Source organism: Iodidimonas nitroreducens (assembly GCA_000710935.1).
Lineage (GTDB): Bacteria > Pseudomonadota > Alphaproteobacteria > Sphingomonadales > Rhodothalassiaceae > Iodidimonas > Iodidimonas nitroreducens.
On the sequence record BAYV01000007.1, the window covers coordinates 1 to 95,012 of the forward strand.

The 95,012-nt window shown below is 57.5% G+C and carries 76 protein-coding genes, 1 tRNA gene and 1 pseudogene; 32 read left to right on the top strand and 46 right to left on the bottom strand.

Annotation, left to right across the window (positions count from 1 at the left end; translation table 11 throughout):
* A partial coding sequence (locus AQ1_RS02345; protein ID WP_042083758.1) for a malate synthase G occupies nt 1-1,857 on the bottom strand: 1,857 nt, incomplete at its 3' end.
* 162 nt (nt 1,858-2,019) lie between these two features.
* Between AQ1_RS02345 and AQ1_RS02350 the strand changes: the two genes are divergently transcribed.
* Nucleotides 2,020-3,312, top strand: coding sequence for a M24 family metallopeptidase (locus tag AQ1_RS02350; RefSeq protein WP_042083761.1), 1,293 nt, complete (start codon nt 2,020-2,022; stop codon nt 3,310-3,312).
* A 19-nt stretch (nt 3,313-3,331) separates the two neighbouring features.
* Here AQ1_RS02350 and pyrF read toward each other — a convergent pair whose 3' ends face one another.
* The 6 genes from pyrF to aroA all read right to left on the bottom strand — a co-directional run bounded on the left by pyrF (nt 3,332) and on the right by aroA (nt 9,146).
* Nucleotides 3,332-4,051, bottom strand: coding sequence for an orotidine-5'-phosphate decarboxylase (gene pyrF / locus AQ1_RS02355; RefSeq protein ID WP_042083764.1), 720 nt, complete (start codon nt 4,049-4,051; stop codon nt 3,332-3,334).
* Nucleotides 4,052-4,118: 67 nt separating this feature from the next.
* Nucleotides 4,119-4,556 carry a lipopolysaccharide assembly protein LapA domain-containing protein gene (locus AQ1_RS02360; protein WP_042083766.1) on the bottom strand — a complete coding sequence of 146 codons (438 nt, stop codon included), beginning with the start codon at nt 4,554-4,556 and terminating at the stop codon, nt 4,119-4,121.
* Nucleotides 4,557-4,616: 60 nt separating this feature from the next.
* Nucleotides 4,617-4,907 (bottom strand): integration host factor subunit beta, encoded by a 291-nt coding sequence (gene ihfB / locus AQ1_RS02365; protein WP_042083768.1) that lies wholly within the window; start codon nt 4,905-4,907, stop codon nt 4,617-4,619.
* A 305-nt stretch (nt 4,908-5,212) separates the two neighbouring features.
* The gene (gene rpsA, locus AQ1_RS02370; protein ID WP_042083771.1) at nt 5,213-6,916 is read right to left on the bottom strand and encodes a 30S ribosomal protein S1; all 1,704 of its coding nucleotides are present in this window, start codon (nt 6,914-6,916) and stop codon (nt 5,213-5,215) included.
* A gap of 167 nt (nt 6,917-7,083) precedes the next feature.
* Nucleotides 7,084-7,740: a (d)CMP kinase gene (gene cmk / locus AQ1_RS02375; protein ID WP_042083773.1), complete on the bottom strand. Its 657-nt coding sequence runs from the start codon at nt 7,738-7,740 to the stop codon at nt 7,084-7,086.
* The gene (gene aroA / locus AQ1_RS02380; protein WP_462686910.1) at nt 7,737-9,146 is read right to left on the bottom strand and encodes a 3-phosphoshikimate 1-carboxyvinyltransferase; all 1,410 of its coding nucleotides are present in this window, start codon (nt 9,144-9,146) and stop codon (nt 7,737-7,739) included. The genes cmk and aroA overlap by 4 nt, the downstream gene beginning before the upstream one ends.
* Before the next feature lie 145 nt (nt 9,147-9,291).
* Between aroA and AQ1_RS02385 the strand changes: the two genes are divergently transcribed.
* The 9 genes from AQ1_RS02385 (at nt 9,292) to trxA (ending at nt 22,300) form a co-directional block, all read left to right on the top strand.
* On the top strand, nt 9,292-9,624 hold the full coding sequence (locus AQ1_RS02385; protein ID WP_042083776.1) for a TIGR02300 family protein: 333 nt from the start codon (nt 9,292-9,294) through the stop codon (nt 9,622-9,624).
* A 251-nt stretch (nt 9,625-9,875) separates the two neighbouring features.
* A tRNA-Ala gene (locus AQ1_RS02390) sits at nt 9,876-9,951 on the top strand.
* A 439-nt stretch (nt 9,952-10,390) separates the two neighbouring features.
* Nucleotides 10,391-12,853 carry a sensor histidine kinase gene (locus AQ1_RS02395; protein ID WP_081837019.1) on the top strand — a complete coding sequence of 821 codons (2,463 nt, stop codon included), beginning with the start codon at nt 10,391-10,393 and terminating at the stop codon, nt 12,851-12,853.
* An 18-nt stretch (nt 12,854-12,871) separates the two neighbouring features.
* A complete protein-coding gene (gene tsaE, locus AQ1_RS02400; RefSeq protein ID WP_081837020.1) occupies nt 12,872-13,384 on the top strand; it encodes a tRNA (adenosine(37)-N6)-threonylcarbamoyltransferase complex ATPase subunit type 1 TsaE in 513 nt (170 codons plus the stop codon).
* Nucleotides 13,381-14,463, top strand: coding sequence for an aminoglycoside phosphotransferase family protein (locus tag AQ1_RS02405; RefSeq protein WP_042083779.1), 1,083 nt, complete (start codon nt 13,381-13,383; stop codon nt 14,461-14,463). The genes tsaE and AQ1_RS02405 overlap by 4 nt, the downstream gene beginning before the upstream one ends.
* Entirely contained in the window at nt 14,460-15,230 is a 771-nt protein-coding gene (locus tag AQ1_RS02410) for a nucleotidyltransferase family protein (RefSeq protein WP_313982202.1), read from the top strand. The genes AQ1_RS02405 and AQ1_RS02410 overlap by 4 nt, the downstream gene beginning before the upstream one ends.
* Before the next feature lie 9 nt (nt 15,231-15,239).
* Nucleotides 15,240-18,296 (top strand): double-strand break repair protein AddB, encoded by a 3,057-nt coding sequence (addB, locus tag AQ1_RS02415; RefSeq protein ID WP_052370809.1) that lies wholly within the window; start codon nt 15,240-15,242, stop codon nt 18,294-18,296.
* A gap of 3 nt (nt 18,297-18,299) precedes the next feature.
* Nucleotides 18,300-21,827 (top strand): double-strand break repair helicase AddA, encoded by a 3,528-nt coding sequence (gene addA, locus AQ1_RS02420; protein ID WP_042083781.1) that lies wholly within the window; start codon nt 18,300-18,302, stop codon nt 21,825-21,827.
* 140 nt (nt 21,828-21,967) lie between these two features.
* Entirely contained in the window at nt 21,968-22,300 is a 333-nt protein-coding gene (gene trxA, locus AQ1_RS02430) for a thioredoxin (protein WP_081837021.1), read from the top strand.
* 153 nt (nt 22,301-22,453) lie between these two features.
* Here the strand turns inward: trxA and AQ1_RS02435 are convergent, their stop codons facing one another.
* Complete coding sequence (locus AQ1_RS02435; RefSeq protein ID WP_042083785.1) at nt 22,454-25,423, bottom strand: TonB-dependent receptor plug domain-containing protein; 2,970 nt, start codon at nt 25,421-25,423, stop codon at nt 22,454-22,456.
* Between the two features lie 78 nt (nt 25,424-25,501).
* Nucleotides 25,502-28,411 carry a TonB-dependent receptor plug domain-containing protein gene (locus tag AQ1_RS02440; RefSeq protein ID WP_042083902.1) on the bottom strand — a complete coding sequence of 970 codons (2,910 nt, stop codon included), beginning with the start codon at nt 28,409-28,411 and terminating at the stop codon, nt 25,502-25,504.
* Nucleotides 28,412-28,676: 265 nt separating this feature from the next.
* Between AQ1_RS02440 and AQ1_RS02445 the strand changes: the two genes are divergently transcribed.
* The gene (locus AQ1_RS02445) at nt 28,677-29,450 is read left to right on the top strand and encodes a glucose 1-dehydrogenase (protein WP_042083787.1); all 774 of its coding nucleotides are present in this window, start codon (nt 28,677-28,679) and stop codon (nt 29,448-29,450) included.
* Nucleotides 29,451-29,564: 114 nt separating this feature from the next.
* On the opposite strand, the gene pufC is transcribed toward AQ1_RS02445, so the two are convergent.
* From pufC to AQ1_RS02495, 11 genes are all read right to left on the bottom strand, one after another.
* On the bottom strand, nt 29,565-30,668 hold the full coding sequence (pufC, locus tag AQ1_RS02450) for a photosynthetic reaction center cytochrome PufC (RefSeq protein ID WP_052370817.1): 1,104 nt from the start codon (nt 30,666-30,668) through the stop codon (nt 29,565-29,567).
* A complete protein-coding gene (gene pufM, locus AQ1_RS02455) occupies nt 30,668-31,639 on the bottom strand; it encodes a photosynthetic reaction center subunit M (protein WP_042083907.1) in 972 nt (323 codons plus the stop codon). Before pufM ends, pufC begins: the two co-directional genes overlap by 1 nt.
* Before the next feature lie 10 nt (nt 31,640-31,649).
* Complete coding sequence (gene pufL, locus AQ1_RS02460) at nt 31,650-32,474, bottom strand: photosynthetic reaction center subunit L (RefSeq protein ID WP_042083789.1); 825 nt, start codon at nt 32,472-32,474, stop codon at nt 31,650-31,652.
* Between the two features lie 168 nt (nt 32,475-32,642).
* Nucleotides 32,643-32,819: a light-harvesting antenna LH1, alpha subunit gene (pufA, locus tag AQ1_RS14810; RefSeq protein ID WP_081837023.1), complete on the bottom strand. Its 177-nt coding sequence runs from the start codon at nt 32,817-32,819 to the stop codon at nt 32,643-32,645.
* A gap of 18 nt (nt 32,820-32,837) precedes the next feature.
* Complete coding sequence (pufB, locus tag AQ1_RS02465) at nt 32,838-33,062, bottom strand: light-harvesting antenna LH1, beta subunit (protein WP_042083791.1); 225 nt, start codon at nt 33,060-33,062, stop codon at nt 32,838-32,840.
* 408 nt (nt 33,063-33,470) lie between these two features.
* Nucleotides 33,471-34,922: a chlorophyllide a reductase subunit Z gene (bchZ, locus tag AQ1_RS02470; protein WP_042083793.1), complete on the bottom strand. Its 1,452-nt coding sequence runs from the start codon at nt 34,920-34,922 to the stop codon at nt 33,471-33,473.
* Complete coding sequence (gene bchY, locus AQ1_RS02475) at nt 34,922-36,475, bottom strand: chlorophyllide a reductase subunit Y (RefSeq protein WP_081837024.1); 1,554 nt, start codon at nt 36,473-36,475, stop codon at nt 34,922-34,924. Before bchY ends, bchZ begins: the two co-directional genes overlap by 1 nt.
* Nucleotides 36,462-37,424 (bottom strand): chlorophyllide a reductase iron protein subunit X, encoded by a 963-nt coding sequence (locus tag AQ1_RS02480; RefSeq protein ID WP_042083795.1) that lies wholly within the window; start codon nt 37,422-37,424, stop codon nt 36,462-36,464. Before AQ1_RS02480 ends, bchY begins: the two co-directional genes overlap by 14 nt.
* Entirely contained in the window at nt 37,421-38,380 is a 960-nt protein-coding gene (gene bchC, locus AQ1_RS02485) for a chlorophyll synthesis pathway protein BchC (protein ID WP_042083796.1), read from the bottom strand. The genes AQ1_RS02480 and bchC overlap by 4 nt, the downstream gene beginning before the upstream one ends.
* Before the next feature lie 163 nt (nt 38,381-38,543).
* Entirely contained in the window at nt 38,544-39,671 is a 1,128-nt protein-coding gene (locus tag AQ1_RS02490; protein WP_042083798.1) for a methyltransferase, read from the bottom strand.
* A complete protein-coding gene (locus AQ1_RS02495; RefSeq protein ID WP_042083800.1) occupies nt 39,653-40,543 on the bottom strand; it encodes a polyprenyl synthetase family protein in 891 nt (296 codons plus the stop codon). The genes AQ1_RS02490 and AQ1_RS02495 overlap by 19 nt, the downstream gene beginning before the upstream one ends.
* Nucleotides 40,544-40,665: 122 nt before the next feature.
* On the opposite strand from AQ1_RS02495, the gene crtD reads away from it, so the two are divergent.
* Entirely contained in the window at nt 40,666-42,231 is a 1,566-nt protein-coding gene (crtD, locus tag AQ1_RS02500; protein WP_042083803.1) for a 1-hydroxycarotenoid 3,4-desaturase CrtD, read from the top strand.
* A 35-nt stretch (nt 42,232-42,266) separates the two neighbouring features.
* On the top strand, nt 42,267-43,133 hold the full coding sequence (locus tag AQ1_RS02505) for a carotenoid 1,2-hydratase (RefSeq protein ID WP_042083805.1): 867 nt from the start codon (nt 42,267-42,269) through the stop codon (nt 43,131-43,133).
* Here AQ1_RS02505 and AQ1_RS02510 read toward each other — a convergent pair.
* The 8 genes from AQ1_RS02510 to AQ1_RS15045 all read right to left on the bottom strand — a co-directional run bounded on the left by AQ1_RS02510 (nt 43,074) and on the right by AQ1_RS15045 (nt 51,241).
* Nucleotides 43,074-43,283, bottom strand: a complete 210-nt coding sequence (locus AQ1_RS02510; protein ID WP_042083807.1) for a hypothetical protein — start codon at nt 43,281-43,283, stop codon at nt 43,074-43,076. The genes AQ1_RS02505 and AQ1_RS02510 overlap by 60 nt on opposite strands.
* A 15-nt stretch (nt 43,284-43,298) precedes the next feature.
* A complete protein-coding gene (locus AQ1_RS02515; protein ID WP_042083809.1) occupies nt 43,299-44,345 on the bottom strand; it encodes a phytoene/squalene synthase family protein in 1,047 nt (348 codons plus the stop codon).
* Nucleotides 44,326-45,852: a phytoene desaturase gene (locus tag AQ1_RS02520; RefSeq protein ID WP_042083912.1), complete on the bottom strand. Its 1,527-nt coding sequence runs from the start codon at nt 45,850-45,852 to the stop codon at nt 44,326-44,328. Before AQ1_RS02520 ends, AQ1_RS02515 begins: the two co-directional genes overlap by 20 nt.
* Before the next feature lie 10 nt (nt 45,853-45,862).
* Nucleotides 45,863-47,167, bottom strand: a complete 1,305-nt coding sequence (locus AQ1_RS02525) for a DUF3422 family protein (RefSeq protein WP_042083915.1) — start codon at nt 47,165-47,167, stop codon at nt 45,863-45,865.
* Between the two features lie 79 nt (nt 47,168-47,246).
* On the bottom strand, nt 47,247-48,182 hold the full coding sequence (bchO, locus tag AQ1_RS02530; protein ID WP_042083812.1) for an alpha/beta fold hydrolase BchO: 936 nt from the start codon (nt 48,180-48,182) through the stop codon (nt 47,247-47,249).
* Between the two features lies 1 nt (nt 48,183).
* Nucleotides 48,184-50,022, bottom strand: coding sequence for a magnesium chelatase subunit D (locus AQ1_RS02535; RefSeq protein ID WP_081837026.1), 1,839 nt, complete (start codon nt 50,020-50,022; stop codon nt 48,184-48,186).
* Complete coding sequence (gene bchI / locus AQ1_RS02540) at nt 50,019-51,050, bottom strand: magnesium chelatase ATPase subunit I (RefSeq protein WP_042083815.1); 1,032 nt, start codon at nt 51,048-51,050, stop codon at nt 50,019-50,021. Before bchI ends, AQ1_RS02535 begins: the two co-directional genes overlap by 4 nt.
* A 2-nt stretch (nt 51,051-51,052) precedes the next feature.
* Nucleotides 51,053-51,241: a hypothetical protein gene (locus tag AQ1_RS15045; RefSeq protein ID WP_152550376.1), complete on the bottom strand. Its 189-nt coding sequence runs from the start codon at nt 51,239-51,241 to the stop codon at nt 51,053-51,055.
* A gap of 15 nt (nt 51,242-51,256) precedes the next feature.
* On the opposite strand from AQ1_RS15045, the gene AQ1_RS02545 reads away from it, so the two are divergent.
* Nucleotides 51,257-51,715 carry a c-type cytochrome gene (locus AQ1_RS02545; protein ID WP_313980760.1) on the top strand — a complete coding sequence of 153 codons (459 nt, stop codon included), beginning with the start codon at nt 51,257-51,259 and terminating at the stop codon, nt 51,713-51,715.
* Nucleotides 51,716-51,768: 53 nt separating this feature from the next.
* On the opposite strand, the gene AQ1_RS02550 is transcribed toward AQ1_RS02545, so the two are convergent.
* The 6 genes from AQ1_RS02550 to AQ1_RS02575 all read right to left on the bottom strand — a co-directional run bounded on the left by AQ1_RS02550 (nt 51,769) and on the right by AQ1_RS02575 (nt 58,162).
* Nucleotides 51,769-52,038, bottom strand: a complete 270-nt coding sequence (locus tag AQ1_RS02550; RefSeq protein WP_042083820.1) for a hypothetical protein — start codon at nt 52,036-52,038, stop codon at nt 51,769-51,771.
* 40 nt (nt 52,039-52,078) lie between these two features.
* Complete coding sequence (locus AQ1_RS02555; RefSeq protein WP_042083822.1) at nt 52,079-53,272, bottom strand: geranylgeranyl diphosphate reductase; 1,194 nt, start codon at nt 53,270-53,272, stop codon at nt 52,079-52,081.
* Between the two features lie 2 nt (nt 53,273-53,274).
* On the bottom strand, nt 53,275-54,666 hold the full coding sequence (locus AQ1_RS02560; RefSeq protein ID WP_042083920.1) for a BCD family MFS transporter: 1,392 nt from the start codon (nt 54,664-54,666) through the stop codon (nt 53,275-53,277).
* A gap of 5 nt (nt 54,667-54,671) precedes the next feature.
* Nucleotides 54,672-55,562, bottom strand: coding sequence for a chlorophyll synthase ChlG (gene chlG / locus AQ1_RS02565; protein WP_042083825.1), 891 nt, complete (start codon nt 55,560-55,562; stop codon nt 54,672-54,674).
* A gap of 119 nt (nt 55,563-55,681) precedes the next feature.
* Nucleotides 55,682-57,100, bottom strand: coding sequence for a transcriptional regulator PpsR (gene ppsR, locus AQ1_RS02570; RefSeq protein ID WP_042083921.1), 1,419 nt, complete (start codon nt 57,098-57,100; stop codon nt 55,682-55,684).
* Nucleotides 57,101-57,229: 129 nt separating this feature from the next.
* Nucleotides 57,230-58,162: a cobalamin B12-binding domain-containing protein gene (locus AQ1_RS02575; protein ID WP_081837027.1), complete on the bottom strand. Its 933-nt coding sequence runs from the start codon at nt 58,160-58,162 to the stop codon at nt 57,230-57,232.
* Between the two features lie 302 nt (nt 58,163-58,464).
* On the opposite strand from AQ1_RS02575, the gene bchF reads away from it, so the two are divergent.
* Genes bchF through hemA form a run of 14 tightly spaced genes read left to right on the top strand, consistent with a single transcriptional unit; the run spans nt 58,465 to nt 74,182 of the window.
* Nucleotides 58,465-59,007, top strand: coding sequence for a 2-vinyl bacteriochlorophyllide hydratase (bchF, locus tag AQ1_RS02580; RefSeq protein WP_042083829.1), 543 nt, complete (start codon nt 58,465-58,467; stop codon nt 59,005-59,007).
* A complete protein-coding gene (locus AQ1_RS02585; RefSeq protein ID WP_042083831.1) occupies nt 59,004-60,275 on the top strand; it encodes a ferredoxin:protochlorophyllide reductase (ATP-dependent) subunit N in 1,272 nt (423 codons plus the stop codon). Before bchF ends, AQ1_RS02585 begins: the two co-directional genes overlap by 4 nt.
* Before the next feature lies 1 nt (nt 60,276).
* Nucleotides 60,277-61,827: a ferredoxin:protochlorophyllide reductase (ATP-dependent) subunit B gene (gene bchB / locus AQ1_RS02590; RefSeq protein WP_042083833.1), complete on the top strand. Its 1,551-nt coding sequence runs from the start codon at nt 60,277-60,279 to the stop codon at nt 61,825-61,827.
* Nucleotides 61,802-65,602, top strand: a complete 3,801-nt coding sequence (locus AQ1_RS02595; protein WP_042083835.1) for a magnesium chelatase subunit H — start codon at nt 61,802-61,804, stop codon at nt 65,600-65,602. Before bchB ends, AQ1_RS02595 begins: the two co-directional genes overlap by 26 nt.
* Entirely contained in the window at nt 65,599-66,492 is an 894-nt protein-coding gene (bchL, locus tag AQ1_RS02600; RefSeq protein WP_042083838.1) for a ferredoxin:protochlorophyllide reductase (ATP-dependent) iron-sulfur ATP-binding protein, read from the top strand. Before AQ1_RS02595 ends, bchL begins: the two co-directional genes overlap by 4 nt.
* Nucleotides 66,492-67,241, top strand: coding sequence for a magnesium protoporphyrin IX methyltransferase (gene bchM / locus AQ1_RS02605; protein WP_042083924.1), 750 nt, complete (start codon nt 66,492-66,494; stop codon nt 67,239-67,241). Before bchL ends, bchM begins: the two co-directional genes overlap by 1 nt.
* Complete coding sequence (locus AQ1_RS02610; RefSeq protein ID WP_042083841.1) at nt 67,238-68,671, top strand: PucC family protein; 1,434 nt, start codon at nt 67,238-67,240, stop codon at nt 68,669-68,671. The genes bchM and AQ1_RS02610 overlap by 4 nt, the downstream gene beginning before the upstream one ends.
* A gap of 21 nt (nt 68,672-68,692) precedes the next feature.
* Nucleotides 68,693-69,502, top strand: a complete 810-nt coding sequence (gene puhA / locus AQ1_RS02615) for a photosynthetic reaction center subunit H (RefSeq protein ID WP_042083843.1) — start codon at nt 68,693-68,695, stop codon at nt 69,500-69,502.
* The gene (puhB, locus tag AQ1_RS02620) at nt 69,499-70,194 is read left to right on the top strand and encodes a photosynthetic complex putative assembly protein PuhB (RefSeq protein WP_042083845.1); all 696 of its coding nucleotides are present in this window, start codon (nt 69,499-69,501) and stop codon (nt 70,192-70,194) included. The genes puhA and puhB overlap by 4 nt, the downstream gene beginning before the upstream one ends.
* A gap of 12 nt (nt 70,195-70,206) precedes the next feature.
* Nucleotides 70,207-70,695 (top strand): photosynthetic complex assembly protein PuhC, encoded by a 489-nt coding sequence (gene puhC, locus AQ1_RS02625; RefSeq protein ID WP_042083848.1) that lies wholly within the window; start codon nt 70,207-70,209, stop codon nt 70,693-70,695.
* Nucleotides 70,692-70,988, top strand: coding sequence for a hypothetical protein (locus AQ1_RS02630; protein WP_042083851.1), 297 nt, complete (start codon nt 70,692-70,694; stop codon nt 70,986-70,988). Before puhC ends, AQ1_RS02630 begins: the two co-directional genes overlap by 4 nt.
* On the top strand, nt 70,985-72,043 hold the full coding sequence (acsF, locus tag AQ1_RS02635) for a magnesium-protoporphyrin IX monomethyl ester (oxidative) cyclase (protein WP_042083853.1): 1,059 nt from the start codon (nt 70,985-70,987) through the stop codon (nt 72,041-72,043). Before AQ1_RS02630 ends, acsF begins: the two co-directional genes overlap by 4 nt.
* Before the next feature lie 10 nt (nt 72,044-72,053).
* Complete coding sequence (puhE, locus tag AQ1_RS02640) at nt 72,054-72,962, top strand: putative photosynthetic complex assembly protein PuhE (RefSeq protein ID WP_052370824.1); 909 nt, start codon at nt 72,054-72,056, stop codon at nt 72,960-72,962.
* Nucleotides 72,962-74,182 carry a 5-aminolevulinate synthase gene (gene hemA / locus AQ1_RS02645; RefSeq protein WP_042083931.1) on the top strand — a complete coding sequence of 407 codons (1,221 nt, stop codon included), beginning with the start codon at nt 72,962-72,964 and terminating at the stop codon, nt 74,180-74,182. Before puhE ends, hemA begins: the two co-directional genes overlap by 1 nt.
* Nucleotides 74,183-74,232: 50 nt before the next feature.
* Here the strand turns inward: hemA and AQ1_RS02650 are convergent, their stop codons facing one another.
* The 11 genes and pseudogenes from AQ1_RS02650 to AQ1_RS02700 all read right to left on the bottom strand — a co-directional run bounded on the left by AQ1_RS02650 (nt 74,233) and on the right by AQ1_RS02700 (nt 88,201).
* On the bottom strand, nt 74,233-74,700 hold the full coding sequence (locus AQ1_RS02650; protein WP_042083857.1) for a TspO/MBR family protein: 468 nt from the start codon (nt 74,698-74,700) through the stop codon (nt 74,233-74,235).
* A gap of 134 nt (nt 74,701-74,834) precedes the next feature.
* Nucleotides 74,835-75,305: a cupin domain-containing protein gene (locus tag AQ1_RS02655; protein WP_042083858.1), complete on the bottom strand. Its 471-nt coding sequence runs from the start codon at nt 75,303-75,305 to the stop codon at nt 74,835-74,837.
* Nucleotides 75,302-76,126 carry an alpha/beta hydrolase family protein gene (locus AQ1_RS14375; RefSeq protein WP_052370826.1) on the bottom strand — a complete coding sequence of 275 codons (825 nt, stop codon included), beginning with the start codon at nt 76,124-76,126 and terminating at the stop codon, nt 75,302-75,304. The genes AQ1_RS02655 and AQ1_RS14375 overlap by 4 nt, the downstream gene beginning before the upstream one ends.
* Nucleotides 76,127-76,129: 3 nt before the next feature.
* A complete protein-coding gene (locus AQ1_RS14380; RefSeq protein ID WP_081837028.1) occupies nt 76,130-77,275 on the bottom strand; it encodes a TolB-like translocation protein in 1,146 nt (381 codons plus the stop codon).
* Between the two features lie 46 nt (nt 77,276-77,321).
* Nucleotides 77,322-79,268: pseudogene (locus AQ1_RS02665) on the bottom strand (M14 family metallopeptidase).
* A 158-nt stretch (nt 79,269-79,426) separates the two neighbouring features.
* Nucleotides 79,427-80,854: a serine hydrolase domain-containing protein gene (locus AQ1_RS02675; RefSeq protein WP_042083869.1), complete on the bottom strand. Its 1,428-nt coding sequence runs from the start codon at nt 80,852-80,854 to the stop codon at nt 79,427-79,429.
* Between the two features lie 35 nt (nt 80,855-80,889).
* Nucleotides 80,890-83,052, bottom strand: coding sequence for a TonB-dependent receptor (locus tag AQ1_RS02680; protein ID WP_052370832.1), 2,163 nt, complete (start codon nt 83,050-83,052; stop codon nt 80,890-80,892).
* A 64-nt stretch (nt 83,053-83,116) separates the two neighbouring features.
* A complete protein-coding gene (locus AQ1_RS02685; protein WP_462686915.1) occupies nt 83,117-84,334 on the bottom strand; it encodes a PQQ-dependent sugar dehydrogenase in 1,218 nt (405 codons plus the stop codon).
* Between the two features lie 45 nt (nt 84,335-84,379).
* Nucleotides 84,380-84,781, bottom strand: a complete 402-nt coding sequence (locus tag AQ1_RS02690) for a c-type cytochrome (RefSeq protein ID WP_161760390.1) — start codon at nt 84,779-84,781, stop codon at nt 84,380-84,382.
* 261 nt (nt 84,782-85,042) lie between these two features.
* A complete protein-coding gene (locus tag AQ1_RS02695; RefSeq protein WP_042083871.1) occupies nt 85,043-86,506 on the bottom strand; it encodes a TonB-dependent receptor domain-containing protein in 1,464 nt (487 codons plus the stop codon).
* 72 nt (nt 86,507-86,578) lie between these two features.
* Nucleotides 86,579-88,201 (bottom strand): TonB-dependent receptor plug domain-containing protein, encoded by a 1,623-nt coding sequence (locus AQ1_RS02700; RefSeq protein ID WP_042083873.1) that lies wholly within the window; start codon nt 88,199-88,201, stop codon nt 86,579-86,581.
* A 765-nt stretch (nt 88,202-88,966) separates the two neighbouring features.
* On the opposite strand from AQ1_RS02700, the gene AQ1_RS02710 reads away from it, so the two are divergent.
* Nucleotides 88,967-89,638, top strand: a complete 672-nt coding sequence (locus tag AQ1_RS02710; RefSeq protein WP_313980698.1) for a GntR family transcriptional regulator — start codon at nt 88,967-88,969, stop codon at nt 89,636-89,638.
* A 105-nt stretch (nt 89,639-89,743) separates the two neighbouring features.
* On the opposite strand, the gene AQ1_RS02715 is transcribed toward AQ1_RS02710, so the two are convergent.
* Nucleotides 89,744-90,172 (bottom strand): GlcG/HbpS family heme-binding protein, encoded by a 429-nt coding sequence (locus tag AQ1_RS02715; RefSeq protein WP_042083940.1) that lies wholly within the window; start codon nt 90,170-90,172, stop codon nt 89,744-89,746.
* 226 nt (nt 90,173-90,398) lie between these two features.
* On the opposite strand from AQ1_RS02715, the gene AQ1_RS02720 reads away from it, so the two are divergent.
* From AQ1_RS02720 to AQ1_RS02730, 3 genes are all read left to right on the top strand, one after another.
* Nucleotides 90,399-91,580, top strand: a complete 1,182-nt coding sequence (locus AQ1_RS02720) for a pyridoxal-phosphate-dependent aminotransferase family protein (RefSeq protein WP_042083882.1) — start codon at nt 90,399-90,401, stop codon at nt 91,578-91,580.
* A 74-nt stretch (nt 91,581-91,654) separates the two neighbouring features.
* Entirely contained in the window at nt 91,655-92,974 is a 1,320-nt protein-coding gene (locus tag AQ1_RS02725) for a GntP family permease (RefSeq protein ID WP_462686917.1), read from the top strand.
* A 172-nt stretch (nt 92,975-93,146) separates the two neighbouring features.
* Nucleotides 93,147-95,012 (top strand): malate synthase G (locus AQ1_RS02730; protein WP_042083885.1); only part of this gene is annotated, 1,866 nt, incomplete at its 3' end.

Consider the following 95,012-nt stretch of genomic DNA (forward strand, 5'->3'; position numbering starts at 1 on the left):
CGAGCAGCCGATCCCCTGATCGATCCAGCGCACCACATAACCCAGGATGCCCTGACAATTATTATCCAGTTCGGCCTGGATCTCTGCGGCGCTCCAATCGGGTCTGTGGGCGACCGGAATCTCCAGCAGATCATCGCGATCCGCCATAGGCCTTGTTGCCAGTTCGCGCTGGCGTTCCGCCACATCCACCTGATGATAATGCAAAGCGTGAAGGGTGGCCGCCGTGGGCGATGGCACCCAGGCGGTATTTGCCCCCGCCATGGGATGAGCGATTTTGGCATCCAGCATATCCGCCATGCGATCGGGCATCGCCCACATGCCCTTGCCGATCTGGGCATGGCCGGGCAGGCCGCAAGCCAGCCCCACATCCACATTGCGATCCTCATAAGCCGTGAGCCACCGGCTGTCTTTCATCGCTGCCTTGGGGATCATCGGCCCTGCTTCCATCGATGTGTGGATTTCATCGCCGGTGCGATCCAAAAAGCCGGTATTGATGAAAAACACCCGATCCTTCACCGCCGCAATGCACGCCGCCAGATTGAGCGAGGTGCGGCGTTCCTCATCCATGATCCCGATTTTGATGGTGTTTTGAGGAAGATCGAATGCCTTTTCCACAAAGCTGAAAATCGCATCGCTGAAGGCCACCTCATCCGGGCCGTGCATCTTGGGCTTCACGATATAAATCGATCCCGCACGGCTATTGCGCAGCGGTCCTGTGCTCTTCAGATCATGAAGGGCGATGGCCACCGTCATCATGGCATCCAGAAGGCCCTCGAACACCTCATGCCCCTGCGCATCAAGAACCGCCGGGGTGGTCATCAGATGCCCTACATTGCGCACCAGCAAAAGGCTGCGGCCATGCAGATCAAGGCTGTCGCCATCGGGGGTATGATAATGGCGATCCGGCGCCATGGCCCGGGTCATTGTTTCCCCGCCCTTCTCGAAACGGGCAACCAGATCGCCTTTCATCAGCCCCAGCCAATTATCATAGGCGGCAACCTTGTCATCGGCATCCACAGCGGCCACCGAATCCTCGAAATCCATGATCGTGGTCAGGGCGGATTCGATGATGATATCGGCCACGCCTGCGGCATCGGTTTGGCCGATGGGATGATCGCGATCTATCAATATTTCCAGATGCAGACCATGATGGCGCAGAAGAATGGCCTCCGGGCGCGCTGCCTTGCCGCGATAGCCGGCAAAAAGCGGCGGCTGGGCCAGCGGGCTTGCCCAGCCATCCGACAAGGCCACCTGCAGGCGACCATCCTTGATGTCATAGGCCACCGCATCCTTGTGCGATCCTTGATCCAAAGGCGCCACCTGATCGAGCAGGGCCCGGCCATAAGCGATAACCCGATCACCCCTGATCCGATTATAGCCCGATCCTGCCGCCGCACCGCCATCATCGGGGATTGCATCGCTGCCATAAAGAGCATCATAAAGGCTGCCCCAACGGGCATTGGCGGCATTGAGCGCAAAGCGCGCATTCATCACCGGCACCACAAGCTGCGGCCCGGAAATGGCTGAAATTTCGAGATCCACCTCTTTGGTGGCGACCTTGAACGGCGCGGGATCGGGCTGCAGATAGCCGATATCGCGCAAGAAAGCCTTATAAGCGGCCTTATCAAACGGCTGGCCTTTATTGTTTTTGTGCCAATCATCGATCTGCTGCTGCAGATCATCGCGCCGCGCCAGCAGGGCCCGGTTTTGCGGCGACATTTCGGTGATCAATCTTTCCAAAGACGACCAGAAATGATCAGGGGCAAGGCCGGTGCCAGGCAAAACCCTTGCCGTAACAAGCTTTACCAGGGATGGGGCCACCGATAGCCCGCCGATCTTTTGTCTGTCTATGGTCATGATCCAAACCTTTCAAACCCCGTCGTTCGATCTGGCCGCCCCCATCAGGCGGTTTTTTGATCTGAACGAACGATCTACCCAAAATGCGAAGGGAGAGTTGCATATCCCGCCCACCCGGCGCAACGTGGGGGCTAAGAATTCTCTCATATGATGAGCAAAGCCATGCAAAAACGTGATTTTCTGAAAGCCTCAGCTTTGGCCATGATGGCCCCCATCCTTGCCCCGGTCTTGTCGCGATCCTTTGCCGCCCCCAAAAGCGCATGGGCGCAATCGGGCGCAAAAGGGGATTGGGGTGATTTGCCCGATCTGGCCGCCCGTGCCCGCCCGATCAGCGCATCGGATTATGCCGCCCGCATCAATAAAGCACAAAAGCTGATGCGCGATGCCGAGCTATCCGCTTTGGTTTTAGAGCCGGGATCGAGCCTTGTTTATTTCACCGGCCTCCATCTGTGGCGATCCGAACGCTTTCATGGCGCGGTGATCCCGGCGGATGGCGATATTGCCCTGATCAGCCCGGCTTTCGAGGAAGCGAGCCTGCGCGAAAAAATGGCGACAGACATTGATGTGCGGGTATGGGACGAGCATGAAAACCCCTTTCAACTGGTGCATGGAATTTTGCAGGATCGCAAGGCCCCCGCCGGGCCAATAGGGATCGAAGCCACCGTGCGCCATTTCATTGCCGATGGGATCAAAGGCAGCGGGCCGGAGCGCGGCATTGCCCCGGCCCACAGCGTGGTCACCGGCTGCCGAGCGATCAAATCAGCTGCCGAAATCGCCCTGATGCAGATCGCCAATGAAATCACTTTGGCCGCCTATCGTGCCACAGTGCCGCGCCTTGAAGCCGGGATGCAGCCTGCCGATTTCAGCCGCATGATGAATGAAGCGACAAAGGCCATGGGCGGCACGCCGCTCTTTTCCATGGCTTTGTTCGGACCGGCCAGCGCCTTTCCCCATGGATCATCGGCACCCCAGATTTTGGCGGATGGCGATATCGTTTTGATGGATTGCGGCTGTGCGGTGGAAGGCTATCAATCCGATATTTCCCGAACCATCGTGTTTGGCACCCCCAGCAAACGCCAAAGGCAAATCTGGGCGATCAAAAAAGAAGCACAATTGGCCGCCTTTGCCGCCGCCCGGCCCGGCGTGCCTTGTGAAAAGGTCGATGAAGCGGCCCGCGCCATCATCGAAAAGCACGGCTTTGGCCCCGGCTATGCAGTTCCCGGTCTGCCCCATCGCACCGGCCATGGGATCGGTTTGGATGGCCATGAAAGCCCCAATTTCGTGAAGGGGGAAAGCACCCTCATCGCCCCCGGCATGTGTTTTTCCGATGAACCGGGTATCTATATCCCCGGTGAATTCGGGGTGCGGCTGGAAGATTGCCTGTGGATCGGCGAAGATGGCCCCCATTGGTTCACCGAGCCCGCCGCTTCCATCGATAATCCCTTGAACCTATAGGATCAGGAGGGCACCGACCCTAGAGGTCGCTGATGCTGTTGACGATGGAGCGCGCTGCCCCCACCGGATCGCTGGCGCGGGTGATGGGCCGCCCCACGATGATCACGGTCGCGCCATTCTCGATGGCTTCTTTTGGCGTCATCACCCGCTTTTGATCATCGCTATCCGATCCCCGGGGGCGGATGCCGGGCACCACAAGCTTTAAATGCCGGCCTGCAACCGATCTGGTGGTGGAAATTTCATGGGGCGCACACACCACCCCATCCAGCCCCGATTTTTCCGCCAATCGGGCAAGGCGGGCCACCACTTTATGGGTCGATCCCTCGATCCCCAAAACATCGAGATCACCCGCATCGAGACTGGTGAGCACAGTGACCCCAACGATCCACGGCACCTTGATGCCAAGGCGGCTGGCTTCATCGGCGGCGGTATCGGCAGCCGCACGCATCATATCCGCGCCCCCTGCGGCATGAACGGTGAGAATGGCCGGATTGAGCCGCATCACCGAGCGCACCGCACCGGCCACGGTATTGGGAATATCGTGAAATTTCAGATCAATGAACAGCGGAATATCCCGCCGGGCGATTTCTTCCACCCCATGCGGGCCATGGGCACAGAAAAATTCCAGCCCCAGCTTGAATCCCCCCACCACATCCTTAAGGGAATCCGCCAGATGGATGGCCTGCGCCAGATCGCCAGTATCAAGGGCACAGAATAAAGGATTGGTAAAACGTTGCATATGAATTGCCCGACAAAAGATTTAAGGCCAAAGCCTTTTTGATGCTGATAAAACGCCCCCCGGCCTTTCAGACAGCGGAACGCCCAACGCCTGATGCCTTATTCTGAACCGGCGATGGTCGCGCTGCCCCCAAAGCCGAAGCGCGCTGAGATGATGCGGTGGATGAACGCGGGGCCTGAGCATGATCAATGGCCTCGAATTTCCGGCTGGTCTGCCCCGCCTCTCCATCTTCATTTTGCGCATCCAATCGCGCTTGGGCGGCATCGGCCCGGCGCTCGGCCTTTTTCAGCTTGCGCGACAAAACAAAGGATCGGCGAAAAGACAAGGCGAAGGCCAGAATCGCCCCCAGAAACATCCCGGCCAGAAACATCGCAAACAAGGGCAGGCGCAAAGCCAGATCAAAACCGGGCAGGCTCACCAGAACCGGTTGGCGATTGAAAAGCGCGAAAACGACCAACGCCGCCGCTGGCAGCACAAAAACGATCCAGCGCAGAAAAGAAGACATCAGCGTCCCTGTTTATGGTCGGGGTTTATGGAAGATAAAGGCCCCATCAACAGCGGCCCATCAGGCCCCATATTTGTCATTGAGCTGTTCGCGCAGATCTTTTCCGGCCTTGAAATAGGGCACATGCTTTTCTTCCACATCCACCGCTTCGCCGGTGCGGGGATTGCGCCCCACCCGCGATGGCCGGGATTTGACCGAAAAAGCCCCAAAGCCTCGTAATTCCACACGATCACCACGGCTCATGGCGGCGGTGATTTCCTCGAAAATCGTGCCGACGATCCGCTCCACATCGCGATGAAACAAATGCGGATTGGCCTCTGCCAGCTTATTGATGAGTTCGGATTTGATCATAAGGGAAGGATCCTTTCATCGAACCTTCTGAAAACCTGAGGATGGATCATAACCCCAAGCGGGCCTGATCCCCCTCAATCTTGCAAGGATGCTCCAGCGCCAGCACCGCATCCATCATAACACGGCGATGATAATAGGGCAGAAAATCTTGTGGGGCAAAATTTTATGAAAAAGATCATAGCAGCACCAAGCCGCGCATCCCGCCCCATGAATTGTCAATACCCATCCCGCTTTAAACATATAAGGCCGCACCGCCAAGGATGACGGAACGGCCTTTATTTTGCCGGGCGCTTGATCACAAGGGATCAGGCGTCGGTTTTGTCTTCTTTGGCCTTTTTCAAGGCCGCACCCAGAATATCCCCAAGGCTGGCACCGGAATCCGTGGAGCCATATTCCGCCACGGCGGCTTTTTCCTCGGCCACTTCAAGGGCCTTGATCGACAGATTCACGCGGCGTTGGCCACGATCAACATTGGTGACAAGGGCATCGACCTTATCGCCAACGGCAAAACGATCAGGACGCTGATCCCCGCGATCCCGGGCCAGATCAGAGCGACGAATGAAGGCGGTATAACCATCAGCGATGGAAACCTCGATCCCGCCATCATTGACTTCGGTCACCGTGCAGGTCACCACATCGCCTTTTTTGCGGCTGGCAACATCGGCAAAAGGATCACCGGAAAGCTGCTTCATGCCAAGGCTGATGCGTTCTTTTTCCACATCCACATCCAGCACTTTGGCTTTCACATGATCGCCCTTGTTGAATTTGGCAATGGCGTCTTCGCCCGTTCCTTCCCAATCGATATCCGACATATGCACCATGCCATCGACATCGAATTCAAGACCCACGAACAGACCGAATTCGGTGATGTTCTTGATCTCGCCTTCCACTTCGCTATCGGCGGGGAATTTTTCGGCAAAGGCTTCCCATGGATTTTCAAGGCATTGCTTCAGGCCCAGAGAAATGCGGCGCTTTTCAGGATCGACCTCAAGCACCATCACTTCCACTTCCTGGCTGGTGGAAACGATCTTGCCCGGATGAACATTCTTTTTCACCCATGACATTTCCGACACATGAACAAGCCCTTCAACACCGGCTTCAAGCTCAACGAAGGCACCGTAATCGGTGATATTGGTCACGGTTCCGGTGAATTTCGCACCCAGCGGATATTTCGCGTCGATGGCTTCCCATGGATCGGCTTCAAGCTGCTTCATGCCAAGGCTGATGCGCTGGCTATCCATATTCACCCGGATGATCTGCACCTTCACCGATTCGCCAATGGTGACAACATCCGACGGATGATTGACCCGCTTCCATGCCATATCGGTGACATGCAACAGGCCATCGATGCCGCCCAGATCAACGAAGGCACCATATTCGGTGACATTCTTGACCACGCCATCCACCACATCGCCTTCTTTCAGGCGATCAAGCAATTCAGCCCGCTGTTCGGCGCGGGTTTCTTCCAGAACGGCCCGGCGTGAAACAACGATATTGCCCCGGCGACGATCCATTTTCAAAATCTGGAAAGGCTGCGGGATATTCATCAGGGGCGTGACATCGCGCACCGGACGGATATCAACCTGGCTGCCGGGCAAAAAGGCCACAGCGCCGCTCAGATCAACGGTGAAGCCACCCTTGACCCGACCAAAGATAACGCCTTCCACATGCGTTTCTTTTTCATAAGCCGTTTCAAGATGGTTCCAGGATTCTTCGCGGCGGGCTTTGTCGCGGCTCAGAACCGCTTCGCCATTGGCGTTTTCAACACGCTCAACGAACACTTCAACCTGATCGCCAACGGAAATTTCGGCCGCCTTGCCGGGGGCTGCGAATTCGCGGAGGGGCACACGGCCTTCCGCCTTCAGCCCAACATCAATCACGGCAAGATCGCTTTCAATCGCCGTTACGGTGCCCCGGACAACCTGACCTTCAAACTGCGAGTCTTCCGACATCGTTTCGTTCAAAAGCGCTTCGAAGTCCGCCATTGAGGGCATTTGCATTTCTGTCATCTGTTTGGTTCGATACCGATTTTGAGGGAGCTTTTCATGCTGGCCGATCACATCTGGCCGCTTTCTTCCGGGGCTCCTTGACCGGCGACCATCGCCCGTCTTCTCTCCATCCCGGAAAGCCAATGGCCCCAAATAACATAAAGGGTGGCATCAAAGATGCGCGCCCCTCACCGCTTTATGGTGCCCTGGCTCATTTTCATGCGTTGTCTGCTCTCGATTTCCATGCAGGCACGCGCGAATGCGTCCTCTATATCCAATTCAGTGGTATCAAGCAAGACCGCGTCTTCAGCCCGGGTCAGGGGGGCCGTTGCGCGGGCCTGATCCCGTGCATCGCGTTCCTGTAAATCGGCCAGAACCGCCCCAAGGCTGGTTTTGACCCCCTTTTGGCGCAATTCTTCGAATCGCCTATGGGCGCGCACCGCATCGCTGGCAGTCACATAAAGCTTCACATCGGCATCGGGGCACACCACCGTGCCGATATCCCGACCATCAAGCACCGCCCCTTTTTGCGCAAATTGGCGCTGAAAGGCCAAAAGCGCCGTGCGCACATCGGGAATGGCCGCCACTTTCGAGGCTGCCGCCCCCGTGGCCTCATCGCGCAAAGCCGGATCATGAAGGGTGGCCACATCGAGATCCCGGGCCAGAACCGCCGCGCGGTGTTCATCGATTCTATCCCCGGATGCGGGGTTATCACGCAACAGCGCCAGCCCCACAGCGCGATAAAGCGAGCCGGTATCGAGATAGGCAAGGCCATAAAGCTGCGCCAGCCGCCGCCCCAAAGTGCCCTTGCCCGATGCCGCCGGTCCATCGATGGCAATGATCATGAAACCTCCGTGATCTTCATGCCCAGGCCATTCATCAGGCCCACAAAGCCCGGAAAGCTGGTGGTGATCGGTGCCGCATCATCAATGGCCAGGGGCGCAGCACAAACCGATCCCAGCACCAGGGCCGCCATGGCGATCCGATGATCAAGATGGGTTTGCACCCGCGCCCCGCCCGCCGGGCGCGCCCGCCCCGCATGGCCGCTGATGATCAGGCCATCGGGCAGTTCCTCAACCCCCACGCCCGCCGCCGAAAGCACGGCCGCCATCGCAGCGATTCGGTCGCTTTCCTTCACCCGCAATTCCTGAAGGCCGGTGAAGCGTGAAACCCCATCAGCCATCGCCGCCGCCACGAACAGCACCGGGAATTCATCGATCATCAGCGAAGCCAGAGCCGGATCGAGATCCACCGCCTTGAGATGATCCGGCCCCCGCATCAAAAGATCAGCCACCGGCTCGCCGCCCTCCATGCGTTCATTCTGGATGCTGACCGGCGCCCCCATCAGGGCCAGCGCATCCAGAATACCAGCGCGCAAGGGGTTGATCCCCACGCCTTCCAGATAAAGCTCCGATCCCGGATGGATCGCCGCCGCCACCAGCGGAAAGGCAGCCGATGAAATATCCCCCGGTACCGTAATATCAACCGGCTTTAATTCGATCTCGCCGGTGATGCGGATGATCCGTCCCGCCCCTTTTTCCTCGGTCTCGATCCCCGCACCCATGGCTTTCAGCATCCGCTCGCTATGATCGCGGGTGGCCTGCGCCTCGCAGATGGTGCTGGTGCCCGGGGCATTGAGCGCAGCCAGAATGATCGCCGATTTAACCTGCGCCGATGCCACCTTGGGCGCATGATCAATGGGCAGAGCTGTTCCTGTGCCCCGGATCAGCAAAGGCAGGCGGCCCCCATCGGCGGCATCGATCACAGCCCCCATCTGCGTTAAGGGATCGATCACCCGGCCCATCGGCCTTTTTCGCAAAGAGGCATCACCGCTCAGGATGGCGCGCACCGGCTGACTTGCCAGCATCCCCATCAAAAGCCGGGTCGAGGTGCCGGAATTGCCCATATCCAGCACATCATCAGGGCTTTTCAATCCCCCCACGCCCACGCCATCCACCAGCCAATCGCCGCCTGCCTTGGCGCTGCTATCACGGTGGATCGCCACCCCCATGGCCCGCAAGGCCGCGGCCGTGGCCCGCACATCTTCGCCTTCCAAAAGATTGATGATCCGTGTGCGCCCGATGGTCAAAGATCCCAGCATCAGGGCCCGGTGGGAAATCGATTTGTCGCCGGGAACGGTGCAACGACCCTCAATCCGCTCCGCAGGCGCAGATTGAAGGCCCCGATGCGGTTCTATATGATGCACAGCGACTTGCTCCATTTTATCCAAATTCACTTTTTTTGTTGACATTAGGGCCACTCTTTTCGATCTGACGCACTAGCTTTTGACAGAAGCGACCGAGCGTGGCAATCCATGGTGCCTGCACCCGCATCGGCATCAGGAACATCGAGAGGGGCGCACCGTCCCCCTTGACGAGGACCAAAGGAGTATTTTCGTGGCCAAACCCGAATGGGGAACCAAGCGTACATGTCCCAAATGCGGTACGCGCTTTTACGATCTGCAAAAAGACGATCCAGTCACTTGCATCGATTGCGGCAATGAATGGGCTCCTGAACCCATCCTCAAATCACGTCTCACCCATCAGCCGGAAGCGGCGAAAAAGGTTGTGAAGCCGGTTGTCGATGATGACGACTCGGATGATCTCGATCTCGATGATGATGACGATGATGATATCAAGATCGATGATGATGACGATATCACCGTTGAAGATGATGACGATGATGATGTCTCGGATGTCGTTGTCGGCCCCTTGAAAGACGAAGACTGAGCGGCCAGCCGTTCAACCTTTATCTGCTGTGGCAAGGTCGGCATGATCCCCTCTGGGGCGTGCCGGCCGATAAGCAAACAGACCGATCATAGGGGGCCAAAAGAGCCCCCATAAAACCGGGGCGGCGATTTTTATCACCCAAAGGCGATTTCCCCCTTGATCGCAACCGGCTTAGCCACTAAGTTCCGCCCCGCTCCTGCCCCCAAGCACGGAGCGGATCGCGCGCAGGGTAAAGCCTGTTGCAGCAAAATGGGGCCGTAGCTCAGTTGGGAGAGCGCTACAATGGCATTGTAGAGGTCAGGGGTTCGATTCCCCTCGGCTCCACCATTTTTTCAAAATACTGATCGCCTCGGATGATAGACTCTCTGGGGCTCCACCATTTCTCCGAAATGCTGATCGCCTCGGATGATAGACTCTTCGGGGCTCCACCACCAAATTCCGTCATCCCGGCCCCCGAGCCGGGCTCCATCTTTCACACGCACGAGCCCTACACGAGATGGATTCCGGGTCAAGCCCGGAATGACGAGGTTTATTTGACGCCACCAAATTCCGTCATCCCGCCTGCAACCATCATATCACAACTCCAATGCACAGGGTTCCCGGATCAAGTCCGAGACAGGCAAAGCCCCGGGAGACGAACAGGGGAAAACCTCGGCGACGAAGAGCCGAGAGAGCGAGCGAACATGCGGTGTTGCTTGTATCTCTATCTATGGCTGGTTAGATTGCGCAGGCAGGCCCGCGCGCCTTTTCGCCAAGACCGAGGATCATGACCAGCATCGCCGCACCCCTATCGGCTTCAACCAGCGCCGTACATCCAATGATTTTTGTTGATGGCGGTCAAAGCCTGCTGCCTTTGATCATCTTGTTCATTGCCACCTTATTCTGGATGGCTTTGGCCGTGTGGGCCATGCGCAAGCGCAGCCAAGCCTATGATCTTTATCAGCAATCCCAGCAAAAAGCCGCTTATTTCGAGGCCATGTTCAAGGCTGCGCCCTTTGGCACCTTATTGTGCGATCGGATCGGGGGCTGCACGCTCGATGGCAATGCGGCGATGCTTTTGGGGCTATCGGAGCAGGTGAAAAGCCTGCCCGATCTCTGCCCCCGCGATGGCGCGGGCGGGCTGACGGCGGATGCGCTCTCGATTTTAGAGCAGACATTGAACAGCCCCAGCACGGGCCTTGCCGCCGATCAGAGCGGTGCCATGCTCAACAGCCGCGATGGCCGCGTTTTAAAGCTGGTACGGGCCCGCGATTATCTGGACCCGGATCAACAGGATAAAACCCTGTTCTGGCTTGAAGATCATACCGAGGCCTGTGCGGAGGCGGAAGCCAGCGAACAGGCCCGGATGGCCGAGAAAACCGCCCTTAAAAGACTGCGAATGCTGATCGATATCGCCCCCTTTCCGATCTGGCTGCGGGATCGCAATCTGGATCTGGTGCTGGTCAATCAGGCCTATGTGGCCTCGGTCGAATATCCATCCGAACCGGCGGTGATCGCCGCCCAGATCGATCTGGTGGATAATGCCCTGACCGGATCATCACGGGAAAGCGCAAGGCGGGCGCTGGAAAGCGATGACCCGGTCGTTGAGCGCCATTTTGCCGTGATCGGGGGCGAGCGCCGGGCTTTATCCATCAGCCATCATAAAACCCAAGGGCTGATCGCGGGCTTTGCTGTCGATGTGACCGATGTTGAAGACAAGCGGGCGGAACTGGCCCGGGTCATCGAAGGCCATGCAGAAACCCTCAATGCGCTCTCAAGCCCGGTGGCGATTTTCGATCCCGATCAAAAGCTGCAATTTTTCAACAGTGCCTTTTCCCGGCTGTTTCGGCTCTCGGATGATTGGCTGCTGGATCGCCCCGATCATGCGAGCCTTCTGGAAGCCATGCGCGAAAAACGCCGCCTGCCCGAACAGGTGGATTTCCGGGCCTGGAAAACCGGACAGCTTGGGCTGCACCACAGCCTTACCCTTGCCGAAGAGCTCTGGCACCTGCCCGATGGCAGCACATTGCGGATGGTGGGCCAGCCCCATCCTTTGGGCGGGCTTTTATTGCTTTATGAAGATGTGACCGATCGGCTGGCTTTGGAAAGCAATTATAATGCCCTGATCGCCGTGCAAAGCGAAACGCTGGATAATCTGCATGAAGCGGTGGCGGTGTTTGGCAGCGATGGCCGCCTGAAGCTTTATAATCCCAATTATGCCGATTTATGGTCGCTGGATCGCGCCATGCTCGATCATCAGCCCCATTTTGGCGAGATTTTGGACGCCACCCGCACCTTGATGCATGACAAGGAAAGCTGGCCCACTTTGCGCAGTCGGCTTTTGAATCAGATCCAGGAGCGCGGCAGCCATTCCGGGCGCTGGCACCGGCCCGATGGCCGGGTGATCGATTATGCCGTTGTGCCCCTGCCCGATGGCCAGACTTTGGCCACCCATCTTGATGTTACCGATAGTTCGCTGATGGAACAGGCCCTGCGCGAACGCAATGAGGCGCTGGAAACCGCAGATCGCCTGAAATCCGAATTCGTCGCCAATATGTCTTATGAATTGCGTACGCCCCTGAATTCGATCATCGGCTTTACCGAAATGCTGATGAGCGAGCTGTTTGGTCCCCTGAAGGAAAAGCAGCGCGATTATCTGGGCTATGTGCTGACCGCTGCCGGTGATCTGCGTGATCTGATCGATGATATTCTGGATCTGGCGGTGATCGAAGCCGGTGAAATGACCCTTGATATCAAACATATGGAGGTGGTGGATCTGGTGGAGAACTGCATTGCCATCGCCCGCGAGCAGGCACGAAAAGCCCATATCAGCCTTGAAAGCAAGGTCGATCCCCAATGCGGCAATCTGGAAGGCGATCCAAGACGGCTGACCCAGGCCCTTTATAATTTATTGGGCAATGCCATAAAATATACACCACCGGGCGGCAGGGTGCAGATCATCGTCAAGCCTTATGGAGACGATCAACTCGAATTCGTCATCAGCGATAATGGCGCTGGCATCAGCAAGGACGATCAGCTCAAGGTGTTCAAGAAATTCAACACAGGCTCCGGGGTACAAAATCGCAAGGGCGTTGGCCTGGGCCTGTCGCTGGTCCAAAGCTTCATTGAATTGCATTGCGGCACGGTGGATCTGGTCTCAACCCCCAACAAAGGCACCACTGTTACCTGTCTCTTGCCCCGCGTTCAAACCGGGGACCGCACCGCCCCCATTACCCACTCTGTGCCCTGAGAAGGACTAGACGCCCTTATGATCCCGTCCGCGCCCCTGATCGCATCCCTTCATTGCGAGAGCGAAGCCCATCTGAGCCACATGGCCGCTGATCTTGCCGGATTTCTGGAAGCTGGCGATCTGCTGGCTTTAAGCGGGCCTTTAGGGGCGGGGAAAACAGTGCTGGCCCGATCAGTGATCTGCAGCCTTTTCGAGCAGACCGATCTGGAGGTGCCAAGCCCCAGCTTCACGCTGGTTCAGGCTTATGAAAACCCGCCCGAAACTATGGGCAAAAATCCGCCGCCGCTGTGGCATGTGGATCTTTACCGCCTGCAAAATCCCGATGATCTGATCGAACTGGGGATCGAGGATGCCCTTGATGATCATCTGATCTTGATGGAATGGCCCGAACGTGCCGATCCCACCCTGCTTTCATCGGCGCTGTTCATCGAGATCGAGATCCGGCCCGATCATCGCCGCCTGCTTCATGTGCATGGCCAAAGCCCCTGGGCGGATCGGCTGGCCCCCTGGCTTTCGAGACATAATCCATGACCCGCGAACAACAATTGATCGATTTTCTGGCACAAACGGGATGGCACAAAGCTCGGCGCACTGCCATTCCCGGCGATGCATCCTTTCGCCATTATGCGCGGCTGGAACAGCCGGAGCGGCGCGCGATCCTGATGGATGCCCCCCCGCCCCATGAGGATGTGCGCCCCTTCATGGCCGTGCTCGGGGCCTTGCGATCTTATGGCTATGCGGCCCCGGCCCTTTATCATGCCGATCAGGATGCGGGGTTTTTAGTGCTCGAAGATTTAGGCGATGATCGCTTTAGCCGGGTCATCGCCCGCGATCCGGGGCTGGAGGCCGGGCTTTATGGGGCGGCGGTCGATCTGCTGGTCGATCTGCAGTGCCATCAGCCGCCCGCCCGCCTGCCTATCAGAGTTGGCAGCGATGCCGGCGATCATCATTCCCTGCCCCTTTATGACAAGGCGCTTATGCTGCGCGAAGCAGCGCTTTTTGGCGATTATTATTATCCGGCCTTTGCCCCCCCACAGATGGAAACGGATGAACAGGCCGCAGAGGTGGATCGCCTCAACGCGATCTGGGCGCAGTTGTTGGAGCGAACCAAAATCTGCGATGCAAACGATCCGGTTCTGGTTCTGCGCGATTATCATGCCGATAATCTGATGTGGCTGCCCAACAGAGATGGCCTGCAAACAATCGGCCTTCTTGATTTTCAGGATGCCGTGCGCGGCCATCGGGCTTATGATCTGGTCTCGCTTTTGCAAGATGCCCGGCGGGATGTTTCGGCCGATCTGGAACGCCGGATGATCCGCCATTATCTGGAGGGGGCGAAAGCCGCAGGCCAGCCCATCCCTGAAGCCGCCTTCATCGATGATTATACCCTTCTGGGGGCCCAGCGGGCCATCAAGATCATCGGCATTTTCACCCGTTTATGGAAACGCGATGGCAAGGATCGCTATTTGCAACATCTGCCACGCATGTGGGGTCTTTTGGAGCACAATCTGGAGCATCCCGCCCTGTGTGATCTGAAGGCCCAGCTTGATCGGATGATCCCCGCCCATCAGCGCCAGCGTACCCTGCCATCAAGGGATCGGATGTTATGACCACAGATCGCATCGCCACCACCCTGCCCCATATCGTTCAGGCTGAAATTCATGCCCGGATCCCCCACAGCGCCATGCTTTTTGCCGCCGGTCTGGGCACAAGAATGCGCCCGCTCAGCGATGATCGCCCCAAAGCGCTGGTGGACATGGGGGGGAAGCCGCTGATCGCCCACAGCCTTCAGCATCTGGAACGGGCAGGCGTGAAACGGCTGGTGGCGAATGTGCATGCCCATGCCGATCAGATGGAAAACTGGCTCGCCCAATGCGGTTCAACCCTTGAAATTTTATGTTCTGATGAACGCGATCTTTTGCGCGATACCGGCGGTGGCCTGAAAAAAGCCGCGCCTTTATTGGGGCCTGATCCGGTTTTCACTTTGAATTGCGATGCCTTTTGGCAGGATGGTCTGGTCAACAGCCTCGCTTATCTCGCCAGCCGCTGGGATGGTGATGTGATGGATGCCCTGCTGATGATCGTGCCCAGCCGCTTTGCTTTGGGCCATGAGGGGCCGGGGGATTTCATCATGGATCAGATGGGGCGATTGCAGTTTCGCAAGGAACGCACCATCAGCCCCTTTGTTTTTGCCGGAATTTCGATCCTGAAGCCCGATCTGGCCGCCGATCATCCGGGCGATGTCTTTTCCTTGCGCGAGATCTGGGCCGAACTGGCCATGAAGGATCGGCTTTATGGGCTTGTGCATGAAGGGCCATGGGCCCATCTGGGCAGCCCCGAGGCCCTGAGGCTGGCGGAGCGCACACTTCTTGATTAAGCTTGGAAGATGATGACAGACAATCCCGCATCGTCGCACAATCCATCCCTTCATGATCAAGCCGTTCGGGCGCCATCGGTTTATACCATCGGCCCGGCCCATTCCTTTGTCGATGCGCTGGCCCGCTCGCTTCTCGATCAATATGGCGATCAACCCCTTGCTTTGGGGGCCATTCAGATTTTATTGCCCAATCGTCGCAGCGCCCGCAGCCTGCGTGAAGCTTTTTTGCGCAATCATGGGGGCCGGCCCATGCTTTTGCCGCGCATGTTGGCGATTGGTGATGTGGATGAAGATGCGCTGGATATCACCGCGCCTGCCAGCGATCTGATCGATCTGCGCCCGGCCATCAGCGATACGGATCGCCTGTTTTACCTCACCCGCCTGTGCCTGCAGATCCCCGAAAATCATGGCCGCCCCGGATCGATGGCCGCCGCCTTGAAGCTCGCCCGCGATCTCGCCCGCCTGATCGATAGCGTTCACACCGAGCGTCTCGATTTCAGCCGACTGAAGGAACTGGTGCCCGAAAAGCTGGCCCATCATTGGCAGAATACCCTGAAATTTCTTGAGGTGATCACCGATCAATGGCCCCGGCTGCTTGATCATTTGGGCCAATGCGATCCCGCCGAGCGCCGCAATGGGCTTTTGGCCGCCCTCACCCAAAAATGGCAAACCCATCCGCCCCGGGGCCTGGTGATCGCTGCGGGCAGCACCGGATCGATCCCTGCCACCGCCGATCTGCTGGCGCTGGTGGCCCGCCTGCCCAAGGGCTGTGTGATCCTGCCGGGCTTTGATCGCAGCCTTGATGATGATCTGTGGCAGGCTCTTGATCCCGGCCATCCGCAATTTTTGATGAAAGCCCTGCTCGATCATATGAGGGTTTCCCGCCATGAGGTGGAAAACTGGCCCCTGGTGAAAGCCGATCAGGCGCTGGAATCCCAGCGTGCCGACCGGCTTTTGCTGATCAATTCAGCCCTTTTACCCGCCAAACAGGTGGATCGCTGGAACGCCATCAGCATCGATCATCAAACAGCGAAAAAGGGCCTCGAGCGGATCGATTGCGATGGCCTTAGCGAAGAAGCGGGGGTGATCGCGCTTTTGCTGCGGGAAGCGCTCGACCACCCCGAAAAGCGGGCGGCGCTGGTCACCCCGGATCGGGCTTTGGCCCGGCAGGTGCGCGCCCATCTCGCCCGCTGGGATATTGCCATCGATGATTCCGCCGGCGATCCGGCAGAACGCAGCCTAAGCGGCAGCTTTTTGCGCCTCACCCTCAGCTTTGCCGCCGATCCCGGACCGATCAATCTGCTGGCCCTGCTCAAGCATCCTTTGGCCGCCGCCGGAATGAAGCCTTCGGCCCTTCGTCAATTGGCGCGGCGGCTTGATCGCCATGAAAGCCGCGAAGGCTCGGCCCTGCGCGGCCCCCGGCCCGAAGCCAGCATCGATGGCATGGAAAAAGCCGCCGCCGATGCCGGGGTGGATGAGGCCGATCTCGGACTTCTGAACAAGATTTTCGCGCTTTTAAGGCCACTGGAAAGCGTGCTGCACAGCCCCTCTTTGGCGGTGGGCGATCTTTTGTCATGCCATCTTGATGTGGCACAAAATCTGGCGCAATCCCATGATCAAAGCGGCGCGGATCGCCTATGGCGGGGCGAGGCGGGCGAGCATCTGGCGCAGTATCTGGCAAAAGCCCGGGCAGGCATTGATTGTTTGGGCGCCACGCGGGGCAAGGATTATCCCGCTTTCTTTCATGCCCTGATCACCGATCAGATGGTGCGGCCGCGCTATGGGATGCATCCGCGTCTGGCCATTTTGGGGCCGATAGAAGCCCGGCTGCATCATGTGGATCTGATGATCCTTGGCGGTCTGAATGAAGGCACATGGCCTGCCAATCCCGGTCATGATCCTTGGGCGAGCCGCGCCATGCGCAAAGATTTCGGCCTGCCCGATCCCGATCAGCGGATCGGCCAATCCGCCCATGATCTGGTGCAGGCCATGGGCGCGCCCCATATTATTCTGACCCGCTCGGGAAAGGTGGATGGCACCCCCAGCGTGCCCAGCCGCTGGCTTTCCCGGCTGGAAGCGCTGGCCCCCTATCTTGATGGCAGGAAAAGCCCCATGGTCAGGCTTTATCAGGCCCTTGATCAGCCCGATAAAATCGAGCCCATCGATGCGCCCCGCCCCATGCCGCCCTTAAGCGCCCGGCCCCGCAGCCTTTCGGTTACGCAGGTGGAGCTATGGGTGCGCGATCCCTATGCCCTTTATGCCCGGCATATTTTAAAGCTGCGCCCCCTTGAGGATCTGGAGGCCGAACCCGGCGCCCTTCATAAAGGGACCATCTGGCATCAGGCTTTGGATGATTATAAACGCCGGGCGATCCCCACATGGAGCCGGGATGAGGCTTATAAGGCATTGATTGAATGCGGCAAAACCGCCTTTGGCCCCCTGCTCGAACGCCCGAGCATCTGGGCCTTCTGGTGGCCACGCTTTCAAACCATGGGACGGCGCTTTTTAGAGATCGAGGAAGAACGCCGGGACAGCCATGAAACCATTGCCACCGAAATCAGGGGGGAATGGCCGATCCATGAAGGGCCCTGGCCTTTTACCCTGAAGGCGCGGGCGGATCGTTTGGATCGCGAGCGGGCAAGCGGACATATTGAAATCATCGATTATAAAACCGGCTCGCCCCCCCAAAAGCGCAGGATCGAAGCGGGCTTTGCCCCGCAATTGCCACTGGAAGGCGTGATGGTCAATGAAGGGGCCTTCAATGGCCTTCTGCCCTGCGCCGTTGCCGGTTTGAGCTTTTGGCAATTGCGCGGCACCCGCGACCCCATCGAGATCAAGCATGTGGCAGGCCATGATGAACAGATCAGCGCCAGCCGAGCCGGATTTTTATCCCTGCTGGCGCGCTTTTCCAAGCCCCACACGCCTTATCTTTCCAATCCCCGCCCGGCCAATACGGGCTATGGCGATTATGATCATCTGGCACGCACGGCGGAATGGACCCGATTGCCCGATCTTGATGACCTGCCCATGGATTTCAATGGCCATGAACCCATAAAGGAAGATTGAGCGATGCCCCCCCCCGCCGATCCCCATCAAGGGCCCCTTCTGAACACCGGCGAAGGGCTGACCGCCGTGCAGGATGCGGCCAGCAATCCGCGATCCAGCATTTGGGTGATGGCATCGGCAGGCACGGGGAAAACCCATGTGCTGACGGCGCGGGTGCTGCGGCTGCTTTTGCGCGGGGTTCGCCCCGAACAGATCCTGTGCCTCACCTTCACCAAGGCCGCAGCCGCCGAAATGGCCAATCGGCTGCGCAAAACTCTGGGCACATGGGCCAGACTGCACGATGATCAGGTGCTCGCGGCCGAGATCAATCTGAAATCCGGCGAACGCGCTGATGCGGCGATGCTGAAGCGGGCGCGGCAGCTTTTTGCCCATGTTCTCGATCTGAGCGAAGGGCTGCGGATCCAGACCATTCATGCCTTTTGCCAGGCCCTTTTGGGCCGCTTTCCGCTGGAGGCGGGCCTGTCGCCCCATTTCGATCTGATCGAGGATCAAGGGGCAAGAGACCTGCTGGCAAAAGCCCGCGAAGACGTCATCAATCATAGCCGCCATCTGGCAAAAAATGATCAGAAACTGGCCGATGCCATCAGCCGGATCGCCAGCGAGGTGAATGAGGAAGGGTTTGACGCCCTGATCAACACCCTGATCCATGAACGCCGGATTTTACATGATCTTTTGCAGGCTTATGGCATGGAGGGGCTGATCACCGCCATCCGCCGACGGCTGGGGGTGCATGAGGGGGAAACGGCCGAAAGCCTTCTGAGCGATGCGTTGAGCGACGATGCCTTGCCCCTCGATGACCTCAGGCATTTTTTGTCCCTCTTGCATGAAAAGGGCGGGGTAAAAGATAAACAACACATCCCCGCCCTGGAAAGCATCATCGCCACGCCTGCTTCAGAGCGCGCAGCCCATTGGGATGCCTATGGCCTTGTTTTTCTGACCGGGAAGGGCGAACCCCGCAAAACAAGCGTTTATCCAGTGAAAGCCGTGAAAACGGCCTGGCCCGAGGTGGTCGATTTCATCGCGAACGAAGCGGCGCGCCTCCTCGCCATCGACGACAGGCGCAAGCTTATTCAGGTGAGCCAATTTGCCGAAGCGGCTTTGCGCGTGGGCGCGGCGATCCTGTCAAACTATGAAGCCGCCAAAACACGCGAAGGGGTTCTGGATTATAATGATCTGATCGCGGCAACGGAAAAGCTTTTGAAGCGTGACGATATCGCCCCATGGATTTTATATAAGCTCGATGCCGAGATCACCCATGTGCTGGTGGATGAGGCTCAGGATACCAATCCCGAACAATGGTCGGTGATCAATGCGCTGACCGATGATTTCTTTTCCGGCCAATCCGCCTATGAGCCGAAACCCGTCAGCGATCAGCCGCCATTGGATCGCACATTATTTGCGGTGGGGGATTTGAAGCAATCGATCTATGGCTTTCAGGGGGCCGATCCCCGCGCCTTCATCACGGCCCGCGACCGGGTGCACGACAAGGCCGAGGCGGCCCATAAAAATTTCGGCCAGATCGACCTCGATCAATCCTTTCGCTCGGTGCAGGCGGTTTTATCCCTTGTGGATGCGGTGTTTGATGATCCGACGCTGACCGAGGGCATCAGCCTTGAAGAGCGGGCGATCCGCCATCAGGCCCATCGCGCGGGCCATGGCGGCCTTGTGGAGCTATGGCCCATCGAGCCGCAATCCGAAAAGATCGTGGATGATGCCTGGGATGTGCCCGATCAGCAGCAGCCCGATGATAATGTGCAGGCCCGATTGGCGGTGCGTATCGCCCGGCATATCCGCGCCCTGCTCGATAGTGGCGAACAGCTCAGCGCCCGGGGGCGGGCGATCCGGCCGGGGGATATTCTGATCCTGATGCAAACCCGCTCACCCTTCGTTGATTTTCTCATCAAGAAACTCAAGCAATTGCATGTGCCGGTGGCCGGATCGGATCGCATGACCATCACCGACCAGATCGCGGTCAGGGATATGCTGGCGGCGGCGCATCTGGCCTTGCTGCCCGAAGATGATCTGTGTTTGGCCACGGTTTTAAAGGGCCCCCTGATCGCCCTTGATGAAGCGGCTTTATTTGATCTGGCCCATGATCGCGGCCAGCAAAGCCTGTGGGATCGCCTGCGGGAAAAGGCCCCCGATCACCCGATCTTTACCCCGGCTTTAAAGCAGATCGAAGCGATCCTCGCCAGAGCCGATCTGATGCCGCCCTATGAATTTTTTGCGCGCTTGGCAGGCCCCTTGGGGATGCGCCGGGCGCTGATCGGTCGGATGGGGGCCGAGGTGCTCGATCCTTTAGATGAATTGCTGCGCCTTGCCCGCGATTATGAAACCAATCAGCCGCCATCCTTGCAGGGCTTTTTGCAATGGATCGAACGGGGCGGGGCCGAGATCAAACGCGATCCCGAACAAAAAGGCCGCAATGAAGTGCGCATCATGACTGTGCATGGGGCCAAAGGCCTGCAAGCGCCCATCGTTTATCTGCCCGATTGCAATCGTCTGCCGCCTTTGTATCAAAGCCTGCTGAAGCTTTCCCCCGCCGCCCCCAGCGGGCGGCCTGATCTGCCTTTGCTGATCTGGCGCGGCAATAGCAAAAGCCTTGAAGTCGGCCCCTTGAAACAAGCGCGCGATGCGCTGACCGCCATCACCGAACAGGAATATTGGCGGCTGCTTTATGTGGCGCTGACCCGGGCCGAGGATCGGCTTTATGCCTGCGCATGGGAAACCCGCGCACAAACTGCGGTTCAAAGCTGGTATGAACGGATCAAAAGCGGGATGGAGCGGCTAAAGGATGTTGAACACATTACCAATCCCGAAGACGAGCGCATCATCCTGCGCTTTTCCGGCGAACAGACCTGCCCGCCCAAAGCCGAGGAACAGGCGCTGGAACCCGATGGCCCGATTGACCGGCCCGCATGGCTTGATCAGCCGCCGATGGCCGAACCGATCCCTTCGCGCCCCTTGAGCCCCTCGCGCCCCACAGATGAAGAGCCTGCAGCCTTAAGCCCCCTTGAAGCCGGGCAATCCCATCGCTGGCAGCGCGGGCTTTTGATCCATAAATTGCTGGAGCTTCTGCCCGAGATCGCCCCCAAAGATCGCGAAGCGGCGGCGCGGCGCTTTTTGGCGCAACCCGCTTATGCCCTCGACCCCAAAACCATCGATCAATGGTGGGCCGAGATCGCAGCTATTTTGGATGCTGAAGATTTTTCGGCCCTTTTTGCCCCGGGCAGTCTGGCCGAGGTGTCTTTGGCCGGATTGGTGGGGGATCGGGCGATTTCCGGCCAGATCGATCGGTTGGCGGTATCGGATCAGGAGGTATTCATCATCGATTATAAAACCAACCGTCCGCCCCCCCTCAGGGTCGAGGACACCAGCCCCGCCTATCTGCGGCAAATGCGGGCCTATCGCGATGCCCTGCGCCGCATTTATCGAGATAAACCGATCCGCTGCGCCCTTTTATGGACCGATGGGCCGCGCTTGATGGATCTGCCCGATGATCTGCTCGATCGCCAAAAGCTTACGGGCTAAGACGGCGATTTTCATTCAACATCGCTTGATGTCGTTCTGGCATCTTGACCGGGGGCATGGGCCTCCCTACTTTCAGGCCAAGCAGACGCATCCGGCCTTCATCCTCGTGAATGCCGCCCATGCGCCTTTCAGCCAAGAGAATGGAGTGCATGATGGCGACGATTAAAATCAGTGACGCAAGCTTTGAAAATGATGTTTTGAAATCCGATAAGCCGGTTCTGGTGGATTTTTGGGCCGAATGGTGTGGCCCTTGCAAAATGATCGCCCCGGCTTTGGAAGAAATTTCCGGCGAGCGCGATGATCTGGTGATCGCCAAGATCAATATCGATGATAATCCCGAAACGCCCACCCGCTTTGGCGTGCGCGGCATCCCCACGATGATCCTGTTTCACAAGGGCGAAGCGCAGGCCACCAAGGTGGGTGCCCTGCCAAAACAACAGATCGCAAGCTGGATCGATGACGCCCTTTTGTAATCCTGCGCCTTTGCTGATCGCATAAAATCACACTGCCCCAACGCCCGGTCCCCCATGGCCGGGCGTTTTGCTTTGGTGCGCGGACAAAACAATTTTTGCCATAAAAAAGGGGGGCGCATCAGGCCCCCCTTTGCCGCAAGGCATTGGCCCTGATCAGAAGCTGGAAATCAGCCGAACATAAGCCATGCGCCCACGGGGATCATGGGTGCGGGTTTCAAAACCAGCATCGGTATTCACAAAAGGCGGTGCATTATCAAACAGGTTAATCGCCCCGATGGTGATGCTCGCCCCTTTCAGGGGGCCATATTCACCGAAGCTATAGCCATATTGCATATCAACCGTGGTGTGGCTTTTGATCTTAGCGAACTCAAGCCCACCATCACATAAAAGCGTTTCAGGATTGGGGCTTGAGAAATCCGCCGGGCTATCGCCGCCGCCGCAATTCTGATCATCTTTGAGGCTATCGGTATGGCGCACGAAGGTCACAAAATTATGGCCGCCATTGCGATAGCCAAGGGTGGCATTGAAGCGCAATTCCGGGATGGGGGCGGCAAAATTCTGCGAATTGCGCAGGCCTGCCGCATCGATAATCGTTTCCCCCACACCGACGGGTGCCCGATATTTATTGACATAGGTGCCTTCGATCCCGGCGCGGAAAGTGCCGATATTGGTATCATAATCATAATTGACCGAGGCATCGACGCCATTGGTTTTGATCCCCGCCGCATTCACAAATTGCGTACGCACAAAAGCGAGGCCGCCAGTGGGCCCAAGCACCACATCCCGACCCAAAAGCGTGGGATCGAAATTGGGATCGCTCTCGATCAATGCCCGGCGAGCCACTTCTTCGGGCTGCTGACGAATGATGATGTCATCAAAGTCAAATTGCCAGAAATCGACATTCAATTCCAACCCGGCGATGGGTGTGGCCGTGAAGCCAACATTGAAATTGGTCGATTCTTCGGGCGCCAGTTCTTCATTGCCCACAGTATTAATGGCAATGAAAGGCTGCCCGCCATCACGGGGATCTTCCACTGAATTGAGGCTGGTTTGATTGCCGAATTGCTGGAAGATCGAAGGCGCGCGAAAGGCGGTGCTGAAAGAGCCACGGACCGAAAGCCAATTGGTGGGGGTGTAAAGAACTGCAACCCGGGGATCAACAGAATCGCCGATGCTGCCGCCATAATCTTCAAAACGCACCGCCGCCGAAATTTCCAGATCCTCGGTTACCGGAATCTGGGTTTCCGCAAAAAGCGCATAAACATCCCGGCTTCGGTCAAAATCTTCAACCGGTGCGGTAACAAACAGGAAATTACCGCGATTGGTATTATCATCCTGATCTTGTGCCAAACGGTCATCACGATATTGGAAGCCGAAGGCCACGCCCAAGGGACCAGCAGGCAGATCAAAAGCCTTGCCCGCAATCACGCCATCCAGAACCGTGAGATCGCTATCCCCTTCGATATTGATGTCGCCGGTGATGAAATCCAAGACATCGCTGCTATTGCGAACCGGCGCAAAGACCTGATTGCCCTGAGCATCGAGTACACCGGGCACCGGAACAGTTGCACTGGGATCAGCCAGAAAGCCCGAGCCGAAGGGATTATAGAAAAAGCAATTGCCAACGCCCGGCGTACCAGTGGCGGGATTACAATTCTGCCCGCCCAAGCCGTTCAGCGCCAGATTGGTTTGCAAATCCAAGCCATCGGAGCTGTTCAGGCGGTAATCATTGATGCCCCGGGTATAGCTGACATCATAATACCAGCTTTCTGAAATATCCCCCCGCATCCCGGCATTGATGCGATAGGTATTATGGGCAAATGTATTGGGATTGGGATCATTGGTGAAGAAATCATCCACCTGCCCTGAACCGGGGCTGCGACCAACAAAGAAGAGCGCCGCACCGGTAAAGGGATTAAACGGATTGTTAGGGGCGATGAACAGCGGATTGATGATCGGGAAATTCGAGGTTTGGCGCGTGGCGCGATTGCGCGCATAGGTGAATTCGCCGTAAAATTCCGCCGCTTCGCTGAATTCATGGGTAAGGCTGGCATAGCCCTGCAACCGTGTTTCTTCGGGCACATGATTGAAATCGCGGGCGAAATCAAATTGGCAGGTACCATTGAAACCGCCGGTGCCATTGGGCAGAGCAATATTCACACCCGTGCCCAGAAAGGGATCCTGCAGGGGAGCAAATTCCACATCGTCATCAAATTGGGCGGCTTCGGCGCATTGGGGATCGGGCACCACCAGATTGCCCTGGCCCAAGGCTCCGAACAAAGCCGCCAACGCTGGCAGATCGGGATTGGATGGGTTCAATTGCGGAATGGGGGGTGAAAGAAAGATGAAATTGCCCGGCGTGCTGGTAATGCTCGATACGCTTTGGCCATTTACGCCACGGAAGGCTTCGGGGCGAAGATCACGCTCCCGCGTGGTCAGCGATGTGCGATCAAGATAGCTGGCCGCCACCACCACATGGGTGCGATCATTCCCGCCACCGATGATGCCTTCAACCTTCAGGTCATTCTGGCTGTGCTCGGTATTGCCCTGCCATTCGCCTTTCAGTTCCAAGCCTTCAAATTTGCTGCGGGTGATGAAATTGACAACACCGGCCACCGCATCCGAGCCATAGATGGCCGCCGCCCCATCCTTGAAGATTTCCGTGCGCTCAAGGGCGATCATCGGGATCAGGGAGGCGGTATCGACGAACAAAATCCCCTCATCGGTAGGCGCGGCCGAACTCACCTGTCGCTTGCCATTCAACAGCACAAGAGTGGACGCAAGACCAAGACCGCGCAGATTGATCGATTCCGTACCCGTGGTCAGATTCTGGGTAAAGGCATCAGGATTATTCTGCGCCCCGCTATTGATGGTGAGGGTATTGGTGAGATCGGCAATATCGGCCGCCCCGATTTCGCGCATATCATCCTGACCAATCACCGAAATGGGTGAGGGCCGTTCGGATTGGCGCGGCGAGCGGATATAGCTACCGGTAACGGTGATTTCTTCAAGGCCGGCATCATCCGCCACCGATTGCTGCGCTAAGGAAGGGGCGGCTATCAGGGTGGCAAAGGACAAAGAAGCCAAAGCCGTTCCGAACTTTAAAGCATCGATCTTTTTCATGAGGTCCCCCTGGCGGGTTTATGACGAAATTAAATGAACTGAAGGCAGAGAAGGGGGGCGCATCAGGCCCCCCATGCATCAGAATTTGGTCAGCAGCCGCACATAAAGCACCCGGCCACGCGGATCATGGATCTTGCTGTCAAAGCCGCCATTGGTGTTGACCGAGGGCGGATCTTCCCCGGTGACATTGATGGCGCCAACCGTGACCCCTACATTCTCGGCGAAATCGAGATATTCGCCCAATTGCACACTATATTGCAGATCGACCGTGAACTGGCTTGATACCCTGCCATTTTCTTCGCCCAGGAACGTGGCGGTGGGGCTGAGCTGATCATCATTATAATCATGGATATAGCGGCCCACGGCAAAGAAGCTGTGCGCGCCCATGGCCCAATTGATCCCGCTATTAAAGCGCAGGCGCGGCGTGGGATCGCCCACATTGCGGAAATTGCGATTGCCAACACCGCGGATCTCGATCCCCAATGTGGGATCAAAGACATCATAGTTGAAAATATAGGTGCCTTCGAAAAAGGGTGAGAACACCCCATAATCGGTATCCATCACATAGCGCAGATTGAGATCCACCCCATCTGTTTCAATGCTGGGCGCATTCACGAACTGGGTATTCACCTGCGAGAGGAGCGGCAAAGCGGCCCCCAAAGGACGGACGAACTGCGGGGCCAGAAGCGGCAGGGGATTGCCGGTATTGCGGAAGGTTTCTCCCGCCGCATCCAGAAGCGCCTGAGCGTTTTCTTTAACGATGGCATCGCGGAATTTGAAATTCCAGTAATCCACATCCACCGAAAGCCCTTCAAGGAAGGATGGCTCCCATGTGCCGCCCAGATTGAACTGGCGCGATGTTTCAGGCTTCAGATTCTGATTGCCGGTGGTGAATTCGGCAATGAAGGCGGTATTGCCGACCAGCGGATCGGTCAATTGCGCCAGAGCCACGAAACCTTCGGTATTCTGCTGGAACAAGGATGGCGACCGGAAAGAGGTGGAATAGGTGCCGCGCAATCTCAAATCCGGGGTGGGGGTGATCAGCACGCCCACCTTGGGATCAACGGTATCCCCCACATTATCAATATCTTCATAACGAACCGATGAACTGATTTCAAACCAGCTCGTGACCGGCAGATTGATTTCGGCAAAAACCGCCGCAACATCGCGATCCGCCTCCCAATCATTGACCCGGGTGCCAGCGCCGCTCACGAACAGAAAATTGCCATTATTGGAATTGGTATCGGCATCGACGGAAAATTCTTCATTGCGGAACTGCGCGCCGATGGCAAGGCCGATCTTACCCCCCGGCAAAGTGATCGTATCGCCCAGATCACCCGAGAGCACCGCATCAACCACCAGAAGATCGGAATCGATATCGATCAGATTGCGGCCAAGGATGAAATCGAAAATCTCGTCGCTATTGGCCACGGGCACAGGCAACCCGGTGACCGGATTGATCACCGTGGCCCCTTCGGGCGCGGTGAAGGACGAAGCAAAGGGATTGAAGAACTGGCAATTGCCAACCCCCGGCACCCCGGTCAGCGGATTACAATTTTCTCCACCCAGGCCATTGAGGGCGAAGAAGAATTCTGTGCCCAGTGTATCCTGGGCCGACACCGTGAAATCATTTTGCGCGGCCACCAGATCGGTTTGCAGCCGCCAGGTATCATTGATCGCCCAATCCAGCCCCACAGCGGCCCGGAAGGTATCGGAATCATGGGTGCTGTCAACCGGCTCACCCTGGCCCAATGGCCGAACGAGGGCAATGGCATCCACCCCGAAAGGATTGAAAGGATTGGGGGCAATGGCCCGGGGATTATTGGGATCGCCAAAGGTGCCCGGTGCAAAAGACCCGGAAAAGCCGGGAATGGTTTGCGGGATCAAAACCGGGAAGGTGGGGGTATTACCCCGCTTGGCGCGATTGCGGGCAAAAGAAAGCTCGGTGAAGAATTCCAGATCATCAGTGATGCTGTAGCCCACCTTGGCAAAACCCTGCAGGCGGGTTTCTTCGGGCACCAGATTGAAGAAATCACCGAAATCAAGACGGCAGAAGCCAACCACCCCTGCCGGAATGCCAAAAGCCGGCACGGCAGCAGGCGGCAGGGAATTGGGATTGGAGGCACAGCCCGGATCCGCAAAAGCCGGGGTTTGCCCCGCCCCCACAAGGCCATTGAAAATGGCGCCAAAAAGCGGATTGGGCGGCGGTGCGGTGAGAATGAAGGTGCCGGGCTGACCGATAGAGCTGACATCCGGACCGCCGAATTCCGACAGGCGCTTTTCCCCTGTCGTCAGGGATGTACGATCCATGAAACTGATGGCAGCCACAGCATAGCCGCGATCAAACTGCACCCCACCCATGCCTTCGATCTTCAGATCGGTTTGCGTGCCGGTATCCACCACGCCCTGATAATCGGCCCTGATTTCAAAGCCTTCAAAGCGATCCCGGGTGATGAAATTAACAACGCCCGCCACCGCGTCAGACCCATAAAGCGTCGCCGCCCCATCTTTGAGGATTTCCATCCGTTCGATGGCGATCATCGGCACCAGCGACGAGGTATCCACAAAGCTCACCCCATCATCGGTGGTGGCCCCGCTCACCACCTGCCGGCGGCCATTCAGCAGGACGAGGGTGGACGACACCCCAAGACCGCGCAGATTGATATTGCTGGTTCCGGTGGAAAAATTCTGGGTAAAGGCATCCGGGTTGTTTTGCGATCCCGTATTGATGGTCAGGGTCTGGATGATATTGGCAATATTGGTGGCGCCGATCTTGTCGATATCGGCGCTGCCGATCACCGAAATCGGCGAGGATTGGCTCACCCCGGAAGAGCGGCGGATATAACTGCCGGTAACAACGATTTCCTCAAGGCTGAGTTCAGCCGGTTCTTGCTGCTGGGTTTGGGCCCAGGCGGAAGCAGACCCCAAAAGACAAGCAGACGTTGCAAGTGCCGTCGTCGCCCGTAATACGGATTTTGCGTAAAACATAATCTCTCCCAATATGACCCAAAACCACATGCAGTTTTGTTGTTAAGCGGCCTGCATCATGGTCATTATTTCTTTTCTGGACCGAGATTGATGGACTGCCATGCGTCCGTCAAGTGGCTCAATACTGCGGATGATAAGTAGTTGTCAGATTGCAACACCTGCCAAAAGCGGCAAGAAGGGTGCTTTCTTCTGGTTCTTGGGCTGTGCTTTTGTCTCAATCCATCTTGAGAATATCCTATTCATTCCCCTGACAAAGGCAGAGTCCATGAGCGAGAAAATGACAGGACGACTTTCCGGCAAGGTTGCGTTGATAACCGGCGCAGGATCAGGGCTTGGCCGTGCCATGGCCCTGCTCTTTGCCCGCGAAGGGGCCAAGATCATCGCCACCGATATCAATGAAAAAAATGCCCAAAGCGTTGCCCAGGAAATTGGCGATAAAGCCTTATTCCTGTTTCAGGATGTAACGGATGAAGCCCGCTGGGAAAGCGTCATCAGCGAAGCATGCGCCCATTTTGGCGGACTTGACATTCTCGTGAACAATGCCGGAATCGGGGGAATGGGATCGGTGGAAAGCACCTCGACCAGAGATTGGCGACGTATGCACGAGGTGGATCTCGACAGCGTATTCTTTGGCTGTCGTGCTGCCATGCCGGCCTTGCGCCAAAGCAAAAGCGCATCGATCATCAATATTTCCTCGATTGCCGGCATTCTGGCGGATGGCAATATGGCCTCTTATTGCTCATCAAAGGCGGCGGTGCGGCACCTCACAAAATCGGTAGGCCTTCATTGTGCGCGCAATCGCTATCCGGTCCGCTGCAATTCCCTGCATCCCGCCTTCATCGATACGGCGATTCTGGATGATGTGATCCCCGGCATGCCGCGCGATGTTTTATTGCAAAAACTGGCCAAGGGAAATCCCATGGGCCGGGTAGGCGATCCCATGGATGTGGCCTATGCCGCCCTGTTTCTCGCCAGCGACGAAGCCAAATTCATCAATGCCAGCGAATTGCTGATCGATGGCGGCCTCAGCGCTCAATGAATGGGCGCAATCATCCGCATATGAAAAGGGGGCCTGATCAGCGATCAAGCCCCCTTGCCCCACCCCATCCTGTTCAAACTACCGGGTTGTTCGAAAGTCAGGGTTGTTCAAAAGTCAGGGTTGTTCAAAAGTCAGTGCCGCCGTACCCGAAGCTTTCTGGCTGAAATCGGCAGTTCCCCATAATTCAGGATGATCGCGTAACATCGGCGCCCCCAAAAGCGGCTTGTTCACGCCCTGATGACAGGTGCTGCAATTGACCTTGGCCACATCGCCCAAAGGCCCCAATCGATTTTCGGGAAAGACGTCCGTCAGCGGTTTCAGATGATCTTGATTGATCATCCGGGTCATGCGGATGCCATGCCAGGCGGGCGTCCGCTGGGGCGGGCTTTGCGTCCAATCCCCAAAGCTGCGGCTATTATGGCAGAAGGTGCAATTCACCCCCAGGCTTTGGCTCATATGGATCATCAGAGCATAGGTTTTTTCAGTCTGCTGGATTGGCGCATCATGGGCACCGGGCAAAGCCTTGGGAGCCGCAATGCGGATTGCCTCATCATTGAGCAGATAAGCGCTGAAGGGATCAACAGGCAGGGAACTATAATTGATCGCTTCCACCGGATGATTCTGGCCACCATCCCAGCCCACCATCTTCGTTGTGGGGGGTGGGGCGGCAAACCAGATATTGGCGGGCACCGGCGCGCCGCGATGACAGCTATAGCAGGTGACGCCGGTTTGGACCACGTGATCGCCCCAATCGCTGTTGATCTGACGGGTCATGGAAATCATCGACCGGGCAACGACCTTGGTATACACACTGTCGTCGGCCAGATTTTCGGGATTATGGCAATAATTGCAGCCCTGTTCGGGCGGGGCCACCCATTCGGTGATATGGGCCATCAACCGATCAAACTGATCAGCCGTCAGATCCCCCAAAACCTGAATGTTCTGATAAATCTCGGTCGCCATCGGCCCATCGGCAGGCACCGGATCATAGATCGGCGGCGGCACCTCATTGAGCTTCACCAAAAGCGCATCGAGCCCTGGATTGCTCACCTGCTCCATCCCCGTGCCCCGATAGCCGATCTGCTGGCTATCAAGAGGGGGCACATCCACCGGATCATTACAGGCAGCAAGCCCCAAGGGCAGGATCAGCATCGTGATCAGCCCCGTTGTGCGCGCCCACCGGCCCGAAACAGGATTTCTCTTGTCTTTGAATGACATTACTGGCCTCCTGTGGCGGCGGGGTCAACAGCGGGGGTGTAAACTTCGGGATAGGTTGGGGCAAGCCCATGCTTGACCGCCCAAAGATACCAGTTATCCACAGCCGTTCCGGTCAGCAGAATACCGATTCCACCGGTCAGGGTGCATAAAACCGCAAACCACCAGGCCCAACGATGGATCGATTCCATGCTGGCATTAAAGCCCATGGTCCAGCGCCAGAAAAGGCCTGCGCGTTCAGATGCCGTGCCGCGATCAACGATCTGTTCGATTTCACGCTCGCCGCCAAAACGACTGACCGCCAGAATGGTGGCCGCATGCATGGCAAAGAGAAGGGTCGAACCATACAGGAAGACGATCGACAGCATATGGAAGGGATTATAGAACAAATTGCCATAACGCAGGGAAAAAGCCGCCGTCCAATCCAGATGCGGAAAAATCCCGAAGGGCACGGCTTCCGACCAGCTTCCCATCAATAACGGCCGGATGAAGCCCAGCACCAGATAAAGCCAGATTGCCGCGCCAAAGGCCCAGGCCACATGCGTGCCCATGCCAAGCTGAACTGCCCGGCGATAGGTGCGCACCCACCATAAAATGATTGAAGCGGTCAGGAAGAACCCGGCAATCAGCCACCATCCCCCTTCATTGAGAGGCGGAATGCCAATGCCATGCTCCGGCGATGGAGCCTCCAAAGCCAACCAGGGCAATTGCCGCACGAATTCCACCGGATCCCATCCCACCGAAGCCCACATATTGAGCCCGATGATCTCGAAAGCGACAAATCCGCAAACCAAAGAAATCAGACCAAGCCAACCCAGATAGATCGGCCCGATTTGCGCATCACCAAGGGCACCCAGCCAATAAACGAAGCCACCCTTGCCCACACGCGGTTCATTTCCGGCACCCAGTGGAACACCGGGATAAACCGGGCCTCTGATCTGAACCTGTGTGAAGATATTTTGATAATCAGCCATCATCGCCCCCTCAGGACCATACCGGCAGCTTCAGCCACCAATCCCAGAATTCCGGCCATCCGCGTGTCCAGAAAGGACCACTGATGACAATGCAAACGGCGCTCCAGAATCCCGCACTCAGCGCCAGAAACAGGCCCAGGCGGTGAATGCCCAGCGGCCCGATGGAATATCCCATGACATCCCGGAAAAAGGTGTTTTCATGCTCTGCCGTTTTCACCGGTTCGCCTTTGCGCGGATTGGTGGACGACAAGATCAGGGAGCCGTGCAGCGCCAGGGCAAATGTCGTGGCGAAAAAGAAGCTGACGGCGATCATATGGGCGGGATTATAGTGGAAGTGCAGATATTGGTAGCCCACATTGGACACCCAATCGAGATGCGAAATAATGCCATAGGGAAAACCATGCCCCCAGGCACCCAGCAAAAGCGGCCTGAAAACCACCAAAGTCACATAAGCGAAAATGGCAAAGCCAAAGGCGATGGGCACATGATAACCAATCCCCAGCTTTCGGCAGATTTCCACTTCGCGCAAAGCCCATGAAACAAAGGACCCGATTGCGCAAATAGTGATGACCTGCCAAAGCCCGCCTTCCTTGAGCGGGGCAAGGCCCAGGCCATATTCCAGATCCGGCGGCGCGATACTGATCTGCCACAAATTCCAGGTGGGCCCCAAAGCCGCCCCATAAACGATGAGGGCGGTTCCCAAGGCCGTAAAAAAGAGGGTGGTGATGCCAAAAAAGCCGACATAAAACGGTCCGAACCAAAAGTCGAACAGATCGCCGCCAACCAACGTTCCACCACGCACGCGATATTTTCTCTCGAAACTGAGCAAAGCCATGGTTGCTATCTCCGATCTGTCAAAGCAATCGTGCAATTACGCTCGCTTATACCGTTTCATGGGGTGGCAACGGGCCGGGGGCACATCTGTGCCACACCGTGCCGCCCGTTGACGTTTTCTGCGGCCCCTTTGGGGCCAGATACCCGATCAGATCCTGCGATCCTTTGATCAGGCAAAGCCCGCCATACGTGCTACCTGCATGGCCGAAGCTGCCGGACCTTCGATCCAGTTGAACCGATCGGTGCTGAGCAAGATGAAATGAATCAAAATCGCCAGCACGAATAAAAACACGAACAAAGCGATCAAAGACCGTCTTGGATCGAATAAAAGCCAAACGCGCCACATGATGCGTCCTCCTTGTGATCAGCCGAAAATCGGCAATGCGGTTAAGGCAAGCTGAGCGCCTTCCATAAGCGAACTATATCCGCCTTCGCCGGGCAGCCACGGACGCCACATCCACACAAGAACATGCGCAATGATGGCAATCACGGTGAACAGGATGAAGCTTTGCATGAAGATGCGATGAAATTCCTTCGCCTCATCTTCAGACAGCCCCGATAGGGAGCCGCCTCCTGGTGTTGTACTCATTCGTTTCTCTCCTTTTTAAGGCCGCAGCCTTGTGCGGACATCCGCACGGGTGACAAAGGGATGGGGGTCGTCAAAGATCGGGGCGCCGATCATCCCATTGCCCGAAAATGCGCCCCTACCACGACATGAAAGCATAAGGTATGCACGCAAGTGCTTTCTCCCGCGCCTCACGGAAAACCGTGCGGCGGGGGCCGTGTTCCTGGGCTCGCGCGGTAAAGGGTGAAACCACCCGCGCAAGCAAAACTGCCAAAAGAAATATCCAGAAGGTGGCATAAAGGGTGAGCCGCATGGCCAGAACATCACGGCGTCGGTCATCACTTACCGCCGGTCCTGTTTGTGCTAGATCAACCATTTCACTCTCCCTCGTCCTGTTTCCGGCGGGCCCATGCCGCACCGGTGGCCCAATGCTTAAAAAGCGCCGGACATCTGTGTTTTCGCACTCAAAACGGTCTCGACCGTCACCTGCTCATCACCCTGTTCCCGACACAGCCTTTCGGCCACATCGCGCAAACGGCGGGCTGCCGATATGCGGGTCAGCACGGAATGTTCCGCCACCAGGCTATCGAGCAGGGCGCGGGCTTCCTGTTCCCAATCCACATTTTTCCGCAGCTTGGCCGGAGTTGGGGTGCCGCCATCCATATCCTTGGCCAAAGGCAGAATATGAAACAGCACATCAAACAATGCGTTGCAGACTTCCTGCACCAGATAGCAGGCACCGGAATATCCCATGAAAGGCGTGCCGGTATGCCGCCGGATGATCCCGCCGGGAAAAGACGCCGGAATATAGGCCGACCGTCCGCCCCGCTCGGCGATATACATGCGTTCATTATAGCTGCCGAACACCATCACCGGAGCGGTGCGGGCAATCGCTTCGCGCACGGCGGCATTATCGGGCTTTTGCCCGGCCACCCTTGAAAAACTGAAGCAGCAGGGCAGGCCCATTTCCTCTTCAAGGAAATTGCGCACGCCCCGGCTATAGGTATCGGTGGCGACAATGCCGAAATTGGCGGTGGCAAAAAAATCCTGGGTCACCGACCGCCACAAATCCCAGATCGGCTTCAGGGTCGTGTTCTTTTCACGAGTGATGAAGGGTTCGGGATCAAGACCGAGCAATTCCCCCAAAGTTCGAAGAAATTTGCTGGTGCTGTGCAGGCCGATGGGTGCCTGCAAATAGGGCTTTTCAAGGGATTCACACAACAGGCGGCCAAATTCGCGATAAAGACAGATATTGACATCCGCATCCACCAGCCGCTTCACATCCGACAGATGCGAACCCAGCGGGAACACCATCGAAACCTCGGCCCCGATGCCTTCAACAAGGCGGCGGATTTCCGCCAGATCCGATGGCATATTGAAGCTGCCATAGATCGGGCCGATGATATTGACTTTGGGCTTATCCCCCTCGGCGCGTTTTTTGGGCTTGGGCATCTTGCCGCCCTTCGCGCCATATTGGGTCCACAGCCAGTTCATCGCGCGATCCGCGCTCTGCCACTGATCCTCATCGATGGTGCGCGGCAAAAATCTTTGAATATTGGTGCCTTGGGGAGTCACCCCGCCGCCGATCATCTCGGCAATCGAGCCGGTCACCACCACCGCAGGCTGATCGGGATCAAGGGTTTTATGGGCCCGGCGCATCGCATCTTCGGTGCCATGCTGGCCAAGCTCATCTTCGCCCAAACCGGTGACAACGATGGGCAATTCATGGGGCGGCAGGGCATCGGTATAATGCAAAACCGATGTGACGGGCAGATTTTCACAGCCCACCGGGCCATCAATGATCACCTGCAATCCCTTGATCGCAGAAAAAACATAAACCGAGCCCCAATAGCCGCCCGCGCGATCATGATCGAGAACAAGCATCAGCCCACCTCCGCATCGATGATGCTGCCGGTGGTCCGCTCGGCCGGCTTTGCTTTGGATGGCGCGGCTTTGGCGGGCAGGCGGGGGGTATCTTCCCAGATGCCTGCGGCATGGCCAGTGCCCACACCTTCAAAAAACCGCTCCATCACATCGAAGCGATCCTTATTCCCCATGGCCCCCGTCACCACCTGCGCCAGCGATCCTGCCCCCGCCGGGCCCATCAATGGCCGGGCCGAGATGAGATTGGTGAAATAAAGGGCGGGAATGCCGCGCTCTTTGGCTTTTTGCACCACCGGGGTGGTCCCGATGGCGAGATCCGGTTCAAAAGCCTCCATGGCCGCCAGATCCTGCTCCAATGAAGCGCGATAGCCAATCTCAACACCCTTTGCCAGCAGCCAATCGCGATCATCATCCGACCAGGGCGTGCGCGGGCAGGCCGTGCCCACATAGCGCACATCGGCCCCGCTTTCGATCAGCAGGCGGGCAACCAGCAATTCCGATCCCTCATAGCCCGAAAGGGTGATCCGGCCCTTGATGGGATGATCGGCCAAAGCCGCACGGATCGCGGGCAAGGCCTTGTTTTGCGCCTGCGCCAGTTTATCCGGCGCAATCCCGCACAGACCCGCAGCCGCTTCAAGCCAGGCGGCCGTGCCATCCACACCCACCGGGGCCGAACCGAATACCGGGCGGCCAGCGGCTTCAAACTCGCGCACCGAAGCCGTGTAAAAGGGATGAATGGCGGCCACCGCCGCGCAATCGAGGGCGCTGTATAATTCCCGCCATTCTCGCGTTGGCACCACCGGTCCGGCGGCCAGCCCCATGGGTTCAAGCAATTGATTGATGCTCATAGGATCAACGGGAAACATCTCGCCCAGCAAGGTGATGGTGGGCAGATCTTCGCGGCGACTTTCCGGGGACTGTACCGGCCCGCTCATGATTTCGGCGCGGGCATAAGCAAGCATGGCCCCGGCCAGCACATCCTTGGCCTCGGCATGGGTGGGCACCCCAAAACCGGGAACATCGATCCCCACCACCCGCACGCCATTGATCGATTTGGGCAGCAGGCGCAAAGGCACGCCCGAAGCCGTGGGCACACATAAATTGGTGACGATGATGGTATCATAAAGCGCCGGATCGGCGAGATCGTGGACGGCGTCCTTGATATCTTCAAAAAGCTTGCCGGTGACCAGCGTTTCCGAATTGAACGGCACATAACCCACGGTGCGCCGGGCCCCGTAAAAATGCGATGTGAAGGTCAGCCCATAAACACAGCAGGCCGAGCCGGATAAAACCGTGGCCGTACGCCGCATCCGCAAACCCACCCGCAGGCTGCCAAAAGCCGGGCACATGCTTTGGGGCTTATCATGAGGGCCAGCCGGATAATCGGCGGCATAGCGTTCAAGCACGGCGCTGTTGCCCGCCGCCTTTGCTTTTGCCCGCATTTTTTCAGCACCATTATGGCATGATGCCTCGGCTGCCGGGTCTTCAGACTTAGCCGGGGGCGGATCGATCTGAGCCAGTCCGCCCGGGCCTGCCGGATCAGACTTTTTCATAAATCACCTCCAGCGAGGGTTTGATTTTCACTTCGCCGCCGCACATATCGGCAAGGGTTGCAGGCTTCAGCACCACATCGCGGCCAACGCTATCGGCGGAAAACAGGTCAAGAAGGCCATCCTGATCCAAAGGCGTGGGGCGAAGCGGCCGCGCCGATGCCGCCTGCTCGGCCAGATCTTCAAACAAGGAAGCCCAGGGGCCGCCGGGCTTGCCAACGATCTGATAATTGGCCGATTTACGGCGGATATCCTCATCCTGAGGAATGGCGGCGAGAACCGGAATGCCAACGGTTTCGGCAAAAGCCTGCGCTTCGCCGGTGCCATCATCCTTATTGATGACCAACCCCGCGACCCCCACATTGCCGCCCAGATTGCGGAAATAATCCACCGCCGAGCACACATTATTGGCCACATAAAGGGATTGCAGATCATTGGAGGCCACCACGATCACCTTCTGGCACAGATCCCGGGCAATCGGCAGGCCAAAGCCGCCGCACACCACATCCCCCAGAAAATCGAGCAGCACATAATCGAAATCCCATTCATGAAATCCCAGCTTTTCCAAAAGCTCGAACCCATGAATGATGCCGCGTCCGCCACAGCCGCGCCCCACTTCGGGGCCGCCCAATTCCATGGCAAAAACCCCATCGCGCATGAAGCACACATCGCCGATGGCCACATCTTCGCCAGCCAGCTTTTTCTTTGACGATGTTTCAATGATGGTGGGGCAGCTTCGTCCGCCAAAGAGCAGTGATGTGGTATCGCTTTTGGGATCGCAGCCAATCAGCAAAACCCGTTTGCCCTGCTGCGCCATCATATAAGACAGATTGGCAAGGGTAAAACTCTTGCCGATTCCACCCTTGCCATAAATGGCAATCACCTGGGTTTTTTTATCCGAACGGTTTCCCACCGGCGGCTCGGACTCGTGAAAACTATCGAGCGGGCTCATCTGATGGACCTCCAATCCAATATCATTTTAAGGCATGCCGGATCGCCGAACGCGGTCCGGTAGGCATCATCGGCCTGACGCAAGTCGGTCCGATGGGTGATCAGATCATCAAGGGATAAAGCCCGCGATGAAATCAGGGTCATGACCGCCGCCAGATCATCAGGCGTCCATTGCGCCGCGATCCGCAAACGGGCTTCGCGCATAAAGGCGGGGGGAAAGGAAAAGGATAAAGGCAGGGCATAGAATCCGGCCAGATTGATGATGCCGCCCGGAGCGAGCCGGGCAATCAGGCGATCCAGAATGGCGCTATCGCCGCTGACATCGCAAATACTGTGATAATCGGTTTTCGGGTCACCATCGGGATGCACCACCTGATAACCCATCCCGCCCCCGCGGCGGCCCGCATCCAATTCCCATACCTTGGGATTGCCGCCGGCCTGCACCGCCAGCCGGGCGATCAGGCGGCCCAGAACCCCATGCCCGATGATCAGATCGGGCAGCGGTTCCGCTGTCTGTTTGGGGAAGATGGCATGATAGGCGGTGGCGGCCAGAGCTATCAAAATGCCCTGTTCCCCCAGATCGACGCCCACCCGCTCTTTGCTCAGGGAAATACAGCGATCAGCGGCAACCACCAGATGCGAAGCGGTCCCCCCAAACAGGCCCCTGACATCGCCAAAGCAATTGGCCCCGGGAACGAAAACCGCATCGCCCGCCTTATATCCGGTGGCCGATCCGGCCTCCAGAACATGGCCGACCGACTCATAACCCGGCACCAGAGGATAGCCCATGCCGGGAAAATCGGGCATGTCGCCGCTCCACAAAAGCCGTTCGGTGCCGGTGCTGATGCCGCTATAGCGGGTTTCAACCACAAGATCGGCATCATTGGGATCAACCAATGGCAGGGCCCGCAAGCCCAGCTCCTTTGGTTTTTCCAGAACGATTGCCATGCTCTCCATCTTGTTTTCGCTCCTTCAGCCTGTTCCTGCTGTGATGCCCATGCCTGCACGGGCTTGATCAGGGAATCGGCTTTCTGTGTGTAAGTTTAAAGTGACAGTTTGATTTGTCAACTTTATATGACGCATGGCCATGCCATATTTCACGAAACCCCGAGGATGAGGATTATTTCCGGGCCAGCAAAAGCCGGGTGATCATGGGCTGAGCGGTTTTTTTCTCGGCGATTTGGCTAAATCCGGCGGTGGCCAGCATCGCCTTCAGGCGATCCGCCCGGCGCGGTTTGCCTTGCCCCATGGCCAGCAGATAAATGCCGAAATAGGCATCGCCCATCGCCCGCGCGCCCTTTGTATCGGCCATTGGCTCGGCCAGCAAAAGGCGCCCCCCCGGGGGCAGGGCTTCATAGGCGGCGGCCAAAAGCCGCTCTACGATCGCATCTTCATGATCATGCAAAATGCGCACGAAACAGATGAGATCAGCTCCCTTTGGCAAGGGATCGCGGGTAAAATCACCGCCCACGCAAGACAGCTTTTGGGCGACCACCAGATCGGATCGGGCATCGCGCGCCCGGGCCGCCACATCGGGCAAATCAAAAAGGATCAAGCGGGCATCCCGGGTTTTTTGGGCGACATGCGCCAAAAACACCCCCTCGCCCCCACCCACATCAAGAATCACCTGATGCCTGTGCACGGGATAAGCGGCCAGCACCTGTTCAGCGATCATATCCTGGGATGCGGCCATCAAGGCGCTGTAGCGGGCAACCGCTTGGGCATCCGGCTTTGGGTGATACGCACCCCCGCCCTTTTGGGCATAGGCCCAGAAAGCGCCCAGTTCGGTGCCGTGCTGCGGATTGCGAAACAGGGCCACGGGATCGGCCAGATCGCGATACAGCATATCATGATGGGCGATCATCGCCAGCAGGCCCCGATCCCCCACAAGGCTCGCCCCCAGGCCCCCCAAAGCATAAGACTCACCCTCAACCCGATCAATCAGATCAAGGGCAGCCCCGGCATCCAAAAGCCGCCGGGCGGCTTCGATCTCAAGCCCATTGGCGCGGGCCAGCGCCTGCAGCGACACCGGGCCATCCGCCAATTGCTCAAACAGATCAAGGGCGACCAAAGCCGCCAGAATCTGGGAATAAACAAAGCCCGCGCACAGATCGAAAAGCGCCGCCGCCCTTTTGCGGGCAATCGGCCGGGTGAGGGGAAAGCGCGCTGCCTGAAAACGAAAGCGGCGACTGGCTAAAAGCCGATTGCGCAGGCGATGAAGCCACGGGTTCAGTGGGCTACTTCCCAGATCATTTGCGGCAGGAAGCTGCGGGTAACAGCCCGGATTTCAGCACATAAAACGGCCCGGCCCGGGCAAAAGGGGATCTGATCGATGGCGCTGGCAATCAGATGTTCCAGCCTTTCAACCGCGCGCGGCAGGCCAAGGGCCAAGGCGGCATTGGGCCGACCCAAAGCATCATCCTGGCCCACCGGCTTGCCTTCCTGCTCGGCGGAACCCGCCACATCGCGAATATCATCGGCCACCTGAAAAGCCTCGCCCAAACGCTCGCCAAAATCGCGCCACCCCTGATCGGCCTCAAAGCCCACTGCCACCGCCCCGGACAGGCTGGCCGCCGCAAACAAGGCCCCGGTTTTTGCCTGCTGATAGGCCGAAAGATCGGCATGGGGCTCGCATTCCCACGCCTGCCCTGCGGCAATGCCCAAAGGCATCCCAACCGATCGGGCCAAAATGCTCAACAGCGCCGATAAGCGCTCGGGCCGGGCTGCGGCCTCGACCGCTAAAATCTCGAAGGCCATCACGATCAGCGCATCCCCGGCCAAAACCGCCAGGCGCTCGTCAAAGGCCACATGCACCGATGGCTTGCCCCGGCGCATGGCCGCATCATCAAAACAGGGGAGATCATCATGAACCAAAGACGCACAATGCAACAGCTCGATCGCGCTGGCGGCCCCAAACATGATGGGCGCATCCTGATGATCGGGCTTTGGTGCCGGGCTGCACGCCCGGGCCACCGAAAGGCACAAGCGGGGGCGAATGCGCGCCCCGCCGGGAAAAACCGCATGGCGCATCGCCGCACCCAAGCGCGGCGGGGCCCCCGGGCCTTCACCGCGATCCAGAGCCCGCATTAAGGTTGCTTCGATTTGGTGCATCGGATCCATCCGGCCTCTCCTGCGCAATGGACTGGTCATGCTTCACTGTCAGATTTTATAGTCACATATTATTGTCAATTAGTATAGACATAAGAGACGCATCAGGCGAAAAACACGGATCAGGAGCATCCATGGCCGCATCAGTGATCATCATCGGCGCCGGGATTGGCGGCTTGAGCGCGGCTTTGGTCCTCGCCTCCCGGGGCTATGCGGTCACCATTCTGGAACGCCAGCCCGTGGCGGGGGGCAAGATCCGCAGCCTTGATGGCGGCGGGCGGCCCATCGATAGCGGCCCCACGGTCTTTACCCTGCGGGCGGTGTTCGATGAAATCTTTGCTTATGCGGGCTTATCTCTTGATGATCATCTCAGCCTTGAACCGGCTTCTGTTCTGGCCCGGCATTTCTGGTCGGGCGGGGCGCGGCTCGATCTTCATGCCGATCCCCAACGCACCTGCGATGCCATTGGCGATTTCGCGGGGGCCGCCGATGCCCGCGCCTATCAAGCCTTTGCTGCCCAATCAAAGCGCTGCTTTGAAACGCTGGATCACAGCTTCATGCGCCAACCCAAACCAAGCTTATCCGGGCTTATCGGGGCGGGATTGCACGGTGGGGCCAAGGGCATGGCCGATCTGCTGGCGATCTCGCCCTTTGCCCGCTATGGGGACAGTCTGGCCCGGCAATTTCGCGATCCCCGGCTGCAACAGCTTTTTGGCCGCTATGCCACCTATTGCGGGTCGTCGCCCTATGCCGCCCCGGCCACCCTGATGCTGGTGGCCCATGCCGAACAAAAAGGCGTATGGCAGATCAAGGGCGGCATGGCGGCGCTGGCCCATGTCCTTGGCGAACGGGCCATCAAGGCGGGGGCCATCTTCTGCCCGCACCATGAGGTCACGGCCATCCGCCCAAGGGGGCCGAAATCCAAAGGCGGGGGGGGCTATGAAATTCTCATCAACCATCAAGGATCGCAGCAGAGCATGACGGCGGATATGATCTTGTTCAATGGCGATAAAACAGCCCTGCAATCAGGTTATTTCGGAAACGAAATGAAAAAGGCTCTACCAAAGCTTGCGCCGGAAAAAGCCCGCGCCGGGCGATCTTTATCGGCGCTCACATGGTCGATGCTGGGGCGAATCGAGGGTGGTCCCCTCCATCATCATATGGTTTGTTTTTCCGATGATTATGGCCGCGAATTTGATCAGCTTTTCCGCCAGAAAGCCGTACCCCATGATCCAACGGTTTATCTGTGTGCGCAAGATCGCAGCCTGAGCGATGACCAGCCCACACATTCAAATAATGCGCATGGCAGCGAGCGGCTGTTCTGTCTGATCAATGCCCCGGCCAATGGCGATCAGAAAACCTATGATGAGGAGGAGATCAAAGGATGCGAAGAGCGGATGCGTCGCCGATTGGAAGCCTGTGGGCTGGAACTCAACAATCCCCAATGGGTGGAAACCACCAGCCCGCAGGATTTTGCGGCCCTTTATCCGGCCACCGGCGGGGCGCTTTATGGCCCGGTGTCTCATGGCTGGCGGGCCTCGTTCCAAAGGCCGGGGGTGAAAACGGCCTGTCCGGGGCTGTATCTGGCGGGGGGGAGCGTGCATCCGGGGCCGGGGGTGCCGATGGCCGCCCTTTCGGGGCTGATGGCGGCCAAAGCGCTGATCAGGGATCACGAGGGCCGGGATTTGACCAGCCCCTGAAGGATGGCGGCTATCTGTGGTATTATTGCGATGCCTTGAGCGAAGATGGGCGCTATGGCCTTACCCTCATCGTTTTTATCGGCAGTGTGTTCTCGCCCTATTATGCGTGGGCTGGCTGGCAGCGGCCGGAAAATCACTGCGCCTTTAACATTGCCCTTTATGATGGCAAAAAACGCTATTGGGCGATGACCGAACGCCGCGCTGACCGGCTGGAAACCAGCCCCCAATGCCTGCGCATCGATCAAAGCAGCCTGCGTTTCACCCCCACGGCCCTGATCGCCGATCTTCATGAAACCAGCACCCCATGGCGGCGGCCCATCCGGGGCCGGATCACCATTCCCCTGCCCGCATCCTTTGGGCCTTTTCATGATCTTGATCCCCATGGCCGCCATCAATGGCGACCGCTCAATCCCCATATGCGGGTGAAAATCGAGATGGACGAACCCCGGATGCACTGGACCGGCCATGGCTATTGCGACATGAACCGGGGCACGGAACCTTTAGAGCGAGCCTTTCGCCAATGGCAATGGTCGCGCGCCCGGCTTGATCAGGAAAGCATTGTTTTCTATGATCTTTTGCGCCGCGATGGCAGCCGTCACGCGCTCGCCCTGCGCTATCATGAAGATGGCAGCACCGAAACTTTTGCCCCACCGCCTTTAACCCGACTCCCCACCAGCGGCTGGCGGATGCGGCGGCTCACCCGCAGTGATCGGGGGGCTGCGGCCACCTGCCTGCGCACCCTTGAAGATTCGCCCTTCTACACCCGCTCGATCCTTGATGTGCCGCTTTTTGGCCAGCGGGCGATTGCCGTTCATGAAAGCCTTGATCTCGACCGGTTTCGATCACCCATCGTGCGGGCCATGCTGCCCTTTAGAATGCCGCGCGGGCAATGGTGGGGATGAGGTTTCCTGTGGATTTTCAGGCCCGGTTTCCGGCGGCTTTTCTTTGGCCAAACGATCCTTGCGCAAAAGCCATAATTCGCGAAACCCAAAGCCCAACACCAGCACAAAGGTCAGGATCATCTCTGCCAGAAACAACCATTGGCCATCCATGATCGCTCCCCATCCTTAAAATTGGCGGGTCCGCAGGGCCTGACGCTCCATCAGGGCCAGAACCCAGCCCAAACGATCCGGTCCGCCATCCGTGCCAAATTCACCGGTCTCATATCCCTTGAGGCTGGCCAGCATCGGCGCATAAGCGGCCGGTAATGGGGCATTTTCCCCATCAGATGATCGCGGCCTCAATCCCAGATTGGCCAACATACTGCGCCCGATCAGGGCCAATTTACGCCCCGGCGGCACCACCGCCCGCACCGTGATCGAATCATAGCCATTGGCGGCAATCCGGCGGCCCAGATCGGCATAGATATAGCGCGCCGCATAAATGCTGGTGCGGCATTCCCGGGGCAAAAGCGCAATGCCGCCATCGGCCCGGGCATAAAGCCGCGCCGCTTCATCGAGCAAGCGGCGGATCACCCCTTTGATGCGATCATCCATCACCGGGCTGGCCAGCCAGCCTTCCGCATCGATCCCCGCTTCTGCCAGCCAAAGGCGGGGCAGATAAAGCCGCCCGGCAATGGCATCCTCGCCCACATCGCGGGCAATATTGCTATATTGCATGGCCACCCCCAGATCGCAGGCACGGGCGATCTGATCGGCGGAACGCACCCCCATCAACAGGGCCATCAAAGCCCCGACCGTGCCCGCCACCCGCACCCCATAGGCACACACATCATCAAGATCCTCATAGGATCGGCCCGCCACATCCCACAAAAACCCTTCAAACAGCAGCTCAAAAAGACCCCTTGGCAATTGATGATGGGCCACCAGATCCGCAAAAGCGCGATCCACCGGATGGGGCAAAGGGCGACCGGCATAGGCATGATCAAGGCGATCATGCAGCCGGGCAAGGGCCGCGCCGCCATGCACGGCATGATCGATGCCATCATCGGCCAGTCGGCAAAAGGCATATAAAACCGTAACCGGCTGACGCACGGCTAAGGGCAAAAGAGTTGTTGCGGCATGAAAAGAATGGGACCCCCGCCGCAATAAGGCCCGGCAGCGGGCATGATCGGCAGGGCTGGCATGGCCGGGATCAAGCGAAGGTCTGCGCATCGGGCACCACCTTGTCGAGGATTTTTGCGGTTGTCAAAACGCCGGGCAACCCGGCCCCGGGATGGGTGCCTGCCCCCACCAGAAACAGATTTTCAATATCTTCCGAGCGATTATGGGGACGAAACCACGCGCTTTGGGTCAGAACCGGTTCCAGCCCGAAAGCCGCCCCCTTGAGCGAGGAAAGTTGATCGCGAAAATCAAGGGGGGTCATCAGGCGCGAGCTGATGACCTGATCCGACAGGCCCGGCAGGACCGTGCGTTCCAAAGCCTGTTCGATGGATCGACGATAAGGCTCGGCCATGCTCCGCCAATCGGTGGGGCCATCCAGATGGGGCACCGGCGACAGCACATAAAACGCATCGCAGCCCGCAGGCGCTAAGCTGGGATCGGTGGCCGTGGGGCGATGGAGATAAAGGCTGAAATCCTTGGCCAGATGATGGCTTTTGAAAATATCGCGTAAAAGCCCGCGATAGCGCGGCCCTAGAAGAATCTGATGATGGGGCACATCTTCATAGCGCTTTTTGGTCCCGAAATACCAAACGAACAGGCTCATGGAATAGCGCGCCCGATCAATCTTGCGATTGGTCCAGCGGCGGCGGGCATGGGCGGGCAGTAAAGTGCGATAGGTGCTGGCGGAACAGGCGTTTGAAACCACGATATCGGCCCGGATGGTCTCGCCACCCTGCAAACGCACACCACAGGCCCAGCGGCCATCGAGAAGGATTTCTTCAACCCCTGCGCCATAGCGGATGTGATTGCCCTGACCCTTGATCAAACCCACAAGGCCATCCACCAAACGGCCCGTGCCGCCCATGGCAAAATGCACGCCCCAATGATGTTCCAAAAAGCCGATCAGATTATAAACCGATGTGGTGGTAAAGGGATTGCCCCCCACCAAAAGGGGATGAAAGCTTAAAACCACGCGCAGGCGCGGATCTTTGATAAAGCGCGAGACCGCCTGATAAACGCTGCGATAGCCCCCCAGCCGGATCAGATCGGGGCCCACTTTCAGCATATCGCGAAACCGGCTGAAGGGCACATCGCCAAGCTGCTCGAAACCGATTTCAAAAACCTGCTGGCTATAGGCCATGAAGCGATCATAGCCCGCAACATCCTCAGGCGAAAAACGCCCGATCTCTGCCCGCATGGCTTCACGATCGCCTGTATAATCAAAGATCGTTCCATCATCGAAACGAATACGATAAAAAGGCGATATGGGCCGCAGATCCACATCGTCGGAAAGCTTTTTGCCGCATAGGGCCCATAATTCCTCGAAAAGAAAGGGCGCAGTGACAATGGTGGGCCCGGCATCAAACACAAAGCCATCCTGACGAAACACCGCCGCCCGGCCGCCCGGCCCATCGCATTTTTCCACAATCGTCACGCGATAGCCCCGCGCACCCAAACGCACCGCCGCCGCCAGGCCGCCAAAACCGCTGCCGATCACCACGGCATGGGGTGCATCAGAACCCGGCCCCGCAATGGGTTCAGAAGAAAGGGGCGCCATGGCCCGGCCATCATCCATGATGATCTCCTGCGGTATCGTCCTTGAAAAGATGGCGACGCAATCGCCCCACCCCGATCAGCAAAATGATCAAAACGAAGGGGATCGAGGCCGCCGTGACCACGGAAGGATCAATCGCAATCCCGTAATCATGCAATCCCTTGGCCAGATAGCCCACAAGCCCCACGATATAATAGGTGATGGCCGCAACCGAGAGACCTTCCACCGTTTGCTGCATCCGCAATTGAATGCGGGCGCGCCGGCTCATGGTTTTCAAAAGGCTTTGATTTTGCTGCTGGCGATCAATATCCACCCGGGTCGATAAAAGCTGGGTGGTGCGCGCCACCCGTTCCGATAAGGATTGCTGCCGCCGGGCCATGGTTTCGCAGGTATTCATTGCCGGTTGCAGGCGGCGTTCGGTAAATTCCCGCAGATTCTGGATGCCCGGATAGCGCTGTTCGCGCAATTCCTCGATCCGCCGGTTCACAAGCTGATAATAGGCCCGCGCCGCATCAAAGCGATAGCTATTAAGGGAAATCCGCCGTTCCAATTCCACCTGCAAGCGGGTGAGCCGATCAAGAAGGCTCCCCTCGTCCTTCGCTCCGGCTTCGGCCATGGCGGAAATGATGCTGACCAGATCATGTTCTTTTTCCGTCAGGATCGGGCCAAGCTTTTGCGCCGTGGGCAAAGCGAGAAGGGCCAGCAAGCGGTAGCTATCGATTTCAAACAAGCGCTGCATCATCCGCCCCGCCTGACGATCCGACATGGATCGGTTGATCATCAAAAGGCGGCTGAACCGATCCCCATGAATGCGAAAATCCTTGAAAGCGGTGGCAGCGCCCCCGCCCACATCCGAACCCAAAAGCACATTGCCGCCAAAATACCGGGCGGCGATCAGGTCGGGATCGGATGGCGCCCCTTCTGGCCGCACGAGGGTTGCATGTTTGGCCACCAGAACCGACCCCGGCAAGGATTGCAGCCAATCTTCAGGCACCAGTTGGATCGCCGGTTCGGCAAACAGATCTTCCCCCACCCCCGGCGCGATAAAGGTATAGCGGGTATATTCCGTATGGCGTTCCCAGCGCAGGCGAAACCGCCCGAAATCGGCACTATAATGATTGCTTGAAGGGCGTGGCTCCACGGCCTGAAAACGCCGGGCCAGTTCTGTCACCGGTTCAAGATCGGACGGCGCAAGATGCCAATCGGTATAAAGCGCCAGATAAGACACCCGGCAGGGCGTGGGCAAGGGTTCCGGCGGGCGGGCATGAACCTCATCATTGAGATTGAAGCGTTCGGGATGATCGACGGGTATCTGCATGCCTTCTTTCATCCCTTCTCATAGCGCGGCTTCATAAACCCATATCTGTCATGATAGACTGACAGATGAAAATGTAAATTCAATTCCCCACAGCTTCATCCTCGCTCACAATCAGGGCAATGATCTGATCGGGATCTTCCTCATGGGCCAGATGCCCCAATCCGGGCAGATGCACCAGATGGGCGCGCGGCACCATCATGGCCAGCTTGGCCTGATAATCGGGCGGAATGGCGCGATCCCCATCCCCGATGATCAGGATCAGCGGGCAGGATAAATGCGCAAGCTGCTTTTCCAGGCTCTCCAGATCCCAATGGGCCATCATCGATAAAGCCCCCGCCACATGCCCCGAGCAGGAAAAGAGCGCACGATAATGGGCGAGACCCTCAGCGGATATGCGCGAGCCGGTATCAAGAATTAACTGCTCCACCACCCGTTTGGATCGCCCGCGCCATGATAAAAGCGAGGGCATCACCGGATTTTCCGCCAAAAAGCGCGCAGTGAGCCGGGCAAATTGGGAAAAAACCGGCAAAGAGCGGCTTTGATAAGGCCGCAAAGCCCCATTGATGGCGATGATCCGATCCGGATTTGCACGCTGATCCAAAACCATCTGGCAGGCAATCGCCGCCCCTGCCGAATGGCCGATGATCCGTGTTGGCACCTGATCGAGATGCCCCAGTAAATCCGCCAAGGCTTTCGCAATCTGTGGCAAAGTCATCTTGAAACCATGGGGGCTGCGGGTAAAGCCATGGCCGGGCAGATCGGGGATGATCACCACCGCATCCTGTGCCAAGGCTGCAAAACTATCGGCAAAGCTGTGCCCTGAAGCGCCAGTGCCGTGCAGCAGCAAAAACACCGGCGGGGGCGGCCTTTCCACGTCCGAGCCCTTTTCCAGCGGCCCGGCCATCTGCACATGCCAGCGAAAACCGCCCACATCGACGAAACGGCTAAGGCGGCGATGGGGCCAGTTTTTCCCCTCGATGGAAAAATCAGGATAATGCAAAAAGGGCGAGACCATTTCAGCCCCCCTTTCGATTATGATATTGCACCACATCCGAAAGCGATGTTGCATCGGCGCGGGGTAAAAACACATAATCCGCACCCATGGCCGCCGCTAGTTCCTGCGCCGCAAGGCCCGCGCGCCGGGCCGTATCCACCAATATGGCTGCCGCCCCAAAATGCCGCAAAGCCCGGGCTGCCAGCATGGCATCCGCCTTGGCCTGATCCCGCCCGGGCAAACCCTCACGATCAATATTCCCCCGGCCATCGGTGAGCACCACCAGAAGCGGCCGCTGCCCGGCCTTTTGCACCTGCCCTGCCAATTGCAACAGGGCTTCAAGCCCCATAGCCAAAGGGGTGCCGCCACCCCCCGGCAGGCCCGCCAGGGATCGCCGGGCCCGGGCCAAAGAGCGGGTGGGCGGCAGGATGATATCGGCAGCCGTGCCGCGAAAGGCGATCACCGCCACCTGATCGCGGCGGATATAACAATCGGCGAGCAACAATTCCACCGCGCCTTTGGCCTCGGCCAACCGCTCCATCGCCGCCGAGCCGGACGCATCCACAAGAAAAATCGTGGCGGTTTCGCTGCGCTGTTTATAACGGATGACGCGCAGATCATCGGGTCGGATCAGCACCCGATGCGCCTGCTCGCCCCCATGATCCGCCTGATTATGCAGGGCCTGGCGCCGCAGGGCCTGCCAGGGTGCAGCGGCCCGCAGGCTGGCCAGAAGATCAAGACGCGCGCCATCGCGGGGCAGACCGGGGCGCACCCCCACCGGGCGACCCCGGCGCACAGACAGGGTTTTCGCCATCGCCGCCCGCTGCCCGCCCCGGGATCGGCTGGCGGCTTTATCACCTGCCCCCTTTTGCAAGCCCGCCAAAAGATCGGGCTGCAGATGCGCCATCACCGCATCGAGCAGGCGATCTTCGGCCCGGCCATCGCCAAGAGACTCGGTGGGGGGTTCACTGGAGGACTCACTGGGGGTCTCATTGGGGGCGCCGTCACTGGGGGCCTCACTGGGGGCTTGATCCTCATCTGGTGGCGTCGCGGGGTCATCATCTGGCGGGTCGCTCTCTTGTCGATCTTCCGGTGCCGGAAAGCGCGTGGCCCGGGGCAATAAAACCAGCCGCACGGCAAGGGCTGCATCCTCATCATTGCTGATAATGCGGCCATCCAAAGCGGCGGCGGCCAGGGCCACCCGCAAAGCCAGTATTTCCGCCCGCACCGAAGCAATCCCCAAGGCCTGCGCCGTTTCGCACAGATCACGAATCAAGCCATCTGCCGCCTCTACATCCTGAAGTCGGGCGCGGGCGGCGCTGATTTCATCCTCATGAAAAGGGGCGCCGCCAATCTGACGATGGCTGAGATCATCCAAATACAGATGAATGCCCAAGCGATCTCTCAGCACCAGCGGGGCTGGCTCTTCATCCTCTTCATGTTCATCAATGGCCACCAGCCCAAAGCGTGCATCAAGACGATCAATCGCGGCAGCGATCTGGCCCGCCACCGAAGGCAGCAGCCGATCCGCCATCCGCAACAGCACGAGGCCGCCATCCGCTTGCGCCAGAAGGCCGGGGCTGTGGACCGGCTTGCCGCTTTTCAGGGTAGCGATCAAATCCAAGCCCCCGGCCAGCGCCTCCTGACTGATCTGGCCCGGACAGGGCCTGATGATGATCCCCGCATCCGCCGCCATTTCCAGCAAGGCAGCCAGCCATGCATCCCGCACCGGGCCGGGATGGGCGCGCAGATGCACCCCGCCAAGGCCCACCGGATCGATCAGCAGCAAAGCCGCCGCCGTCATCGCATCCGGCCAGCGATGATCTATCCCCTCTGGCCCATCATCCCCCAGCGCGGTCATAAGGCATCAAAGCGGTCGGCAATCACCCGCTCCACCCGGGCGGCGGAACCGGCATCATCCAAGGGATCCCGGCGCAAACGATGGCCAAGCGCCGCCGGTGCCATCCGCCGCAGATGATCGGGGCCCACCACATCATCGGCTTCAAAAGCCGCCAAAGCCCGGGCCACCCGGATCAGGGTCAGTTCACCCCGCAGGCCATCGGTTCCCAGATCCACACACAGGCCCGCCGCCAGCGCCAGCATCTCATCGGGCACGGTGATCTGGGGCAGGCGGCTTTGGGCAGCGAGGATTTTCTTGCGCAAAATGCCATCGCGTGGGCGATAGCGCTTGATGAAGGCTTCGGGATCATGCTCATAAGCATCGCGGCGACGAACCACCTCGACCCGGGTGGGAATATCGCGCGGGGTGACCACATCCACCGCCAAACCAAATCGATCCAGCATCTGTGGCCTTAAATCCCCTTCTTCAGGATTGCCCGAGCCAATGAGCACAAAACGCGCCGGGTGGCGAATGCTCAGCCCTTCGCGTTCCACCAGATTTTCCCCCGATGCGGCGGCATCGAGCAACAGATCGATGATGTGATCTTCTAAAAGATTGACCTCATCAATATAGAGAAAACCGCGATTGGCGCGGGCGAGCAGGCCCGGTTCAAATTTTTTCTCGCCACTGGTCAGCGCCCGTTCAATATCAAGGGCCCCCACCACCCGATCTTCGGTCACCCCCAAGGGCAAATCCACCACCGGCACCGGAACCATCCGGCTTTTAACGGCTGCGGATTTAGCCTGACGCGGGCAGCCATCAGCGCATGGCCCCCGCGATGGATCGGGGGCGCAGCCATAGGGGCAGCCCACCACCACCTCGATCTTTGGCAAAAGCCCGGCCATCGCCCGCACCGCCGTTGATTTACCGGTGCCCCGATCCCCCATGATCAAAACGCCCCCGATCCGGGGATCGACAGCGACCAGAATAAGGCCCATGATCATCGCATCCTGACCAACCAAGGCTGAAAAGGGATAGGGCTGTGCCATGGTTATGATCCTCCGATCCGGTGCAGGGGGGCTATGGGCAGGGGGGCTTTATAGGGGGGGGCTATGGGCGCGCCTCCGATTTTTTTGGCCAGATGATCCAAAGCCGCCAAAGGGGCGTAAAAAAACTGGCCCATACCGTTGACACTGGCCTGCTGCATGGGTGCAATGAACAAAACCTTTAACCAAACCATTGGGGAGCCGCCTTTATGTATTCCACGCCGTCCCATAAAATGCCCGTTAAAACAACGACTGCCAAAAACTTTTCCACAATCAGCCTGCCCCTGATGCGCAGGATGGCTTTTCTGTCCTTCATTCTGATCGCCCTGGCTTTCATCGCCAGCCGCCCGGCTGCAGCGCAGGATGTGGAGAAGGGTGAAAAGCTGTTTGCCCGCTGCCAGGTTTGCCATGTACTGGAACCCGAAGGCCGCAAGATCGGCCCCAGCCTTTATGGGGTTTTTGGCCGCACATCGGGCACAGTTGAAGGCTTTGCCTATTCCAAAGCGATGCAAGACGCGGGGATCGTGTGGAGCGAAGACACCATTTCGGCTTATCTGGAAAATCCCCGAACCTATATTCCCGGCAATCGCATGGCCTTTCCGGGCCTGCGCAAAGAAGAGGATCGCGCCGATCTGATTGCCTATCTTAAATCCGCAACCGGGTCCTGAACGCTGATCGCCTGCATGGATCGGGGCTGGGGTCATGGTCATATCATGGCACCTCACACCCCGGTCCATCGGCTTTTGAGATCATAAAGATGAAACACCAGGGCGAGCGATATCCACAGTAAAACCAAAGACCATGATTGCAGCCCGAGGGCCGCATGAAGCGCCAGAAAAAGCGCGGCACCGGGCAGCATCAGGCGGATGATCTGCGACGGGTTCAGCCCACGCTTTTTCCACCGCCACCACCAGAACAGGCCTAAGCTTTCAACCAGCATAAAGATAAGGGCAATAAGGATGAGATCGCCCGACAAGACCAGCTCTTTCATCCCATCATCCGCCCTCGATGCGCCGCCACCCGCCCTCTTTTCAAGGGACGCGCCCCGGTGAAACCAGCCCCAGAAGATGCGCCATATCTTTCATGAAAATGCGCAGATGCGCTGCCGGATGGGCCCGCACCAGCTTTTTATTCATATAGGCTTCCCATGTCAGCCTTTGCACATCGCGATCCCCGCACATGGTGGTAAAGCGTTCGCGGCGCTTATCCGATGAATACCAAAAAGATTGCATCACCCCCAAAACCCAGAAAACCCGGCCATGCGCTGCCATGAAGGCCTTGCGCGCCTGCGCCAGGGATCGAGCATCATCGGTTAGCAGGCTTTGCACCACCGCACTTGCCACCATCTGGCCACAGATCATGGCATAATAAATGCCTTCGCCAGAGGCCGGGGCCACCACCCCCGCCGCATCCCCCGCCAATATCACATCGCGGCCATTATCCCAGCGTTTCAAGGGCTTCAGCGGTAAAGGCGCGCCTTCACAGCGGAGGGTTTCAGCCCCTGCAAGCCCGGTTTCATCGCGCAGGCGGCTTACGGTTTGGCGCAGGGAAAAGCCCTTCACCGCCGAACCGGTGCCAATGCTGGCCGTTTCCCCATGGGGAAAAATCCAGCTATAAAAATCTGGCGATAAATCCCCCCGATAATGAATATCGCAGCGATCATCACGATAGCCCGCCACCGCTTTTTCGGGCAGCCTGATCACTTCATGATAGGCAAAAACGCATTGGGGCCGCCCCAATTCCGGCATGGCTTCCCGCGCCACCGCCGAATTGGCCCCATCTGCCCCGATCACCCGCCGCGCCCGGATCGAATGGGCGCTGCCATCCGGGCCCTGATAGATCAGCCGGGCCATTCCATCCGCATCGCGCTCCAGAGTTTTAAACCGCCCAATCCGCAATTCAGCACCATTTTGCGCTGCCCGCTTCCGCAACCAATCATCGAATTGATCGCGATCAACCATAGCCACAAAGCCCTTTTCCACCGGCATATCCACATGGCGATGGCTGGGGGAAATGATCCGCGCAGAGCTGGCTTTCGCCACCAGCAAATGATCGGGGATATTGAAATCTGCTATCAACCGAGGGGGAATGGCCCCACCGCAGGGCTTGATCCGTCCGCCCCGATCCAGCAAAAGCGTGCGAAAGCCTGCCCGCGCCAATTCATCGGCGGCAGTGGCCCCGGCCGGGCCGCCTCCCACCACACAGATGTCGAACAACTCGGACATGGCTAAGACCCTTCCATTGAAAACAGGGGAACCGACGGCGCTTTTGCCGGCATGGCAGGCGATGGGCGTGAGACACTTTCCCCCGCCCCTTTGGCTGCCATCATTCCTTTAACCCGCAGGGCAAGACCCGCGGCCAATAGGAACAAAAAAGCTTCGGCGGCAAAAACCACCGCATAGGATAAAGCCGGGTCGGCAAAGAAAAACCGCATCAGATCAACCCCGGCCGTGCCGATAAACCCCCCAAGCCCAAAAGCAATGGCCTGCGCGGCGCCCCACAGCCCCATGCGCGTGCCTTCCCGCTCGGCCCGGCCTTCGCTGGCCAGAGCCATCATCGTGCCAATGGCCGCCACCGCAAAAAGCCCATTGGCAAAGCCCAAAAAGAAAACCGTGGGAACCAATGGCCAGTCCGAACCGATCATGGCCGCCATCACCAATCCCAAAAGCGCCAGAGCCGAAAGCACACAGCCCGCCATCATGAAAACGCTCGTGGGCAGCCAGCGGCGGATAACGGCAAAGCTCCCCGCCACCCCCACCAGCGCCATGCCCAGCAAAACACCGCTATGCTGAAGCCCCGCCAATTGCGTGGATTGGCCCGGGCTATAGCCAAAAATCATCCCGGCAAAGGGCTCGAGAATGAGATCCTGAGCGCTATAGGCCAGCATTGAAAGAAACACGAACAGGGTAAAAAGCCGGGCTTTCGGCTCGCCCCAAATCTCGATCAAAGCCGCGCGGAAACTAGTCTGTGCGCTGGATTGGTTTTGGCTGTGGTCGGCCACCGCCATGGCCTCGTGATCCGGGGTCTTTTCCAACCCCATGATCGCCAGCACCGCCAGCCCGAAGGCCAACCCGGAAACAATGCTGGTGACGATGATCAGACGCAGCAGCGAGAAAGGCTCAAGAAAGGCCCCCGCGATGGTGGCGGTCAGGATAAAGCCCATGATCATCATTACCCACACAAGGGTCGCCGCCCCGGCGCGCCGGGCTGGGGCCACCTGTTTGGCCATCAGGGTCAAAAGCGTGGTGCCGCTGGCCCCTACGCCCAACCCGATCATGACAAAGGCCAAAACCGCCAGAATGATCCCCGGCACCAGATATTGGGCCATCAGCGCCACCGACAGGGCCGCCATCACCCCGCCCAAAGCCAGAACCGCCATGCCCCCGATGATCCACGGGGTGCAGCGCCTGCCCGCATCGGCTCCATAGCCCATGCGGGGCCGCGAAATCTGGATCGCATAATGCAGCCCCACCAGAAAGCCGGGCAAAATCGCCAAAAGGCCCAATTCCACCACCATCACCCGATTGATGGTTGATGTGGTGAGCACAACAATCGCCCCCAAAGCCGCCTGCACCAGCCCCAAGCGGATGATCCCCGGCCAGCTCATTGTGCGCCCCATTTTGCTCACAGCCCCTCTCCCGCAATGGATGAAGCCCGCAAAGCAAAAGCCGCCAGCAACATCCCCCCCACATAAAGGCTGGTGCCGGTGGCATTATACCAGGGCGCGCGCAGGCGGGGGGCTTGTAATAATCGCCGCATCAAAACCAGTTGAACCAGAATGAAAAGCCCCAAGGTGGCGGCATAGATGGGCATTTGCCAAAACCACAAAAGGGCGGCCACCACTAGCTGGGGGATCAGCATCACGATGCAGGCAAAGCGCGCCGCCCGATCCACACCCATCTGGGCTGGCAAAGAGGCGATCCCCATCTTCAGATCGCCTTCCACCGATTTGAAATCATTCAATGTCATGATGCCATGGGCGCCCAGGCTATAAAGCCCGGCAAAAAGTAAAACCCGTTCGCCGGGCAAAGCCGCCGCCATGATCGCCGCCCCGGTAAACCACGGCAGCCCTTCATAACACAGGCCCACAGCCGCATTACCCCACCAGCCATTGCGCTTTAAACGAAAAGGCGGGGCGCTATAGGCCCAGGCCAAAGCCAAGCCAAACAGCGCCGCCAAAAAGCCCCAAAGCCCCAGAAAAGTGGCCAGGATAACGGATAAAACGGTCCAGATCACAGCGATGATCAGCCCCCAGGAGCCGGGGATGCGCCCCGAAGGGATAGGGCGTTCAGGCTGATTGATCTGATCCACATGACGATCAAACCAATCATTCACCGCCTGACTGGTACCACAGACCATTGGCCCCGCCAGCAAAACGCCCAGACCGATGATCAGCCAATGGCCAGACAGCGCCACGCCCGATGAAATGATGCCGCACATATAGGCCCACATCGGAGCAAACCATGTGATTGGCTTCAGGAGTTCAAGCGCCGCTGATGGGACAAATCGTGACATGCATTCACGATATGATTGACGGTTTTATTTGTCAACTTGGATTGACAGATGCAGGTGGGAAAAGTCGGGCGAAAAAGGGATCATGAAAAACAAAAAAAGCGGCCAAAGCCGCCCTTCCTTTAATCGCGATCCTGACTGTTGAATTCACCCACCCCATAGCGGCGCATCTTGACATATAGGCTTTGTCGGCTCAGCCCCAGCATTTCTGCCGCCGAAGCGCGATTGTCATGGGTCATTTCAAGGGCCGCTTCGATACACATCCGCTCGATCACATCGGTGGTTTCGCGCACGATATCTTTCAAGGCCACACGCCCCACGAGTTCGGTCATGCTTTCGCTGGAACCGCCCGCATCTTTTTCAAAATCGCCGATGCCTTTGAACCGCCGCTCGACATCGCGAATCACAAAGCCATAGCAGGTCTCATCACCCCTTGTGGCCGCAGCGGCTGAAATCTCGACCTTGGTCACGGCATTCATCTCGCCGCGAATGCTGGTGGAAAACAATCGCACCGTTTGTTCTTCGCGCAAGGTGCCCAACAGCACATTCAAACCAACACCGGGCCGCCACAGCCATTGATCAAGGGATTGCCCCAGAACCTGCTGTTCGGCAACCAACTGCACTAATGACAAAAAGGATCGATTGGCCGCCTGAATGATGCCCTGCTGATCGGTCATCACAAAGGCATCCGGGGATTTTTCCATCACCTCGATGATGCGCGCTTTCGCCCGGGGCACCATCGATGCGCTTTCACTGTCTTCAACCGGCTTCAGCCGCAAAAGATAGAACAAGCCATCCTTGTGATGGGTGAAAAGATTAGCGGACATGAAAAAGCTGTGGGCATTGTCGCTGCGCTTGACGCTGATATCTTCACAGGTGCCGCCCGTGCGCACCTGTTCGAGCAGGCTGTGGATATCATCGGTGCTTTTTTCATCAAAACCGCTGAAGAAATTTTGGCCCACCAGATCGCCTTTTTGATGGCCCAGAATACGGCTGGCGGCGGCATTGGCCTCAACAATTTTGCCCGTGCGGGCGCTGACCACCAAAATAGCCTCACCCGAAATCTGAAACAGCAGACGATAGCGGGTTTCCGCATGGCGAAACCGCTCATAATCGCGTTCCATGGTTTGCTGGGCCATGATCAGCTTTTGCTGCAACAGCGCCATTGTCCCCATTTCGCGGCCAATGACCACATAATGGCCAGTGGTGGTCAGGGGCAGAGCCAGATATTGCACCGGAATATCGCCGGGTTTGGCATGATGATTGATTTGGCGCCAGCGTGGCCGTTCATTGGCCGCCGCCCCCGCCAGCATCCTTTCCACCTTGCCCAAAGATTCGGGCGTCACCAGATCGCGCAAAAAGCGCCCGCGCCACCGATCCGATCCTTCGATGCGAAAATCACCCTCGCCATAAGACAGATCCAGAACCGCGCCATCACGATCAACGATCAAAGCAATATCAGCGGAGGCGGCAATCACCATGCCAGCGACATCCGCTTTCAAATCACCAATCGTTTCCTTGACAGCATTGAAGTGTTTCACGGGAGCAATCTTTCCAACATTCAGATCAAAATTCCGCCCAAATCCAGCACAAACAAAAGCCGGACTTGTGCAGCCTTTGCCTTTCAACGCACGCCACACAAACCCGGCACGATCAATCGACAAAAGACGTTATTGCGCCAACCGGGGTCGGACCATCGTTTCGGCAAGCAAGGTTGCCTGCTTTCCATTGCTCGCCATGACATCCGCCCCCACATATTTGACCATGGCCGGTTTTTCAAGAAAAAGCGCACCACCCACCATGATATAAAGTGATCCATTTGATGAATGACGTCGTAATGATTTAATTGTTTTTTTTATCCATTCAAGCTCTTGATCGCCGCTGGCGGAAAAGCCCGCGATAATGAAATGGTCATTGGCCACCTGATCAACCAGTTCCTGTCGGCTCCATCCCAAGGCATTCCTGACATACCAGCCAGCGATCCGAAATAATTCGCACACCATCGTCGAACCGAAAATATGCTGCTCATTGGGTGCGGTGATCATCAGTGCCCGGCGCGTGCGGGTCATTCCCGATGGCGCATCCGGATGGCCATGCAATAAACTGCGCAATAAATAGGTCAATGATCCCATCGCCATGGTCACCTGCGCGAAATCCGCATCATCATCTTCCCATAAATCACCCAGCCGCCGTGCACAGGGGGCAAAAATCCCCAAACACAAGGTCTCGATTCGGGCCCCATTGTCGCGCATACGATCCAGCATCATTTCAGCGGCATCGATATCCCCGGCCAGAATGATGCGGGTCAACCGTTCGATATCCTTGGGATCGGGAAGCCAAACATCATACGACTCATTGGCGTTGCTTTGATCCTCGCCACGACAGGCCATCAACAAACGCGGAATGATGTCGCTTTCGATGGCAGACGCCCATTCGCCGAACCGTGCCTTGCTGATCGGCATATCCGATGCTGTTGAAGAGGCCATATCGCGGCGAGACTCTGCGGAACTTTGCGGTTTTGAAGACGTCCTTTCCTGCGCATCCGATAAGGATGTCGCCATATGATTACTGAAGCTGTCTTCCCCTCGGAACATATTTGGCATGGTAAATCCCCGCTCTGATATGAAGCCAAAAGTTTACACAGAAAAGCGTCAATAATCTAATTAAATCAGACATTCCAACAATAACAGTGAGTTAATCAGGATTGATCGCAATTATTTTTACTGTTTTGTGCAGGCGCACAATAATAATTCCAGCTTATTTCCGCATCATTGTAATGATTTTCTGACGTAAATCTAGATTGACAGTTCTGGAGAGTCGCGGTTAGTCTGTTTCCTGTGACCCAAAGCCTGCGGCCAATCGAGATCGGCCCTTTTAGCAGGCATATGAATGCAAGGACGATGCTGTGACCCGGACCTTTGCCAGCACCAAGAAACGCCCCGCCCTTTATACGGCGCAGGAAAGGCTGCGGCGCGATGCCTCGCGCTGGACCCGGATCCAGGGCATTCTGGCCATTGCTCAGGCCGTGGTGTTTTTGATCAGCCTGTCATTGGTGGTGCATTATCTGGTCACAGCCAATGGCTATGGGGCGGCAACACTTTCGATTCTCGTCAAAACCGGATTTCTTTACGCCATCATGATCACCGGCTCTTTATGGGAGCATGATGTGTATGGGCAATATCTCTTTGCTCCCGCCTTTTTCTGGGAAGATGTCGTCTCGATGGGGGTGATCGCCCTGCACAGCCTGTATCTGGCGGGCTTGTTGTTCGGCTTTTTATCACCCCGCGATCAGATGCTGATCGCTTTGGCCGCCTATGCCACCTATGCCGTGAATGCCGCGCAATTCTTATACAAGCTGCGTCGGGCCCGGCTTGATCATGCCGCCCGGCCATCCCATTCCGCGCCCAATGCGGCACCTGGGGATTTCGACGAGGAGCCGGTATCATGAGCACGACCATCCCCCGTCCCCATTTGGATCGTCCGATTTTGAAGGAACGCGGCCAGCGCGAGGTTTTTTGCGGGCTGACCGGGATCATCTGGCTGCATCGCAAAATTCAGGATGCCTTTTTCCTGATCGTGGGATCACGCACCTGCGCCCATCTCATGCAATCGGCAGCCGGGGTGATGATCTTTGCAGAACCGCGCTTTGGCACCGCCATCATCAATGAACGCGATCTGGCCGGGCTGTCTGATGCCAATGAAGAGCTGGATCGGGTGGTGGATCAGCTTCTGGCCCGGCGGCCGGATATCAAGCTGCTGTTCCTTGTGGGCTCCTGCCCGTCTGAGGTGATCAAGCTCGATCTGTCCCGCGCTGCCCATCGGCTTTCGGGGCGCTTTTCCCCCGATGTTCGCATCCTCAATTATTCCGGTTCGGGGATTGAAACCACCTTCACCCAGGGCGAAGATGCCTGTCTGGCCTCGATGGTGCCGGTGCTGCCCGATGCCACGAAAGGCGCGGCTCCGTCCTTGCTGATTGCCGGAACATTGGCGGATGTGGTGGAAGATCAGATCAGCCGTTTAGCCAATGATGCCGGATTTGGCGATGTGCATTTCTTCCCCCCCCGCCGGGCCCATGCCCTGCCGCCGATTGGCCCCGATACCCATATCCTTTTGGCCCAGCCTTTTCTGACCGATACCGCCAAAGCCCTGACCGAACGGGGTGCACAGCTCATCCCCGCCCCCTTTCCGCTGGGGGCCGAAGGTACCAGCCTGTGGCTGCAGGCAGCGGGTGAGGCCATGGGCGTGGCCCCCAAAACCCTTGAAGCCCTGATCGCCCCAAAGCGGGCCCGGGCCGAACGGGCGCTGGATCATTATCGGCCGATGCTGGAAGGCAAAAGCCTGTTTTTCTTCCCCGATTCGCAGCTTGAAATTCCCCTTGCCCGGTGTTTATCGCGGGAACTGGGGATGCGCCTGATCGAAGTGGGCAGCCCCTTCATCAATCAAAGGCTGATGGCGCCCGATCTCGATCTGCTCCCCGAAGATGTGATGCTCAGCGAAGGTCAGGATGTCGATAAACAGCTTGATCGCTGCCTTGCGGCGCAACCCGATATCGTGGTGTGCGGGCTGGGGCTTGCCAATCCTTTAGAGGCCCATGGCATGACCACGAAATGGTCCATCGAGCTGGTTTTCACCCCGATCCAGGGTTTCGAGCAGGCCGGTGATCTGGCTGAATTATTTGCCCGGCCCCTTGATCGCCGCACAAGATTGGTGGCCTGATATGGATCTCACCATCTGGACATATGAAGCCCCGCCCCATGTAGGCGCCATGCGCATCGCCACCGCCATGCGTGGGGTGCATTATGTGCTTCATGCGCCGCAGGGCGATACCTATGCCGATCTTTTATTCACGATGATCGAGCGCAATAAAACCCGCCCGCCGGTAACCTATACCACCTTCCAGGCCCGCGATCTGGGCAGCGATACCGCCAATCTATTCACCACCGCCTTGAAGCAGGCCTATGAACGCTTTCAGCCGCAGGCGATTTTGGTGGGATCATCGTGCACCGCTGAATTGATTCAGGATGATCCGGCGGGTCTGGGCCGGGCCTTGAATCTGCCGGTGCCCATCATTCCTTTGGAGTTGCCATCCTATCAGCGCAAGGAAAACTGGGGGGCTGCGGAAACATTCTATCAGCTTGTTCGCACCCTGGCGGCCCCCGCAAAAACCGATGCCGCCGATGCACCGGCAAAAGCGGATCGGGCACCGCGCTGCAATATTCTTGGCCCCACGGCTTTGGGCTTTCGCCATCGTGATGATCTGGCGGAAATTCGCGGGCTTTTGACATCCATGGGGATCGAAATTTCGGTCACCGCCCCCCTTGATGCCACGCCTGCCGATCTCGCCCGTTTGGGGGAAGCGGATTTCAATGTCGTTCTTTATCCCGAAATCGCCGACAACACGGCCCAATGGCTCAAGCGCAGCTTTGGCCAGCCTTTCACCAAATGTATTCCCATCGGGGTGGGGGCGACCTGCGATTTCATCCGCGAAGTGGCGGCTTTGTCCGGGGTTGATGCGTCGGCGCTTTTGGCGGACGACCGTTCGCGCCTGCCATGGTATTCGGCTTCCATCGATTCCAATTATCTGACCGGCAAGCGGGTCTTTATTTTCGGCGATGCCACCCATGCCGTGGCAGCCGCGCGCATTGCCTCTAAAGAACTGGGCTTCACCGTTGCTGGCCTCGGCACCTATTCCCGCGAATTTGCCCGTGATGTGCGCACCATGGCCGAGGAACTGGGGATCGAGCCTTTGATCAGCGACGATTATCTGGCGGTCGAAGCCGCGATCATCGAAGCCCGCCCCGAACTGATTTTAGGCACCCAGATGGAGCGCCATATCGCCAAGCGTTTGGGCCTGCCCTGTGCGGTGATTTCAGCACCGGTGCATGTGCAGGATTTCCCGGCGCGCTATTCCCCGCAAATGGGTTTTGAAGGCGCCAATGTGCTGTTTGATAGCTGGGTGCATCCGCTGATGATGGGCCTTGAGGAACATCTTTTGGGCATGTTCCGCGATGATTTTGAATTTTCCGATGATGCCGCTCCATCGCATCTGGCAGGCGAAGGGGCCCGGCGGAACGAGACTGACGACAGCAAGGAGCACACCCCCCAAGACCTGGGCTGGAATGATGAAGCCGCCCGCGAACTGCGCAAAATTCCGTTTTTCGTGCGGGGCAAAGCCCGCCGCAATACCGAGATTTTTGCCCGGGATCGCGGCCTGACAATGATCAACCTGGATGTATTATACGATGCCAAAGCGCATTTCGGACGATAAGGCCAAGCGGTCTGTCCGCATGGTCATCATCACCCTTGATAGCCACCTGTCTGCCTCGGCGGAACGGGCGGCGGCGCGGCTGCAAACGATCTGCCCCGGTTTTTCTCTCAGCCTTCATGCCGCCGTGGATTGGGCCCATAGCCCGGCCGCGCTGGAACGCTGCAAGGCCGCCGTGGCCGAAGGCGATATCATTCTGGTCACCATGCTGTTTTTGGAAGATCAAAGCGAGGCCATCCTGCCGGCTTTGCAGGCCCGCCGCCCCCATTGCGATGCGATGATCGGCATCATGTCATCGGGCGAGATCATCAAACTCACCCGCCTTGGCCGTTTGAATATGGATGGCTCGGGCAAGGGGCCTATGGCGCTTTTGAAAAAGCTGCGGGGCAAGGGTGGCAAATCCCAATCGAGCTCGGGCGCCGGGCAAATGGCCATGCTGCGCCGCTTGCCCAAAATTCTGCGCTTCATCCCCGGCACGGCTCAGGATCTGCGCTCTTATTTCCTGACCATGCAATATTGGCTGGCGGGCTCCGAAGACAATATCACCCATATGGCCGGTTATCTGATCGGCCGCTATGCCGCCGAAGGCCGCGCCGCTTTGGGCCAAAACTATAGCCCGCAAGAGCCGGTCTGCTATCCCGATGTGGGGCTTTATCATCCCCGCATGGCAAAAGCCGCGAAGGGCGATCAGGGCCTGCATGGCCATCGGATGAGCGAAGATTTGAATGATCTGCCCGCTTTTGCGACGAAATCCGAACGCAAATCCCAAACCACTGTGGGCACGGTGGGGCTGATCGTGATGCGATCCTATGTGCTTTCGGGCGATTGCGCGCATTATGATGCCGTGATCACCGCCCTTGAAAGCCGTGGCCTGCGGGTGATCCCGGCTTTTGCCAGCGGCTTGGATTGCCGCCCGGCGATCGAGCGCTTTTTCATGGACAAGGGGGTGGCGACCATCGACAGCCTGTTATCCCTGACCGGATTTTCCCTTGTTGGCGGCCCTGCCTATAATGACAGCACAGCCGCCGCCGATATGCTGGCCCGGCTCGATGTGCCCTATCTGGCCGCCCATGCGGTTGAATTTCAATCCCTTGAGCAATGGGAACAGGGCGAAAGCGGCCTCACCCCGATGGAAGCCACGATGATGGTGGCGATCCCCGAACTGGATGGCGCCACCGGGCCGATGGTGATCGGTGGCCGGGGCCATCGCCTGAGCCAGGGCGGCAAGGCGCAGGATCCAAGCGCTGGGGATCGTCATATGATCGCCCAGCCGGATCGCATCGACAGGCTGGCGGATCGCGTGGCCCATCTGGTGGCTTTGAAGCGCAGTGAACGGGCCGAGCGCCATCTGGCCATTGTGCTGTTTAATTTTCCGCCCAATTCGGGCAGCACCGGCACAGCGGCTTTTCTATCGGTGTTTCAATCCCTTTATAACAGCCTGAAGGCCCTTGATGCCGCAGGTTACAAGGTGGAATTGCCCGCCGATGTGGATGAACTGCGCGATCAGATCCTGATCGGCAATGCCGCCCGCCATGGCGCCGAAGCCAATGTGGCGGTGAAAATCAGTGCCGATGATCATGTGCGCCGCGAACCCTATCTGGCTGAAATCGAAGCCCAATGGGGCCCCGCACCGGGCCGCGCCCAAAGCGATGGACAATCGATTTTTGTGCTGGGGGCGCATTTTGGCAATGTCTTTGTGGGCGTGCAGCCTGCCTTTGGCTATGAAGGCGATCCCATGCGCCTGCTCTTTGAAAAAGGCTTGTCGCCCACCCATGCCTTCAGCGCCTTTTATCGCTATCTGCGCGAGGATTTCAAAGCCCATGCGGTTTTGCATTTCGGCACCCATGGGGCTTTGGAATTCATGCCCGGCAAGCAAACCGGGATGACCGCTGCCTGCTGGCCGGACCGGCTGATCGGCAGCCTGCCCAATTTTTATCTTTATGCAGCCAATAATCCATCGGAAGGAGCCATCGCCAAGCGCCGCTCGGCAGCCACCCTGATCAGCTATCTCAGCCCGGGCATTACCGAGGCGGGGCTGTATCGCGGTTTGAGCGAATTGAAAGAAACCCTTGATCGCTGGCGTAGCCTTGATGGAACGCGGCAGCCCGAGCGCGATGCGTTGGCCGAATTGATCCAGATCCAGGCCATGGAGCTTGATCTGATCACCCCCGATACCCCCTTTGATGACAAAGAACGGGCGATTGCCGGGATCAAGGCCAGCATCCATGAACTGGAATATACCCTCATCCCCCATGGCCTGCATCAAATTGGGGTGCCCCATGAACGGGCCGAACGGCGCGATCTGCTGGCGGCCATGTCCAAAACAGTCCAAGGCACCGCGCTGGCCGATGATCTGCTCGATGCCCTTGTGGATGGGGCCGGTCCTGATCGCCTCTACAGCTTTGCCAGCGAGCAACAGGCCCGTGATCCCGAATGGCAGGCGCTTCTCACCCGGCTGCATCATGCCAATGCCATGCTGTGTGATGATCATGAATTGCCCGCGCTGGTCCATGCCCTTGATGGCGGCTTTGTGAAGCCGGTGGCGGGGGGCGATCTTTTGCGCACATCGGATATTCTGCCCACCGGGCGCAATATCCATGGCTTTGATCCTTTCCGCATTCCCAGCGCCTTTGCCATGATCGATGGGCAAAAACAGGCGGATCTGCTGATCCAACGTCACCGCGAAGATCATGGGGCCGCGCCCCGATCCGTGGCGATGGTTTTATGGGGCACGGATAATCTGAAATCCGAAGGCGGGCCGATTGCACAGGTGCTGGCGCTTTTGGGGGCGCGGCCACGGTTCGATAGCTATGGCCGGCTGTGTGGGGCCGCCCTCGTGCCTTTATCGGAATTGGGGCGTCCACGGATCGATGTGGTGGTCACCTTATCCGGCATTTTCCGCGATCTTCTGCCTTTGCAAACCCGGATTCTGGCCGAAGCCACATGGCTTGCGGCTTCGGCCGATGAAGCCCCTGAGGATAATCCCATCCGGGCCCACAGCCTTGCCTATCAGGCTGCCCATGGCTGCGATCTTGAAACCGCGGCTTTGCGGGTGTTCAGCAATGCCGATGGGGCTTATGGGGCGAATGTCAATCTGATGCTGGATAGCGGCTGCTGGGATGATGAAGACGAACTGGCGGAAACCTATACCCGGCGCAAATGCTTTGCCTATAACCGCAAAGGGGAAGCGGCCCCGCAATCGGCCCTGCTCGGCGCGATGTTGAAAGATGTGGATCTCACCTATCAGAATCTGGATTCCGTGGAATTGGGTGTTACCACCATCGATCATTATTTCGATACTTTGGGCGGGATCAGCCGGGCCGCCAACCGCAACCGCGCCCAACCGGTGCCGGTTTATATCGGCGACCAGACCCAGGCCACCGGCAAGGTCCGCAGCCTTGATGAGCAGGTGAGCCTTGAAACCCGCACCCGGGTGCTCAATCCGGTGTGGTATGAAAGCATGCTCGATCATGGCTATGAAGGCGTTCGCCAGATCGAGGCGGCCCTTACCAATACAGTTGGCTGGTCTGCCACCACGGGCAAAGTCCAGCCCTGGGTCTATCAACAATTGACCCAGACCTTTTTGCTCGACGACGCCATGCGCAATCGCCTGGCCAAACTGAATCCGGCGGCTTCGGCCAAAATGGCCAACCGCCTCCTTGAAGCCCATGAGCGCAAATACTGGACCCCTGATGCCGCCACCCTCGCCGATCTGCAAAGAGCAGGCGAGGATCTGGAGGATCGGCTGGAAGGTATTGGCGCAGGAGTAGCCGCATGACCACCGCAACATTGACACGATCCGCCCGCCCTGACGGCGAAGGCAGCGTTCAGGTCAAGCTCGACCCATCGATGAAAATCGAGGGGGCCAAGGTTTTTGCCATCTATGGCAAGGGCGGAATCGGCAAAAGCACCACCTCGTCCAATCTTTCGGTGGCCTTTTCAAAGCTGGGCAAACGGGTTTTGCAGATTGGCTGCGATCCCAAGCATGACAGCACCTATACCCTGACCAAAAAACTGGTGCCCACGGTGATCGATGCCCTTGAACAGGTGGATTTCCATGCCGAGGAACTGCGTGTCGAGGATTTTGTGTATGAAGGCTATAACGGCGTGATGTGCGTCGAGGCGGGCGGCCCCCCGGCGGGCACCGGCTGCGGCGGCTATGTGGTGGGGCAAACGGTCAAGCTTTTGAAGGAACATCATCTGCTCGAAGATACCGATGTGGTGATCTTTGATGTGCTGGGCGATGTGGTGTGCGGCGGCTTTGCCGCCCCCCTGCAACATGCGGATCGGGCGCTGATCATCACCGCCAATGATTTCGATTCGATCTTTGCGATGAACCGGATTTTAGGCGCCATCCGGGCCAAAGCCAAAAATTATGATGTGCGTTTAGGCGGCTGCATCGCCAATCGCAGCGATGAAACCGATCAGATCGACAAATTCAATGAACGGGTGGGCCTGAAAACCATGGCGCGCTTTCCATCCCTTGATGTGATCCGCCGCAGCCGTTTGCAGAAATCAACCCTTTTTGAAATGGAAGACAGCCCCGAACTGGCCGCCGTGCAAAAGGAATATATGCGCCTTGCCTCGGTTTTATGGGCCGGGGTCTCCCCCCTTGAAGTGACCCCGGTAAAGGATCGGGATATTTTCGATCTGTTGGGATTTGAATGATGGCCAGCAACAGCTATATCGCCCGGCGCGGCCTGCTTTTGGATTATTTTGATCGCACCGCCGCCGATGCCTGGGCGCGGATCACCTCTGATGCCCCGGTCAGCGCCATTCGCCAAACGGTCAGGGCCGGACGCGACGAGATGCGCCGCACCCTGCTCGATTGGATGCCGGCTGATCTGAGCGGATGCCGCGTGCTGGATGCCGGTTGCGGCACCGGGGCTTTGGCGATGGAAGCCGCACGCCGGGGCGCCCATGTCACCGCCATCGATCTTTCGCCCACCCTGATCGGCATTGCCAAAGAGCGCATGGCCCAAAATCTTAGCGAGGATATGGCCACCCATCCCCAAAGCGGCAGCATCCGCTTTCTTTCGGGCGATATGCTCGATCGTCGCCTGATCACCAGCCCGCAGGATGAAGCCCGGCCCTTTGATTATGTGGTGGCGATGGATTCGCTCATTCATTATCAGATCGATGATCTGCTGGCGGCGCTGGCCGCACTGACGGCTGTTTCTAAAGGCCCCGTTTTGTTCAGTTTTGCGCCGCGCACCCGGCTTTTGGCGATGATGCATCTGATGGGCCGGTTGTTTCCCCGGGGCGATCGCGCCCCGGCCATCGAGCCGGTGGCCGAACGGATGCTGATCGACCGCATTCTGACAGACGCCCGTCTGGCAGATCACGGACCGCATCGCACCCGGCGGATCAAAAGCGGTTTTTACATCAGCCAGGCGCTGGAGGTGACCCGCCGATGAGCAGGCAGCGCTTTTCCATAGTGCAGGGCTGGACCCGGATCGGCACGCAATTTCTGCCTTTTGCCGATGCGGCAACGGCGGATTTGCCCCTGCCCCGGCTGCTGCGATTGGCGCTGTTCCAAATCAGTGTCGGCATGGCTTTTGTGCTGCTGAATGCCACATTGAACCGGGTGATGATCGTTGAATTGGGCGTGCCCGCAAGCCTTGTGGCGATCATGATCGCTTTGCCCCTTGTTTTTGCCCCCTTGCGGGCTTTGATCGGCCATCGTTCGGATCATCACCGCTCTTTTCTGGGCTGGAAGCGGGTGCCCTATATCTGGATGGGCAGCTTGCTGCAATTTGGCGGCTTTGCGATCATGCCCTTTGCTTTGCTCATTTTATCAGGCGATACCCATGGCCCGATCCTCATCGGTCAGGTGGGGGCGGCTTTGGCCTTTTTGCTGGTGGGCGCGGGCCTTCATATCACCCAAACCACCGGCCTTGCCCTCGCCACCGATCTGGCACCGGAGGCCAGCCGCCCCCGGGTGGTGGCCCTGCTTTATGTGATGCTGTTGCTCGGCATGGTGGCCAGCGCCCTGATCATCGGGGCCTTGCTCGAAGATTTCAGCCAATTGCGCCTCATTCAAGTGGTGCAGGGTGCGGCGGTGATCACCATCTTGCTCAATCTGGCGGCTTTGTGGAAGCAGGAAGCCCGCGATCCAAGCCGCACCGCTTTTGATCAGCCCCGCGTTCCTTTTCAGGCTGCCTGGAAAGAATTCATGCGGGAAAACCGCCCGACCCGTTTGCTGACTGCCATCGGGCTGGGGGCGGCGGCTTTCGCCATGCAGGATATTCTGCTCGAACCCTATGGCGGTGAAATTCTGGGCCTTTCGGTCAGCGCCACCACCAGCCTCACCGCCCTTTTGGCGGGGGGCACTTTGGTGGGCTTCTTCCTTGCCGCCCGCGCCCTTGATCAGGGGGATGATGCCTGCCGGATCGCCGCATTCGGGGCGATCACCGGGCTGGTTGCCTTTCCATTGGTGATTTTATCCCAGCCCTTTCAATCGGTGCTTTTATTCCAGGCCGGCACCACGCTGATCGGCTTGGGCGGCGGCCTTTTTGGCGTTGGCAGCCTGACGGCGGCCATGGCTTTGGCGAAAGACGGGCAAAGCGGGCTGGCGCTGGGGGCTTTCGGGGCCGTGCAGGCCACCGCCACCGGCCTTGCCATCAGCTTTGGCGGTCTCGCCCGCGATGCGATTGGCCATTGGGCCGAAAGCGGCGCTTTCGGGGCGGCGCTGAACAGCCCGGTCACAGGCTATATGGCTGTTTATCACATTGAAATCATACTGATTTTTGCAACACTCATCGCTATCGGGCCGCTGGTTCGCCACAGCCTGAAAGCCCCTGAAACAGATCAAACGAAATTCGGACTTGGGGATTTTCCCGGCTGACCCGAAGCCAAGGAGGACGATATGGAACCCGGTGCCATCACCAGCTCGCTCGATGTAGCGCAAATGGTATTATATGCATTCTGGCTATTTTTTGCGGGGCTGATTTTTTATCTGCGCCGCGAAGATCGCCGGGAAGGCTATCCTTTGGAGCGTGATAATGGCGCGCTTGAAGATCACGGCCTGATCTGGGTGCCCGAAAAACCCAAAAGCTTCAAGCTGGCCCATGGCCCGGTGCGCGAAACCTTCAGCGGTCTTCGGGATAGTCGCAGCCACAAGCTTGAAAAACGCTATGCCTTTGAAGGCTCGCCTTATGATCCCACCGGCGATCCCATGGCCGATGGCGTGGGTCCGGCAGCCTATGCCGAACGCCATGATCATCCTGATCTCACCATCGATGGCGCGCCAAAAATCCTGCCTTTGCGGCTGGCCACAAGCTTTTATCCCGCAGCCGAGGATAATGATCCCCGGGGGATGACCGTTTATGGGGCCGATGGCAAGGAAGCCGGGGTGATCAGCGATCTTTGGGTGGATTGTTCGGAATATCTCGCCCGCTATCTTGAGATCGAAACCACGGATGGAGGTGGCAGCCTGCTGCTCCCCATCAATTTCGCCCGCATCCGTGGCCCGAAGGGCTATTTCGCCCGGCTTTCAGGCATCAATCCGGTTCAGCCCGGGGTTTATGTGCGGGCCTTGCGCGCCGATCAATTCCAAGCCGTGCCGCGCACCGCTTCCCGCGATCAGGTCACCTTGCTTGAAGAAGACAAGATCTGCGGTTTTTACGGTGGCGGCCTGCTTTATGCGACACCCGACCGGATGGAGCCATTGATATGAGCGAAGACGATCATTTCGAGCCGGTATATGGCCTGCCGGAAAAGCCCCCCGCCGATGAACATATTCTGTGGCAGGGGGCCCCTCAGACCAAGGCATTGGCCCGCCATGCCTTTCATATCCGATTGGTTCTCGGCTATTTCGGGATTTTGATCCTGTGGCAACTGATCAGCGGCATTGCCGACCAAAGCCCCTGGGCTGAAACCATGCGACTTTCCGCCCTTTTGCTGATCCCGGCTGTAATCGGCGGCGGCATCTTATGGGCTTTTGCCTGGGGCACGGCCCGCACCACCGCCTATACCATCACCAATCGCCGGGTGGTGATGCGCTGTGGAATTGCACTATCGAAAAGCATCAATATCCCCTTCACTGTGATTCAATCCGCGGCCAAGCGCACCCATTCCGATCACAGCACCGATCTCGTGCTGAGCCTCGAAGGGGAAAACCGCCCGGCCTTTTTCCTGCTGTGGCCCCATGTGCGGCCATGGCGGATCAATCGGCCCGAACCCATGCTGCGCGGTTTATCGGATGGGGATCAGGCCACGCGGATTCTGGCCCGGGCTTTGGCCGATTTTCACCAGCAAGAGCAAAGCGCCCCCACCAGTGAAAGCCAAAAGGCCACCCAAAGCCGCAAGGCCGAAAAATCCGGGGCCAAGGCCCGTGATCGGCTACGCGGCTTTGCTGCGGCGGAATGAAGGAGAGACATCATGGCCACCCATCAGCACGGCACCACAGAGAGAATCGAGCATTTCCCCCGGGTTTTTCTGCTGGCGGCAGCGGGGCTGATCGGGCTGACCATCCTTACCGCAGCCCTGAGCCGGTGGACCGGCAGCTATCATATCGCCCCGCCGGAAGCCGAACTGGTCAGCAGCCGCAGCCTTTATTTCGCCGATCATGAAAGCGGCGCGGTGATCGTGACCGATGCCGCCACAGGGCAGGAAATCGCCCGCCTCGAAGCCGGTGGCCATGGCTTTACCCGCGCCATGATGCGCAGCCTGGCACAAGAGCGGATGGCCCATGGCATCAGCGCCCAAACGCCTTTCCGCCTGAGCCTTTGGGCCAATGGCCGTTTATCCCTGCAAGACCCCGAAACCGGGCGGCTGGTCGATCTCAATGCCTTTGGACCCACCAATGCCGGAGCCTTTGCGGTTTTGATCCCATCGGCTGGAGCGCTTGCAAAAAGGACCGCACCATGAAGAAAAACAGCGCCAGAAATCTTTCTGTCCCCTGCCGGATCGCGGTGGAACGCAGCCATGACAGCCTCCATGCCCATGTGCTTTTAGGGGGCGGGATCGAGATCAATCCCGGTGATGTGGTGCAGGTTGCGGGCGATCCCATCGAGGCCGCCCATGACAGCCGTTTTTTATTGCGCCGACAAGCCCATGTGCGGCGCGCAGGCTGGCTGGCCCGCCAATGGGCCTGCTTTACCGCCATTTTTGAAATTACCGGCCTTTATGAGGTGAGTTTTTCCCCGAGGAGGAAGCCATGAGCGGCCAAAACACCCCCAATGAAACCACCCGCATGGCGCAGGAAAGCACCATGCTCAGCCCGCGCTTTTACACCACCGATTTCGAAGCTTTGGATCAGCTTGATGTGAGCCCGGTGCGCCGGGAATGGGATCAGTTGATGGATCGCTTTCGCAAAGATCCCAACAAGGATCATTTCCAGCGCAGCGCCGAATTCGATCAGGTCGATATTGATGCCATGCCCGATGGCCTGCGCCGGGAATTCATCGATTTTCTGGTCAGTTCGGTCACATCGGAATTTTCCGGCTGCGTGCTTTATGCGGAAATCAAGAAACGCGCGAAAAATCCCGATGTGCGGGATCTGTTTCGCTATATGAGCCGGGATGAAGCCCGCCATGCCGGATTCATCAATGATACCTTGCGCGATTTTGGCATCGGCGTTGATCTGGGCTTTTTGACCAAGGCCAAGAAATATACCTATTTCAAGCCGAAGTTCATTTTCTATGCCACCTATCTATCAGAAAAAATCGGCTATGCCCGCTATATCACCATCTATCGGCAATTAGAGCGTCACCCGGAATTACGCATCCATCCGATTTTCAAATGGTTCCATGAATGGTGTCAGGATGAATACAGCCATGGCGAGGCTTTGGCTTTGGTGATGCGCGCCAGTCCAAAGCTTTTGAAAGGCCATAATCGCTTGTGGATTCGTTTTTTCTGCCTCGCAGTTTATGCCACGATGTATGTGCGCGATCATAATCGCCCCTTGTTTCACAAGGCTTTGGGCCTTAGCCCCCGCGATTATGACATGCAGGTTTTCCGCATTACCAATGCCATTTCCCAGCAGGTTTTCCCCTTGAGCCTTGATCTTGATCATCCGGCTTTCAGCGCAGGGCTCGAACGCCTGCGTCGCTATGCCGATCAGATGCAGGATGCCCGGGAAAAGGGCGGCGTATTTTCTTTTGTGAAACGCATGGGATTGGGGCTTTTAACGGCGGGCACCTTCGCCCGGCTTTATTGCTTACCAGTGAAACGCCATGATCTGCCGCAAAATGTGCTGATGGCCCCGGCTTGGTGAGGACAAACACGTGCTGACCCATCCCGCAGCATTGATTTTTTACGCTCTGTTCCTTTGGTGGTTCAGCACCGGGCTTGTGCTGTTTCTCAATCGTCGGAACCCGCAAACTTTTCCGGCTGCGATGGCGGGCGGCACCGTTCTGTTTGCTTTGGCCCTTTATGGGGTTGGATATAGTGCGGGCAGCACATCGGTTGCATCCACCTATATTGCCTTTGGCTGCGGCCTGATCGCCTGGGCCTGGCAGGAATTAAGCTTTTATCTGGGCTATATCACCGGACCAAGGCGGGTGCTGTGCACCCCGGGCTGCCGGGGTCCGCGCCATTGGGGCCATGCTTTGGGGGTGAGCCTTTATCATGAACTCTCAATCCTGATCACCGGGCTGGCGCTGTTCTGGCTGACATGGGATCAGCCCAATCAACTGGCCTTTCATCTGTTCGTCCTGATCACTTTCATGCATCAAAGCGCCCGCATCAATGTGATGCTGGGGGTGCGCAATGTCAGCGCCCATTGGGTGCCCGCGCATCTGTTTTATCTCAAAAGTTTTCTCAAAACCAAAGACATGAACCCGTTTTTTCCGATTTCGCAGCTTCTGGCTCTGGCGATTTTATGGATTTTGATCGATAAAGCCGTAGCTGCCCCTGCGGGTTCTTTTGCCCTGATGAGCGCCACCGCCCTTTCCGCCATGGCCGCCTTGGCCATCATCGAACACTGGTTTCTCATTCTGCCTTTACCGCTGACCGCCTTATGGCGCTGGTGGGAACAGCGTGAGGCCCCATCGTCCAAAACGAAAACCGATAGTTATCCACTCCGCTCCATCGCATCCGATTTTACAGCTCCCAAAGCTGTTGCTGGCGATGCCAACAGAAACAGCCATGGACCTGAAGGCCCTTTGGCACCAAGTCCATCCGGGAGACCATGATGAATTACGATGAATTTTTCCGTGCCGAGCTGCAAAGCCTCGCCGATGAAGGCAATTACCGCCATTTTGCCGAGCTTGAACGCAGACAGGGGGATTTTCCCCGCGCCCGCCATCATCGCCCGGATGGGACCAAAGAAGTTACCGTGTGGTGCTCGAATGATTATCTGGGCATGGGTCAGCACCCCGCCGTGCTCAGCGCCATGCACGAAGCCATTGATCGCTGCGGCGCCGGTGCAGGCGGCACCCGCAATATTTCCGGCACCACCCATGATCATGTGATGCTGGAACAGGAACTGGCCGATCTGCATCACAAGCCCGCAGCCCTGCTCTTTACCTCGGGCTATGTTTCAAATTGGGCGGCCATCACCACTTTGGCCTCGCGTCTGCCCGGCTGTGTGGTGCTCTCGGATGCGGGCAATCATGCTTCGATGATCGAAGGCATTCGCCACAGCCGCGCCGAAAAGATCATTTTCAAGCATAATGATCCCCAGGATCTGGAACGCTGTTTAGCGCAGATCGACCCCAAGCGGCCCAAGATCGTGGCGTTTGAATCGGTTTATTCCATGGATGGCGATATCGCCCCCATCGCCAAAATTTGCGATGTCGCCGAAAAATACGGGGCCATGACCTATCTGGATGAAGTGCATGCGGTGGGGCTTTATGGCCTGCGCGGCGGTGGCATTGCCGAACGCGAAGGCCTGATGGATCGGATCACTTTGATCGAGGGGACTTTGGGCAAGGCTTTTGGCGTGGTGGGGGGCTATATCGCTGCATCCACCGAATTATGCGATTTCGTCCGCAGCTTTGCATCGGGCTTCATTTTCACCACCGCCCTGCCCCCCGCCTGCGCTGCCGCCGCCCGGGCGAGCATCCAGCATTTGAAACAAAGCAACAGCGAACGCGAGCGCCACCAGAACAGGGTTGCGGCCGTGCGCCGCCAGCTTGATATCATGGGGGTGCCGCATCTGAAAAACGACAGCCATATCGTGCCGGTGATGGTGGGCAATCCCGTGAAATGCAAAATGATCAGCGACCGGCTGTTGCAGGATTATGGCATCTATGTGCAGCCGATCAATTATCCCACAGTGCCCAAGGGAACCGAAAGGCTGCGCATTACCCCATCACCCGTGCATAGCGATGAAGATATCCGCTATCTGATGGAAAGCTTAGGGGCAATCTGGTCTGAATGTGCCCTTGCCCGGGGGGTGGCCGCCGCCTGAAACTGCCGCCTGAAGCTCGCTGTCATCGCGGCTTTGCCTGCCGATCAGGCTCAGCCGCGATTGAGCCACCAGATGCGTGCATTCAAAGCCATCGCAAAGCTGCCCCAGAGTGCATAAGGAACGAGCAGCCAGGCCGCCAGCGGGCTAAGGGGATAAAACAGGGCGATCATCAGCAAAACCGAAAGCCACAGGCAAAACAGCTCGATCAAGGCCAAGCCAATGCGGTGAAGGCCGAAAAAAACCGCCGACCACAAGCCATTGAGCACAAGCTGCAGGCCATAAACCGACAGCGCCAATGCCCCCGCTCCGGCAAAGCCCGCCTGTTTCCAGACCAGCCAGCCGGAAAAGGCGATCATCAGATATAAAATGCTCCACACCGGCGGAAACAGCCAATCAGGGGGCCGCCAGCGCGGCTTTTCCAGGGCTTTATACCAATCACCGGGGCGAAAAAAGGCCCCCGAGCTGGCTGCGATGAAGCATAAAAGCAGAAATCCGCCCAAAACCAGATACTCGCGCATAAGCGCTCCTTCATGCCGAACATAGTGTTCAGCATGGGCAACGAACCCCCTGATGGCAAGCCTGATCCATCAATCCCGGCATTTCTCTCGCCTCTGAAGCAAGGGTCCTGACCCTTAGGGCGAGACGATGCGGGCTATTTGATCGGATGCCCATCTGCATCGACATAAATCAGCGGTGCCGGGCCCATGCCCCGGATTTCAACAATCACCGTGCCGCCTCTGGAGCCATCATAATGGGGTGCCCCTGCGGGATGCTTCATATAGCTTCCCGGCTTCAGGGGCACTTCGGATGCCTTGTCGATGACCGGGCCGGTGCCGGTCCACCATGTACCCTCGATAACCGTGATGAAACGATCCTTTGGGTGATAATGGGGCCGGCTGAGGGTGCCCGGCGCAAACCGGGCCCGGAGGATATAAAATCCTTCCGATGTGGGATCGCCTTCCAGAACCGCAAATGACAGACCGGGACGCAGATCCTGCCATTGCAAATCGTCTGGTGCCACCCGGACAAAGCCCTGTTCATCGGGTTCGCCGGCCTTTGCTGATTGAAAGGATGCCGGCCCTGCAATCAGGGCCGCCACCATCAAAAGGGCAGATGCTTTCATGATCCACCCCCTTCTTTCAGATGCGTATCGAGAAAGGTTTTATAGGCCTGAAGCGCGGTGATGCGATTATTTTTCTTACGGAATCCATGGCCTTCATCCGCAAAAACGATATAGGTCACATCCGCCCCATTGGCACGGGCTGCCGCCACGAGCTGATCATTTTGCGCAACCGGCACCCGCACATCATTGGCCCCTGCCAGCACGAGCATGGGCACGGCGATCCTATCAGCCTGAAAGAGGGGCGAAATGCGCTTCAGGCGTTCGGCATCGCGTTCAGGATGGCCGACTTCATCATAAGCGGCGCCCAATCGGGGCAAACGCCAGGCCCCTTCGGTAATGTTTTTGATATAATCAGAAAAGCCGACGATATTGATGGCCACATCGAAAACATCGGGATGGAAGGTGACCGCCGCCAAAGTGAGATAGCCGCCATAAGAGCGACCCATCACGCCGATTTTCTGGCTATCAATCCAGGGAATGCTCTCCAGAAAGCCGCGAGAGGCGATGACATCGCCCAGATCCGCTTCCCCATGGCGACGACGGTCCATTTCGCGGAATGTTTTGCCATAGCCGCGCGATCCCCGATTATTGATCGCAAAAACCGCATAGCCCTGATTTACCAGATACTGGATATCCATATTATATTGGGCAAGGCTTTGCGCCCCCGGGCCCCCATGAATCCACACCATCGCAGGCACCGGCGCATCGGCTTCGGCCCCATGGGGACGATAGAGCAATCCCAGCACCTCCAACCCATCATAGCTTGCAAAACGAACGACTTCGCTCGCAACCAGATCGGATTCCTTAATATCCCGGCTCAAAGATCAGGTGAGACGCATTGACACGCGCTGTTCCAGATCGACCAGATGGATTTCCGGTGGGCTGGTATCACGCACCAGTTCTACCGCCATCCGGCCACCTTCGGCAAAACGTGGATTGCGGATCTGGCCTTCGGGCATGAAAGACAGATCGATCAAACGATCCTGCTCCGTATCGAAAATCCGGGTCTCGAATTTTGCATCCACATTGATCGTCGCCAACCGATAGCGCCCATCCGCCGAAAAAGCGACATCCACCACATCCCAATCGGCTTCTACCAGCGGCGCGGTTTCAGCGCTTGCGATATCATAGGTCCGGGCTTCCAGAAATTCGCCCGTTGCATCGGTTCCATAGATCAGCTTTTGGCTGTCGGGGGTAAACCCATAGCCGGTATGGATGACCTCTCGCCCTTCGCTGGTCAAAATCAAACGCGGTTCGCGATCAGCACTTTCCAGATCAACCAGATACAGATCGAAATCATAACGGGTGTGATGAAAATCAAGGGAAAGCCAACGGCCATCCGGGCTGAGCTTGAAGCCCCGGGTGGGAAAAGGCAGTTCGCGGGAATTTTTGAACAGCATCTTCCGTTCATAGCTGGTCGCATCATAAACATAGAGATCGGCAACCTCTGGATCGCGTTCTGTCGATGTCAGATAAAAGGCCGTGCCGTCATTCCGCCAACCCAGAAAGCGCAGGCCGGATTCCTGCCCCGCCACTTCATAGTCTCCGGGGGGAGTGAGGTCGATCAGGCTGCCATCCGGCTCGCGCACGAAAACACTATTATGTTTATTGCCGCCGCGATCCCCCGTCAGCAAAATACGCGGTCCTGCAGGAAACCACGAAACCCCATAAAGGGAATTGAGCGCATCCCCGCCAAAGGATTCGAACTGTTCCGCCTCTGGCCCCAAAGCATAGGCCTTGAAAACGCCGCTGCGATCCGAATTGACCAGAATCCGACTGCCATCGGGTGAAAAGGCATGGCCGCCCGCATGGCCCAGCAAATAGGTATCGCTTTCGAGGAAGGCCGCCGCATCATAATGCGCGGGCGCCTGATTTTCATCGGACGATGCCGCCCGATCAGGCACCGAAGACTCGCCACAGGCGGCGGTCGCAAAGATTAGGAAACTGAGTGACTTCAACCAGCTAGACATGGATCTATCCTTTCAGGATCAGCAGAAAAACAGCCTTTGGTAAAGCTCAGGGTCTGTAATGCGCGCCGCCCTGCGTGCGGGGCGAGGAAAAGGCCTTGGATAAAAACAGGCCATTCAGCAGCAAGCGGTTGGTTCCGAGATAGGCCCCCCGGAAATTTGGATTGTCGGTCATCAGGATGACGCTTCCATCGCCCATGCGCTCGGCCACCAGCATAGGGCTTCCGGCCAGCTCGGCCTGCCGCGCCGGAGAGACATAGCCCGATTTGACCGGGGCATCGGCCACATAACGCGCAACCGAGGCAACAGGATTTTCCGGTGTGGCCAAGCGGATGGCGGTATCGCGGTGGGATGGCAACAGCTTGCGATCATAACCAAAAGCAAGAGGATGCGAGAGATCAAGATCGCTGAGAAAAATAGCCCCACCGATCACGTCTCGCGCCTCGCGCGCCCGCAGATCATCAACAGCCAGACGATCTTCTTTCATGATGCTCAATTCAGACATGACGGGGGCCCTGCCCAGAAAGGCCTGTTGGGCCCATTCCGCGCCATGGCGGATGCCGATGAAGGTTCCCCCCTCCCGGATCCATTGAGCGGCCCGGCTGATAAGCCGATCTTCCAGCCCGACCCCGCGACCACCCGGCAAAATGATATGGGTATAGTGATCCCAATCGATCTCACCCAGCCTGTCTTTCTGCTTTAAGGTCACAGCCAAACCCATCTGCCGATCCAGCAAATCCCATAGATGGCCCATATCAAATCTTTGGATGCCATCCTGGAACAACAGCAATATTTTTGGCATTTCAAGGGTGGAGAAAGAACCGCCGCGACGATCAGATTGGGCAAGGTCCAAAGAATTCAGCGCAAACTGGCGCTGATAGTTCAGCAGTGTTTCGCGCATGGCCACGGCCGCGCGCACCGAATTGATCGCTGTGGCCACATGCATATCGATATTATTGGCAAGGCTTCTGCGCCCCAAAGGGGTATCGACCTCGATCAGCTTGGCGGTTCCCACCTCAAACAGCATCCCGATGGACCCATTGATCTGCGGGTAGCTTGAGCCGGTGCCGATATAATAGGTATCAAACAGCTCTTCCGTGAAATAAAGCTCTTTCATCTCATCAAAGGATCGGGTGTGATATTGGCCGATTTCCTTTGCCAACGTCCGGGTTTCTTTGGGGATCAGGCTATTGGTGCGGCCTGCTTCGCCGGGATGGAAAAAATAGGTCGTCGGCCTTGTGGATGTGGTGCCCATCTCATGATAATCGGCCGAAATATTGGGCTTCCAGGCGTGCCATTTCTGCATCCAGGCCCGGGCTTCGGGCTGCGCCAATAAAAGCCACTGCCGATTGAGATCAAAGCCATAATGATTGGCCCTTTGCCGTGCCCATAGATCATGGCCCGCATTTTCGGGATCACGAACGATGGTTTCTGACATATAGCTCAGGCTGTGATCGATCCGCCGGGCATGGCCATCGGGGTTCATCGGGGCGACCATCAAGATGATGCTTTTATCCAATAAATCCCGGGTTTGTTGATCCTGCGCTGAAGCCAAACGGTGCATGACCGGAACAGAGGCTTCCAAACCAGCCGCTTCGGCCCCATGGATTCCATAGCCAAGTCAGATCACCACCGGCATATCATCGCCGACCGCGACAGACGCATCCGCCTTTGACAGGCGCAGATGCTGCTGACGGATATCTTCAAGGCGGGCATGATTATCCGGCGAGGTCACCACAAAGAAATCGATGGGCCGCCCTTCATGGGAATAGCCAATCGTTTCATAAGTCACCCGATCAGATTGTTCGGCCACTGTGCGCAGATATTGGGTGACCTGACCATCGCGATAGGTTTTAACCCCCGGCTGATGGCCCAGAACCGCTTCAGGGGATGGGATGCCGGATGCGCTTTCGCGCCCTATGGCCCCATCTCCCTGTGCCTGCACAGGCGTGGCGACCAGCAAAGCCAGCATGAAACCAATCGAACGTATCATCATCAATAATCCTTATTGCATTTTGAATGCATCTGTTTTGGGCAAAAAAACCACTAAGTTCCGAAGATCGTCTTGTCCCGTTCGCTTTTAAAAATATGGCCTTGGCAGATGGCCCGCACACAGGGGATGCTTAGAACATCCCCCATGAAAGGATGGCCCGTTCATTCCCTGATAGCCGCCAGCACATCGCGGATGAAAACATCAAGCTTGAAACGATCCCCACGGGCCGGGTCATAGCCACGCCGAATGATCACCAGATTGCGCGAAGGGATCACCACCAGATACTGGCCGCGATTCCCCAAGGCCGCGAAGCTATCGTTCGGAATATCGGGAAAACGTTCATTATAAAGCCACCATTGCGCCCCATAGCCCGGGGTGACCCCGCTGCCGCCGCGATCAAGGGGCGGCTGGCTGGGCGCGGGCGTGGATACATATTGTGCCCAGCCTTCGGGCAAAATCTGTTCCCCATCCCAAACCCCATCATTGAGATAAAGCACGCCCAGCCGCGCCAGATCGCGGGCCGTGGTCCAGACCTGGCTGGAGAGGACGAAATCGCCCCGCCAATCGGTTTCGGGCTTGGTATGCACCATGCCGATCTTGTAAAGCAGCGCTTCGAAGGGAAAGCGCAGGAAAGCCGCATCATCGCCCATCGCGCCCCGCAAGGCCCGGACCGAGAGCAGGGTATCATTATTGGCGTATTTCCAACGTTTTCCGGGGGGCGCTTCAAGGGCAAATTCCGTGGATGTATCGGTGACGGCCCCGCCGCCGATATAAAGGCGATCCGTGCGGTTTCCCGCCTGATTGCTATCCAGCCCGCTGGCCATGTGCAAAAGCTGTTCCAAGGTAATCGCCCGGCGCGGATCGGCAGGATGGTTCCATTCCGGCACCGTTGCGGGGGCTTTCACATCCAGCATACCCTGCTGAACGGCGGCACCCAGCACGCTGACGGCAATTGATTTGGCGACGGACCAGGTGCGCTGTGATGTCGTTGGGGTAAAGCCTTCGATATAATGTTCGCTCAGGATCGCCTCGGGCGTTGCCACCATCACAACCGATGTCAGGGCATTGGCCCCATAGCGGGCATCCCCCTCAATGGCCGCCCGCATAACTTTATCAAGCGCCTGATGGCCGCTATCGCCATTGATTGGCGCTTTTTCCTGCCAAGGGGCACCATCATCGGTGCGGGCATCGGGTTCGGGCAGATCGATGGCGGGCAGATAGGCTGCGGCGGAAGCCTCCGCCCCCACAGGAAGCTGCGCACATCCCAGATGCGGACGCCATTGGGAAATCCGGGGCGGCATATCGGGATCATAGCGCACGCTGACCCGCTTTTTTTCGGCATCGATCTCGGCATCTGGCAATTGCGCCACAAGATCGGCAACCAGCGGATAAATCCCCGTCAGTTCATGAGCCTTGATCTGCGCCAATGTCTTGCCCCCATTGAAGGTGGCCGAACAGGTAAAATGCGCCTTATATCCCGCAGCATAGGCCCTCACCGTTTCTTCGGTCTCGGTTTCCTGAGCCATGGAAAGGGCTGGTGCCATCAGGACCAGACCCAGCACACCCCTTGTCAGATAGCTTGCCCGCATGTTTTTTCTCCCTGAACTGTTAGCCTTTTGCATGATCATAACCCTATTCTGACACCGCCCGAAACCAAACGTGGCCGGGCGCGGGTCAAAAGACCATCACCATCGATCTGGCTGGCTATGGCTTTGTCGAAAACATTCTCGGCCGAGACAAACAGCTCGGTCGTCTCGGTTATTTCATAAAAAACAGCCGCATCCAGGGTAAAGAACCCTGAAAGCGTCCGGCTCCCCAGATCATCTTCAAAACGATCGCCTTCGGTCCGTGCGCTCAGGCTCAAGCGCCAGGGCAAGGACGGTTCCCAGCGCAGATCAAGGGCGGCACTGTGCTTGGCGCTTTGGGCCAGGCGATTCCCCACCAGTGCCGGAAAATCATCCGATTGCGTGATCCGGGCATCGGTAAACAGATAGCGCGCCACCAGCGCCAGATCGCCCGGCAGCGCCGCCCGGGCTTCCAGCTCGATCCCATCGGCAATGATGCGTTCGATATTCTGCCGCTGACGCAGGCTGCCGCCTGCCGGCACAAACCCTGCAGGCGGAAAGACGCCGGGGCCTTCGGCCAGCGTTATATTGCCCACACCATTTTTCAGCCAATTTCGGAAATAGGTGGCTGAAACGACCACGCCATCTGCCACGCTTAACTCCAAACCCAGTTCGGTACCATAAAGCCGTTCGGCTGTGAGATTGGGATTGGCTTCAGTAATATCATTCCCGACCCGAAACGGACGAAAGAATTCATTGATCGTGGGCAGACGAAAACCAGTATAGCCCGACAAGCGCAGGCGCAGCTTTTCATGCAACCGATAGGCCAGAGCCAGCCGCCCATTGACAAGCGTATCAGAACGATCCGTGATCGCATCATCGCGCAGAATGGTGCCATCGGCCCGATCGCTCTCCTGCAGGAACCCGTCAAAGGTTTTCCAGTAATCCAGCCGCACGCCACTGCTGATTTCCAGCCGCTCGGTCAGGCTTCCGGCATATTCCACCCAGCCGCCGATCAGCCACTGATCGCCGCCCGCCTGTCTCAGCCGGGTAAAGCCATCACCCAGATTGCGAAACAGTTCATTGGTTGCGCCCTCGAGCCTGCGCAGATCCGTGCCGAATTCCAAAACGCCATCCTCTGCTATGGGCAGGCGCAGAATGGCATTGCCCCCCATCCCTTCGGCCGGCACATCGAATTGATCAAGCACCTGACGTTCCACCGTCCGCGCTTCATCAAATACAGCCGCAAAGCTATTGGCGAAATCGCGATCATGATACCAGCCGATGATTTCAAGGCTTGGCCCCAACCTGCCACCATCGATCACCAGCCCCAGCGAAAGATCCAGCGCATCGGTTTTATTGGTGGAAAGCGCCAGACCATTCACGCCTTCTTCCCGAAACCAGCCCACACGCCCGCGCAAGGTGGTGCTGTCCGCAATCTGCCATTCGCCCCGGGCATCGATACTGCCCGTTTCCAGGGCCGCTGGCACATCCACCGGCCCGCGCTGATCTTCGGGGCGGAGATTAAAGCCATCGCTATTGAAATAACGCCCTGAAAGGGAAAAAGCCGTAGCGCCGATGCGATCACCCAATCCGGCAGAAACATCCACCGTACCGAAATTGCCGCCACGGGCTTCACCCCACAGATCGAAATCTTCCGGCATCCGGCTTTCCAATTGGATATGGCCGGTCAGCGCCTGATTGCCCATGGCCCCGGCACCACCGCCACGCTGGATTTCCACCGCGCCAATCCGGGCCGGATCAATCGCCGACCAGGTGACCCAGCCGCCAAAAGGATCATTCAGGGGCACCCCATCAAGGGTGACCAGCGCACGCCCGGCACCATTCGGGCCGATCCCGCGCAAAGTTACACCCTGGGTGGTGGGATGCGCCGCCAATGATGATGCACGGCGAAACAGTGTCACACCCGGCACATCGGTGAGAATGCGATCGAATGTCGTTGCCGGGGCGTTGCGAAGATCGCTGTATTCCAGGCGGGTCACCGACCAGGCCGTTCGTGCGGACGGCTCTTCCAGCCTTGTGGTGGTGACCGCTATTTCCTTGATGTCCTCATTCTTATTGATGGCCCCCGTGTCTTCGATGGCTTTTGCGGACTGGGCAGCCACCATCCCGCCGATGCAGCCAAGGCAACCCAGGCTGGCTATGATCATTTTATGCGCCAGAGCCTTCATCGGATAGCGGGCAAAATTCTGATCTGTCAAAATGACAAAATACTCCTGAAAGGACAGCAGCCGGGATGGCCAGAAACGACCATCCCGGTTCGTTTCAGCGGGCGGGGACGATCCGCAGAACTCTGTCGTCGGTCTCCCGAATGGTGCCACGTCCGCGATCACGATTGGTGGTCCCGAAATAGATCGCGCCATCAGGTCCAACCGTTACGGCCCGCAAACGCCCATAATGCGAAGGCCCTTCGCCAAGCGGCGTATCCCCAAGATCACGATCCGTAAACCAGCGCTCCAGCCCGGTTGGCTTATGGGGATCATTGGGATCATCGAAACGAATGCGCATCAGGGTTTCGGTCCGCAAGGTCGCCAAAAACAGATCGCCTTTCAGGTCCGGCATCAGATCGCCATCATAGAAAACCAGATCGCCCGGCGGCAAAGGCGCCTTTTCCCACATCAGGATCGGATCGATATAATCCGGTAATCCCGGCGCGCCCACCACCGCAGGCCAACCGTAATTCCCGCCCTTTTGGATAATATTGACTTCATCACGAGCGCCGATCAAAGGATCGCGCCATTCACCCGAAGCCCCATGATCAGAAGCAAATAAGGTGCCGGTTTCCGGATGCCATGACAAACCGGCGGTATTGCGCATTCCCATCGACCAGACAGGCGAATGCGGCCAGGGATTAGTGTCAGGGATCTCGCCTTCAGGGGTAAAGCGCATGATGGTGCCCCGCATATCGCGAATGGTTTGCGCCGAAGACCGCTGCCCCGTATCGCCTTGGGTCACATATAACATGCCATCGGGACCGAAATCGATGCGCCCGCCGAAATGCGTATTCCCGGCCGGCAACATATCGACGATCACCTCTTCATCCACCCCATGGGTGCCCTCATGACGAAAGCGAACGACCCGATTGGCACGCCCGCCCAGCACATGCCCTGAATACATGGCATAAACATAGGGCTTTTCCGGAAAATCGGGGTGAACGGCCAGCCCCATCATGCCGCCGCCATTCTCATCGCCGGTAACGATTTCAGGGGCCACCCAAGGCTCTTCCTGCAAAACACCCTCAGGCGAAACATAGCGGATACGACCCGGCCGTTCGCTGATCAAAGCCGCACCATCGGGCAGAAAAGCAATATCCCAAACGGCCTCAAGACCGGTGACATACTCCTCAACGGCATAGCCTTCGGGATTCATATGGAAGGTCTCTTCCGGCATGGGCGGCGGAGCACCGACCACCGGTCGCTCCTGCGCAAAGGCCGGACTCACAACCGCTATCATAGCGATCGTGCTGATAAGAAGTCCTTTCATGTTTCTTTCCTTTGTTTCGAGTGATCGTCTCAGGCACATAACAGCTCAGGGCCTGTCGAGTTGTTGGAGCATGTATTCCACCGCCTGCCGCACCTGCTCATCAAGCAATTCAGGCTGGCCGCCCCGCGCGGGCATGATACCGATCCCCTGTATAGCGCTGTAGGTATAGTGATCGACGCCCAAGTCTTTGTAATGGGGCCAATCGGATGCCACCAAGCGCGGTGCCCCATTAAAACCATTGGCATGGCACGAGGCACAGGCTTTTTCATAGATAAGCTGGCCATCAAGGCTGCCGCCAAAGGCTCCGACTTTCTTGTCTTTGGTATCGCTTGCGGATTTTTCCGCTTTTGCCCCGGCATCTCGAACCTGATCAGGCGTGCCATCATCTTTAATCCCATGCGTGCTCGCGCTGCCTGCACTGCAGGACGACAAAAAAAGAGCAGACAAAAAAAGGCACGACAAAAGCAGCAAGACAGAACCGGGATGCCTACGGTGTGTATGCCAAAGATTGGTTCTCAAGGGGTGGTGAACGTTCCAATGTGACATATTGAGGCCCTGTCTCATGCGCGCCTCCTGGTCAAAGCCACTCTGGCCTCTCTAAGGATGATGCGGGTTTTCGGGAAGACTGACGGGAGGGATAAGAAACCGCCAGCCTCCCCGAAGCTCTGGCCATTCGCCCGTTCATGAGAGCGCATGGCCTTGTTTCATTCAGAAGCTGGCGTTGATCCCAAACAGGAAGCGGCGACCGAACGGATCGGTAAAAGCCAGATCATTCCCGCCCAAAGAGGCTGCCCGCAAAGGATCATCCCGATTATCGAAGACGTTATTCACAACCAACCTCGCAGTTAAATAGTCATTGACCTGGTAATTGAATGTAAAGTTGTGAATCCGCATCGGCGAGACTTTCGACTCTTCGGCTAATCTGCGTTCTGGTGATTCCTGAGCATCGAATACATGCGAACCGATATGGCGGGTTTGCCATAGAAAGCTGTAATCTTCTGCCTGATAACGCATGTTCAGCTGGAATTCGAGTTTTTCATTGAAGGCTTCGCCGACCATGACATCCAGATCGCCAACGCCAATTTCCCGTTCCAGTTTATTGATGTGGAAAAAATTCCCGAAGATCTGAATTTGCCCGGGAAGGTTTTCGATCAGGTCCTCTGCCGCAAAATTATAGCTGATATTGGCCAGAAGCCCTGCAAAGCGGAGCTGTGCCGCATTCACGAAACCGGTTTCGATGAAACTCACCTGGAAATTTTCGTTCCGGGTAAAGCTGTCGCATGTTGCCACATTAGGGAAGTTGGTGCTGTCAAAACAAGCTGACATGATATCCGTCGCACTCAACTGCACAATGGCATCACTCACCGAAACACTGGTCCAATCCACACTCAAAGTCAGCCCCGGCAAGGCTTCGGGTGAGATAATGGCGCCGACCGTCCAGGAATCGCTGACTTCACTTTTTAGATTGGGATTGCCCCCCGTGACACCTTCACGCCGTGACGTTTGGATGAGGGAGTCGAATTCTGCCAGATTGAACCCATTCGGTGCTGCAGCAGCGCAGTTTGCCGCCCGCACATCAGGGCTCGGCCCCCCTTGAATGAAATCAGGATCCCAAGGATCGTCTGCGAACACCCTGATGGTGGATTGCGGCAAAAACAGCTCGGGGATGGCAGGCGAACGAATCGCTTGGGTGAAATTCCCGCGCAATGTCACCCCATCGCCAATGAAGGGCAGATCGGGGCGCAAACGCCCACCCGCTGTCCATGTGACATCGCGGCCAGCAATCGAATTATCGACCAAACGCAAAGCCCCTTCAAACTCAAGGGATTCGATCGGCAGATCAAAAGGCAGCCCTTCGCCATTCCGAATGACAGGGATCAGCGTTTCACCGTAGATTTCCGTGGTATTGAACTTACCCGTGACATCTTCGATGGCGCCACTTTCGGTCAGGGCATTGCGCGACGTGCGATCACCCAGAAAGCTGCCCTGTTCGCGCCGATGGGTAAAGCCACCAAACACCTCCAGTTCGCCCGCTGGTAAATCCAGAAGCGGCCCCCCCAGATTGGCTTCATAGACAAGCTGACGGATCTCGGTTTCCCGGATTTCAGGCTGGATCAGGAAATTCGCCTGTTCCGGGGTCACCGGATTGAAGCCAAGGGGATTGAAGGGCACACATTCATTGATGGCAGTGCGCCGTCCGCTCCCGGGCTGGGTGTTCTCGAACGGATCCTGAAATCCCTCGACCTAAACCCGGCAAGCCGCCCGACCCGTCTCGGGGTCGACAACGGCATCGAGCGCAAACTGCAAGCGTTCAGCATCGATCTGGTTGGTTATGGTGCGGGCATTGGATTCGCCATAATTGAATGCTGCATCCCATTGCCATGCCCTTCCAAACACCTCCAGATCACCATCAAAACCCGTTACGAACCGGAAAGTATCCTGCGTGCGAAAGAAGGGGGTTTTCCCTTCGATATCGAAATTTGAGCGGGCGACTTTGAAAAACTGATCCACCGGTTGGCCATTTTCATCCACCAGATTGGGATCATAAACGCCATTCGCCTGCAGAACCTGTTTCGTTTGATCCGTTACGAACGGATTATCGGCAATATTGATGGCAATTGATGGACGCAACTGATTATTCCCAAACACGTCCGAGAAGAAGCGCGGCTGTTCCTGCACATTGCTGGCTTCAAGCCGGGAATACAGGCCTTCCCCAAACCATCTGATCCCATCGGTGATTTCATAATCCGCCTTGGAATAGAGATTCCAGCGATCCTTCTTACCCAAAAGGGCATTAAACCGCTGGGTATCGCTGATGATTGGATTGGTAAAACCGTTTGCGCCCTGGGTATCCGTGCGATTCACACGGGTGCCAACATTCGCCTGCTGGAAAGTAATCAGCGATCCATCGACATCGAAAATGAGCGGATTGCCCTGAGCATCGCGCAGGAAATTCGGATCGGAGTTAAAGGGCCCATCGGCGAAGACATTGAGCTTATTCCCATCATCATCAAACAACCGCGTGGAAACCACATCCCCCGTCACGGGATCAAGCATGCGCATCGGCAGGCCGGTATTTGGCGTGATGAACAGGTTATTGCCATCCTGGCAGAATAAAAGATCAGGCTCTCCGTCATCCGGCCCTTGGCTGACCGGATTTTCACAAAAACCATCGGCGCGGGTCACAATATCATTCCCCGTGCTATCAACAGGGCGAATGGTCGTATATTCCATGGAGAGCATCATATTGCCCTTGCCATTGCTGGAATTCATGCCCCACAGGCCGCGGACGCTGCCTTCTTCTTTTTCCCCGCGCTGGCTGATGCCCCATTGGCCATCCACGATCATGCCTTCGAAATCATCGCGCATGATCACATTCAGCGTGCCGGCCACGGCATCGGAACCATAAATCGGAGCACCGCCGGTGTAGATGGTTTCCATACGCTCGATGGCCAAAGTGGGGATGATATTGAGATCGACCTGCAACCCCGGACCGGAGCGATCATTATCAACCGTTGTCGGAGCATTGGAACTGACAACGCGCCGACCATTGATCAAGGTCAGCGTGCGTGCCGATCCAAGCCCCAGAGCATTGGCGAAATTAAGGCCGATCTCAGCAATTTCCGCATCACCCCGTTCATTGACACTGGCACCGAATGAGGGCGTTTCTTCCAACGCGTCGTTGATATTGAGAAAGCCGCGATCCATCATGAATTCGGCATCGATCGTGACCGCTGGCGCCACCGTGTCAAAGCCCGCGCGCTTAATCCGCGAGCCGGTGACCGCAATTTCCTCAAGGACCAGCCCGTCCTCTGTCTGCTGCTGTGCCAGAACCGTATTATTGAAAGCCGACAGGCTGACGCCCATGGCGACAAGGGCGACCCCCCCCCATCAGCCTATGTGCACGCCTCTTTTCAAATCTGGTCTTCATGTCCTCAACTCCCTGATTGTTATGTGATTACCCTTGCCGAACCTTGTTGAGCCGACACCCCCCTCATGGCGCCCTGATGGCGATGGGTTGACGCCGAAATGGCACCGGATTGTTGCCGAGACGGTGCCGGCCGCACATCAGTCGGGCCAAAAATGAGGATTGGAAGGCTGTGCGATTGTTGGATCAGCCGATTGCGCATCATGTTTTCGCTCCCTCAGTCCGGCTTTGTTTTCGTGATTATTATATTTTGAATTCAACACTACAATTTGATGAAATCCTGTCAAGAAGAATATTGTATTCAAAATACGCTCAAGCTATATAAACGCATAAGAAAATGGGGGGGTGGCGGATGAACGGGGCATGGTGCATGGCTTGAAAAGGATCATGAAACAGTCACAAGCCTATCGTCTAAGGATCACGAAAAAGCCGCCAAAGAGTCGTTTTGTGATCACCCAAAGATCGACTAGGATTCTGTTTCAGATCAGCAGAAGGCGCCGCTTTTGCGCCTATTTCCAATCGATGGATGCAGATCACCCCTGAAAGTGAACTGCTTGCCATGCGGCGCTTTTGTGGTTCGCATTTATGTGACTGGTCAGAGCCGCTCTCGCTCATTAGATTAATTTTTCTGAAGGATTCTTCGTATTGTATGCAATAATTTTCCGTACGAACTTGAGGACAAGGCAATCTCAATGGCAACTGCAATGAAAGAAACGATCCCCCGACAGTCCTTGCATAAAGTCGTTGCTGATCGTTTGCGTGAAATGATCATAGAGGGTGAACTCGCCCCAGAAGAACGGCTGAAAGAGCGGGTTTTGTGCGAACGATTCGGGATTTCCCGCACACCTTTGCGCGAGGCAATCAAGATGCTCTCTCTTGAAGGATTTGTTCAACTGCTACCCAATCGCGGGGCCGAGGTAACATCTCTCACATGGGAAGAAGCCGAAGACATGTTCCAAATCATGTCGGCTTTAGAATCTTTGGGGGGTGAACTCGCTTGCCGCAGGGCCACCGATGACGAGATCGATTATATCCGCACCCTGCACATGGAAATGTTTCGCCATTTCGAAGCGAAAAACAGGCCGGATTATTATAGCGTCAACCAGGAAATCCATGAAACGATCATCCGCTGTTCCCGAAATCGGGAGCTGGAAACAACCTATAATCGCATCGCCCAACGCATCAGGCGCGGCCGCTATATGGCCAATTTCTCTGAGGAACGCTGGGCGCAGGCCATGCAGGAACATGAACAGATTCTGCACGCCCTGATGAAGCGGGATAGCCACCAATTAGGCGAGATATTGAAAACGCATCTGGAAAACAAGCTCATCGCCCTGCGCCGCCAAATCGGTGGCGGCCAGAACAACGGATTATAAAGCAGAAAACCTAAACAGCTTGAAAACCCAAACAGCTTGTCTGCGGGGCAGCCTTAATGATGATGGGACGTGATCGCGTCCCACCCTCAGGCATGTAGCCAATCATCATAGATCAGGTGAAAATCCGGCGGCTTTGGCCCCGGCAATGGCACATTCCTCATCCCTATCCGATGTATCACCGGTAATGCCGATGGCCCCGGCAACATCGCCTTTTGTATTCCGAAAGGCAAACCCGCCCGCGGCCGGAAGAACACGCCCCCCCGCCAGCGCTGATAAGGCGCTGACAAAGGTCGGGCGCGCAGCCGCATCTTCGGCAATCGCGCGCGAGGATTTTCCAAGATTAATTGCCGTCGCCGCCTTGGCCTGAGCCACCTCGGGCCGCAAAGCAGACGCCCCATCCTGCCGCTCCAGCATGACCAGATGCCCGCCATCATCCAGAACGGCCACAGTCAGCGGTTTCGCATCGATTGTGGCGGCATGGTCCAAAGCGGCCCTCACGATTGAACGGGCGTCTTCTAAGGATAGTTTGCTCATGATTTTTCCCCTTGGGATCAACATAAAGCCCATCGGATCCTCATCTGCAAAAGCCTTAACCCCTGATAATTCATCAGATCTTTGCAAATGAGCCGACAAGGCCCTGATGCAGGCACTGCATGCTGTTGATCTTCCTAAGAGCGTTTAGACTTGATTTCAAGTATTTTGTATGCAAAACGCTTTTATACAAAATGGGCATTATAGAATTTTGGGAGGGAACCCCATTATGACCACCAACTCCGGCAGACATTTCCTGCAAATTCCCGGTCCTACGAATGTGCCCGACCGGATATTGCGCGCCATGGATCGTCCGACGATTGATCATCGGAGCGAGGATTTTGCTGAACTGACCAAGGAAATATTGGGCAAACTTCCCAAAATCTTCCAAACCAACAATCCGGTGATCATCTACCCGGCATCCGGAACAGGGGCATGGGAAGCCGCGCTGGTAAACACATTATCCCCGGGCGATACGGTTCTGTGCTGCGAGACCGGCCATTTCGCGGTTTTGTGGCGACGCATGGCCGAACGGCTGGATCTCAATGTCATCAATCTGGAAACCGATTGGCGGCGCGGTGCTGATCCTTCCGCCATTGCCGACCGGCTGGCCCAGGACAAGGCCGGCAAGATCAAGGCCGTCTGTATCGTGCATAATGAAACCTCAACCGGTGTCACGAGCCGGATCGGCGCACTCCGCGAGGCCATCGATTCCGTTGATCATCCGGCGCTGTTCATGGTCGATACCATTTCATCCCTCGCCTCCATTGATTATCGCATGGATGCGTGGGGGGTCGATGTGACCATTGCCGGTTCCCAAAAAGGCCTGATGCTGCCGCCGGGGCTTTCCTTCAATGCCGTTTCTGAAAAGGCGCTGGCAGCCAGCCGCACGGCTCGTCTTCCCAGCATCTATTGGAACTGGCAAGATATTCTCGATGCCAATCAATCCGGCTTTTATGTTTATACGCCAGCCACCAATCTTCTTTATGGTCTGCGTGAAGCCGTCGATATGTTGCTGGAAGAAGGCCTTCAGAATGTATTCCAGCGCCATGATCGTCATGCCGAGGCAACACGCCGGGCGGTGCGGGCATGGGATCTGGATATTCTGTGCGAAGTTCCAGAAGAATACAGCAGTTCGCTGACCGCCGTTTTGCTGCCCGATGGGCATAATGCAGACGCATTGCGGCGCAATATTCTCTCGGCATTCGATATGTCACTGGGTGCAGGGCTTGGGAAACTGGCAGGGCGGGTCTTCCGTATCGGTCATCTGGGCAGTTTCAACGACCTCATGCTCGCGGGAACCTTATCGGGTGTTGAAATGGGTCTGGGGCTCAGTGGCATCCCCTATCAAAGCAGTGGTGTGAAGGCGGCCATGGATTATCTGCAGGAAACGGCTCCCCGCTCAAAATAATCATGCAACTGACAGCCCTTTGAATCTTTTCCCTTACAAGCTACCCCTCCCAAGCCGCCCCTATGGAGACTGCGATGACTGTCGAGACAGCGGTGACACTCAGCCCATCCTTGGCCCTCTTTGGCTTTCTCGGCGTCGTCCTCCTTTTATTGGTTCTGATCGCCAAATGGAAATGGCATGTTTTTATAGCGCTCCTCGTGCCGCTCCTGATTTTCGGACTGCTGCCGGGGATCCAAACCAATAATTTCATTGCCGCCTTTGAAACGGGCTTTGGGTCCACTCTCGGTTCCATCGGCGTGGTGATCGTTCTAGGCTCGATCATGTCGGAAGCCCTTCGCCATACCGGTGCCATCAAAACGATCACAAGATCGATGGTGCGTCTGGTTGGGGCCAAGCGGATGCCCCTTGCTCTCTCACTTTCCGGTTTTGTGCTGGGCATCGCCATTTTCTCGGATGTCGCTTATGTCATCCTCAATCCTCTGGTCCATTCCGCCGCCCGGGTGATGTCGGCGCCCATCGCCGTTACCGCCACCGGGCTTGTGGGGGCCCTGCAACTCACCCATGCCATCGTGCCGCCCACCCCGGGGCCGCTTGCGGCGGCGGCCATCGTGGGTGCCGATATCGGCAAAACCATCATCTATGGTTCACTGGCCTGTCTGGTTGGCACACTCTGCGGCTGGATCTGGGGTCAGTATATCGCAGGCCCCAGAATCCCGACCCTGCCATCCATGGATCATGCCGATGACAGCTATTTTTCTCCCACAAAAGAAGAAGCCGCCAGCCAGCCCCCCGGCCTGATGGCATCCTATGCGCCGATTCTTGTGCCCGTTGCGCTCATTTCAGCGCAAAGCCTTTCGCGCCTTTTCTTTGAAGAAGGCCACATCATCCGCGATGGCCTTGCCTATATCGGATGGCCGGTGATTGCCCTGAGCATTGGTGTGCTTTTGGCCTATCGCAATATATCAACCCTCCAGGAGCGAGCAGCGGCCCGTGGAAGCTGGATTGAGGAAGGGCTGAAAACCTCTGCCATGATCCTTGTTGTCACCGGCCTTGGCGGATCATTGAGCGAAATTTTGAAAAACACCCCGGCGGTGGAAATGATGGCCGAGATGTTCACCCATTATCAGCTTCCGGTGATCCTTTTGCCTTTTTTGATCGGGGTCATCGGCAATATGATCACGGGCTCGACCACGGTGGGGGTGATCACGGCGGCATCCATCGTCTCGCCGATGCTGGAAAGCATCGCTTTATCCCCTGAAGCCGCCATGCTTTCGGGCGCGGCCGGGTCGATCATCATCAAATATGTCAATAGCAGCTATTTCTGGGTCTGCACGTCCTTGAGCGGCCTCAAAGTCAATGAAGCCATTTTCGCCTATGGGGGGCCACATTGCTGAATGGCCTTGGGGCCTTTGCCACCATCTGGGTTTTATGGGCCGCCGGGATTCTCTAGTCGCGGGAAACGCCTGAACCGGCGCTCTCCTGCCTCTCTGGCCCTTCATTTCTGGCCGCGCGATCCATGATCGCTGCCTGCCCCTATCCGCGCACATATCGTCTAAGGAGCAAATGATGAGCAAAAGCGTTTCAACCCACGGCCTGAAGGTCGATCACCGTCTTTATGATTTCATGGCCCAGGATGCCCTGCCCGGCACCGGCATCAGCCCGGAGGATTTTTGGGCCGGCTTTGCCGCGCTGATCAAAGAGTTCACGCCGCGCAATCATGCCCTTTTGGCCCGGCGCGCGCATCTGCAAAAGCAAATCGATGAATGGCATCACAGCCGTCGTGGTCAGGCTCATGATCCCATCGACTATCGCGCCTTTCTCGAAGATATCGACTATCTGGAACCCGAAGGGCCGGATTTCACCATCTATCCCGGGGCGATGGACCCGGAAATCAGCCATATTGCCGGTCCGCAGCTTGTGGTGCCCATCACCAATGCCCGCTTTGCGCTGAATGCCGCCAATGCCCGCTGGGGCAGCCTTTATGATGCCCTTTATGGGACCGACGTGATCCCCGATGATGGCGGCGCTGCGCCGGGCGAAGCTTATAACCCCGTGCGTGGGCAGCGGGTCATCGCCTTTGCCCGCCAAATGCTGGACGAAATCGCCCCGCTCGATAGCGGCAGCCATGCGGATGCCACGGGCTATCGGATTGAAAATGGTGCCCTGCTGGTCGAACTTAAACCCGCAAAATCCGCCACCCAAACAGCAACATTGGCCGATGCCGATCTTCTTGCCGGATGGCGGGGCGACGCAGGATCGCCCGATGGCATTTTGCTGCGCCATCATGGGCTTCATGCCGAAATCATTATCAATCACAGGCATCCTATCGGCCAAACCGATGCCGCAGGCGTGGCCGATATCATCATCGAATCCGCCCTGAGCACGATCATGGATTGCGAGGATTCGGTGGCCGCCGTGGATGCCGAAGACAAAATTCTGGCCTATGGCAATTGGCTCGGACTGATGAAAGGCGACCTGAAAGCACGCTTTATGAAGGGCGGCACGACAATCGAGCGCTCGATGGCCCAAGATCGCCACTACACCGCCCCGGATGGTGGCACCCTCTGCCTCCATGGACGCAGCTTGATGCTGGTGCGCAATGTGGGGCATCTGATGACCACCCCGGCGGTCCATGATGCCGATGGCGCTCCGGTGTTTGAAGGCCTTCTCGACGCCATGATGACCAGCGTCATCGCTTTGCATGATCTGAAAAACAATGGCCCCTGTCGCAATAGCCGCGCAGGCGCCGTTTATATCGTCAAGCCCAAGATGCATGGGCCCGAAGAAGTCGCCTTTGCCGCCGATCTGTTCGAGCGTGTTGAAGAACGGCTGGGCCTGCCCCCCCGCACCCTGAAAATGGGGGTAATGGATGAAGAACGCCGGACCTCGATCAATCTCAAGGAATGTATCCGAGCCGCCAAAGATCGGATCTTTTTCATCAATACCGGCTTTCTGGATCGCACCGGCGATGAAATCCATACATCGATGGAAGCCGGCCCCATGATTCCAAAAGGCGAGATGAAAGCATCCGCCTGGATTGCCGCCTATGAAAACCGTAATGTGGATATCGGCCTTGCCTGCGGCTTTCCGGGCCGGGCACAGATCGGCAAGGGCATGTGGGCGATGCCTGATCGCATGGCCGAAATGCTGGATGCCAAAATTGGCCATCCGCAATCGGGGGCCAGCACGGCCTGGGTGCCATCGCCCACAGCGGCAACGCTCCATGCGCTCCATTATCACAAGATGGATGTGGCCGCCCGCCAGAAAGAACTGGCCGAACGCCCGATGGCATCCCTTGATGACTTATTGACCATTCCCCTGGGCAATCAGCCCCATTGGTCGCCGGAAACCGTGCAACAGGAACTGGATAATAATTGTCAGGGCATCTTGGGCTATGTAGTGCGCTGGATCGATCAGGGGATTGGTTGTTCG

Coding starts and splice junctions, on each gene's coding strand:
- pyrF (WP_042083764.1), bottom strand. CDS start 4,051: ATGCAACGTTTTACCAATCCTTTATTCTGTGCCCTTGATACTGGCGAT.
- bchY (WP_081837024.1), bottom strand. CDS start 36,475: ATGAAAAAGTCTGATCCGGCAGGCCCGGGCGGACTGGCTCAGATCGAT.
- AQ1_RS02440 (WP_042083902.1), bottom strand. CDS start 28,411: ATGTTTTACGCAAAATCCGTATTACGGGCGACGACGGCACTTGCAACG.
- AQ1_RS02725 (WP_462686917.1), top strand. CDS start 91,655: ATGACTGTCGAGACAGCGGTGACACTCAGCCCATCCTTGGCCCTCTTT.
- bchZ (WP_042083793.1), bottom strand. CDS start 34,922: ATGCTTGTTCTCGATCATGATCGCGCGGGCGGCTATTGGGGCTCGGTT.
- AQ1_RS14380 (WP_081837028.1), bottom strand. CDS start 77,275: ATGTCTAGCTGGTTGAAGTCACTCAGTTTCCTAATCTTTGCGACCGCC.
- acsF (WP_042083853.1), top strand. CDS start 70,985: ATGAGCGGCCAAAACACCCCCAATGAAACCACCCGCATGGCGCAGGAA.
- AQ1_RS02650 (WP_042083857.1), bottom strand. CDS start 74,700: ATGCGCGAGTATCTGGTTTTGGGCGGATTTCTGCTTTTATGCTTCATC.
- aroA (WP_462686910.1), bottom strand. CDS start 9,146: ATGTCAACAAAAAAAGTGAATTTGGATAAAATGGAGCAAGTCGCTGTG.
- AQ1_RS02480 (WP_042083795.1), bottom strand. CDS start 37,424: ATGAGCCCGCTCGATAGTTTTCACGAGTCCGAGCCGCCGGTGGGAAAC.
- puhC (WP_042083848.1), top strand. CDS start 70,207: ATGGCCACCCATCAGCACGGCACCACAGAGAGAATCGAGCATTTCCCC.
- pufL (WP_042083789.1), bottom strand. CDS start 32,474: ATGGCTTTGCTCAGTTTCGAGAGAAAATATCGCGTGCGTGGTGGAACG.
- bchM (WP_042083924.1), top strand. CDS start 66,492: ATGGCCAGCAACAGCTATATCGCCCGGCGCGGCCTGCTTTTGGATTAT.
- AQ1_RS02720 (WP_042083882.1), top strand. CDS start 90,399: ATGACCACCAACTCCGGCAGACATTTCCTGCAAATTCCCGGTCCTACG.
- AQ1_RS02520 (WP_042083912.1), bottom strand. CDS start 45,852: ATGGCGCCCCTTTCTTCTGAACCCATTGCGGGGCCGGGTTCTGATGCA.
- chlG (WP_042083825.1), bottom strand. CDS start 55,562: ATGTCACGATTTGTCCCATCAGCGGCGCTTGAACTCCTGAAGCCAATC.
- AQ1_RS02360 (WP_042083766.1), bottom strand. CDS start 4,556: ATGTCTTCTTTTCTGCGCTGGATCGTTTTTGTGCTGCCAGCGGCGGCG.
- AQ1_RS02610 (WP_042083841.1), top strand. CDS start 67,238: ATGAGCAGGCAGCGCTTTTCCATAGTGCAGGGCTGGACCCGGATCGGC.
- bchL (WP_042083838.1), top strand. CDS start 65,599: ATGACCACCGCAACATTGACACGATCCGCCCGCCCTGACGGCGAAGGC.
- AQ1_RS02560 (WP_042083920.1), bottom strand. CDS start 54,666: ATGGGGCGCACAATGAGCTGGCCGGGGATCATCCGCTTGGGGCTGGTG.
- bchI (WP_042083815.1), bottom strand. CDS start 51,050: ATGGCACAGCCCTATCCCTTTTCAGCCTTGGTTGGTCAGGATGCGATG.
- AQ1_RS02410 (WP_313982202.1), top strand. CDS start 14,460: ATGACCACAGATCGCATCGCCACCACCCTGCCCCATATCGTTCAGGCT.
- AQ1_RS02515 (WP_042083809.1), bottom strand. CDS start 44,345: ATGCGCAGACCTTCGCTTGATCCCGGCCATGCCAGCCCTGCCGATCAT.
- ihfB (WP_042083768.1), bottom strand. CDS start 4,907: ATGATCAAATCCGAACTCATCAATAAGCTGGCAGAGGCCAATCCGCAT.
- AQ1_RS02700 (WP_042083873.1), bottom strand. CDS start 88,201: ATGGGCGTCAGCCTGTCGGCTTTCAATAATACGGTTCTGGCACAGCAG.
- rpsA (WP_042083771.1), bottom strand. CDS start 6,916: ATGACAGAAATGCAAATGCCCTCAATGGCGGACTTCGAAGCGCTTTTG.
- pufB (WP_042083791.1), bottom strand. CDS start 33,062: ATGAGTACAACACCAGGAGGCGGCTCCCTATCGGGGCTGTCTGAAGAT.
- AQ1_RS02575 (WP_081837027.1), bottom strand. CDS start 58,162: ATGCCAAATATGTTCCGAGGGGAAGACAGCTTCAGTAATCATATGGCG.
- AQ1_RS02555 (WP_042083822.1), bottom strand. CDS start 53,272: ATGTCCGAGTTGTTCGACATCTGTGTGGTGGGAGGCGGCCCGGCCGGG.
- trxA (WP_081837021.1), top strand. CDS start 21,968: ATGGAGTGCATGATGGCGACGATTAAAATCAGTGACGCAAGCTTTGAA.
- AQ1_RS02350 (WP_042083761.1), top strand. CDS start 2,020: ATGCAAAAACGTGATTTTCTGAAAGCCTCAGCTTTGGCCATGATGGCC.
- AQ1_RS02445 (WP_042083787.1), top strand. CDS start 28,677: ATGAGCGAGAAAATGACAGGACGACTTTCCGGCAAGGTTGCGTTGATA.
- AQ1_RS15045 (WP_152550376.1), bottom strand. CDS start 51,241: ATGGTTTGGTTAAAGGTTTTGTTCATTGCACCCATGCAGCAGGCCAGT.
- bchO (WP_042083812.1), bottom strand. CDS start 48,182: ATGGTCTCGCCCTTTTTGCATTATCCTGATTTTTCCATCGAGGGGAAA.
- tsaE (WP_081837020.1), top strand. CDS start 12,872: ATGATCCCGTCCGCGCCCCTGATCGCATCCCTTCATTGCGAGAGCGAA.
- AQ1_RS02550 (WP_042083820.1), bottom strand. CDS start 52,038: ATGAAAGAGCTGGTCTTGTCGGGCGATCTCATCCTTATTGCCCTTATC.
- AQ1_RS02685 (WP_462686915.1), bottom strand. CDS start 84,334: ATGAAAGGACTTCTTATCAGCACGATCGCTATGATAGCGGTTGTGAGT.
- AQ1_RS02710 (WP_313980698.1), top strand. CDS start 88,967: ATGAAAGAAACGATCCCCCGACAGTCCTTGCATAAAGTCGTTGCTGAT.
- AQ1_RS02510 (WP_042083807.1), bottom strand. CDS start 43,283: ATGGATGGCCAATGGTTGTTTCTGGCAGAGATGATCCTGACCTTTGTG.
- crtD (WP_042083803.1), top strand. CDS start 40,666: ATGGCCGCATCAGTGATCATCATCGGCGCCGGGATTGGCGGCTTGAGC.
- AQ1_RS02675 (WP_042083869.1), bottom strand. CDS start 80,854: ATGCGGGCAAGCTATCTGACAAGGGGTGTGCTGGGTCTGGTCCTGATG.
- AQ1_RS02435 (WP_042083785.1), bottom strand. CDS start 25,423: ATGAAAAAGATCGATGCTTTAAAGTTCGGAACGGCTTTGGCTTCTTTG.
- pufC (WP_052370817.1), bottom strand. CDS start 30,668: ATGTCATTCAAAGACAAGAGAAATCCTGTTTCGGGCCGGTGGGCGCGC.
- AQ1_RS02715 (WP_042083940.1), bottom strand. CDS start 90,172: ATGAGCAAACTATCCTTAGAAGACGCCCGTTCAATCGTGAGGGCCGCT.
- AQ1_RS02595 (WP_042083835.1), top strand. CDS start 61,802: ATGCCAAAGCGCATTTCGGACGATAAGGCCAAGCGGTCTGTCCGCATG.
- AQ1_RS02395 (WP_081837019.1), top strand. CDS start 10,391: ATGACCAGCATCGCCGCACCCCTATCGGCTTCAACCAGCGCCGTACAT.
- addA (WP_042083781.1), top strand. CDS start 18,300: ATGCCCCCCCCCGCCGATCCCCATCAAGGGCCCCTTCTGAACACCGGC.
- bchB (WP_042083833.1), top strand. CDS start 60,277: ATGGATCTCACCATCTGGACATATGAAGCCCCGCCCCATGTAGGCGCC.
- AQ1_RS02525 (WP_042083915.1), bottom strand. CDS start 47,167: ATGCAGATACCCGTCGATCATCCCGAACGCTTCAATCTCAATGATGAG.
- AQ1_RS02630 (WP_042083851.1), top strand. CDS start 70,692: ATGAAGAAAAACAGCGCCAGAAATCTTTCTGTCCCCTGCCGGATCGCG.
- hemA (WP_042083931.1), top strand. CDS start 72,962: ATGAATTACGATGAATTTTTCCGTGCCGAGCTGCAAAGCCTCGCCGAT.
- puhA (WP_042083843.1), top strand. CDS start 68,693: ATGGAACCCGGTGCCATCACCAGCTCGCTCGATGTAGCGCAAATGGTA.
- AQ1_RS02545 (WP_313980760.1), top strand. CDS start 51,257: ATGTATTCCACGCCGTCCCATAAAATGCCCGTTAAAACAACGACTGCC.
- AQ1_RS02655 (WP_042083858.1), bottom strand. CDS start 75,305: ATGAAAGCATCTGCCCTTTTGATGGTGGCGGCCCTGATTGCAGGGCCG.
- AQ1_RS02495 (WP_042083800.1), bottom strand. CDS start 40,543: ATGGATCCGATGCACCAAATCGAAGCAACCTTAATGCGGGCTCTGGAT.
- pufM (WP_042083907.1), bottom strand. CDS start 31,639: ATGGCTGATTATCAAAATATCTTCACACAGGTTCAGATCAGAGGCCCG.
- AQ1_RS02405 (WP_042083779.1), top strand. CDS start 13,381: ATGACCCGCGAACAACAATTGATCGATTTTCTGGCACAAACGGGATGG.
- puhB (WP_042083845.1), top strand. CDS start 69,499: ATGAGCGAAGACGATCATTTCGAGCCGGTATATGGCCTGCCGGAAAAG.
- addB (WP_052370809.1), top strand. CDS start 15,240: ATGATGACAGACAATCCCGCATCGTCGCACAATCCATCCCTTCATGAT.
- AQ1_RS02535 (WP_081837026.1), bottom strand. CDS start 50,022: ATGACCGCGCTGGGGGATGATGGGCCAGAGGGGATAGATCATCGCTGG.
- cmk (WP_042083773.1), bottom strand. CDS start 7,740: ATGATCATTGCCATCGATGGACCGGCGGCATCGGGCAAGGGCACTTTG.
- bchC (WP_042083796.1), bottom strand. CDS start 38,380: ATGGAGAGCATGGCAATCGTTCTGGAAAAACCAAAGGAGCTGGGCTTG.
- pufA (WP_081837023.1), bottom strand. CDS start 32,819: ATGTGGCGCGTTTGGCTTTTATTCGATCCAAGACGGTCTTTGATCGCT.
- AQ1_RS02585 (WP_042083831.1), top strand. CDS start 59,004: ATGAGCACGACCATCCCCCGTCCCCATTTGGATCGTCCGATTTTGAAG.